The sequence below is a fragment of the Pseudomonas fluorescens genome, from assembly GCF_041354075.1.
GTDB classification, from domain to species: Bacteria; Pseudomonadota; Gammaproteobacteria; order Pseudomonadales; family Pseudomonadaceae; genus Aquipseudomonas; species Aquipseudomonas fluorescens_CE.
Map to the genome: position 1 here is coordinate 57,142 of NZ_JARZGC010000013.1, position 89,909 is coordinate 147,050.

Sequence of the window (89,909 nt, forward strand, 5' to 3'; positions counted from 1 at the left end):
TCGAAGATGATTTCATGATTGTCGGCGAGGCCAACCATGGCGAGGAAGCGCTGACCCTGATCGAGCCGCTGCAACCTGACCTGGTGCTGCTCGACAACAACATGCCGCAGTTGAACGGCATCGAAACCCTGCGTCGCCTGCGGACCATGAACTTCACCGGCAAGGTGCTGCTGTTCACCGTGTCGGATGCCGAAGACGACATTCGTGACGCCCTGCGCCTGGACGCCGATGGTTATCTGCTCAAGGACATGGAGCCCGAACTGCTGATCCAGTACATCCGCGATGCCATGAACGGCACGCTGGTCGTCAGCCCCGGCCTGACCCGGGTCATGGCCCAGGCGCTGCGCTCTCCGCCCCGCCAGGCGGAGGTGGAACTGACCGACCGCGAACGCCAGGTGCTCAAGACCATCGCTGCGGGCCTGAGCAACAAGGTGATCGGGCACAAGCTGGGCATCACCGAAGGCACGGTCAAGGTTCACGTGAAGAACCTGCTGCACAAGCTCGGTTTGCGCTCACGGGTGGAGGCAGCGGTCTGGGCCATGGAGCACCTGCGCAGTGCGGGTTGAGGAGCATGCCTCCTTGGAGGTAGGCCGGCAGAGGCATAGGTCAACGGGCCTGCGCTCTTTACCATGAGCGACAGCGGAGGTACGCCATGCTGACCCATCCATCAATTGTTCTAACCTTGCGTCGTCATCACCTGTTCAGCCAGTTGCCGGAGAAAGTCTTCGAGGAAGTCTGTTCCCTGGCCATGCTCAAACGTCTGAGTTGTCACAGCACGCTGATGCATCAGGGCGACCCGGCCAAGCGCTTTTTCCTGCTGATCAGCGGCCAGATCAAGCTCTACCGGCTGACCGGTGAAGGCCAGGAAAACCTGGTGGAAATCATCCAGCCGGGGCAGACGTTTGCCGAAGCCCTGCTGTTCAGCCAGGCCCGCCTCTACCCGGTGAGCGCCACGGCGCTGAAGGACAGCGTGCTGGTCACCATCGACGGCCAGCACTACCGCAATGCCCTGGAGGACCAGCCGAAAGTCTGCCTCGCGATCCTGGCGAGCATGAGCATTCACCTGCACCTGCGCTTGCGCGACATCGACAACCTGACCCTGGCCAGCGCGAGCCGGCGGGTGATCAACTTCCTGCTCCAGGAACGCCACCCCGACACGGGCCAGATCGTCCTGCAAGTGTCCAAGCGCCTGGTCGCGTCGAAGCTGGGCATCCAGCCGGAAACCTTCTCGCGGATCCTGCATCGGCTGGTCGAGTGCGAGCTGATCGCGATGGAGCGGCGCAATATTCGCATTCTGGCGGATGAGGAGGCGTTGGCGGCGTTTCAGTAGGCGCTCTGACGTAATGGTCGTGGTCGCCACACGCTGGGGATCATGGATGATCGACTGCGCCCTTACTCCCGAGCCTGAAAGGCCCTGATCAAGGTGGCGGTGGACAATACGAGTCGCAGTGGATTATTCAATGAAGGCACAAACCCCAACTTATGCCGGTAGTAGTCGACGGCTGTCAGATCCTTCGCGTCCACCACGATGAACGCCACGCCGGACTGCCTGGACACTGCGTAAACACGGCGGAAGAAGTCGGACATCAATCGCTGACCGAGCCCCTTTCCCTGCATGCACTTGTCAACGGCCAAACGGCTTAAAAGAACGGCTGGCATCGGATAACGCGGCATCCTCCTTTTCTGCCCGTCGCTGAGTTCATCAAGTGACACAGACGCATTCGCCAAGGTGTAGTAGCCGCGCAGCACCTCGCCATCGGTGTAGACGAATGTTCGTGAGACATTGCGCTTTTCGTCCTGCCCGGCACGCTGGGAAATGTACACATTGAGAGCAGCGTGCGCTTCGCAATCAAATGCAGAACGATCAATCGACTTATCGAAGCCAAGATTCGAAGCCCTTAGCGCAGGTGAAGCAATGCGCGAAGCGCCTCTGTCGGTTCTGGAGGGTTATCCAGCAACCGGTAAGCAGTGCTGTAATCGAGCACTGTGGTGCCCTCGATGAAATCAACAGCCAGCTGCTCATGCATGACAGCTCGACCAGCCTGCGCTGCAGCGACTTCCTGGAGCTCTGACGTGACACGGTCGTGCTTGCTCTGGCCGGTTGTCGGCGGCTTCTGGCCAGGTGCATGCCGTTCAGGTTTCGGGGGAGTTTTCTTGTTCACGGTGCAGTCCTCTGCGTGCACGAACTCTACCACCAGATGCTCTTCCATGAGTACTGCACCCGGATGAACCGGACGCATTCCATAATTGTTCATTGCTCACCTCAGCGGTCATTGACGATGTTGATATCAGCGTCTTCAAGACCAGACCTTACGACCGAATCTGCAGGTGGCAAAGCTGATTCTTAGCGTTTTTAACACCCCTTCAGCAATTTCGGAAATGGACTACGTTGCCATTCATTCCGTCGCCAAAAGAGAACGTTTGACCCTTGACTCGTGCCCGCCCCTAATTGCGCACGATCAATTACAAAGCCTGTTCCCCCACACAAAATGGAAGAGCCCATCACCGGAGACTTCCCCAATGCCCCCTTCACCCTTGCCCCTGGTCTATTCCTGCTCGGGCTGTTCCAACGTGGCCCAGTTGGCCAACAACCTGGCGGTGCGCCTGGACCGCAGTGGCGTGGCGGAAATGTCCTGCATCGCCGGCCTTGGCGGGCATGTGGGGTCGCTGGTCAACAAGGCGCGCTCGGGGCGCCGGATCTACGCGCTGGACGGCTGCCCGCTGCAATGCGTGGAGAACTGCCTGAAACAGCATGGGCTGAATGCCGATGTGCACCTGATTCTCAGCCATTACGGTTTGCGCAAGCGTTATGGAGAAGACTGCACGCAGGAGCAAAGTGACCAGTTGTTCGAAGGCATCAAACAGCTGATTACCAGCGATGCCCGCCAGTACGAGCCCCGTAGCCAGGCTCAATGAAATCCCTCTGTGGGAACGGGCTTGCCCGCGATGGCGTGGTGTCAGGTACCGTTGATGTTGGCTGAGCAGGCCTCATCGCGGGCAAGCCCGCTCCCACAGTGGTTTGAATCGTTCACAAAATCTGTGATCGACCCCGGACCCTGTGGGAGCGGGCTTGCCCGCGATGGCGGTGGCATATTCGGCAGGGATGTCATCTGATACACCGCTATCGCGAGCAAGCTCGCTCTCATGGGTTACACGGTGAACCGTCCCACGAGTCCCTCGAGTTCATGGCCCAGGCGGGCCAGTTCGATGCTCGAGGCCGCCGTTTCTTCGCTGGCGCTGGCGGTCTGGTCGGAGATGTCGCGCACGTTGATCACGCTGCGGTTGATCTCTTCGGTGACAGCGCTTTGCTGTTCCGCAGCGGTGGCGATCTGCTGGTTCATGGCCTGGATGGTCGAAACCGTGCGCGTGATGTTTTCCAGCGAGTCGACGGCCAGTCGGGTGAATTCCACGCTGCTCTGGCTCATGCCAAGGCTGGTGTCCATGCTCAGGGAGACGGCCTCAGTACTGCTTTGTATGCCAACGATCAGGCTTTCGATTTCCTCGGTGGATTGCTGGGTGCGTCGGGCCAGGTTGCGCACTTCGTCGGCGACCACGGCAAAACCGCGTCCGGCCTCGCCGGCGCGGGCGGCCTCAATCGCGGCGTTCAGTGCCAGCAGGTTGGTCTGTTGCGCGACGGCCTTGATCACATCCAGCACGCCGCCAATCTTGTCGCTCTGGCCCTTGAGGTGCAGCACCGCCTTCGCCGAACCACCGACCTCCTCTGCCAGGCGCTCGATGCGTTCGATGGCCTCACCCACCACCTGCTCGCCCTGAGTGGCCTGCTGATCGGCGACGGTGGCAGCCCTGTAGGCTTCTTCGGCGTTGCGCGCCACATCCTGTACGGTCGCGTTCATCTGGTTCATGGCGGTGGCAACGTGGTCGGTTTCCATTTTCTGGCTGTTGACCCCGGCACTGGTCTGCTCGGTCACCGCTGAGAGTTGCTCGGCGGCGCTGGCCATCTGCACAACGCTGTGGCGAATCCCGCCGATCAACTCGCGCAGCGCCACGGTCATCTGCTGCAGACGGGTTTGCAATTGGCCCAGCTCGTCGCGTCGGTCAATCGCCACATCGTGGCTCAAGTCGCCCAGCGCCACCCGGGACATCGCGTCGAGGGTCTGTCGAAGGGGGTTGACGATCTGCCGGGTGATCGCCCAGGCCGTCAGCACACCGATGATCAACGCCAGTATTCCGAGCCCGATGAGCAGCGACTTGGCGAACGCCGAGTCGGCATCACGCTTGGCATTTTGTCCATCAATCAATTCCTGGGAAGTGATCAGCAACCGATCGCCCAACTGTATCAATCGATCATACAAAGGCTTGGTATCGATAGAAGGTTGACCCAGTTGCGACAAGATTTGTGTGTACTCTTTAACGGCGTCGACCTGCTCCGCCAGCAGCTTCTTGTCATTGGGCGTAACGAAATGGCCCTGAACACTTTGAAGATGCGCCGCCAATTGTTCCAGCACCTTGCGTATTGGCTGTAAGGCTTCAACTTGCGTGCTGTTGCCCGCGCGCATGCGTTCGATGCGCAACTCCCTGGTGTATTCCCCGACCTTGACGATGTCTTCGATCTTGCCGCCCCGCTCCGTCAACGTGCTCAGCGCATGCCAGCCGGCGATCACCAGCAGAAGTACCAGGCCCAACACAAGACCAAAACCCAGTGCCAATTTGGCACCCACGCGGATATTCCTCATCCATACGAACATATAAGCTCCAAGTGGTCATCGTATTGCCATTTGGAGGAGTTATCGGTCTGGCAGAGCCTTTCTTAAATAGACTTTGGTCGCTGACCATTACCCACTTTTACTTTCACTCAAAAACCTGCAGGCGCGAGCAGGCTCGCGCCCACAGCTTGATCGGTGTTCTTAGCAGATTACTGCGCAGCCAGGCCCTTGCCCGCCCGCTCCAGATTTCGCCACAACCACACGGGCAGGACCTCCGGATCGAGGCTGTCGATCAGGTTTTTCAGGGCCAACCCCAACTCGGTGTCACCTTCGATCACCAGCCTTCGGCGGAAAAACAGGGTGTCAGGGTCTTCCTGGCGGCTGGCCAACAGCAGAAATTCCCGCCAGTTGCCGCTGATGGTCACGTGCGCAGAGGCCTGCTCGGCGATGCGCAGGCCTTCGCGGTTGAGGGTCATGAACCAGGACAGGCCCAGGTCCGGGATGCGCAGGCATAACCAGCGCCCGCGCAGCATTTCGAACTCACCGTCGCGCAGTGGCTCGGCGAGGCAACGATTCAGGGCCTGTTGCAATGCCAGGCGCTGCACAACAAAGGGCACACGACGCACCAGCGGCAACAGCCGGTCGGCGCCTTTCAACAACCACTTTTTCCGGTTCAGCACAGGCCCACCTCCTCGACACGCAACATGCCGGCCTGGCCATGCCAGTAACCGTTACAGCCGTCGACGAACAGCGGCGGCGCCTCACCTGAACGCACGCGCTGATAGGCCGCAATGACCTCTGCCATGCCCTGGGCTCGCGGACTCAGGCGCAGCAGGTCGGCACCACAGGCCACCAGGCCGGGATAATCGGCAAGCAGGTTGGTGACCTCCGCCGACATGGTCTGGATCCCGTTGAGGGTGAACAGTGCCTGCCCTTCCTGGCTGGTCAGCGCCAGGCCGTCCGGGTAGTTGAGGCAACAGAACTGGCAGTCGTCCTTGGGCCGGTTTTCCGCCCGCGCGGTAAAGCAGCGCGCCGAATAGGCCAGCGGTAGATGACCATAGGCGAAGATCTCCACTTCCGGCACCGCATGCCCCAGTTCACGCACCTGCTCGATGACATCGCGGATCAGGATCGCCGAGCACTCCACCGGCGGCACCCAGCGGGTCATGCCGCTGTCGAGCATCTGCGCCAGCGAATGGCCGTTGTACAGATTGAGTGCCGGGCCACCCACGAACGGCAACTTGCGCTCGGCGAGGGACTGCACCGCGCTCATGTCGTTGGCTTCCACCAGCAACTGACCGTTGTCGCACAGGCGTCGCACGCTGGACAGCTCCGACGCTGCCTCGATCAGCGTCAGGCTGGACATCACCAGCTGCGCCTGGCTGCATTCCTGCAACTCGCGGCCCAATCCGAGCCACTGGTCGAGGGAAAACGCCCGGCGTTTCGAGCACACGGTCTCTCCCAGGTAAATCACATCCAGAGGCTGGCTCGACATCTCGGCGTAGAAGTTGCCGAGTTGTGTTTTATCCCAATAAAACAGAACCGGTCCAAGGCTGAGTTTCATGTTCTCCCCCTCATTGCCATGATCGATGATAAGCACCCAGGGTGGTCTGGCTGCCTTCGGACAGACCGGCCAGCACCTTGCGCCATTCCTCCTTGACCCGAAAACTGCTCGGCGCCCCGCGATGGGCATCCAGGGCGGCGCGCCAGACCCGGGTGACCTGCTCGACATACGCCGGGCTGCGTTGGCGGCCCTCGATTTTCACCGCTTCGACACCGATGGCCGTGAGCTCTGGGAGCAGGTCCAGGGTGTCGAGGCTGGTGGGTTCCTCCAGGGCATGGAAGCGTTTGCCCTCGACCAGGAAACGGCCCTTGCACAGCGTGGGATAACCGGCCGGTTCGTCAGGGGTGTAGCGGTCGATCAGCACTTCGCTGAGGCGCGCGCTCAAGCCATCGGCATCCTCGCTCCAGCGCACGGCCTTGGCCGGCGAGCAGACGCCGCACAGGTTCGGCGACTCGCCGGTGATGTAGGAAGACAGATGGCAACGCCCTTCCGCCATGATGCACAGGCTGCCGAAACCGAAGACCTCGATCGGCACCGTACTGCTCGCGGCGACCTGGCGCACCTGGGCCAGCGACAACACGCGCGGCAACACCGCGCGACGGATGTCGTAGCGCTGCGCATAGAACGCCAACGCCGTGGCATTGGTTGCCGAGCCCTGTACCGAGAGGTGCAAGGCCAGTTGCGGATGACGCTTGCTGGCGTAGTCGAGCACTCCGGGGTCGGCGGCAATCAACGCATCCACGCCGAAATCGGCGGCACGGTCCACCGCCCGCTGCCAGCGTTCCCAGCCTTTGGGCTGTGGGTAGGTGTTCACCGCGACGTAGATTTTTCGCTGATGCTGATGGATATGGGCGACGGCGGCGTCGAACTGTTTGTCGTCCATGTTCAGCCCCGCAAAATGCCGGGCGTTGGTGTCATCGCGAAAGCCGACGTACACGGCATCGGCGCCTTGGCGCACCGCCGCTTTCAGCGCAGGCAGGTTCCCTGCCGGGCAGACCAGTTGCATGGGTAATCCTCGTGAAAAAACGCCTTGCGGACCGTCGCCTGGTGCCTGTGGCGAGAGTGTCCGCAACCAACCTGAAAAGGCGCTGCCAGTCTAGCCAGACCGGCAGGAACGACCTTGACGGCAATCAATTGCCTTCACTGCGTCAGGCTGGCGAAAGGCAGGAACATCACGTTGTCGTGCTTGAGCACTTGGGTCTCGCGCTCGATCACCGCCAGGCCGTCGGCCCAGCAGGCAGCCATCAACATCGCCGAGCTTTGCTGAGGGTGCAGCGCCACGCTCAACCGGCCTTCGGCATCGGGTACAAGGCGTGCCCGCAGGTATTGCCGACGCTTGTTGCGCTGCGCCCACTCGAACCCGGCCGACACGGCCAATGGCACCGGCAACACCTCACTCACCCCTTGCGCCCGGAGCAGGAACGGCCGCACCACCACCAAAGCGGTAATCAGCGCCGCCGAAGGATTGCCCGGCATGCCGATCCAGGGTTTGCCGAGCACTTCGCCAAAGGCCAGCGGCTTGCCGGGCTGTATCGCCAACCGCCAGAAATCCACGCGGCCCGTTGCCTTGATCGCCTGCTTGAGATGATCTTCCTCGCCGACCGACACGCCGCCGGAACTCAGCAGCAGATCGCACCTTGAGGCGGCCCGGCTCAGGGTCTGGCGACTGATCGCCAGGTCATCGACCATGACCCCGTAGTCGTGCACCTCGACGCCCCAGCCGCTCAACAAGGCGGCGAGCAGGTAGCGGTTGCTGTTGTAGATCTGCCCCGGTTCCAGCGACTCGCCGGGCTCGCGCAGCTCGTTACCGCTGCTGAGCAGGCCGACCTGCAACGGCCGGTAGACCTCGACCCGCGCCACACCGGCGCCGGCCAGCAGCCCCAGTTCCTGAGCGCGCAGGCGTTTGCCCTTCGCGAGCAACAAGGCGCCGCGCCGGATCTCTTCGCCCTCCTTGCGCACGTGATCGCCCAGGTTCACCGGCGGGAACCACACGCCCTCGCCCTCGACCCGACAACGCTCCTGTGGCACCACCGTATCGGCGCCGACGGGCAGCGGCGCGCCGGTAAAAATCTGCGCCGCGTGCTGCGCGAGCAAGGCCGGGCCTGGCGGATCACCCGCCGCAATGCGCCCGCCCATCAGCAGGTAGCCGCCCTCCGGGGGCAGGTCCGAAGCCCTGAGGGCATAACCGTCCATGGCGCTGTTGTCCCAGGCCGGCAGGTGCACCGGGGACAGGATGTCCGCCGCCAGCACCCGGCCCATGGCTTGATCCAGCGCTATCATCTGCGCCAGTGGGGGCGGCGGCACCTGCTCCAGCAATCGGCCGATGGCCTCGTCCACCGGCATCAGGTGCCCGAGGTCACACACCCGCCCGCTCACGAGCGCGTCTCGCAAGCGTCGATCACCCGCTGCGACTGCGCTTTCAAATGCGGCGCGAAATTGCACGGGCCGGTGCGGCTGTCCAGCTGCTCAACGAGAATTTTGTTCCAGGCGGTGCGGCAGGCCCCCGGCGAACCGGGCACGCAACACACCAGCACGCCGTTGCTCATGCCGGCCAGAGCCCGGGATTGCAGACTGGACATGCCGATCTCTTCCAGCGACACCTGGCGGAACAGTTCGCCAAAACCTTCCACGTGTTTGTCCAACAGCGGCACGACCGCTTGCGGGGTGTTGTCGCGAGCGGTGAAGCCGGTGCCGCCCGTCATCAGGATGACTTGCACCTGGGGGTCGGCGATCCAGCGGGACACGGTGGCGCGGATCTGATAGATGTCGTCCTTGACCAGGTCGCGATCGATCAACCGGTGCCCGGCCGTTTGCAGCAGGTCGGCCAGGGTCTGTCCCGATGTGTCGGTGTCGAAGGTGCGCGTGTCGCTGATGGTCAACACCGCAATGTTCAGTGGTTCGAAAGTGCGTTGCGCCAGATGGGCCATGTTCAAGCCTCCCATGGAAAATGATGGGTCCAAGCCTGAACCGGATCGCTGGCCTGGCCTATTCCTCCAAGGAGGTACCTCGACCGGCGACCGCACGTTCAGGGTGCCAGCCGGCTGCGACGCCAGAGGCCGTCGTGCAGGCGATAATCGACGCGGTCATGCAGGCGATCGGCGCGCCCCTGCCAGAACTCCAGGCGCTCGGGGTGCAGGCAATAACCGCCCCAGTGTTCGGGACGCACGACCGGCTCGTCGACAAAACGCTTGGTGGTTTCGGCCAGCAGTTGGTCCAGCGCGGCACGGCTGGCCAGCGGACGGCTCTGCGGTGACGCCCAGGCCCCCAGGCGACTGGCCACCGAGCGGCTGTCGAAGTAGGCATCCGACAACGCCGGGTCGAGCTGCGCAACCTGGCCCTCGATGCGCACCTGGCGCTCCAGCCCCGGCCAGAAAAAGGTCATGGCAGCATGGGGGTTCGCGGCCAGTTGCCGGCCCTTGTCGCTCTGGTAATTGCCGAAAAAGGTAAAGCCCTGGTCGCTCATCCCCTTGAGCAACAGCACCCGGCAATGCGGTCGGCCTTGAGGGTCGACGGTGGCCAGCATCATGCTGTTGGCCTCCACCGGTGCCTGCTCGGTTTCACGGGCCTGTCGCAGCCACTGGCGGAACATCGCCAGCGGGTCGTCCAGCGCCTGTTCGTCCTGCAAGCCAAACAGGGTGTAGTTACGGCGCATTTGCGCCAGGGAAAGCGTCATGGCGAGGTTCTCCGGTGGTTTTCTGCCCAGTGTGCGAGCTACCGGGCCAGACCACCTTGATCGCCATCAATCGCGCCGCGCTTACTTGAGCCCCAAGCGCCGGGCCAGCTTGTGCAGGTTGCTCGCATCGACCGCCAGCATCCGTGCGGCGCGGGCCCAGTTGTCATCGGCCAGGCGCAGGGAATGCAGGATTTTCTGTCGCTGGCAGTCGTCCACCGCGTCGCTCAAGGCCTGGAACGGCACGTCGTTCGCCACGCCCTGCGGCTGCTCGGCGACCACGCCCTGGGTGCCCGTCGCACTGTCCAGATCGAGCACCTGGGGCTCCAGCGTGATGATCAACGCGCGACTGGTGCCACGACTGAGTTCCTTCAAGGCGGCGCGGCTGATGACGTGCTCCAGCTCGCGCACGTTACCCGGCCAGCTGTACGCCAGCAGCGCCCGTTCGGCCGCCGGTGACAGACGCAAGCCGCGCAGACCCAGGCGTGCCCGGTTGAGTTCGAGGAAATGCCCGGCCAGCATCAATACGTCGTTGCCACGTTCGCGCAAGGCCGGGATCGGCACCGGGTAGACCGAGAGGCGATGGTACAGGTCGGCGCGAAACAGGCCGTCGCGGATGCTGTCGGGCAAGTGGCGGTTGGTTGCGGCGATGATGCGCACGTCGACATGCAGCGGCTTGTCCGCGCCCAGGCGCTGGATCTCGCCGTTCTGCAAGGTGCGCAGCAATTTCGCCTGCACACTCAACGGCAACTCCCCGACTTCATCGAGAAACAGCGTACCGCCGTTGGCGGCGTCGAAGCGGCCGGCGCGGTCAGCAGTGGCGCCGGAAAAGGCGCCTTTGACATGGCCGAACAATTCACTCTCGGCCAGGGACTCGGGCAACGCCGCGCAGTTGACCTGGATCAGCGGCTCGTCGCTGCGCCGCGACATACGATGCAGGCGCCGGGCGAACAACTCCTTGCCAACGCCGGTCTCACCCAGCAACAGCACCGGCAGGTCAGAGTCGGCCAACACATCCAGCTCGTTGAGCAAATGATGCACCACGTCACTCTGGCCGATGATCTCGCCCTCTTCGACGGGCATCTGCAAATCCTGGGGGTCGCTGCGCGAGAGGCGCAGGCTGCGGTTTTCCTGCTCCAGGCGCGTGACGCGTACCGCCGCTTCGATCTGCAGGGTGCAGCGCTTGAGCTCATCCCGTGCACGGCTGTCGAACGTCCCGGGATGCAGCGCGTCAAGGGTGATCGCGCCCCAGATCCGCCCCTCCACGTACAGGCTCACGCCCATGCAGTCATGCACCGACAGCGACTCGCCGACCTGATGATCGACCAGGCCATCATAAGGGTCCGGCAAGCGACTGTCGGGCTCGAACCAGGTCGGCTCGCGTGACGCCATGATCGCGGCCAGGCGTGGATGTTGCGCGATGATGAACCGCCGCCCCAACGCTTCATGGGCCAGTCCCACGGTGGCCACCGGTCGCAGGCTGTCCTCATCCAGACGCAGCAGGCCCACGGCACCACTGTTGAAATATTCGCGCAAGGTCTGCACCAGACGCTGCAACCGCACAGCATTGGGCAACTCGACAATCAGGTCAGCCGCCAGGCTTTCACGCAACATGGTAGTCATCACCCTCTACGGTGGTATTGACCCTGGATCATCAGGGTGCATACCACCACGCCAAAAAAAATAATCCATAGTTATCAATCAATTAACTATGGCACGCCGAATGCAATAAACCTGGGGAACCGTTTGAAATCGCAACAAGGAACCCCTGATGAGCCTGAATCTGCTGGAACAAAGCCTTGGCCAACTGGCCTGCGACATTCCCGGTGCCACCCGGATCTTTCACACCTTCAAGCTGGACTTCTGCTGCGGTGGCCACAAAAGCCTGCGCGATGCGGCGTTGAGCAAAGAGCTCGACCCGGTGGTGATCGCCGAAGCCCTGCACATCCTGCAAGACGCCGGCGAAACCCAGCAGGACTGGCGCCATGAACCGACCGAAGAACTGATCGCCCACCTGCTGACCCGCTACCACGCCCGCCACCGCGAACAACTGCCGGAACTGATCCGCCTGGCGCGCCGCGTGGAGCATGTCCATGGCGCGCGCCCTACCTGCCCCAACGGCCTGGCCGACCTGCTGAACGATCTGCAACAGGAACTCGAAAGCCACATGCTCAAGGAAGAACAGGTGCTCTTCCCGATGCTGCAACAAGGCTTCGGCCCCCAGGCTGCGCCGCCGATCCAGGTCATGCGTTTCGAACACGATCAACACGGCGAATCGCTGGAAAAACTGCTCGCCCTGACCAACAACATCACGCCGCCGGCCGATGCCTGTAATACCTGGCGCGCCCTGTATCGCGGCCTGCTGGAATTCCGTGATGACCTGATGCAGCACATCCATCTGGAAAACAACGTCCTGTTCATCAACGCCCTCAACCCACGCTGATCCATCCAACCCTGCAGCCCGCGTCAGCCACCCGGCCGTCGCGGGCTTTTTCATTCAACCGTGCCAATAGAACATCGCTTTGGCGAGCATCACGATCAACACCATGTGCCCGAGGATGCTGCGGCGAATCCAGGTGGCGCGGGCATCGCTCAGGCGGCCCCTGGCTAGCCAGAAAGCCAGCAAAAAGTAGTGGCCGATGATGCTCAGCGCCAACAGGATCTTCAGGCTCAACAGCGTGCCGAACTGGCTGGCGAACGGCTGACTCAGCGCGCTCCGGTACTGCCAGGCCATGCCGATGCCGGCGCCATACAAAAGCAACACCACGCCATGCAGCACCTTGCGCGAGCGCGCGGCAATCGCCCGGTCCGCACTCGCCGCGCCCACCACCTGCAAACGGGCCTGATGCCAGATCAGCACCTCGAAAAACAACGTCCCGATGAAGGCGATGGCCGCCAGCAGGTGTGTCACCAACAGAAAGGGGTACATCGGCATTTACCTCCCCGGGGCTTAACCCGGATGTCCGTCAACCCGGGCACGCAGCAGCATCGGCGCATACCGCCAGGTGTACAGCGCAAACGCCAGCGCCCAGCAGGTGCCCGCGAGCCACAACGCCGGCAACGGGAACAGCGGGACCAGGGCGACGCGGCTCAGGCAACCGAGGTTGAGCAGAATGAACGCCAGGGTCATGCCGCGAGGCGGCTCCAACGGACGCCCGGTGTGGCCAAGGCTGACCCGGGCGATCATCGCCAGGACCAGGCCACCCATCGCACCGATCGTCAGGCAATGCACGGCCAGGCTCGGGTTGATGGGCGCGCCGAAGTGCCACAGCGCCATGCCGAGGCAAGCGATGGCCAACCAACCATAGGCCAGGTGCAGCGACCACAACAGCGGCACCCGCCACAAGCCCCGGTCATGCCAGCGAACCAGACGGATCAGATGCCCGACGCCCAGCACCGCGAACAGCAAACCCACCCAGACATTGGCGTACAGCGCAGGGCCGACGGCGTACAGCACGGCCACCAGCGGCGAGCCGATCAGCAGCAGCCAATCCAGCCAGGCCCACGGCACCACGGCGTCCTTGCGCCCCAGGCCGCGCTGGGTGAAGAACGGAATGACCCGCCCACCGATCAGGCCCATCATGGCTGCCACCAGCCAGAGGCCGGCCAGCACACCCTGACGCTGCCAGCCTTCATGACCGGCGAGCAGCCCGTACAACGACAAGCCATCGGCCACGGCCAGCAACAACAGGACCACCACAATCGGGTAGTTGCGCTTCTGCCGCACCTTCCACAACGTGAATCCCATGACCGCGGCCACCGCCAGCGGGAACGCCAGCTCCAGGACCGCCAGCACCGCCCAGGGTGCATTCGCCAGCCAGGCCACCCGCGCCAGCAACCACACCACCGCCAGCACGGCCAACGGCTGGCCGCTGATGCCGGGACGACTGGTCCAGGTCTGTACGGCGGTCAGCAGGAAACCGGCGATGATCGCCAGCCCGAACCCGAACAGCAATTCATGTCGATGCCAGCCCAGCCACCCCCCAGCAGGCTGCCAACTGGCGATCGAACCGCTGAAGGCGGCCAGCCACAGCGGGATCGCCAACAGCGCCACCAGGCAGCCGGCGAGAAAAAAGGGTCGAAACGCCAGCCGCAAAAGCGGGGGAATCGCCAGCGCCTTACTTCGCTCAAGAACTTGCATGAAGCCACTCCTCTGCTCTACCCGGCGCCTGTCTCCAGCACCGGGTCAGTCCGGGTGCAATCATCGGGGATTAATAATCAAACGCCTTTGTCGCAAATCAAGAGTGCAAGGGTTGTGCCCACTGCCAAGGCCAGGCGGGCGCGGGCGCTCTCGTCATCCTTGAGTCAATCGGACAAGGTCAAAATGACAACTTGCGGTGATTTTGACCCAATCAATCCCGGGTGTTTTTGACCCTGGTCAATGTAGAGCCCCGCGAATACGGGAAAATCAGGCATGGCCCGCGTCTTGCTCAGCATGGGCAAACCTTTACCGTTGATTGCCCGGAGTCCTCATGAAAAAGATCGTTCAGCCATTGGGTTGGTTTGTGGTGTTGAGCTCGGTCCTTGCGCTGGCCAGCGGCCTCTCGCTGGGCCTCGTCTAAGCGGATCGCCAGCCCTCTTCTCAATTTTCAGGATGAACTTCCATGGTGCTTCATCGCGTCCACCACCAGATTCTGCGCAGTCATCATTTGTTCGAACCGCTGAACGACGAACAAATGAATGAACTCATGGCGACCAGCCAGTTGCTGAGCATCGACAAGGGCGAGCCGCTGTTCCGCCAGGGCGAGCCGGCAGACTCGTTCTACTTCGTGATTGCCGGCGCGGTGAAGATCTACCGGCTGACGCCCGATGGCCAGGAGAAGGTGTTCGAGGTCCTTGGCGACCGGCAGACCTTCGCCGAAGCGATGATGCTGATGGACACACCCAACTACGTGGCGTCGGCGGAAGCCGTCTGCCCTACCCAGCTCTACCGTTTGTCCAACAGCACCTACATGCGCCTGCTGCAAAGCAACAGCCGGCTGACCTTTGCCCTGCTGGGCAAACTGTGCGTTCGCCTGCACCAGCGGGTCAACGAAATCGAAACCCTGTCGCTGAAAAACGCCACCCACCGGGTGGTGCGGTATCTGCTGACGCAACTGGTGCGCCAGCAGACCGATCAATTCGAATTGCCGATGGCCAAGCAACTGATCGCCGGCCACCTGTCGATCCAGCCGGAAACCTTTTCGCGGATCATTCGCCGCTTGATCGATGAACAGATCATCACTCAGGACGGTCGGCAGATCGCCATTCTCGACCGTCTGCGCCTGGAACAATTCGAATGAGCGACCTGCCCGTCTGCCTGTATTGCCAACACGCCAATCCGGCGCATGAAGTCGAGTGTCGCGAGTGCGGCATGCCGTTGCCGGCGTTGGCCGCCGGTGCCGGGGAGCGTCGGCAGCGCCGGTTCATGTGGTTCTGTGTCGGCCTGACGGTGTTTTGCGTGGTGATGTTTTTCTGGCTGCCGCGGAGCATCAGCTGATCCTCCCAACACAACACTAAACCTTGTGGGAGCGGTGTCTGCCGAATCACCGCTGAGTCAATTGCCGATACAACTGCGGCAGGCGCAGCGGCAGTTGTTCGGGCTGGCGGATCAGGGTGTAGCCGTTGGCGCCGAACATGTACGGCAGGTAGTCCTCGGCCTCCTGGTCGATGGTGATGCAAAACGGCGTCAAGCCCTGGCGGCGGGCCTGCATGACGGCCTCACGGGTGTCTTCCACACCATAGCGCCCTTCATACAGATCCAGGTCGTTGGGTTTGCCATCGGTGACCAGCAGCAAAAGTTTACTGCGCCGTTTGCTCTGCCCCAGCAGGTGCGTGGCGTGGCGAATGGCGGCGCCCATGCGTGTGTAGTAACCGGGCTTGAGCCCCTGGATACGCCCACGGGTGGTGTCGTCATAACGCTGGCTGAAGGACTTGAGTTCCTGCATGCGCACCTGCTGGCGACGCAGGGACGAAAACCCGTACAAGGCAAAGTCATCACCCAACCCTGACAACGTCTCGCCAAACAGCATCAGACTGTCGCGCACGACATCGATGACCCGATGCTCATCATTCAGGTGGGCGTCGGTGGACATCGACACATCGGCCAGCAACAGGCACGCCAGGTCGCGGCGGGTCTGGCGTTGTTCCATGAACAGGCCCCGCTCGACACACTGCCCGTGCGCGCGCTCGACATGGAAGTCCAGCCAGGCCTGCATATCCAGTTCCGAGCCCTGGGCTTGCTGACGCAACCATTGCCGATCGTTGCGCAGGTGCTCGAACTGGCGCCGCAGACGATGAGCCGAGGCCTTGAGCCGTTGCGGCAGCGGCTGCGCTTCACAGTCACGGGGCACCATCATTTGCAGGTTGACGAAGCTCTCCTGCAATTGCTGCTTGCGGAAGTCCCACTCCGGCAACTTGATGCCCTCGCCCAGGGGAACGTCGTCGACATCCGCCGGCGGCAGATCCAGGTGCAACTTCAGGCCGCCGCCCTTGCGCAGGCGGGTGCGCGAGAGGGTCAATTCATCCAGATCGTCGGCGACCTTCGAAGCGTCCTCGTCTTCGCTGTCGTCCTCCCAACGATCCAGGTCCACGTGTTCGCTCCAGCTGAACAGGTTCTCCAGGCGCACCACCAGGAATCCACCGTCGCGGGTGCTGTCATCGATTCGCTTGGCGCGCTTGCGCCCGCTTTTCTGTTCGCCGGGTGCGGTGGCGAGCGACTCTTCGGATTCCTCGCCCAGGTCCGCTGCCTGCGGGCTGGCAAGATGCTGCGGCGGGTACAGCCACAGCGGCAGTGGCCAGGCCGCCCGTTCGCTGCGCGGGAAATGCTCGACACTGCCCGGCTCGCGCAGCGCCTGGCACAACGCACGCTCCAATGCCGCTTCGCTGCGGTTCAGCGAGGCGGGATCGGGGCGCAGTTGCAGGTGCGCATCGACCAGGCGTTTGTAGCGCGCGCGCAGCGGCGCAAAGCGCTGCAACAACTGCTGCGTCCAGCGCTGATTGTCGCGCCCCCAATGGCGCATTGGCCCGGCCTGCGCCGCCAGCAAGGCCAGCCAGCGATACAGCTCTTCGTTCAGGGCGGCCTCGGGAAACACCGCCAGGCTCGACGGCAGGCGCAACGTCGCGTCATCGCACCAGGCCAACGGCACCTGTTTGCAGGTGCCGGCGATCTGCTGCAGGACGTTGCGCCGCAGCAGCAGATCGCGGTCACTGGCGGCTTCAACGCCCATGCCACTGGCGCCGCCCATGGCGCGGAACAACAGTGCCAGCGCGCGTTGCTGGCTGGCGAACTCGACGCGCGCCTCGGGAAAATCCGGGCTGGCACGCCGGGTGATGAAGCGGTGCCAGACACTGCCGACCCACTCTTCCAGTTCGACGGTAAAGGCCATTTGTCTGCCCTTTGCAAAACCAAAAAAACGGCCCGCTGTATCAGCCGGGCCGACCTTTTTCTAACCGTGACACCGGCTCATGAAGGCACTACCGGTGCCGGGGCGCGCAACGCGGCGCGACCGCGCTGCCTGAAGCTGAACAGGTAGCAGACCAGCCCGGCCAGAAAGCCGACACCCGAACCCAGACGGGCCCAGAACAGCACTTGCAGATGATCGACCGTGGCCATGAACGGCATGGCCAGACCGTCGGCCTGCCAGCGTTGCAGGTAGACCTGAACGGCACCGGCAGCGGTGAGGAACAGGGTGATCGCCACCATCGACAGGGTCATCAGCCAGAAGCCCCAGATTTCCAGCGTCTGCGAACGCTCGTCACCGGCTTCACCCAGGCCGCGCAAGCGTGGCATGGCGTAGCTGATCAGCGTCATGACGATCATTGCGTAGGCACCGTAGAACGCCAGGTGACCGTGCGCCGCCGTCAGTTGCGTACCGTGGGTGTAATAGTTGACCGGAGCCAGGGTGTGCAGGAAACCCCAGACGCCCGCCCCGAAGAACGCGGTGACCGTGGTGCCCTTGGCCCACAGGGTGGCCGCACGATTGGGGTGTTGCCGACGACGCTTCTTCACCATGCTGAAGGCGAACATCACCATGGCCAGGAACGGCAGCGGTTCCATCGCGGAGAAGATCGAGCCGACCCACAGCCAGACTTCAGGCGCACCGATCCAGAAGAAGTGGTGACCGGTACCGATGATCCCGGTAATCAGCGCCATGGCGATGATCACGTACAGCCACTTCTCCACCACTTCACGGTCAACGCCGGTGATCTTGATCAGTACGAAGGCGAGCATCGAACCCATGATCAGTTCCCAGACGCCTTCCACCCACAGATGCACCACCCACCACCAGTAGAACTTGTCGCGGGCCAGGTTTTCAGGGTTGTAGAAGGAGAACAGGAAGAATACCGCGAGGCCGATCAACCCGGTCATCATGACCATGCTGACGGTGGTCTTGCGACCTTTGAGCAGGGTCATGCCGATGTTGTAGAGGAAGCCCAGGCAGACGACCACGATCCCCATCTTGGTGATGGTCGGCTGCTCCAGGAACTCGCGCCCCATGGTCGGCAGCAACTCGTTATGGGTCAGCCGGGCCAGGCCCGCGTAGGGCACCAGCAGGTAACCGAGGATCGTCAGCACACCCGCTGCGGCGAACACCCAGAACAGCAGGATCGCCAGCTTGGGGCTGTGCAGCTCGCGGTCGGCCTCTTCCGGAATCAGGTAGTAGGCCGCGCCCATGAAGCCGAACAGCAGCCACACGATCAGCAGGTTGGTGTGGACCATCCTGGCCACGTTGAACGGGATGACCGGGAACAGGAAGTCGCCGATCACGTATTGCAGGCCCATGATCAAGCCGAACAGTACCTGGCCGAGAAACAGCATCAGGGCGAACACGAAGTACGGTTTGGCCACGGCTTGCGAGGCGAATTTCAGATGCGGATTGGCAATGCTCATCTCTCAACCCTCCTTGTTTGGCGGCCAGTTGTTGGTGTTGATCTTCGAGCTCCACTTGAGGAACTCGGACAGGTCGTTGACCTCCTGCTCCTTCAGGTTGAACTGAGGCATCGCTCGCCGACCGGGTACGCCCAACGGCTGCATTTTCATCCACGCCTGGAGGAACGGCTTGAAGCCCTCCTCGCCGCCGCGACGCTGGAACACGTTGCCCAGCTCGGGCGCAAAGTAGGCGCCCTCGCCCAGCAGCGTATGGCAGCCGATGCAGTTGTTTTGCTCCCAGACGGTCTTGCCGCGTATCACTGATTCGGTCAATTGCTCGACATTGCTGCGTTCTGGAAAGGTCTGCTCTGTGTGGTAGGTCAAGGCCAGGAATATCAGGAAGAAGAACACGCTTCCCCCGAAGTAGATATTCCTGGCCATGCCCTTGGTGAAGGTCTCTGACATGGTCGCTTCCTCATTGCTTGGCCCGTCCATGATAGGAAGCCGAGGGTCAAAACCTGCTTGATGGCAATCAAGAAAATCAGATGGTTTTAGTAGGAGATGGGCAGCCGCAAGCGTTGAGTTGCAAGCTTCAAGCTAGAAGTGTCAGGGCGACCACGGCGGCCAGGATCAGCGCCCAGGCGAGCATCAACCGGCGCCACAGGCGCGGCGCCCGACGCAATTCCATGAAGCCTTCGGTGATCAGCCAGGCCTTGGCCACCGCGAGCAAGAGGATGGCGATCGACAGCCACGCCGTTGCACCGGAATGTGCGAGCACGACCGTGCACACGCTCAACGTCGCCAGCGCAGCCCAGCAGATCCACAGCCATCGGGAAGCCGACATAAACCCTCGCCTCAGTTCAGTACATAGACCAGCGGAAACAGCACCACCCAGATCAGGTCGACCATGTGCCAGTACAGCACGCCGGATTCGAACCCGCTGCGATTGCCCACCTTGTACAGGCCACGACGGCAGCGCCAGGCCAGCCATCCGAGGATGCACATGCCCAGCAGCACGTGGACAAAATGAAACCCGGTGAGAATCCAGTAGAGGGTGAAGAAGGTGTTGTGCTCCATGCCCAGCCCGGTGGCCAGCAAATGCCGGTACTCGGTGAGTTTCAACACGACATAGACACTGGCGGCCAGCAGCGCCGCCAGCAGGAACACCGCGCCGCGACGGGGCTGCGAGTGCCGGACCTGCTCCTGCGCCAGCGCGGCAAACAGGCCGGCGGTGAGCAGGCTGAGGGTCATCGCCAGCCCGGTGGAAGCGTCCAGCAAGGCGCGACTGTCGGCGAACAGTTGCGGCTTGATCGCCTGGGTCACGGCGAACGCCAGGATCAACAAGGCGAACACCGACAGCTCGGCAAGTATGAAAAACCACATCGCCAGGTCGCCCGGCAGATGGTCGGGCGACCCGGGGGTCGAATCAACCGAAGTGGACATCGACCACACCCATCAGCGCCGCGACGGTCAGCGGATCATCGCTCAAGGGTTCGGCGAGGCAGGCCAGGCAGGCTTCGCGCGGGCTCATGCCGGAACCGATCATGCGCGCGGTGAAGATCAGCAAGCGGGTCGAGGCGACTTCTTCCAGGTCGTGCTGGTCGAGCCGGCGCAACGCCTGCCCGAGCTTGACCACCTGGGCTGCCAGCGCGCTGTCCACCTGCGCCTCGCGGGCGACGATGCGCTCTTCCTCGGCCGCTGGCGGGTAGTCGAAGCGCATCGCCACGAAGCGCTGGCGAGTGCTGGGCTTCATGCCCTTGAGCAGGTTCTGGTAACCCGGGTTGTACGACACCACCAGCATGAACGACGGCGGTGCCTTGAGCACTTCACCGGTGCGTTCGAGGAACAGCTCGCGACGATCATCGGCCAGCGGGTGCAACACCACCGCCGTGTCCTGGCGCGCCTCGACCACTTCGTCGAGGTAGCAGATGCCGCCTTCGCGCACCGCACGGGTCAAGGGCCCGTCCTGCCACCAGGTGCCCTGGGCGCCGATCAGGTGACGACCGATCAGGTCGGCCGCACTCAGGTCGTCATGGCAGGCCACGGTGTACAGCGGCAGGTTCAAGCGATGCGCCATGTGCTGGACGAAGCGGGTCTTGCCACTCCCCGTGGGACCTTTGATCAGCACCGGCATGCAGTGATGCCAGGCCTGTTCGAACAGCGCCTGCTCGTTGTTGAGTGGCTGGTAGAAGGGTTCGGTGTGGCTTGCGCGTGACGGGGTGGGGTCCATGAAACACCTGATTCGACAACGGATTCGAGGCACACGCTACGAGCCCCTGCGACAACTTGGCAAGCGCCACGGCCGGCAAACTTGATCACCGTCAAGCAGCCTTTGAGGTGCTCCGGCATAGCCTTGCAGCGCACTAAGAACCTGCGTCCTGTGCTGTCGTCTGGGCACATACAAGAGGTCCAGCCTGAGGAGAAATGGAATGCTGATCAGTAATAGAAAAACGTTAGCTGTGACTGCCGCCACACTGTTTTCAACACTCGCCATGAGCCACGCCGTCGGGGCCGGCGAAGCCGCTCCCGCTGTGGCGAAAGCGGCCCTGGTGACCAGCGCCGGCGCGCCGGACATGAGCCAGGCCGAGTTCGACTCATCCAAGGAAATCTACTTCCAGCGCTGCGCCGGTTGCCACGGCGTGCTGCGCAAGGGTGCCACCGGCAAGCCACTGACGCCGGACATTACCCAATCCCGCGGCCAGGCGTACCTGGAAGCCCTGATCACCTACGGCTCGCCGGGGGGCATGCCGAACTGGGGCACCTCCAATGCGCTGACCAAGGAGCAGATCACCTCCATGGCCAAGTTTGTCCAGCACACGCCGCCGACGCCGCCGGAATGGGGCATGGCCGAGACACTGAAGACCTGGAAAGTGCTGGTCAAGCCCGAAGACCGGCCGAAGAAGCAGTTGAGCAAACTCAACCTGCCCAACCTGTTCTCGGTGACCTTGCGCGACGACGGCAAGATCGCCCTGATCGACGGTGACAGCAAGAAAATCGTCAAGCTGATCGAGACCGGGTATGCGGTGCACATCTCGCGGATTTCCGCATCCGGTCGCTACCTGCTGGTGATTGGCCGCGACGCCCGCATCGACATGATCGACCTGTGGCCGGAGGAGCCGACCAAGGTCGCGGAAGTCAAGGTGGGCATCGAAGCACGTTCGGTGGAGACCTCCAAGTTCAAGGGCTACGAGGACAAGTACACCATCGCCGGTTCCTACTGGCCGCCGCAGTTCACCATCATGGACGGCGAAACCCTGGAGCCGAAACAGATCGTCTCGACCCGCGGCATGACCGTCGACAAGCAGGAATATCACCCCGAGCCTCGCGTCGCGGCGATCATCGCGTCCCACGAATGGCCCGAGTTCATCGTCAACGTCAAGGAAACCGGCAAGGTCATGCTGGTCAATTACGAAGACATCAAGAACCTCAACATCACCTACATCGACGCCGCGCCGTTCCTGCATGACGGTGGCTGGGACAGCTCCCATCGCTACTTCATGACCGCCGCAAACAACTCCAACAAGGTCGCCGTGATCGACTCCAAGGATCGCAAGCTGACCTCGCTGGTGGACGTGGGCAAGATCCCGCACCCGGGCCGTGGCGCCAACTTCGATCACCCGACCTACGGACCGGTGTGGGCCACCAGCCACCTGGGTGACGAAGGCATCTCGCTGATCGGCACCGACCCGGTCAAACACCCGCAATACGCCTGGAAACAGGTGGCCTCGATCAAGGGTCAGGGCGGTGGTTCGCTGTTCATCAAGACCCACCCCAACTCCCGTCACCTGTACGTCGACACCACCCTCAACCCGGACGCCAAGATCAGTCAGTCGGTGGCGGTGTTCAACATCGACAAGCTCGACGCCGGCTTCACCGTGCTGCCGATTGCCGAATGGTCGGGCATCAAGGAAGGCGCAATGCGCGTCGTCCAACCGGAATACAACAAGGCCGGCGACGAGGTCTGGTTCTCGGTGTGGAGTGGTCAGTCGGACGAATCGGCACTGGTGGTGATCGACGACAAAACGCTGAAGCTCAAGTCGGTGATCAAGGACAAGCGCCTGATCACACCGACCGGCAAGTTCAACGTTTACAACACCCAACACGACATCTATTGAGCTTCATCAATACAAGGAAACACCATGAAAAATACTCTGTTTTCACTGCTCGCCCTGACCGCCGCACTCGCCGTGCAACCGGCCATGGCCGACGACGGACCGACCCTGTTCAAGAGCAAGCCGTGCGCGGCCTGCCATTCGATCGACAGCAAACTGGTCGGTCCGGCGCTCAAGGACGTCGCGGCGAAAAATGCCGGTGTCGCCGGCGCTGCGGACACCCTGGCCAAGCACATCAAGAACGGTACGCAAGGCAACTGGGGGGCGATGCCAATGCCCGCCAACCCGGTGACCGATGAAGAAGCCAAAACCCTGGCGAACTGGGTACTGAGTCTCAAATAACCAATGGGAGGGCGTCATGAACATCTACCGACACATCGTCGTCCTGGCGGCCCTCCTGCTCTTCTGCGCCACTTCGCTGGCCTCGCCTGACGCTTCGCGCCAGGCCCAACTTGAACACCTGCTGGTCCAGGATTGCGGTGCCTGCCATGGCCTGCACATGACCGGCGGGCTCGGACCGGAGCTGACACGCTCGGCACTGGCCGGCAAATCCAGGGACAGCCTGATTGCCACCGTTACCTTCGGCCGGCCCGGCACCGCCATGCCCGGCTGGGCCCCGTTGCTCGGCGCCGATGACATCGGCTGGCTGGTCGACCTCCTACTCCAGGGATACCCCTCTATATGATCCGAACCTTCCTGCTGTCGGCTGCCGCCGGCCTGCTGCTGTCCGGCTGTGCGCAGCCACCGCTGCGTGGCACCGGCGATCTCGGTGTGGTGGTCGAGCGCGCCACCGGCAGCGTGCAGATCATCGAAAGCGACACCCATACCTCGCTGGCCCGACTCGAAGGCCTGGGCGACCTGTCCCATGCCTCGGTGGTGTACTCGCGTGACCAGCGTTATGCCTATGTGTTCGGTCGCGACGGCGGTCTGAGCAAGATCGACCTGCTGACCCGGCGCATCGACAAACGTGTCATCCAGGGCGGCAACGCCATTGGCGGCGCCATCAGCCAGGACGGCAAATTGATCGCCGTGTCCAATTACGTGCCGGGCGGGGTCAAGGTGTTCGATGCCCGCACCCTGGAACAGATGGCAGACATTCCGGCCACGCCGTTGGGCGATGGCAGCAAACGCTCCCGGACCGTCGGCCTGGTGGACGCGCCCGGGCAGCGTTTCGTGTTCAGCCTGTTCGACACGGGCGAGATCTGGGTGGCTGATTTCAGCCAGGGCACCACGCCGCAGATCAGTCGTTACACCGGCATTGGCCAACAGCCCTATGACGCGCTGATCACCCCGGACGGCCGCTATTACATGGCCGGGCTGTTCGGTGAAGACGGCATGGCCCAGCTCGACCTCTGGCACCCCGAACGCGGCGTGCAACGCGTGCTCGGCGACTACGGGCGCGGCCAGGCGAAGCTGCCGGTCTACAAGATGCCGCACCTGGAAGGCTGGGCGGTCGCCGACAACCAGGCATTCGTGCCGGCGGTCGGGCGCCACCAGGTGCTGGTGATGGATGCGCGCACCTGGAAACAGACCGCCGCCATTGCCGTCGCCGGCCAACCGGTATTCGTGACTTCGCGCCCGGACGGTCGGCAGCTGTGGGTCAACTTCGCCTATCCGGACAACGACCGGGTCCAGGTCATCGACACCGAAACCCACGCCGTGGTCGCCGACCTGCGCCCAGGACCTGCGGTGTTGCACATGGAGTTCACCGCGCGGGGCGATCAGTTGTGGCTGTCGCTGCGCGATGGCGATCAGGTGCAGGTGTGGAACCCCTACAGCCTCACACCCATCAGCACCCTCCCCGCCGCCGCGCCGAGCGGCATTTTCTTCAGCAGCCGTGCACAAAAGATGGGTTATTGACATGGACCTCGACCTGCTCAGCCGTCAACTGATCGACCGCTTCCAGCATGGCATGCCGCTGTGCGCCGAACCCTATCGAGAGATGGCCCAGGTGCTGGGCTGCAGCGAAGCGCAGGTGATGGCTTGCCTGCAACGCCTGGAACTGGCCGGGGCCCTGTCGCGCATCGGCCCGGTGTTCGAACACAGCCGCGCCGGCGCCAGTACCCTCGCCGCCCTTGCCGTGCCCGCCGAACGCCTGCACCAGGTCGCCGAACGCGTCAATCAGTACCCCGAGGTCAATCACAACTACGCACGCGAACATCACTACAACCTGTGGTTCGTCTTGACCGGCCCCAACCGTCAGCACATCGAGCGCGTGCTCGAGGAACTGGAGCACGATACCGGCCTCACGCCGCTGGACCTGCCGATGCTCACCGCCTACCGCATCGACCTCGGTTTTGCCCTGGGAGACAGCCCATGCAAGCGGGTTTGACCCCTCGGCAGGCAACCGCCCTGCGTCGTCACCTGGAGGCTGGCTTGCCGCACGTTTCGCGGCCCTACCAGGCCCTCGCCGAACGGATCAACGCCGACGAACCGGGTGTGCTCGAGCAAATGCGCCAGTGGCACGAACAGGGGCTGTTCCGCCGGGTCGGCCTGGTACTCAACCATCGTGCCCTGGGGTTCACCGCCAATGCCATGCTGGTGCTGGATGTACCCGACGCGTTGATCGACGAAGTCGGCCAGCGCCTGGGCAGCGCACCCGAGGTGAGCCTCTGCTATCAACGGCCACGACGCTTGCCGCAATGGCGCTACAACCTGTTCTGCATGGTTCATGGCCGTCAACGCGAGTACGTCCAGGCGCATATCCAGGCGTTGCTGGCCGAACACCTGCTGAGCGATCTGCCCCACCAACTGCTGTTCAGCACTCACGCGTTCAAGCAATGCGGCGGGCGCTTCGCCCCCTCGATTCCAGGAGCCCGATCCCATGGATGATCTCGACCGTCGCCTGATCAATCGCCTGCAACTGGGCCTGCCCCTGGTGCGCCATCCCTGGAAAGCACTGGCTGACGAGCTGCACAGCAGCGACACCGAACTGCTCGACCGCCTGCACCTGATGCTCGAAGACGGCGTACTGACCCGCTTCGGCCCGATGTTCGACATCGAGCAACTGGGCGGCGCCTTCACCCTCGCGGCGCTGGCGGTGCCCGAGGAGCGCTTCGATGAAGTAGCCGAGCAACTGCATGCCCTGCCGGAAGTGGCGCACAACTATCGACGCGAACACCCGTGGAACATGTGGTTCGTCCTCGCCTGCGCCACGCAGCAGCGCCTGGACGACACCCTGCAGCACATCGAAACCCTGACCGGCCTGCCGTTGCTCAATCTGCCCAAAGAGGAGACTTACCATGTCGGTCTGTATTTCCCGGTCTGAAGACCGCCTGGCCCAACGCCTGATCGAGCTGACCCAGACCGGCCTGCCGCTGCTCGAAGACCCCTGGGCCTGGCTCGCCGAACAATTGGACCTGAGCGTCGAATCGACACTGACCCTGCTCAAGCGCCTGCAGGCCGAGGGCGCCATCCGCCGTATCGCCGCCGTGCCCAACCACTATCGCCTGGGCTATCGCTTCAACGGCATGACGGTCTGGGATGTGCGCGACGCAGAGATGCCACGCCTCGGTGCGTTGCTCGGTGCGCAACCCTTCGTCAGTCATTGCTATCGCCGCCCGCGCCGAACCGACTGGCGCTACAACCTGTTCGCCATGGTGCACGGGCGCAGCAGCGAGGAAATCGACAGCTACCGCGAGCACCTGCGCTACCTGCTGGGCGACGCCTGCAGCGCCGATGAAATGCTGGTCAGCAGCCGCATCCTGAAGAAAACCGGCCTGCGCCTGCCGCCCACCTCACTCTAGACACACGCCGACTCAAGGAGAGCTGCATGTTGAGGATCAGCCAATACCTGCGGGCGCTGGCAGGCGGGGCACCTGCCCCCAGAACCCGCCCACCGGGCAGCCACCGCGCCCCCGTGGTGATCTGGAACCTGCTCAGGCGCTGCAACCTGACCTGCAAGCACTGTTACGCCACCTCGGCCGACAGTGTGTTTCGCGACGAACTGGACACCACCACGGCCATGGCCGTGATCGACGACCTGCACGACGCAGGGGTCAAGGTGCTGATTCTGTCCGGCGGTGAACCGCTGTTGCGCCACGACCTGTTCGTGCTCAGCGCCTATGCCCGCTCCAAGGGGTTCTTTGTCGCCCTGTCCACCAATGGCACGCTGATCGACGAACAGAACATCGCGCACATCCGCGCCGCGCAATTCGATTATGTCGGGATCAGCATCGATGGCCTGGAAGCCACCCATGACGAATTCCGTCAACTCAAGGGCAGCTTTGCCAGTTCCATGCGCGGCATCCAGTTGTGTCGCGAACAGGGTATTCGCGTCGGCCTGCGCACCACCCTCACCCAGGAAAACCACGCGCAACTGCCGCAATTGCTTGAGCTGATGCGCGAATACGACGTGCAGAAGTTCTACCTGTCGCACCTCAACTACAGCGGTCGCGGCAAACGCAGCCGCCAGCTCGACGCCCGGCAACAGATGAGCCGCGAAGCGATGACACTGATCTTCGAGCGGGCCTGGGCGGACATCCTGCAGGGCCTGGACAGCGATTTCGTCAGCGGCAACAACGATGCCGACGCCATCCTGTTGCTGCACTGGGTGGACCAGCACCTGCCCCAACACACGGCGCGCCTGGAGCGCATGCTGCGCGACTGGGGCGGCAATGCCTCCGGCAGCGGTATCGCCAACATCGACAACACCGGCGAAGTTCACCCTGACACCTATTGGTGGCAGCACTCGGTGGGCAATGTGCGGCGCACACCCTTTCGTACCCTCTGGCTGGAACAGCCCGACGCGTTGCTGCAGCAACTGCGCGTGCACCCGCGCCCGGTGGGCGGGCGCTGCGCCGAATGCCGCTGGCTGGCCATCTGCAACGGCAACACCCGGACTCGCGCCTGGGCCGATGGCGACCTTTGGGGCCCAGACCCCGGTTGCCACCTCAGCGATGAAGAAATCGGCCTGCCACCGGTCACGACCATTGCTTGCAGCACCCACTGAATTGCCCGCTCGGCCAACCGCCTCAATAGGTCGGGGCCGATCAACCTGATGAAGCACCAAGGACGTTCCATGCCTTTACCGATCGCTCTACCGGCCACACTCGAGTCCCCCTTCAGACCGGGCGAAGTCGCCCTGGTCGGGGCCGGCCCCGGCGACCCGCGCCTGCTGACCCTGCGCGCCTGGAGCCTGTTGATGCAGGCCGATGCCGTGGTCTACGACCGCCTGATCAGCCCCGAACTGCTGACCCTGATCCCCCTCACCTGCGCCCGACACTACGTGGGCAAGGCCAGTGGTTGCCACAGCCTGCCCCAGGATCAGATCAACCAGCTGCTGGTCGACCTCGCCGACCAGGGCCAGCGGGTGGTGCGCCTCAAGGGCGGCGACCCGTTCATTTTTGGCCGTGGCGCCGAAGAGCTGGAGTACCTGCTGGCGCACAACGTCGATTGCCAGGTCGTGCCCGGCATCACCGCCGCCTCCGGTTGCAGCGCTTACGCCGGTATCCCGCTGACCCACCGCGACCTGGTCAACTCCTGTCGTTTCATCACCGGCCACCTGCAAAACGATGGCGACTTGAACTTGCCCTGGCACGACCTGGCCGACGGCAGCCAGACCCTGGTGTTCTACATGGGGCTGTCCAACCTGGGGATCATCGCCCGCCACCTGATCGACGCCGGGATGCCGGCCGACACCCCGGCCGCCCTGATCAGCAACGGCTCGCGCCCTGACCAGCAGGTTCTGCGCGGAGCGTTGCAGCAGTTGCCCAACCTTGCGCGGGAGTGTCCGCCGGGGGTTCCGACACTGACGGTGATTGGCCAGGTGGTCGGCCTGTTCGCGGCGCAACCGATGGAACACCCGGCACGCTTCTATCCGGTGCAGGCCGTGCAACGCCATCGCAAGGTAGCGTCATGAAACGCGTGTTGCTGGTCCCGTTATTGTGGCTCGGCGCGGCCCCCGTGAGCGCTGCGCCAACCTCGGCAGCGCTGGACGAGGCCGCGAGCAATTATCAGCAGCATTGTCAGCGCTGCCACGGCGCCAACCGTTTCGGCGGCGCAGGACCGGCGTTGCTGCCGGAGAGCCTGAGCCGGATCAAACCCGCCGAGATTCGCAACGTGATCAGCGAGGGTCGCCCCGCCAGTCAGATGGCCGGGTATGCCAGTGTCTTCACCCCCGCCCAGGTCGACGCGCTGGCGGACTACCTGCAACAACCGCCGGCCACCCCGCCGGTCTGGACCGATCAAGACATTCGCAACAGCCACGTCGTGGTTGCCGATATCAGCCAGTTGCCCGCCACGCCCCAGCATGGCGCCGACCCGCTGAACCTGTTCGTAGTGGTCGAAGCCGGCGATCACCACATCAACATCCTCGACGGCGATCGCTTCAACGTCCTGGCGCGGTTCACCTCGCGCTTTGCCGTGCATGGCGGGCCGAAGTTTTCGCCGGATGGACGCTTCGTCTATGTGGCGTCGCGCGATGGCTGGGTCAGTCTGTACGACCTGAATAACCTGAAACTGATCGCCGAGGTCCGCGCCGGCCTCAACACCCGTAACCTGGCGGTGAGCAAGGACGGGCGCTGGGTGCTGGTCGGCAACTACCTGCCGGGTAGCCTGGTGGTGCTCGATGCCCGCGACCTGTCGCCGGTGAAAACCATCGCCACGATCGGCCAGGACGGCACGACTTCGCGCGTCAGTGCGGTCTACACCGCCCCGCCACGGGACAGTTTCATCGTCGCGCTCAAGGACGTGAAGGAAGTCTGGGAGATCTCCAGCGCCGGCACGCCGGATTTCGTGCCACGGCGCATTCCCGCCGAGGACATGCTCGACGACTTCTCCTTCTCACCCGACTACAAACAACTGCTGGCCACCTCACGCAAGGCCAAGGGTGGCCAGGTCATCGACCTCGACACCGGCAAGGTGGTCACCGACATCCCGCTGCCGGGCATGCCGCACCTGGGCTCCGGTGCCTACTGGAAGCGCAACGGCGAATGGGTGTTCGCCACGCCGAACATCAGCAAGGGGCTGATCTCGGTGATCGACTTCAAGACCTGGAAACTGATCAAGGAAATCCCGACCCTGGGGCCGGGTTTCTTCATGCGCAGCCACGTCAACTCGCGCTACGCCTGGACCGACGTGTTCTTCGGGCCAGACAACGATGCCATCCACCTGATCGACAAGCAGACCCTGGAAATCACCCACACCCTGCGCCCCATGCCCGGCAAGACCGCCGCCCATGTCGAATTCACCCGCGACGGCCGCCACCTGCTGCTGAGCATCTGGGCCACCGACGGCGCACTGATCGTCTACGACAGCAACACCCTTGAGGAGATCAAACGCATCCCGATGAACAAACCCTCGGGCAAGTACAACGTCGGCAACAAGATCGAATTTGCCGAAGGCACGTCGCACTAGAGATTTCCACCTCGGCCCCTGTGGGAGCGGGCTTGCTCGCGAAGAGGCCAACCCATTCAACATCGATGTTGACTGACCGGACGCTTTCGCGAGCAGGCCCGCTCCCACAGGTCCACAGGCGACTTCGTGCGCTTACGCCAGGGTGTACCCATGATCGACCCGCCAATCCTGTCCATACACCCCGCGTGCGCCCTGGGACAGTTGGAAGATGATCACGTTGGCCACCGCGCCGGCGTCGAGGAAATGACCGGGCAGCAGGCGTTTGCCGAGGCAGTCGGCGACGTTGTCGAGCTCGCCGTCGCTCAGGCCCAGGTTGTCCCACATGGAGGTCGCGGTGGGGCCCGGCGAGACCAGGTTGATGCGCACGTCGACGCGCGCGAATTCCACCGCCAGCGTCCGCGCCTGAGCCGCCAATGCGGCCTTGCTGGCGATGCAGGCGGCGAGGCCGGGAAAGCTCGAGCCGGTGAGGAAACTGCCGACAAACACCACCGACGCCGGACTCGCCAGCTCACCGCGCAACGCCGCCAGGGTGTTCAACGCCCCGGCACCGTTGACCGCCCATTGGCGCTGGAAGGCCGACAAATCGAGGCTATCGGCCATTTCGGCAATCCCCGCATTGGGCACCAGGTAATCCACCGGCCCCAATGCCGCCGCGCGTTGCGCCAGCGCTTGCAGGTCCTGCTCGCAGGTGACGTCGCCGGCCAACCATTGCAACCGCTCGCCATAGATCTGCTGCAAGGTCGGCAACTCACCCGCCGTTCGCGACATCGCCAACACTTTCACCCCACGGGGCAACAGCGCCGCGCACAAGGCCAGGCCAATCCCGGAACTGGCGCCGGTGATCACCGCCAAACGATCCTGAAACTCGGTTTTCATCATGTTCTCCTGGGCATCGTCGATGCCGGGCACTCGCCACATTGCGGGAGGCTATCTTTGAACATGCATGGAAATACCGACTTGACGGCGATCAGATTTTCACAATGGGCCGGCAATCCGACGATGGCGGTGGTTCAGTCAACTACGATCTTGTGAATCAATGCATCGAATGCGACGACATCGCCGGCTGCTGCAACACCGACTGATCGATCTCGCTGAAGCGCAACACCCGACCGCCCTGCTCTTCGGCCAGCTTGTCGGCCATGTGCTTGCTGGAGAACGACGCCAGCACCACGCCCATTGCGCCCTTGAGTTTCGTGCCGACCACGTAGAACGCATCCCGGGCGTCGATCAGTTGCGCGTCATCGGGTTTGTCCCAGGCCACGCGGCCCATGTCGTGCACATACAGTTTCGCTCCGCTGTGCTGGTTTTCCGGCTGCAGCCACCAGCCAATCATCTCTGCCGTGGAGCAGAATTTCTTCACCCCGCTGCGCTCGACCACTTCGCCCTTGGGCCCCGGAAACTCGCCGATGATCATGCCGCAGACATGGCATTCATCACTGGAGTGAAAGGCGACAGGCTGCAGGCTGTTGCTGGCTTCCACCGGTTTGTCACATCCGCTCAGCATCAGGCAGGCCATCAAGCCCGCCACCGCGCCAACCGTTTTCAGATAAAGCGTACTCATCGTCAACTCCAAACATTTCAAGACAGGAATTCAGCTCGCCCGGCGGCGGAACAGCAGCCAGGCCGAGCCCAGCGGCACCGCGACCCACAGCAACAGGCACAGCCAGAGCATCGCGCCCGGCACAGGCAGCTCGCTGCCCAGGCTTAATACGCCGGCGGTACTGGCGCCGCCGTCGAAACCGGAGAGATTGATCAGGCGATAGATGTCCGCCGGGTTGAGCAGCAGCAACCACGGCAGCACCCGGGGGTTGAACTGCCCTTCGCTAAGCACCAGCAAGGCCAGCAGCACCAGGTCGAACACCAGCACAAAGAAGAACCACACGCCCAAGGCCAGGCCGGCGGCGGTGGATTTTTCCGCAGAGACGCTGCTCAACACATACGCCAAACCCAGAAAGCCCCAGCCGAGCAGCGTCGACGACAGCATGAAGCGGGCAAAGGCCCAGACCAGCAGGCTGAGTTCGACGTCGTCCACCAGCACCGCAATCGCCAGCATCGCGCAGCCGAAACCGATCAGCGTCGCCAGCGCGAGGATGCCGCCGTGACCGATGAACTTGCCGAGCAGGATGTGCCCGCGCCCCAACGGATAGGTGAGCAACAGCAACAGGGTGCCGCTCTCGTCCTCGCCGACGATGGCGTCGTAGGCCAGCAACAAGGCAATCAGCGGCATCAGGAAAGTTGCCAGGCTGGCCAGGCTGGCGATGGTCGCGGGCACCGAGGTAAAGCCCAATTGCCCGGACGCCGCGGCGCCCAGCCAGGCGATACCGGTGGCCAGGATCGCGAACAACAGGCTGATCGCCAACAACCAGCGATTGCGCAGGCCGTCACTGAACTCCTTGCGGGCCATGTTCCAGATCGGGTTCATGCGGTCTCTCCAGTGGCGTGTGCAGCGGCCTGGCCCATGTAGTAGCGGTACAGGTCTTCCAGCGACGGTGGGGCGATTTCCACGTCGCTGGGGTCATCTTCGTTGAGCAACTGGCGCAACAAATCCAGCTTGCTGCCATTGAGCGCCGCCACTTCCAGCCCCTCCACGCCCCAGCGCTGGGTGACGTGCCCGGCGCGGTTCCAGGAGGCCTGCAACGGCCCGGCACGCTTGAGTCCATTGGCCCGCAGCAGCGTCGGCAATCCGGCGTCCTCGCGCAGTTTGCGCAGGCTGCCAAGCGCCAGCAGCCGGCCCTGGGTCAGGATCGCCGCACGGTTGATGTGCGCCTCGACCCCCGGCAAGACATGTGAACAGATGATGATGCTGGTGCCCTGGCTGCGCAGGCGGTCGAGCAAGCGGTAGAGATCCTGAGTCGCGATCGGATCGAGGCCCACGGTCGGCTCATCGAGCAACAGCAGGCGCGGCTCGCCCAGCAATGCCTGCGCCAGCCCGAGGCGTTGGCGCATGCCCTTGGAGTAAGTCTTGACCCGTCGACGCGCCGCAGCCGCCAGGCCCACCTCCTCCAGCAACCGGTCCACCTGGGCATTCGCGGCGCCCTTGAGCCGGGCGAAGTGGCGCAGGGTTTCCAGACCGCTCATCTGCGGGTAGAACGTCACGTTCTCCGGCAGGTAGCCGAGCATTTGCCGCACCTGCGGATCGCTGGGCAAGCGCTCGAACACCCGCACCCGCCCTGCGCTGGCCTGAAGCAGGCCCAGCACCAGTTTCATGGTGGTGGTCTTGCCCGCGCCGTTATGGCCGAACAGGCCCAGCACTTCCCCTTCACCCAGGCTCAGGTTCAGGTCGTGCAATACGGTGGTCTGCCCATAGCGCTGGCTGACGCCTTCGATGTCGATGACATTCATCCGATGGGCTCCTTGGTCAGGTTGTCTGTGGTCGGTTTCATCAGCGGGTGGCTGTCCATGACGCCCGGCGACTTCATCACCGGGAACGCCCGTTGCACCCAGCGCAGCAATTCGATGCCCGGGCTGTTCATCAGCAGGCGCACCTGCGGGTACAGCCACAACAGGCGGTCGACGTTGTCATTGGGTTCGTAGGCGACATCGCCCAGGCCATCGTTGTTGCGGTCCCAGCCCAGGTAGTCGCTCCAGTAATTGCCACGGCCGTCGAGCGACCATTCCTGCAAGCGGGTCGCGACGTACTTGACCTGACGCTGATTGCCGACGAATGCGTTGTCGGCAATGCGGTTGTCTTCGGAGCCGGCGGTGAGGTGAATGCCCACGGCGCTGCGTTCGAAGTGGTTGTGTTCGATGCTGTTGAACAGCGAGTTGTAAATGAACAGTGCCTTGCCTTCGGCACCGGCGATCATGGTGTCGCCGGTCGAGCCGTCGCGCACATCGGTGACGAAGTTGTCGCGCAGGGTCGAATAGGTGATGTAGTTCATCAGGATCCCGTAATTCTGATCCTGCTCGGAGCGATTACCGGTCACCGTGAGCTTGCGGCTTTGCATCAGGGCGTAGCCGGTGCGGGTGCGGCGGGTGATGTTGTCGAGCACCTGATTGTCGTTGGCGAACATGTAATGCACGCCGTAACGCAGGTCTTCCAGCGTATTGCCTTGCAGCAGGTTGCCATTGGAGGTGTCGATGTAGATGCCGTCACGGGCGTCGCGCACGTGGTTGCCAATGACCCGGGCACCCCGCACGGCATACAGGTGAATGCCGTTGCCGCGGTCCTGGGAACGCATCTGGGGGTCACCCTGGATGCGGTTGTCGATCAGGCTCACGTCCCGGGTGCTGTCGACCCAGATGCCAAAGCCCTGGCCTTGCATGCGATTGCCCCTGATCACTGCGCCACGGGCCTTGGGTTGCAGGAACACGGCCGAGTTCATGGCCGTGAGATCGTGCCCCCAATCGAGAAAGGTGCAGCCTTCGATACTGACATCGGGGGCGCTGACGATGACCCCGTTGCCCTGCCCCAGCGCCTGGAACACGGCGCCGGGTGCACAGACAATGTGCATCGGCTGGTCGACGCTGAACGAGCCTCGGTACTCGCCCGCCGGCAGGTGCCAGCGTTGTTCAGCGTCCACCTGCAACGGCAGGTCAGTGATGGGTTGCACCGCCAGCGCGCTGCCGGACATCGACAGCAGCGCGAACGCGATCACCTTGATCGGACAGCCCTTGATTGCGGTCATCGCTGCGCTCCTGTCGATGGCCAACCGTCAGGCCCGCTCGACCATCATGCGGCCGACCATTTCCATGTGCAGGGCGTGACAGAACCAGCTGCAGTAGTACCAGTGCAGGCCGGGCTTGTCGGCGATGAAGGTGATGGACGAGGTCTGCTGCGGGCTGATCTCCATGCTCGCGCCGTGATTGGTCATGACGAAGCCGTGGGACACGTCCTCGATCTGGTCGATGTTGGTGATGGTCACCGTCACTTCATCGCCCTGCTTGACGGTGAACTCGGTCAGCCCGTACGCCGGCGCCATGGAGGTCATGTAGACCCGCACTTTCTTGCCGTCGCGGATGACCTTGTTGTCGGTCTCCAGGTTGATCCCGTCCTTCTTGGCCCGCGCCACGGTGCCGGCGAAGAACGGGTCGTTGCGGTCCCAGATCTTCTTGGTCTTGATCTGGTCGCGGCGCGCGAGGATGCAGTCGTGGGGTTCGGCAAAGGTCGGACCGTCGTGCACCAGCTTCATTTCGTCGCCGGAAATATCGATCAACTGGTCGTTTTCCGGGTGCAGCGGTCCGGTCGGCAGGAAGCGGTCCTTGGAGAACTTGCACAACACCACCAGCCACTTGCCGTCGGCATCGCTGGTTTCGGTCAGCGAGGCGTGGTTATGGCCCGGCTGGTAATGCACGTCGAGCTTCTGCTTGATGTAATTGACCTTCTCGCCCTTGTAGGCACGGATCGCCTCTTCCACGTTCCACTTCACCACCTGGCTGTCGATGAACAGCGTGGTGTAGGCATTGCCGCGACCGTCGTAGGTGGTGTGCAGCGGACCCAGGCCCAGCTCGGGCTCGGCGACGATGACCTCGCGCGGGTCCTTGTACTTGTCGGCGAACAGATCGTCCAGGCGGGCGATCTCGATGATCGACACCGTGGGCGAGAGCTTGCCGTTGGCAATGAAGTATTTGCCGTCGGGGGACGTGTTGCAGCCGTGCGGGTTCTTCGGCACCGGGATGTAGCGGGTGAACTCGGAGTCCTTGCCATCGACTTTGCGGCCGTCCACCACCGGTGTTTTCGAACCGTCCAGGGTGATGAACTTGCCGGCCTTGATCGCCGCCTCGATGCGCGGAATGTTGAACACCACGACCCAGTCACGCTCGTTGCGCATCATGCCGCCGAGGTCGTAGGCCTTCTCCGAGTTGTAGCAGGTGGCCGCCGCGTACTTGCCGGTGAAATCGGCATCGGTGTTGTCGAGGTTGCCGTCGACGATCACCTGGAACGCCATTTCCATTTTCTCGGCGTCGATGGCGTTGAACAGGGTGAAACTGTTCTTGTCCTGCAGGTCGAAGGTGTGGCCGTCATTCGGGTGCGGGATGACGAACTCGCCGTTGGCGAACACGTATTTGGTGTAGGGCACTTTCTGCAGGCGCAGGCCGTGGATCGCCTGTACGTTCGGCACGGTGAGGATCTTGTCGCACTTCATGATGTCCAGGCGGATACGCGCGACGCGGGTGTTGGCCTTGTCGTTGATGAACAGGTACTTGCCGTCGTACTTGCCGTCGGTCATGGAGATGTGCGGGTGGTGGCAGTCGCCGTTGAGGAACTTGGCGCTGTCGCCCAGGATCGCCTTGCTCTCGTTGGTCAGGCCCCAACCGGTGGCAGAGTCGACGTTGAACACCGGGATGCGCATCAACTCGCGCATCGACGGCACGCCCAGTACCCGCACCTCCCCCTGATGACCGCCGCTCCAGAAGCCGTAGTATTCATCCAGCTCGCCGGGGGCGACATGGATCTTCGACTGCGCATCCTTGACGGCCGCCGCCCAGGACTCGCGGGTGAATGCCATGCCACCCAGGGCCGTGGCGCCCGCCAGTACCGCACCGGTCATGGCGCTGCCACCCAGGAAACCGCGACGGCTCAAGCCTGCCGGGTCTTCTTCCTGTCCGGTTGTGGTGGGTTCTTTATCGGTCATCTTGTGTTACTCCTTGAAGGGAAAAACGGACACGGCGCACCTGCGCGCGTGGAACTCATTCAGAAGCCGCCACTTCCACGACGGGTATCAGTTGCGCGGCCACGGGCGCCGTTTTGTTGCGCTTCTTGCGCTTGTTGATCAGCGGCGGGCATTTGTTGTCGTTGTGGTAAGTCATCTGGCAATCGAGGCAGTAGTGGCACTCGTTGGCATTGATCCGGCCATCGGGGTGAATGGCCTGGATCTCGCATTCCCTGGCGCACAACTGGCAGGGGCTGCCGCATTCCTTGCGACGCTTGAGCCAGTCGAACAGGCGCAATCGGGTCGGGATCGCCAGCGCCGCGCCCAGCGGGCAGATGTAGCGGCAATAGACTTTGCGCGTGAACACATTGATGACCAGCAGCGCCACCGCGTAAAGCACGAACCACCACTGGCGGTCGAATCGCAGCGTGATCGCCGTCTTGAACGGCTCCACTTCGGCGAACTGCTCGGCCGTGGACATCGACTCCAGGGAGAGGCCGAACAGCAACAGCAAAATGATGTACTTGATCGCCCACAGCCGTTCATGCACGGCGAAGGGCAACTCGTACTGGGGGATTTTCAACTTGCGCGCGGCTTCGTTGATCAGCTCCTGCAAGGCCCCAAACGGGCACAGCCAGCCGCAGAACACGCCACGACCCCACAGCAGGATGCTGGCGGCGGTGAACACCCAGAGCATGAAGATCAGCGGGTCGGTGAGGAACAGCTCCCAGCGGAAGTTCTGGAACAGCGCATGGACAAACGTCAGCACGTTGACCACCGACAGCTGCCCCAGGGCATACCAGCCCATGAACACCACGGTGAAGATCAGGTAGCCACGGCGCAGCCAGTGCAGGAACCGTGGCTGGCGTGTGAAGGTGTCCTGCAGGAACAGGATGGCCGTCAGCAACAACAAGGCACTGGCGAGCACTGCGATCTGGAACTGCTTCTGGTACCAGATGTTCAACCACATCGGCCGGCTGGCTTCCTCGATGGCCGCCCGTTCTTCGGCCGTCGGCGCCGGACGCTCGATGTACGGTTCGGGCAGTTGGTAAGCCACTTCGAAGCTGCTGAAGATGCCGTTGACCGGACCGGTCTGACGACGCACCAGCAACTCCAGGGACCAGGGCGACCCCGGATCGAACCCGGCCCCCTGGCGCACGATGAACACCGACAGCTCATCGAATTCCGGCATGCCCTGGGCGAACACGTCGGAGAGTCGCTGATGGTCCATGTCGCGGAAGCTGATGACATTGCCGAACTGGCGCAACTGCACCCGATCGAAAATCCCGCCGCGCACATAACCCGAGCCCTTGAAGGAGTACTGCCCTCGCCCGAGCACGGCGATGGCCTGCTCGCCGGGTTTGAGTTCCTGCATCAGGAAACGGTACTGGTTGTCGCCCAGCAGCGCGCGGCCAATGGTCGGCGGGTTGAGGTCGGCGGTGTAGAGGTCGATGAAGGTGTCGTTGAGTTGGTCCGGGCTGGCGTTTTCAACGCCCTCGGCCTCGGTACCCTTGAAGGCAGCGTCAACCTGGCCACGGGTCAGGTTCAGCCGGCGGATGGAGCCGTCACCGGTCAATTGCGCCCAACTGGCGGGCTGGTAGACGTCCTGGCGCACGACGGCCGGTTTTTTCCGCACGCCGCCGGTGTCGGCTACCAGCTTGAGCGACACCGCCACATCATGGGCGGCCCGCATGATGACTTCATTGACCACCATGGCGGTGACCGTGGCGCCGGCAATCGCATCGACGGTGACGGCGCTCTGGTCGCTGGAACGGCCGACGACGACCCGCTGCGTGACCTTGATGCCTTTGTAGCGGGCGCTGAAGCCGTGGAGTTTTTCTTCGGGAATGCCGATCAGCAGGATGGGCTCATGGTGCTCCAGGACATAGGCATCCTGGATGACCCCGGCGGTGTCGAGAATCACCTGGGTATTGATCGGTTTACCCGAGTAAGCCGGGATGTCCACCACGTCCAGGCTCTGGAACACATAGCCGATGACCTTGTCAGCGGCAGACAGCGTGCGCACCTTGAACCGGCCTTGCGGCTCGGACACCGCATCGGTCTGCGGGAACACCTTGTCGATTCGCTGCCGTTCGATGTCGCCATAGGATTTGGCCTGCACCGTCGCGAACACCGCGATCATCACCAGCACCAGCACCACCAGCCCGACACTCCAATAGCGTGGGAAGACATGTCGCGGGGGCTGGAAGGCTGTCATGGATGGGCTGATTTCGAAGGGGCTTGCGGCCATCTTAGGTAGCGATTGGCCACTTGCCCTTGATTGAAATCAACTCGACAGGAAACCCCGTATCAGAGCGCGTACGGGGCTTAAACGGTGCGGGAAAAGCGGCCTTTCTGTTCTCCACCCAGGTACGCATCAAACGCCATGGCGGCGCTGCGCATCATCAAATGGCCCTGGGGCAACAGCACCAGTTCGGTCGGGTGAATCTGCAGCAGTCCGTCACGCACATGCTCTTCGAGCTGCGCCAGCGCCTCGGCGAAATACTCGGTAAAACGAATGCCATGGCGTGCCTCGAACGTGCCGAAGTCGATACGCCCATGGCACATCAGGTCGCTGATCACTTCGCGGCGCAACAGGTCGTCGGCCGTCAGGCGGTAGCCGCGGTGCACCGGCAGCAAACCCTGGTCGATGCGTGCGTAATATTGCGAAAGCTCCTTGACGCTCTGGCTGTAGCTGTCGCCGACCTTGCCGATCGACGACACACCCAGGCCGATCAAATCGCAGTCGGCATGGGTCGAGTAACCCTGGAAATTGCGCTGCAGGGTGCCCCGGCTGCGGGCCAGGGTCAGCTCGTCGTCCGGCAAGGCAAAGTGGTCCATGCCGATGTAGACGTACCCGGCTTCGGTGAGACGGCGAATGGTCAGTTCCAGCAGCTCGAGCTTGCGCTCCGGTGGCGGCATGTCCTCGGGGCGGATCAGGCGTTGCGCGCGGACCATTTCCGGCAGGTGCGCGTAACTGTAGGCCGCGATCCGGTCCGGGCGCAGTGCAATGATCTTGCCCAGGGTGACATCGAAACTGTTCACCGTTTGCAGTGGCAAGCCGTAGATCAGGTCGACGCTGATCGACTTGAATTTCGCCTGCCGTGCCGCCGCGACCAAGGCGTATATCTGCTCTTCGCTCTGCTGGCGGTTGACGGCGGCCTGCACGTCGGGATCGAAGTCCTGCACGCCGAAACTCAGGCGATTGAAACCCAGTTGGCGCAAGGTCTCGATGCGTTCGGTGCTGATGGTGCGCGGGTCGACCTCGATGGAAAATTCGTGGTTGTCGCTGTCGTCCATGTCGAAGCACTGGTGCAGGCACGCCATCAGGTCGGCCAACTGCTCGCTGGTCAGGTAGGTCGGGGTGCCGCCGCCCAGGTGCAATTGCGTGAGCTTGCGCGTGCTGTCGAACAGGGCCGACTGCATGGCGATTTCACGCTTGAGGTAGCTCAGGTACTCGACGGCCCGATGGGTCTTCTGGGTGATGATCTTGTTGCAGGCGCAGTAGTAGCAAAGGCTTTTGCAGAACGGAATGTGGATGTACACCGACAGCGGTTTCGGCGCGGCGGCCTGATTGCTGCTGCGTGCCGCCTGCTGGTAGTCGTCGACGGCAAAGGCCTGATGAAACTGCGGCGCCGTCGGGTAAGAGGTGTAGCGCGGCCCCGGGCGGTCGTATTTCTCGACCAGGGGGCGATTGAAATCGAACGAAGATTTCATCAATTCAACTCACAAAAAGGGTTAATGCCTTGCACTGCCCGATTCCTTTTCAAACAGATTGCAGATGACGTCCACTTCCTGCCGGCCGGCAGGAAGAATGCTGATGAAACGGTCCGATAACTCGATCAGGCCGTCACGACTCAATTGCTCCAGCAGTGGCCAGACCGAGGCGAAGTAGCGGGGAAAGACCAGACCGTAGCGTCGCTCGATGGCACGGATATCCAATTCCAGGTCACACGCCAGCCGTTCCGTGACCGTGTGACGGATCTGCTCCCCCGACTCGAAACGCCATCCCCGGGCCGTCGGCAGCTGATCGTTGTCCAACTGGCGCTGATACCGCTCGATCACCTCGGTGTTCTGCGTGTACAGGTCATCGATCTGACTGATGGCGCCCACACCGAAGCCAATGTGGTCACAGAAGCCATGACGGGTAAAACCGTCGCAAGTGCGACGCAAGCGGCCGCGCTCCTGAGCGATGGCCAGGTCATCGTCGGGGCGCACGAACTGCCCCATGCCGATATAGTGATAACCGGCAGCGATCAACTGTTCGAAGCAGATCTGGCGCATCGCGCCCTTGTCTTCCTGGCTGCACAACGCCCTGACCTTGTCACCGATCATCGGCCGGTAGCGGCGTGGCGGGCGCGCATAGTCGAACACCAGCAACCGGTCCGGCTCCAGCTCGATGATGGTCCTGAGCTTGGCGGCAAAACTGTCCGGTGTTTGCCAGGCATGGCCGAAGCCCAGATCGACATTCACCGAGCGAAAACCAAAGGTGCGGGCGGCATCGATCAGGGAATTGATCGGCGCCGGGTCCTGGTAGCAGGTCACTGACCTCTGGCAATTGCCGTCGATATCCGGGACACCGATGCTGACGTGATTGAAACCCTGCTCGCGCAACGCGCCCATGATCGACCAATCGGTGTGCTGCAAGTCGACCTCGGCGCTGTAGTCGCCGCACTCATGCTCGAGGAAATGAAACCGACGACGCAGATGATTCATCAACTGCTGGAGATGGGCGATGCTCGGGGTGCCACCGCCCAGGTGAAACTGCTCGACCCGCTGATCGGGGCTGAGGTGACAACCGACCAGATCGATCTCGCGCTTCAGGCGCTCCAGGTACTGCTCGAGGGCGGCGTGCTCGCCGAGCGCCTCGGGCGGCGTGCAGCAGGATGACGTGAGGTTCGACGGCAGTTGAACGTTCAGCGACAACGGCCGGCGCTTCTGGCGGCTGACGCGCACGGCGCGCAGCAGGTCCAGGGAGCCGATGCCGTCGTGGAATTTTTGCGTATCGGCATGACAGTTGGGGTCGAGTACGCCCTGATCGCAGCGAGCGACCGGCTCGCCGGGTTTGGCAAAGAAATCGAGCATGACGGGTCTCCGAGACGGGTCGCAGGCCCTTAGTTTCCGGGATTGCCGTTCAACGCTCCTTGACTTGTATCAAGCTGCAAGCCACGGGTTTAAAGGAGCGGACCGCCGGTCACCAGGTCAGGAAAAACATGCCCTTGGCCAGCAAGACGATGACCACCATGTGGCCGAACACGCTGGCATGGATGAAATGCACGTAACGGGCGTTCATGCGCCCGGTCTTGAACAGGATCATGGCCGCCAGGAAATGCCCGAGTACGCTCACGGCGGCGAGGATTTTCAGCATCAGCAAGGTGCCGAACGACGAGGCCAGAGGCGTGGCCAACAGCGGCAGGTAACGCAACCAGACCATGCCGATGCCTGCGCCGAACAACACCAGCAACACCCAGGGCATCAACTGGCGGGCACGGCGGGCCACGCCCTCCTCGACCAGCAGCATCACTTTGGCGGGCAACTTCTTGCGAATGTTTTCCAGAAACAGCACTTCGAAGAACACCGTGCCAATGAAGATCAGCGCGGCAAACAGGTGCAAGGTGAGAAACAGCGGATAAAGCATGGGGTTCTGGCGCTCGAGTCGGGCCTGCGTGCAGCCTACCCGAGACGTCGCCGAGTGCGGTTGATGCCGATCAAGAAATCCGGATCCAAAAATAAACGGAACTGGCACGATGCCATCTAGGTCGGAGTCGCATCATCTGGAGAATTGGTTGATGCGCCCCAGGCACTTCGAAATCACCTATCGCTTGAACGACTCACGTCGACTGTTCGTCCAGCCGGACTCGCACATGAGCGATGACGATGCGTGGTTCTATGCCTGCCTGCATGCGGACATCGGTGTCTGGCACGAGGACGCCTGCGCGGAGGGTGACGGGGCGCAACTGCGTGAGTTCGCGCAGAAGGCGGGTTTGACCGAGGTCAGGTGGGAGGAGTTGCCGTGAATGAATCTTCACCCAATACCCCTGTGGGAGCGGGCTTGCTCGCGAAAGCAATGTGTCAGTCGACATCAAGTTGAATGTCACACCGCTTTCGCGAGCAAGCCCGCTCCCACAGAGGTTGCATCAGGCCGGGAATCGAATCAACAACACTTCGGCCCGGCCTTGCTGCCGTAACGGGCTTCCTGGCGTTCACGAAAGAACACCTCGTAGCTCATCACCGGTTTGTCCGGGTGTTTGCTCTGCATGTGCTCGACGTAGGTGTCATAGTCGGGCATGCCGACCATCAGGCGCGCGGCCTGACCGAGGTATTTACCCAGGCGACTAAAGTCATTGAACATGCTGCACTCCTCGATCAGGCATCCGGTACAGGCTGGAACGGTGCTTCCTTATCCGTACGCTCTTTGGTGCCCCAGGCGGCGACACCGACCTTGAGCGCGAAGAACAGGATGCTGAAGACCACCAGCAGGAACAACGCGGTCAGCGTGGCGTTGGTGTAGGCGTTGTAGATCACGTGCTGCATCTGCTCGATGCTCTTGGCGGGCGCCAGCACCTGACCGTTGGCCAGCGCGTCGCTGTATTTCTTGGCCAAGGCCAGGAAGCCGATGGCCGGGTTGGCATCGAACAGCTTGATGAAACCGGCGGTGGTGGTGCAGATCAGCAGCCAGACCGCCGGCAGCATGGTCACCCACACGTAGCGCTGGCGCTTCATCTTGATCAGCACCACGGTCGCCAGCATCAGCGCGATACCGGCCAGCATCTGGTTGGAGATGCCGAACAGCGGCCACAGGGTGTTGATGCCACCCAGCGGATCGATCACGCCCTGGTACAGCAGGTAACCCCACATCGCCACACAACCGGCGGTGGCGATCAGGTTGGCGGTCCAGGATTCGGTGCGTTTCAGCGCCGGGACGAAGGAGCCGAGCAGGTCCTGAAGCATGAAACGCCCGGCGCGGGTGCCGGCATCCACGGCGGTCAGAATGAACAGCGCTTCGAACAGGATCGCGAAGTGGTACCAGAACGCCATGGTGTTTTCACCCGGCAGGACACTGTGCAGGATCTGCGCGATACCGACCGCCAGGGTCGGCGCACCGCCGGCACGGGCCAGGATGGTCGTTTCACCGATGTCCTTGGCCACCGCTTGCAGCGCTTCCGGGGTGATGGTGAAACCCCAACTGCTGACAGTCTGTGCCACGGTCACGGCATCGGCACCGACGATGGCGGCCGGGCTGTTCATGGCGAAGTACACGCCTGGCTCGATCACCGAAGCGGCAACCATGGCCATGATGGCGACGAACGATTCCATCAGCATGCCGCCGTAACCGATATAGCGGGCGTGACCTTCACTCGCCAGCAGCTTGGGCGTGGTGCCCGACGAGATCAGCGCGTGGAAACCCGAAACCGCGCCGCAGGCGATGGTGATGAACAGGAACGGGAACAGACCGCCCTTCCACACCGGGCCCGTGCCGTCGATGAACTGGGTCAGTGCCGGCATTTTCAGCTCGGGCATGGTCACCAGGATGCCGATCGCCAGGGCAACGATGGTGCCGATCTTGAGGAAGGTGGAGAGGTAGTCACGCGGTGCCAGGATCAGCCACACCGGCAAGACTGCAGCCACGAAACCGTAGCCGATCAACATCCAGGTGATTTGCACGCCGGTGAAGCTGAACGCCTTGGCCCAGACCGGATCGGCGGCAATCTGCCCGCCCAGCCAGATCGAACCGAGCAACAGCAGCACGCCGATGATGGAGATCTCACCGATGCGGCCCGGACGGATGTAGCGCATGTAGATGCCCATGAACATCGCGATCGGGAGGGTCGCCATCACCGTGAACATGCCCCATGGGCTCTCGGCCAGGGCCTTGACCACGATCAGCGCCAGCACCGCGAGGATGATGATCATGATCAGGAAGCAGCCAAACAGCGCGATGGTGCCGGGGATGCGACCCATTTCTTCACGCACCATGTCGCCCAGGGAGCGACCGTTGCGGCGGGTGGAGAGGAACAGGACCATGAAGTCCTGCACCGCACCGGCCAGCACCACGCCGGCAATCAGCCACAGCGTGCCGGGCAGGTAGCCCATCTGCGCCGCCAGGACCGGACCGACCAGCGGCCCTGCGCCGGCGATGGCCGCGAAGTGGTGACCGAACAGCACGTGTTTGTTGGTTGGAACGAAGTCCAGACCGTCGTTGTTGAGCACGGCGGGCGTGGCTCGATTGGGGTCCAGTTGCATCACCTTGTTGGCGATGAACAGGCTGTAGTAGCGGTAGGCAACAAGGTAGATGGCGACGGCCGCGACTACGATCCAGAGGGCGTTGATCGCTTCGCCGCGGCGCAGGGCCACGACACTCAGCGCGAACGCACCCAGAACAGCCACGGCAAACCAGGCGAGGTGTTTAGCCAGACGGGGCATACAAGATCTCCTGCCGACAGCTCGTGACTGCGGCGGTAATTTTTATAATTGTGTCCGCTGTGCGGAGCGGACCCAATATCTGCGCATGGCGTCTACAAATAAATCCGCGTTACTACGTACGTGACTTCTACGTAGTTCTACGTAGATACCCTCTAATCCCCCTTGAAATACAAACCCTGTGGGATCCGTGTTTCAACGGCGAGCCATCGGTCATTCCGCCCGGCAGTACTACTCCAGAAGCGTATCTTTGGCCTATGATGCCGGCCTTCGCCCACCGCCGCCCCGCCCCAGTCCCCTGCAGGAGCCAGGCAGGAGTACCCATGCAGCTCAAACACAAAATCGTCGCCCTCGGGATTCTGCCGCTGGTGCTGGCGGTCGCGGTCATCTGCGCGCTGGTGATTTCGCTCAATCGCCACCTGGGCGATCAACAGGCGCAACTGATCGAAGACAGCATCCTGGCGAGCAAGCGCGCCGAGCTGAAAAACTACGTGGAGATGGCCCAGAGCCTGATCGCGCCGCTGTACGACGACGGTCGCGGAGACGCACACGCCCAGCAGCAGGTGCTGGAGGAGCTGCGCAAGCTCAGCTTTGGCATCAACGGCTACTTCTTTGTCTACGATCGCGATGGCCGCAGCCTGATGCATGCGCGGCAATCGGACCTGGTCGGGCAATACCTGTGGGACATGAAAGACCCGCACGGCCTGCCGGTGATCCAGGCCCTGCTCAAAAGCGCGCAATCGGGTGAAGGCTTTCAGCGTTATGCCTGGAACAAACCCTCCTCCGGCCAGGTGACCGACAAACTGGCCTACGTGGTGATGCTCGACCGCTGGGGCTGGATGCTCGGCACCGGCATTTACCTGGAAGACGTGGAACGCGCCACCCAACAGGCGCGCGACGAGGTGGCTCAGGGCATCCGCACCACCATGCTGGCGATTGCGGCGGTCGCACTGGTGGCGGTGCTGTTCGTGTTTGCCAGCGGCATGACCCTCAACGTCAGCGAGCACCGCTTGGCGGACAAGAAGCTGCAACGCCTGACCCAACGCATCGTCAGCTTGCAGGAGGAAGAGCGCTCGCGGGTTTCCCGGGAGCTGCACGACGGCATCAGTCAGGTGCTGGTCTCCATCAAGTTCCAGTTCGAGCTGGCCAGCCTGGTTCTGGAAAAGGGCCAGGACCGGGGCCTGGGCATTTTGCGCGAGGCCACCGAACGCCTGGGAGAAGCGATTGGCGAAGTTCGCAGCCTCTCTCACGACTTGCGTTCCTCCCTGCTCGACACCCTCGGCCTCTCCGCTGCCATTGGCCAGCTTGCCGAAGAGTTCGAGCAACGCAGCGGCTTGACCGTGACCTACAACGACAATGAGTTCGATTGCCACCTGGTGGACGGCGCCGCCGTGGCCCTGTTTCGCATCGTGCAGGAAGGCCTGACCAACATCGAACGGCACGCGCAAGCAAAAAACGTCTCCATTACCCTGCGCGGCACGGCACAATCCATTCAACTGACGGTGATCGATGACGGCGTCGGTTTCAATGTCGCCCAGGCCGAGCGCCATCAGGCCGGAATTGGCCTGCGCAACATCCGTGAGCGCGTCGAACATTTCGGTGGGCGATTCGAGCTGATCTCGATTCCGGGCAGAACCGGGCTGGACGTGCTGCTGCCCATGAAGATGCCCGGCGCCAAACGCTGATCCGACAACAAGAGAGAGATGCCCTTGATGAACCTGCCCTCCCCGATCCGCGTCGCCCTGGTCGACGATCACTCGCTGGTCCGCGACGGCATCCGGGCGCTGTTGTCGGTCATGTCCCCGCTGGAAGTGGTCGGTGAGGCCGAGAACGGTGCCGAGGCCATCGAGATGGTCGGGCGCTGCCAGCCGGACCTGCTGCTGGTCGATATCAGCCTCAAGGACATCAACGGCCTGGAGCTGACCCGCCTGCTGCGCAGCCAGTACCCGGCGCTGAAAGTGCTGGTACTGAGCATGTACGACAATTACGAATACGTCAGCGAATCGGTGCGTTCAGGGGCCAGCGGCTATGTGCTGAAAAACGCCCCGTCACGGGAAATCATCGCCGCCATCGAAGCGATTGCCAGCGGCGGAACCTTCTACAGCGCCGAGATCGCCCAACGGCTGATCGCCGACAAAAGCACCGACAACGAGCTGACACCGCGTGAAAGCCAGGTGCTGTACAAGATGGCCCAGGGCATGAACAACAAGGAAATGGCCCGCGACCTCGACATCAGCGTGCGCACCGTGGAAACCCACCGCCTGAGCATCCGCCGCAAGCTCAACATCGACAAGCCGGCGGCGCTGGTCAAGTACGCCATCGATCACGGGATCATTTCCAGGTAGGCCCGCCCTGGCGACGTGGGGGCTAATGCCCGCGAATGTAATGCTCCAGCTGGCGGACCAGCTCGGTCTGCTCGACGATGGCTTCCTTGACCAGATCACCGATCGACAGCAGACCGATCAGTGCCCCACCCTCCAGCACCGGCAGATGGCGCAGATGGCTGTCGGTCATCACCGCCATGCAGCGCTCGATGCTCTGCTGACTGTCGGCAGTCACCACAGGTGCGCTCATGATGTCGCGCACCGGCGTACCCACCGACGATCGCCCCTGCAGCACCACCTTGCGTGCGTAATCGCGTTCACTGACCACGCCCACCACCTGCCCCGCCTCGATCACCGGCAAGGCGCCGACATTCTTTTCCGCCATCAGCTTCAGCGCCTCCAGCACCATCTGGTCGGGGGCGATGCTGTGGACCTGCTGGTTCTGCACGATCTTGGTCTTGAGCAACTGTGCGGCTGTTTTCATGTACGTCTCTCCTGCGCCGGCGCCATGGCGCTTGCCTTCAACAAACGCTGACTTCCACGGCGTCGCCGTTCAACCGCACCGGCCACACCCGCAGGCGCTGTTGCGGGTATTCCAGGCAGGTGCCGTCCTCCAGGCGGAAATGCTGTTTGTAGATAGGCGAAGCCACCACCAGATCACCCTTGATGCTGCCCACCAGGCCACGGCCAATGACGTTCGCCCCGGATTGCGGGTCGTGGTTGTCGATGGCGTAGAGGGTCTTGCCCTCGGCACCGGGCAGGTAGAACAGCGCCACCTGGGCTCCATCGAGCCAGACGACCACGCCGGAGTTGCTGACCAGGTCCTGTTGCGCACACACGGCCTGCCAGGCGTCGGTGTCGTTCAGGGGCTGCACGCGTTGGGTATTGAATTGGCTCATCAGACTGTCTCCTCGGTGACCGGGATAAGGTTGAGTTCGGCGGCCATGATCGGCCGGCGCTGACCGCGTTCCTGGACAAAGTGGATGTCCGGGTCCGGGCGTTTATCGTTGACGAAGGTACGGAAGCGCTTGAGTTTTTCGGGGTCTTGCAGGGCGTTTGCCCACTCGCATTCGTAGCGGTCCACCACCAGTTGCATCTGCGCTTCGAGCTCGGCGCCCAGCCCGAGGCTGTCGTGGAGGATCACGTCCTTGAGGTAATCGAGGCCGCCGTCCAGGCTTTCGCGCCAGACCGAGGTGCGTTGCAGCTTATCGGCGGTGCGGATGTAGAACATCAGGAAGCGGTCGATGTAGCGGATCAGCGTTTCGTCGTCCAGGTCAGTGGCGAACAGCTCCGCGTGGCGTGGACGCATGCCACCGTTGCCGGCGATGTACAGGTTCCAGCCCTTCTCGGTGGCGATCACGCCGACGTCCTTGCTTTGCGCCTCGGCGCATTCGCGGGTGCAACCCGACACCGCGAACTTGAGTTTGTGCGGCGAGCGCAGGCCTTTGTAGCGGTCTTCCAGGGTCAAGGCCATTTGCACGCTGTCCTGCACGCCGTAACGGCACCAGGTGCTGCCGACGCAGGATTTCACCGTGCGGGTGGATTTGCCGTAGGCGTGCCCGGTCTCGAAACCGGCTTCTATCAGTTCGGACCAGATGTCCGGCAGCTCATGCAATTGCGCGCCGAACAGGTCGATGCGCTGACCGCCGGTGATCTTGGTGTAGAGGTCGTATTTTTTCGCCACCACGCCAATCGCGATCAGCTTGTCGGCGGTGATTTCGCCACCCGGGATGCGGGGCACCACCGAATAGGTGCCGTTCTTCTGCATGTTGGCCATGAAGGTGTCGTTGGTGTCCTGCAACGGCACCAGCGAGGCGTCCATGATCGGCTGGTTCCAGCAGGAAGCCAGGATATTGCCCACCGCCGGTTTGCAGATGTCGCAGCCGTGGTGGCCACGGCCATGCTTGGCCAGCAATTCGTCGAAGCTGATGATCCCTTCAACGCGCACCAGCGCATACAACTCCTGGCGGGTGTAGGCGAAGTGTTCGCACAGGCTCTTGTCGACACTGACACCGCGCGCGGTCAGCTCATGTTCGAAGACTTGCTTGAGCAAGCTGGCGCACCCGCCGCAACCGGTGCCGGCCTTGGTCTGGGTCTTGAGCACGCCGAGGTCGGTGCAGCCGCTGTCGATCGCCGAACAGACCGAGCCTTTGGTGACGTTGTGGCAGGAGCAGATCGTGGCCGACTGCGGCAACGCGCCCGGGCCCAGGGTCGGGGCGCCTTCGGAGGACGGCAGGATCAGGCCGGCCGGTTCCGCTGGCAATGCAATGGCGTTCTGCGCGTATTGCAGCAGCGTGTCGTAGTAGCTGTTGTCGCCGACCAGTACCGCACCAATCACATGCTTGCCGCCCGCGTCCACCACCAGGCGCCGGTAGCTGGCACTGGCTTCGTCGATGAACTGGTAGCTGCGCGAACCCGGGGTGCTGCCCTGGGCATCGCCAATGGAGCCGACGTCCACACCCAGCAACTTGAGCTTGGTCGACATGTCCGCGCCCATGAAGGGTTCTGCCGCCTCATTGCACAATTGCGCGGCGACGTTGCGGGCCATCTGGTAGCCCGGTGCGACCAGGCCGAAGAGGCTGCCGTTCCACGAAGCGCACTCGCCGATGGCATAGATGGCGGGGTCGCTGGTCAGGCAATGGTTGTCGATGACCGCACCGCCACGCGGGCCGATTTCCAGCGCGCATTGACGGGCCAGTGCATCCTGGGCACGGATGCCTGCCGAGAACACGATCAGGTCGGTTTCGAGGAATTCCTCGTTGGCGAAATTCATCCGGTAGCGATAGGCATCGCCCGCGCTGATCGACTGCGTGGCGCGGGACAGGTGCACGCCAACGCCCAGCCGTTCGATCTGCGCCTTGAGGGCCAGCCCGCCCATTTCGTCCAGTTGCACCGGCATCAGGCGCGGCGCAAATTCCACCACGTGTGCTTCCAGGCCGAGGCTTTTCAGGGCGTTGGCCGCTTCCAGGCCCAGCAGGCCACCGCCGACCACCACACCACGGCGCGCATTGGACGCGGCGATGCGGATCGCATCGAGGTCTTCGAGGGTGCGATACACCAGGCGCGAATCGCCCTCGGCGCCTTCGACCGGCGGCACGAACGGATAGGAACCGGTGGCCAGGATCAAGGTGTCGTAGGCGGTGCTGCCCTGTGCAGTGATCACCTGGCGAGCGGCGCGGTCGATCTCCAGCACCGGCACACCCAGGTGCAGGGTCACACCGGGCCGCTGATACAGCGCGGCGTCACCCAGGGCCAGGGATTCGGCGTCGCGGCCGGTGAAGTATTCGGACAGGTGCACGCGATCATAGGCTCGCATCGGCTCCTCGCTGAACACGTGGATGCGGTAATGCTCCAGCGCGCCCTTCTCGATCAACTGCTCGACGCAATGATGGCCGACCATGCCATTGCCGATCACGACCAGCGTTTGCAATTTGTTCAACACGGCAACATTGGAGTTCATAAGGAGCACCTGGCTAATACGGTTAAAAAAGCAAAAAAAAACGCCTGAAACCTTGCGGTTCCAGGCGTCTTTGCCTGTTCTTTTGCGGTGTTGAGCCCAGACAGCTATGCCTGATCCACCGATGTTGCCCACGATTCGATCGTCATTGACCGGGCGGGCTGCCCACTCGACTCGTTGGTGGTGGGCCTGCCAGGTGTACTGCAGTGTTTGTGCCAGATTGCGCCAACCCTGCCCGAATGCACCGCCCCATGGGCATTTGCGCCTCGGGCAGCCGCTGAAGATCAACGGCGCGTTTGCCTTCGCATAGTGCAACGCCGGGCGCCGGGGCTTTATAAAAGTGCACGATCAAAGGTATTTGAGCCAGGCAATGTCACGGCGACGCGCTTTCAAGCCGGCGAAGGCCTTGACCGGCCGATACAGGGCGATGGCCAGTACCACGGCGGCCAGCCACACCGCGCCGATCGAGCTGAAACCGAACCAGTTGCCCTGGTTCAGGCCGAACAGCGCCACCGCCATGAGGTACAGCACCTTCAACGCATACAGATGCAACAGGTAGAAAAACATCGGTGCCGCGCCGAATACCGCCAAAGGACGCAACCAGCGACGCTGCTGCGCCCGCTCGAACCCCAGGAGCAGCAGGCAGCCGATGCTCAAGGTCAGTGTCAGGAACAGCAGCGACGGCGGATACTTGGTGATATTGAGAAAGCTCATCAGCGTTTGCATGGACGACTCGCCCAGGCTCCAGGGCTTCTCGCCGTAGCCGTTGAGCAGGCGCAGGGCGAAGAACCCCACCAGCCCGACCCCACCGCCGATCAACAAGGCGCGTTGACGCACGGCAGCGTCGGCCATTTTCCCAAACCACGGCCCCATGGCATAACCCAGGCCGATGACCCCGATCCACGGCAGCAGCGGATAAGAGGTGCGCAGTCGCAAGCCTTCGGACACCTCGATCCAGCCGCGATCATGCAGGACCGCCCAAGGCGCGTGCAGCGCCGACTCGACGGGAAAGTGCAGCGTGTCCAGCAGGTTGTGTCCGGCGATGATCACTACGCTCAGCAGCAGCAACAGCGGACGCGGCAACCAGACCAGCGCCGACAACGCAATCATGCTCAGGCCAATGGCCCAGATCACTTGCAGATAGATGACCGTTGGCGGCAACTGGAAGGTCCAGGCGAAATTGACCAGGGTGAACTCCAACACCACCAGGAAAAGCCCGCGCTTGAACAGAAAAGCACAGACATCGGCCTTGCCCGCGTACTTCTCGCCGTAGAGACAGGCCGACAGCCCGGTGAGAAGCACGAACACCGGGGCGCACAGATGCGCCAGGGTACGACTGAAGAACAACGCAGGCTCGGTCGTGGCGATGTTCATGGGATCGGCCACCTGATGATGCAGGAAGAAGGTCTCGCGCACGTGGTCGAGCAGCATGAACAGAATCACCAGGCCCCTCAGCGCATCGATGCTGAGAAGACGGTCAACGGCGGGACGGGGGGGTGCAAGGGTCATGGGTATTCGCAACATCGGGACAGAGGGCGAGCACCTTATATTGTTACCCTATAACATCTCAAGCTTTTTCACCTGCCCCCTGCGCCCCCACCTGTAGGAGCGAGCATGCTCGCGATGGACTCGCAGACACCGCTGGGTGTCAGACTGCCAACGTCATCGTTGACGAACTCCGGCGAAACGCCGCCCGGGACCAGTCTGCTCCTGCAGTGGACGCGTATCAGCCCCCTACCCGCCCGCAATGCTCCAGCAACGCTTCCAGCGGATGGCGCAACTGCTTGTCCGCCTGGCGCTTGACCTGGCTGCGGCAGGAGTAACCCGTCGCCAACGCCTCGCCCGGCTTGTCCAGTTTGCCGGCCCAGGATTGCTCGAAGATGGTCCGCGAGGTCTCCTGGTTGCGCGCTTCATGGCCGTAGGTCCCGGACATGCCGCAGCAGCCAGTCGCCTCCGTCACCAGCTTGAGCCCCAGTTTTGCGAACACCGTCTGCCATTGCGCAGTGCTCGCCGGGACGTTGGTTTTCTCGGTGCAGTGGGCCAGCAAGCGGAAGGTCTGGCTCACGGGGCGGGGGTTGTCCGGCAGCGCGTCCAGCAGCCATTCCTGGGGCAGCAGCACCTTGGGGCAATCTTCGAGGCCGGGCACTTTCGGGTATTCCTGGCGATAGACCAGGGTCATCGCCGGATCCAGACCCACCAGCGGCACACCGCAATCGGCCAATGCCTTGAGTTGAGTGCCGTTGCGAATCGCCGCCCTGGCGAAGGCACCGAGGAATCCCTGGACCTGCAACGGCTTGCCGTTGGCACTGTACGGCGCCAGGAACACCCGATAGCCGAGTTGATGCGCCAACTGGATGAAGTTCGCCAACAACGGGGTTTCGAAGTAGCGCGTGAAGGCATCCTGCACCAGCACCACACTGCGCTCGCGCTGCGCCGCGCTCAACTCGCGCAGGGCCGGCACGCTGGCGACCGCGACCTTGCAACGGGTCAGCGTGGTCTGCAAGTCGAAGCGGTGGATCAGCGGGCTGTCGAGCATGCCGACATGGCGCTCAAGGAGGCGGCTGATCCATTTCGAGCCCATCACCGCATTGTACAGCCCCGGCGCGTAGGCCAAGTAAGGGATGGTGAACTCCAGCGAGCCGATCAGGTAATCGCGCAGCGGCCGTTGATACCGACCGTGATACAGCTCAAGGAAGCGCGAGCGGAATTCCGGAACGTTGACCTTGATCGGGCATTGCCCCGCGCAGGATTTACAGGCCAGGCAACCGGCCATGGCGTCGTAGACCTCATGGGAAAAATCCGCCTCGCCCCGCGAACGCGCCAGGTTGTTGCGCAGCCGGGCGGGCAGCCCGCGCAGCCACGACACCTTGCTGCGTGCGGCGGCCAGCACATCGATGTCGGCCGCGCCTTGCAGGCGCAACCACTCGCGAATCAACGACGCCCGCCCCTTGGGCGAATGCTGGCGCTCGCGGGTAGCTTTCCACGACGGGCACATGGCGTCGTTGGGGTCGTAGTTGTAGCAGGCGCCGTTGCCGTTGCAGTGCACGGCGCTGCCGAAGCTTTGCCACACGCGCTCGTCGATCTGCCGGTCCATGTCGCCGCGCAGCGTCACCTCGTTGACCTTGAGCAAACCCTGCTCGGCGTCCGGCGGGGTGCAGATCTTGCCGGGGTTGAGCTGGTTGTGCGGGTCGAATGCGCCCTTGAGTGATTGCAGCGCCGGGTACAGCTCGCCGAAAAACGCCGGGACGTATTCCGAACGCAGCCCCTTGCCGTGCTCGCCCCACAGCAGCCCGCCGTAACGCTGGGTCAGCGCGGCCACCGCATCGGAAATCGGCTTGACCAGTGCCGCCTGGGCCGGGTCTTTCATGTCCAGCGCCGGCCGCACGTGCAGCACCCCGGCATCCACGTGCCCGAACATGCCGTAGGCCAGACCATGACTGTCGAGCAAGGCACGGAACTCGGCAATGTAGTCGGCGAGTTTTTCCGGCGGCACGGCGGTGTCTTCCACGAACGGCTGCGGACGAATCTCGCCCTCGACGTTGCCCAGCAACCCCACCGAACGCTTGCGCATGGTGTAGACGCGATTCACCGCCTCGGCGCCTTCAGCCAGGGTGTGGCCCAGGCGCTCGATGGTGGTGTCGGCTTGCAGGTGCGTCACGAAGGCCGCCACCTCGGCGTTGACCTGCGCCACGTCCTCGCCGCTGAATTCCACCAGGTTGATGCCCAGGGTCGCGCGCTCCGCGTCACTGGGGAAATACTCGGCGACGCTGTGCCAGACGATGTCTTTCATCGCCAGCAGCAAGACCTTGGAGTCCACGGTTTCGATCGACAGCGGCTTGTGCGCCAGCAAGGCGTTGGCATCACGCAGCGCGTCCATGAAGCTGGCGTAACGCACGTTGACCAGCACCGAATACTTCGGAATCGGCAACACGTTGAGCTTGGCTTCGACGATATAGCCCAGTGACCCCTCCGCACCGCACAGCACGCTGTTGAGGTTGAAACGCCCCTGTTCGTCGCGCAGGTGCGCCAGGTCATAACCGGTCAGGCAGCGGTTGAGCTTGGGAAACACCGATTCGATGAGGTCAGCCTGGGTTTCCTGAATGTGCCGCGCCGTGCGATACACCTCGCCGATGCGACCGGGCCTGGCGCACGCCTGTGCCAGCTCGTCGTCGGTCAGCGGCTGGCTGTGCAGGCGCTCGCCGCCGAGCAGCACGCTATGCAGTTCGAGGACGTGATCGCGGGTCTTGCCGTAGGTGCAACTGCCCTGGCCGCTGGCGTCGGTGTTGATCATGCCGCCCACGGTGGCGCGGTTGGACGTCGACAGCTCCGGGGCGAAGAACAGCCCGTGGGGCTTGAGCGCGGCGTTGAGCTGATCCTTGACCACCCCCGCCTCCACCCGCACCCAGCGTTCGGCGACGTTGATTTCCAGCACCTTGTTCATGTGTCGCGACAGGTCGACCACCACCCCGTCGGTCAGCGACTGGCCGTTGGTCCCGGTGCCCCCGCCCCGTGGCGTCAACTTGATCCGGCGAAAACGCGGCTCGGCCATCAGGGTCGCAATGCGTGCGATGTCGTCCGCATCCAGCGGGAACACGGCCGCCTGCGGCAAGCGCTGATAGATCGAATTGTCGGTCGCCAGCACGGTGCGGGTGGCGTAGTCGGCACTGACTTGACCGCGAAAGCCGCTGGCTTGCAGGGCCTGGAGAAATTCCGGGTAGTGCTGCGTGGGCGTCGCGGTCGTCAGTTGGGCGATCATGGCGGTGGTCTCATCACGGAAAATTCATAATACTTGTCGCCTGAGCATTAATAGGCCAGCCTCAGGTCGTTGGTTTCGCCAATGATCTCGCAGGTACATCCGTCGAACAAACGGAAAATTGGGCCGCTATCGATGAGTTTTATGAATGAATTATCGCCACCTTACGCCATCGATGTCGCTGCTGCTGGCCTTTGAAGCGGCCGCCCGCCATGAAAGCTACACCCGCGCCGCGATGGAGCTGTCCCTGACCCAGAGCGCGGTCAGCCGTCAGGTCCAGGCGCTGGAGCAGCAACTGGGGTTGACCCTGTTCCGCCGCGAAGGCCGGCAGGTGCAGTTGACCGACGTCGGGCGTCTTTACCAGCGGGAAATGAGCGAAGCGCTGGGACGCATCCGCAGCGCCACCTTGCAAGCCATGGCGTATCAGTCCGGCAGCGGCACCCTGCGCCTGGCCACCCTGCCGACGTTCGGCTCGAAGTGGTTGCTGCCGCGCCTGCATGATTTCTACACGCGTCACCCGGGCATGCTGGTGCACATCCATTCCCGCATCGACGCCATCGACTTCGAGTCCAGCGGCATCGATGCCGCGATCGTGGTCGGCTCGGCCGACTTGCCGGGCCTGATCAGCCATCGGCTGCACACCGAGGAACTGATGGTGATCATGTCCCCGCAAGCGGCGCAAACCGAAGGCACCTGGCCCCCGGAGCGCATCGGCGGGCAGACCCTGCTCAATGTCGCGACCAACGCCAACGTCTGGGGCGAGTGGTTCAGCCACCACGGCCTGCCCCATCGCATGATGCGCCTGGGGCCGAGCTTCGAACTCACCTCACACCTGATCCAGGCCGTGCGGGCGGGCATCGGCATCGGCCTGGTGCCGCGTATCCTGGTCAGCGACGAGTTGGCCAACGGCGAGCTGATCAGCCTCGACCTGCCCTTTGCCAGCCAGCGCAGCTACTACCTGGCCTACCCGCCGCGCAACGAAATGCTGCCCTCCCTGGCCGCGTTTCGTTCGTGGTTGCTGGAACAGATCTGAGTTGCAGGCTCAGCGGCCCAGGAAGGCGTAGCCGAACCCCACGACCTTGGCATCTTCGCCATAACCTCCAAGGAACGACACTCCGACCGGCAGGTTGCCCCGGATGGTGCCGGCCGGCACCGTGATCTCGGGGAACCCCGTCGCCGAGGCGATGTACGACGAGGCGTAGGTATCGCCGGCATGGCAGACGTAGCTGTCATCGGTCACGCCATGCACCACCGACGCCGGACAATTGATGGTCGCGAAAAACAGGCTGTCCACCTTGTTCCGGCGCATGATGTCTGTCAGTTGCGCACGCAACTGCGGGATCTTGCGCGTCAGGATCGAGATGTACTGAGGCGAATCGGTGCTGTCGGTTTTCGCCAGCGCTTCCAGGCCGGCCAGGCGCGCCGGGTTCATCCCGTGCGGGCCGTTCTCGGCCTGGTTTTTCCTGGCCAGCTCGAGAAACTGCGCCAGGGTGCGCGGCTGGCCTGGATCGAGAGTCGCCAGATAGCGCTCGAACTGTGGCTTGAATTCACTCTCCCCCACCGGGCCGAGCACATCGCTCCAGAGCGTCTCGAACGCCTTGGGCAGTTCGATGGCGACGACACGGGCACCGCGCTCGCCAAGGGTTTTCTGTGCCGCCTGAAACACCCTGTCCACTTCAGCATTGGCGCCCTTGAAGTTGCTGATCACGCCGATGGTCTTGCCCTTGAGCGAGGCGCCCTTGAGCGCTTGCTCGAACTGGATGGTGTCGGTGGCGATGTCCAGCGTCGCCGAATCCCGGGTGTCCGGCCCCTTGATCGCATCGAGCACGATGGCCTGATCCCGCACGCTGTTGGTGATCACGCCGCCGGTATCGAACGCCAGCGACAGCGGAATGATGCCGCTGCGGCTGATCAGCCCCAGCGAAGGTCGAAACCCTACGGTACCCGTCACGCTGGCCGGTGCGCGAATCGAGCCACTGGTGTCGGAGCCCAGCGCAAAGGGTGCGAAGGCCGCCGCCACGGAGGCGGCCGAGCCACTGCTGGAGCCGGACGCATCACGTCGGGTGTTTTTCGGGTTGAGCGTCTGGCCGCCAAACGAGCTGTAGCCAAACCAGCCAAAGGACGCGGCGAGCTCCGACAGATTGGCCTTGCCCAGCACAATGGCCTGGCCGTCGATCAGCTTCTTCACGGTGAACGCGTCCTGACTCGGCACGGAGGAGCGCAAAACGTAGGAACCGCCGGAGGTGACCATGTCAGCGGTGTCGAAATTGTCCTTCACCACAAACGGAATGCCGGCCAGCGGCGCGAATCGCGCACCGGGATTTTTCGCCCGCTCGGCATCCCACAGGCGGGCCTGCTCGATCGCCTGCTCATTGACCGTCACCAGGGCATTGATCTGCTGCCCCTGACGATTGTTCGCCTGAATGTTGTCCAGATAGTGCCTGACCAGTTGCTCGGAACTGATGTCGCCCTTGTCCAGGGCCTGACGCATATCGGCCAGGGTCATGCGATCGATGCCGTTATCGGCCTGGGCACTGGCCGCCAGCAGCAGCACCGAGCAAGCCATCCACTGTTTATTCAACTGCATAGGGTAACTCTCCGAAGAATGACAGACGAATGCAATGAGCCCGCGCCTCCCGTGGTCGGCGCGGGCCTGTAGACAGATCGGATAAAAACGGGCCGGCGCTGTCGGCCGGCCCGGTTGAACGTCAGCGCGAGGTCACTGGATCAACTTGTTCTGCTGCAGGAATTCCCTGGACACGCTTTCGATGGATTCACGGCCAACGTCGACGCGGGAATTGAGACCGGCAATGGTGTCGTCGTCCAGCTTGGAGGACAGGGCATTGAGCAGTTCGCCGACCTTGGGATTTTCCTTGAAGACTTCAGTGCGAATGACCGGCGTCAGCGCATAACTGGGAAAAAATCCCTTGTCGTCCTTGAGCACCACAAAACCAAAGGCCGGGATTCGCCCATCGGTGGACAGCACCAGGGCCACGTTCACCTGGCCGTCCCTGAGCGCCTGATAGGTCAGGCCGCCGTCCATGCGCACGACGTTCTTGCGCTCGAACTCGAACTGGTACATGTCCTGGAGAGGACGCAAGCCATCGGTGCGGGAAAAGAACTCGGCGTTGGACGCGAACTTGTAGCTCTTGCCGGCGCCAATGTTTTGCGCCAGGTCGCTGATCGAAACAATGCCCTCTTTTTCAGCCTCATCCTTGCGCATCGCAAAGGCATAGGTGTTGTTGGCCTTGGAAGGGTTCAGCCAGGTGATGCCCTTCTGCGCGTCAAGGGTGCTGATGCGCTGGTAGGTTTCGTCGGCGTTGAGCTTGTCAGTCACCTTGTTGTAGATCACCAGCGAGGTGCCGGTGTATTCCCAATACACGTCAACCTGCCCGTTTTCCTGGGCGGCGCGCAAGACGGAGGAGCCCAGGTCCGCACGCTTGTCGACGCTGTAGCCATTGGCGCGCAGCAGCTGGGAGGTCATTTCGGCCACCAGTTGTTGCTCGGTGAATTTCTTGCCGCCCACCACAATGTTGCTGTTGGCAGAAGCGCTGCCCATGAAACCCAAAACAAGACTCAGCGTAATCAACAGCCTGGCCAGGATTCGATCAGTCATCATGCACCTCGTAATTATTGATTTATGTACATTGCCCTGGGGTTCAATCGCGCCCGGCCAGCCGCAAGCCGCGCGACACCGTCAGCGTCTGGATCACGCCGCAGCCCAGATCGACGGCAATCGCCAGAATGGCGGTCGACGCCGCACCGGCCAGCATCATGCCGAAGTCGTTCAAGTCGATCCCGGTGAAGATCAATTCGCCCAGTCCTCCCCCACCGACCAGGAACGCCAACGGCGCGGTCCCGACGTTGATCGCGAGCGCCGTGCGGATCCCGGCGAAAATCACGTTCATCGCATTGGGAATTTCGACTTTCCACAGAGTTTCAGCGGGCGTCATGCCCATGGCTTCTGCCGCTTCAATCAAGTGCGGCGGTATCGACCGCAAGCCTTCATAGGTGTTGACAGCCACCGGCAGCAACGTCGCGACAAACAAGCCGATGATGGCCGCGCCGCTGCCCACGCCGATGAGGCTCATGGCCAACGCGAGCAACGCCAGCTTGGGTATCGCCTGCCCCACATTGAGGAACTGCATGCTGGCCATGGCGTAACGCTGGTTCGCCGGGCGGCTCATCCACACGCCCAACGGCAGCGCCACGATCAGCGCCAGGACTCCGCTGATGGCGACGATCTGCAGGTGCTGGACCGTCAGGTAGCTGATATCGCCCCAGTAATACTGGAGCCCCTGCCAAAATCTGCTGATCAGCTCGGACATGATCAATGCACCACCGGCGTCATGTTTTCAACGAGTCGCGCCAGGATGTCGGCCTGGTGAACATAGCCAATAAAGCGCCCGTCAGGGTCGTTGCAGATCGCCCAGTCCTGACCACGGCCCAGCAGTTGAGACAGCACCTGGCGCAGGTCATCGGTGGGTTTCACGATCAGCGGCGACTGCGTGGCGATGCCGCTGTTGCCGCCGACGATCTGCATCTGCTCCCGTGGCGCTATCTTGCTGGCGATGTCAGCGGCGCTCAGCAGGTACAGGCGCTTCATGATCCGGTCGCTGCCCATGAAGTTGGCCACGAACTCGCTCGTCGGCCGGGCCAGGAGATCGTCCGGCGTGCCGAACTGCTCGATCTTGCCGTTATGGAACAGCGCCACGCAGTCCGCCATCTTGACCGCTTCGTCGATGTCGTGGCTGACAAACAGCACCGTCTTGCCGACCTGGCGCTGGATGCGCATGAACTCGTCCTGGATCACGTCGCGGTTGATCGGGTCGATTGCACCGAACGGCTCATCCATCAACATCACGGGTGGGTCTGCGGCCAAGGCACGGGCCACACCGACGCGTTGCTGCTGACCACCGGAGAGCTCGCAGGGGTAGCGTTGCAGGAAGCGGGACGGGTCGAGTGCGACGACTTCCAGCAACTCGGCAGCGCGCTTGCGGCTTTTGGTCTTGTCCCAGCCCAGCAGGTTGGGCACCACGCAGATGTTTTCTTCCACGGTCATGTTCGGGAACAGACCGACCTGCTGGATCACGTAGCCGATGGAACGCTTGAGGGTGACGCTGTCCAGTTCGGACGTATCGCGCCCGCCGATGCGGATGGTGCCGGACGTGGGCGTGATCAGGCGGTTGATCATTTTCAGCGTTGTGGTCTTGCCGCAGCCCGAGGGCCCGAGCAGTACGCAGATCTGTCCCTCTTCAACGTTGAACGAGACATCTTCCACAGCGGTGATTGAGCCAAATTGCTTGTTGAGGTTTTCGATCTGGATCACGTCGTCGCTTCCTTCATTCGGCCATTGGCCACTTTGTTCTTGTTCAGGCCTTTTGGAGTCAGGATGCGCTGCAGGGCGTACAGCGCATAATCGGCCGCGATTGCGATGATGCTGATGATGATTGCGCCGGCCAGCAGCTGCCGGGTATCGGACTGGGCGATGCCGCGAATGATCAGGCTGCCCAGGCCACCTGCACCGATGTAGGCGGCGATGGCAGCGATGCCGATGTTGATCACGGTGGCCATCCGGACACCTGCCATGATCAGCGGCACCGCGATGGGGAGCTCAACCTTCCATAACCGTTGCCAGGTCGACATGCCCATGCCGATGGCCGCCTCGCGCAGCGCAGGATCGATGTTGGAGATCGCGGTCGTGGTGTTGCGGATGATCGGCAACTGGGAATAGAGAAACAGCGCAATGACCGCTGGCACCACGCCGATCCCGTAGCCGATCAGGGACAGGGCCGGGATCATCAGGCCGAACAGCGCCGCAGAAGGAATGGTCATCAGCACGGCGGCGAACGCCAGCACCCAACGACGCGTCCTGGGGTGCTGGGAGATCGCGATCCCTACAGGCACGCCGGTCAGGATCGCCAGGCCCACCGCCACCGCGACGATGAGCAGGTGCTGGCCGAGTAGCAGGCTGATGAGCCCGCCGTTTTCCAGAATGAAACTCAAGGTTTCCATGGTTGTAAGGCCTTCTGTACGTCATTGTTGTTTTTGTCGGCTGCGCATCTGGAAGTGGGCGCCGTTTCTGTAGGAAACATTACCGCGCTCCCACCTTGAGCCTGCGCTTCGAGTGCGACGATTTCTATCAAAAAATCGACGTCACGAAGCCTGTCAGTGCTCGGAACAATCTGAAGGAGGTGTACCGCCAAGGAAAATGTCAGGCCGCCCACCCAGCAGCCGCGCCTGGCCCACAGCCATTGGCCGGCCAAGTCATTAGCTAGCTATGTGGTTTGCCGGCGAGGACTGATTCATCGGGATTTCAAGGAACGGTCGTTCATTGTTCAACGCGTACATGAACGGGATTCAGGAGTGCGCATCATCAAATTTCCGCCGCTCCTCTCCCGGCGTGCACCCCCAGACCCGACGGTAGGCGGCGCCCAGGTGAGAGGCCGAGACAAACCCGCAGCTGTAGGCAATGGACGCAATGGGTTGGGTGCTTTCACGCAGCAGACGCCGCGCTTCGTTGAGCCGCAGTTCCAGGTAGAACCGCTTGGGCGTCATGCCGAAGTGCTGGTGCCAAAGGCGCTCCAGCTGACGATGGGACAGATTGCAGCGGTCGGCGATTTCCTCGATGCCGACAATGTTCTCCAGGTTGTTCTCCATGAAGGCAATTGCGGCCGTTAGGCGTTTGTCATGAATACCGAACCGCCACTGGATCGACATCCGCTGATGTTCTTCCGGCGCCCTGATCCGCGCATGGAGGAACTGTTCGGCAATGCTGGCAGCCAGCGGATTGCCGAAATCGAGGGCGATCTGCGCCAGCATCAGGTCGATGGCCGCCGTGCCGCCGGCACAGGTCCAACGATTTTCATGGTTGACGTACAGCTCGCGGGTCACCTCGATCGTGGGAAATTCTTCCGAGAATTGACCGATGGACTCCCAGTGCAGCGTGCAACGCTTGCCTTCCAGCAACCCGGCACGGGCCAGGATAAACGTGCCGGTGCTCAGCGCCCCGACGGTTTTCCCGCGTGCCGCCGCGCGCTGCAGAAAGCGCAGCATCTTCGGCGGTTTCTGGTGTTCGATGTCCAGGCTTGCCAACACGAACACCCGATCAAAATCGGGGGCGTCATCAATTGGCAGGGTCTGGATCTCGAACCCGCTGCTGGAGCTGACAGGCCCGCCCGATTCGGTGAGAACGGTCCATTCGTACAGCGTTTTGCCGGACAGGCGATTGGCCGCGCGCAAGGGCTCGCTGGCACCGGCCAGGGCCATCATCGAAAACTGGGGAAGAATGAGCAGACCGATGCGCTTGGTGGTCTGGCTGTTCACGGAGGGTGCAGGTTCACTGGGGCCGGTCATCGCCAGATCCTTGTCATGGAACAGCCATGTTAGGGCCTGGGCCGGCTTTGAGCCAGATGAACGAAACAAAGGCGCGAGCCGTGCGAGACCTCATTGCGAGGCCTCACAGGTTTTCTGCGCAGAAATCAGCTGCGGGCGCGGATCGCTTCGTCGATGCTCTGGATGATCGTCGCGAACACCGGGCTGTCGACCTGGTTCTGCTGACCATGTTGCATGTTGGCGATGATCAGCGCGCTCGGGCCTGCGTCGCCCGGGTACTGGCGGTGCAGATGCTCGGACTCGGACGGCATGTGCAGGGTGTTGTCGGCGCCGTGGATAATCAGCGCAGGCGGGAACCCGCTCGCCCCTTCGATGGCCTGGGCCGGGTCATACGCCACGTAGGACTTGTACGACTTGGCCGTCACGTGGGTGCAGCCCGGCCACCGGTCGGCGCCCCCGGCTTCGGTGTAACCTCCCAGTTGCTGGTCGACATAGGCCTGTGTGTCCGGGTCCAGCGGGTAGTAACCCACCCGGGTCGCTGCGGTGCCGGTGTCGAATGGCGGGATCGCCGCGTCGTCGGCCAGTTGCAGGATCGCTGCATCCGCCGCCGCCTGGTCGGCACGCAGGCCCTGCAGCTTGCGAATATTGGTGTAGCTCATCGGCACCCAGAAACGGATCTGCTCGCCACCGGCCGCCGCCAGCTCAGCCACGGCACCGAGGCTTGCCACCGAACCCATGGCCCAGGACGCCACCACCGGCATCTGACCAAAATGATCACGCGCCCATTGCACGGCACCGAGCACTTCGTCTTTCTGGTCTTCAAGCGACACATTGGTAATCAGCTGGTCACCAGACTTGATCGTGTTGCGGATGTGTTTGTTGGTGAAAAAGCCCGCCACGTCGTAGGTCATGACGCGATAACCGCGAGCGGCCAGGGCACGTCCGAACAGTTGACCGTACATCGACACCCCACCGGTGAAACCGGAGTTGAAGACCACCGGCGGCAGCGAAGCGTCGACGTCTTGCGGACTGAATACCGTCCCTTTCAAGTTCAGGGTCTGGTCCGCGTACTTCACGGCGAAGTCGATTTCTTTTGTAGTAATGTTTGTCATCGCTTGATATCTCGAAGTTAAAGCGTGGGCGTAGATCAACTAACCAGTTGGCCAAAGGCTCCGCGAAGAAGTTGGTCAACCGGCATTCGGGTTTCACTGGAAACATGACGTGCAACAGCATCAACAAAACTGAAAGTCTTGTTTGAATCGAATTGACTGGCATACGGCGAACCGTTGTTATCGGTCCCCACATGAGGTGCGTCGGTGGCTTCCAGAAGCACTTTCCCGGCACCGACGGCCAGCACGATCTGCAGGACGAAACGCGCGGTTTCCTCGGGTTGCGCCGAGGTGCGATAGCCCGGCCCCTTGAACCACACGTTGCCGCGTCTTTTCGCTTCGGCGAGCAATGCAACGTACGCCGCTTCGGCCGGTCCGCGTTCGGCGTGGCAACTGCCCAGGTGATCGATGACCACCCGCACGTCGTCCGGGACCTGGCGCAAGACGCGCAGGTTGGTCTCGGCTTCCTTGGCATAGAGGTGCAGATGCTGATGCGGCTGCAAGCGGCCATACAGCGCCAACCACTGCTCGCCGCTGAAGTCATCGGGGGTGACCGTTTCAGGCCGGGCATCGTGCAGAACGATTCGGGCACCGATGACCTGGGGATGCGAAAGCCGTTCCAGGGTGGCGTAAACAGGGTCCGCCTTGATCGTCCCCACCAACTTCACGTTGCCATAGCGCAGAGGATTGGCGGCCTGAAGTTGTTTGAGCTCGTTAAAGGAAGCAAACACATTTTCCGAATCCGGCAGAATACTCAGATGGACATTGTTAATGACCGTCGGAGCAATACCGGCATCGATGAGTTTATCCAGATAAGCCGTCAGTGGATGCGGTGCAGGTAAGTCATAGGGCAGCAAACCCGCCACCCGATGAAGATCATCCGAAGTGTAAAAGTGGACGTGGCTATCAATTCTTTCAGTCGAAGGCAGCATGATGATTGTTTCCCGCTTTTGTGGGAAAACAATAATCGTCGTCAGCGCTTGGTGGCTCTCGCCGACTCGACGTCTAGTATCAAAATCTCGCCATGTGCGTCGCTTGGGTGATGGCGTGCGGAATTTACGCTGTCGCTGAACGGGTCAGGCAGGGAACCCTGCCTGACCGTTGGCCGACGTCAGCGGACTCAAAAATCCACCGTCGCCGACAGTTGCAGCGTACGTGGATACCCTTGGGAAAACGCCCCATACGAGGCAACACCTGACCAATACTCACGGTCAAAGACGTTCTGCACGGTGGCGCGGAAGGTCGTTGGGCGACCGTCGATCTTGGTGGCGTAGCGGGCGCCGGCATCGATGCGGGTCCAGGCGTCCAGTTCCTGGGTGTTGGCCTGGTTGACGTACTGGCTGTCGGTGTAGATCGCGCCACCCGTGAGGGTGAAGCCTTCCAGCCAAGGGGTGTCGTACTCGGCCCAGAGGTTGGCCTGGATGTCGGGGACGCCGACCGGTTTATTGCCACGGTTGGCGGCGGTGGCCGAGTCCGTCAGCTCGCCGTCGAGGAAGGTCACGCCGCCCATCAGGCGCGTGCCCTTGGCGACTTCGCCGAATACGCTGAGTTCGACACCACGGTTGCGCTGCTCGGCCTGCACCGAGAACACATTGCCGGCGCCGATCTCGCCGCTGGGTTTTTCAATCTGGAACAAGGCCAGGGTGGTCATGAACGTGCCGTGTTCATACTTGACGCCGATCTCGTGCTGCTTGGACTCGTACGGCGCGAAGGTTTCGCCGGCGTTGGCCGCCGTGCCCGGCGCGATGTCGCCTTTGCTCAAGCCCTCGACATAGTTGTAGTAGAGCGAAACGTCTTCCCAGGGTTTGACCACCACGCCGACCAAGGGGGTCGTGGCACTGTCGTCATAACGGGAACTGACCGAGCCATTCGCCGCATAGTTGCGCGATTCGATGTCCTGGCGGCGCACGCCCAGGGTCAGCTGGAGGCGATCATCGAGCATGCCCAGGGTGTCGGTGAGCGCCACGCCGCTGAGCTCCGATTCGGAAATGCGCAACACCTTGGGCGCGGCGAGGTATTGCTTGGGCACATCCACCGGGTGGTAGATATTGGACCGGATGTCCGTGCCGTTGGTGATGCCCCGGGACAGTTCATCCTGATAACGGGTCGCCATCAGCGTGGTGGTATGGGTCACCGGCCCGGTGGCGAACAGCGCGCGCAGGCCGACATCGGCGGTCGAGCGGTCGACGTTGAATTTGTAGTAACCCGGGAGGTTGCTGGTGTCGCCCGCGTCGTTGAGGAGGCGCGGCACCTGGTCGGACAACCGCTTCACATCCGACTTGCCACCACCGGCGTGGGCGAATACGGTCAGGGAATCGTTGAGGTCATACTCGCCGCCGAGCAAGGCCGACTGCTCCTTGGTGTCGGACCAGCCCCAGTCCTGGGAAACGTTTGTGCGACCGTTGGCGGCGGAAGGCACCTCGACCCCCGGCGCAATGGTGAACGGGCGCGACGCGCCCTCGAAGTTTTCCTTCTGGCTGATGAAATCGAGGTTCAGGCGCAGGCGCTCACCTTGGTAATCCAGGGCAATGGCGCCGATATCCACCGTGCGATTCTGATCGTCCACGGCGGTATCGCCACCCTGCAGACTGCCATTGAAGCGCACGCCAAACTGGTTCTCGCTGCCAAACCGGCGACTGATGTCCAGATGGCCGCCGACCTGGGAATCGGACTGGTAGCTGGCGGTGAAGCGGGTCAGGTCTTCGGCCAGGGGCCGTTTGGGCACGATGTTGATCACGCCGCCGACACCGCTGTTGGGCGAGAGGCCGTACATCAGGGCACCCGGCCCCTTGAGCACTTCGACACGCTCGGTGTATTCGGTGAAGGCCCGGTAGTTGGGGGCCACGCCATACACGCCGTCGTAGGCCAGTTCGCCGAGGTTGCCTTCACCGATGGCAAAACCACGGATGAAAAACGAGTCGACGATGCCGCCGGTTTGCCCGGTGGAACGCACCGAAGGATCACGCTGCAGGGCATCGGCCACGGTCACCGTCTGCAGGTCGGCCATGGTTTTGGCGGTGTAGCTGGTCACGCTGAAGGGTGTGTCCATCACATCCTTGTTGCCCAGCATGCCCAGTCGCGCACCACGGGCCACCTGACCTCCGGCGAACTCCGCCGGCAACGCGGTCGGCCCGGCGTATCGGGCGTTGATGTTGGTGGTGTCCAGAGTCAGGTTCGGTGTGCCGGTCGAGGCACCCGCCGAATGATCTTCAGCCTTCTGCGTTTGCTCGGGGGTAGCAGCCCAGGCGCTGGTGGCCCCAGCCACCAGTACAACATTCAGCATGGCGGTGCGGATGGCGAGTGTTAATGCGCGCTCACCGCAAGGTCGACTGGCAACAGGCATGACGAGAGGTTCCTTGAACGTGGGAAATGGGAATCACTCCTGATGCCAGCCATCAGCGAAAAAAGTATCACCCTCCTTTTGATTTTTTTCAGTCGCGTGTTTCCGGTTGCGGCATTCGCCGCAGCCGGGTCAAATGCACGCCGTTCGGCCGGCGGATGTCATGCTCCCTGGCGGCTGCGCGCCTCCATTCGACTACCGAGGTTGTCCCATGCCCCACGCAGGCGCCCTTCCGGGATCGAGCGTCAGAGTCCTGATTTATCTGCTGTTCGCGATCCAGTTGATCTCCATGGGCGCGATGGAAATGAGCGGGCCGTTCTGGCCGGTGCACCTGCGTGGGCTGACGGACTCGGCGTCGTTTTTCAGCTTCGCCAGCATCGCCGTGTACGTCGGACCGATGCTGGGCATCCTGCTGACCAGTGCCTTCTGGGGGCGCATCGGTGATCGATACGGCCACAAGCTGATGATGATCCGCGCCCTCGCCGGCCTGTCCCTGACCCAGCTCGGTCTGGCCTTTGCCAGCGACATCTGGGTGATCCTGGTGCTGCGTTTTCTGCAAGGCGCCTTTGCCGGCTACATCGCGCCAGCCCAGGCCTATGGCGTCAGCATCGAGGCACCGAGCCGGCGGGCGCGGCTGTTTGCGATCCTGCAAATATCGACCAACGTCGGCTCCTTGCTGGGCGCAGTCGTCGGCGGCCTGATACTCGATTACGCGACCTTCTTCTGGATCAACCTCAGCGCTTCGGCGTTGTGCGCCCTCTGCACGGTCATCGCTGCGCTGACATTGCCGGACGTTGCGCCGGTGAAGAAAACCGCATCAGTGACTTCCGATGCTGCAGCGCAGGACTTGGCTAGGGCCTGGCGCCATTCACCGCTGCTGCCGCTGCTGCTGGTCATGGGACTTCTGCTGCTGGCGCGGATGCTGCCCCAGACCTCGTTCGCGCTGTACGTGAGCTCGACCTTCGCGGCCAGCCACTCGCTGGTCGGCCTGTGTTACGGCTTGCTGGCACTGGGTTTCATCCTCTGCGCCACCACCTGGTCGCGTTACTTCGAGCACCGCACTGTGCAGGAGGCGCTGCTGCGCATCCGCTACGTCGTGATCGCGTGCATCGCCCTGACCGCCCTGGCCGGCGTGACCCGCCACGCCGGTGTTTTTGTCATGGCCTATTTCGTCTGGGGCATGCTGCTGGGCGCGACGACGCCGGTGCTGACGGCCCTGATCTCGAAAACCGCCGATGGCTCGCAACAGGGCTACGTGCTGGGCATAGCCCAGAGCACTTCGCAGTTCGCCTCGATTGCCGGCATCTGCATCGGCGGCGTGCTCAGTCAGGTCTACGGCTTGCAGTACACCTACCTGTTCGTCTGCCTGGCGTACGCGATGGCGTTGCTGCCGATGATCGCAGTGCGTCACTTCTCCCCGCCTGCGGGCGGCCGATGATGGCACTTGCTTTCCCGGCATCGAGTCATCTAGCATTGGGAATACTTCTCAATTACAAGTCAGCCTGCGGCCATGAGCGAAACCCTTCCCGCGAACCACTCCCACCTGCGCGCGATTGAAGCCCTGTACAGCGGTCATCACGGCTGGCTGTACGGGATGCTCAAACGCAAGCTGGGCAACGCCATGGATGCCGCAGACCTGGCGCAGGACACCTTCACCCGCATCCTTGCCTCGCAGGTGACGGTGATCGAGCAGCCACGGGCCTACCTGAGCTGCGTGGCCAAGGGCATCCTGGTCAACTGGTACCAGCGCAAGGCCCTGGAACGCGCCTACCTTGACGCCCTCGCCCTCCTGCCGCTGCAAGAGGTACCGTCACCCGAAGCGCATTTCGTGGTGCTGGAGACCCTGCACGAAATCGACGCGATGCTCGATGCCCTGCCGCCCCTGGTCAAGCGCGCGTTTCTGCTATCGCAGATCAACGGCCTCAAGTACCAGGACATCGCCGACCAACTGGACGTGTCGCTGATCACGGTCAAGCGCTACATGAAACAGGCATTCGTCCAGTGCCTGATGCTGGTGGAATGAATGCTCTCCCTGCGCAAGGAACCGCCGCTGGCCGCCGAAGTGCTCGAAGAAGCCGCCGAGTGGCTGATGCGCCTGAGCGAAAACGACCTGAGTGACCACGAGCGGGCCGAATGGGAACTGTGGAAGGTCAGCAGCCCCGAGCGTGGTCGCGCCTGGGCTCGCGCGCAACTGTTGCAGAGCAAGCTGGGGGGCTTGCCGCCGTCCCTGGCGATGTCGGCGCTGGACCGCCCGAACAGTCCCGAACGGCGAGCAGCACTGGGCAAACTGGCGTTGCTGCTGGCATTGATGCCGGCGGGCTGGGGCAGCTGGAAACTGGCGCAGTCGCAACAATGGTCGGCGGACTATCGCACCGCCGTCGGCGAGCGGCGGGAACTGACCCTGGCCGACGGCTCGCGCATCACCCTGAACACCGACAGCGCCGTCGATGTGCTGTTCGACAGCCAGCAGCGGCTGATCCGCCTGCGCGAGGGCGAGATACTGGTGCAGACCGCCGCAGACAACTTTCCCCTGTCCCGGCCCTTCCTGGTCAGTACCCGCCAGGGCCACATGCAGGCGTTGGGCACGCGCTTCATCGTCCGCGAACTGAGCCCGCTCACTCACCTGGCCGTGCTGGTAGGCGCGGTGAAAGTGGTGCTGGCCGAGAACAGCCAAACCGCACCGCTGATCGTCAACGCCGGGCAAAGCACCGAGTTCTCCGCCCAGTCCTATGGTTCGCTGACCCAGGCGAATCCCCATGCCGGCGCCTGGACCCAGGGCATGCTCATGGCGGACAAGATGCGCCTGGCGGACTTCGTCGCTGAACTGGCCCGCTATCGTCGGGGCTTTGTGCGCTGCGACCCGGCGATTGCCGACCTGCGGATCTCCGGCGCCTTTCCGATCAGTGATACCCAGCGCACCTTGAACATGCTGGTACAGACCTACCCGGTGCTGGCCACCGGTCACCTCAGCGGCTATTGGGTCACCTTGTCCCCCGCCTGAAGCCCACTGAAAAAATACCTGCCGGCCGCTGATACTTTTCCGGATCTCGGCTGGCAATGAAAGAAACCCCATTCCCTTTCGCCCCTAGAGTCGCCCATTCATGCCTGTCATTCGCCACGTGCTGCTCAGCCTGACCCTGATCAGCGCTGCCTGCCCGCCGGCTCTGGCAGCCGTGCCGGGGCAACTGGATTCAGTCGTGGTCCATGCCTACAACATCGCTCCCGGACCGCTCGGCGCCACGCTGTCGAGCTTCGCCGTGGACGCCGGGATCGCCCTGTCGTTCGAGCCGTCCCTCACCGAAGGGCTGATGAGCCCAGGATTGACCGGGACCTGTTCGACCCGGGAGGCTGTCACGCGCCTGTTGGCCGGCAGTGGCCTGGACATGGTCCTGCGCACCGACGGCAGTTACACGCTGGTGGCACGCCGGATCACCCTGGACCCGACGACGGTCGATGGCCTCGATCAACGCAGCGACAGCCTGCCGCCGGTGTATGCCGGCGGCCAGGTGGCTGTCGGTGGGCGCCTCGGACTGTTGGGCAACACCGATGTGATGGATGCGCCGTTCAGCATCAGCACCTACACCGCCGCGCTGATCAAGGATCAACAGGCGACAACCGTGGGCGACCTGCTGGAGCGCGACTCCTCGGTGCGCTCCACCGGGCAGACCGGCGGCATCGTCGATTCGTTTTTCATCCGGGGTTTTCCGGTCGGTGAAGGCAATCTCGGCGAACTGGCCTTCGACGGCGTGTACGGCGTAGCGTCGAACTACCGGGTGTTCACCGAATACGCCGAGCGCATCGAAGTGGTCAAGGGCCCGGGCGCGCTGTTGTACGGCATGTCGCCGAACAATGCCGTGGGTGGTGTGATCAACGTCGTCCCCAAGCGCTCCCTGGACGAAGACCTGACCCGGTTTACCGCCAGTTACGCCCAGGACGCACAGCTTGGCGGCCACCTGGACCTCAGTCGGCGCTTCGGTGAAGAACGCCGCTTCGGTGTGCGCCTCAACGGCAGCGTGCAGCAAGGCGACACCGTGATCGACGATCAATCCCGGGAAGTCGGCGTTGGTGCGTTGTCCCTGGATTACCAGGGAGAGCGCCTGCGCACGACCCTGGACCTGGTCAGCCAGGAGGAAACGTTCGACGCCGCCTCCCGGCCCTTCCTGATCGCACCGGGCGTGGACATTCCGTCTGCCGCCAATGGCCGCACCAACGTCAGTCAGGATTGGGGCTGGTCCCGGACCCGCGACAAGTCGGCATTGCTCAGCGGCGAATACGACCTCACCGACAACCTGACCCTGTTCGCCCACGCCGGCGGCGGAAAATCGTCGGTTTCACGCCTGTCCGACCAGACACCGACCATCGTCAACGCCGCCGGCGACACCTCGTCGATCCCCGGTTACTACAAATTCGAAGTCCAGCGCTACACGGTGGATGCCGGTGCCCGCTGGCGCTTCGACACGGGGCCGATCAGCCACAGCACCGCCGTGCAAGTGACCCGTTACCGCGATGAGCTGTCGCGCGGCATCCTCTCCGGGCCAGCGGTGCTGTCGAATATCTACCACCCCGTCGACCGCCCCAAACCGTCCATTGCCGAACCTGCAACGCCAAAAGTGTCCGCCACCGAGCTGTCCGGCATCGCCCTGGCCGACACCCTGTCGATGTTCGACCAGCGCCTGCAACTGACCTTGGGCCTGCGCCAGCAGAACATCCAGTCCAGCAACTACAACGCGGCCGGCGCGGTGACCGCTTCCTACGACGATGGCAAGACCACGCCGCTCTACGGCGTGGTCTTCAAGCCTTGGGACCATGTGTCGTTCTACTACAACTACATCGAAGGGCTGAGCAAGGGCGACGTCGCGCCCAGCACCGCCACCAATGCCGGCCAGGTCTTCGCGCCCTATGTGTCCCGGCAACAGGAGGTCGGGGTCAAGTTCGACCACGGCAGCTTCCTGTCGACCCTCGCCCTGTTTCAGATCAGCAAGCCCAGCGGCGAATTGTCATCGGGGGTGTTTGCGGTCCAGGGCGAACAGCGCAACCGGGGCCTGGAGTTGAGCATGTCCGGGGAAGTCGCCCAGCGCACGCGTCTGCTCGGTGGCGTCACGCTGCTGGACGCGCAACTGACCAAAACCGGTGTCGCCGCCAATCGTGGCAACACGCCCGTGGGCGTACCCGAGGTTCAAGCCAATCTCTGGGCCGAGTGGGACACGCCGTCGGTCGAGGGGCTGACGCTGACCAGCGGCGCGATCTTTACCGGCCGCCAGTACGTCAACCAGGCCAACACCCAGCAACTGGATGACTGGACCCGCTTCGACGTCGGCGCCCGGTACACCACGCACATTGCGCAACGACCCACCACGTTTCGCGCCACGGTGCAGAACGTGTTCGACCGCGAGTACTGGTCGGGAGTCGCCTCCTATGGGGCGTTCTCCCAGGGCTCGCCACGCACCCTTCTCCTGTCGGCCACGGTCGATTTCTGACACATGCAAAGGCCTTGATCATGCTCACCATTGCTCGACGCAGCCACGCTCTGGCCGCGCTGTTGTTTGCTGGATTGCTGGGGGTTTCGTTACCGTCATCGGCCTCCGAGGCGCATGCACCGCTCAGTAGCGTCACCGATTTGCTCGGACGCACGGTCAAGGTGCACCTGCCGGTCAAGCGGGTGATTCTGGGGGAAGGTCGCCAGTTGTACCTGGTGGCGGCGCTGGACACGCAGAACCCCATCGAGCGCATCGTGGGCTGGCGCAAGGACCTGATCCAGTCCGACCCCGACACCTATAACGCCTACCTGCGCGCGTTTCCCGACATCGCGAAAATCCCCACGTTCGGCGGTTTCGAGGACGGCACCTTCGACATCGAGCAGGCGATCTCCCAGCGCCCCGACGTGATCGTCCTCAACATCGAGGCACAGCACGCCACCGAAGATGCGCGCTACATCGAGAAGCTCGACGCCCTGGGCATCCCGGTAGTGTACGTCGATTTCCGCAACAACCCCATGCAGAACACCGAACCGACCATGCGCCTGTTCGGCCAGTTGTTCGGCAAAGAGCAACGTGCCGAGGACTTCATCGCGTTTCGCAACGAGCAGATCCGACGGGTCACCGACGTGATTGCCGCGCAGCACCCTGCCCGCCCCAACGTGTTCATCGAGCGCATCGGTGGCTACACCGACGATTGCTGCCTGAGCTTCGGCAATGAAAACTTCGGCCGCTTCGTCGAAATGGCCGGCGGCAACAACATCGCCAAGGACATCATCCCCACTACCTTCGGTCAGTTGAATGCCGAACAGGTGATCGTCGCCAATCCGGACCAGGTGGTGATCACCAGCGCCAACTGGGAGGCCTTTGCTCCGGGCGGCCATTGGGTCGGCGTCGGCCCGGGCGCGGACATGGCGCAGGCCCGACGCAAGCTCGCGTGGTACACCCAGCGCCCGGCCTACGCCGGGATCAAGGCGCAGCAGAGTCAGGCCTTCCACGCCATCTGGCACCAGTTCTACAACAGCCCGTATCAGTTCGCGGCGATCCAGCAACTGGCCAAATGGTTTCATCCGACGCTGTTTGCCGACCTCGATCCGCAAGCCGCCTTCCGCGAGCTGCATGAGCGATTCCTGCCGGTGCCCTACGAGCCGGGTTACTCCGTGAGTCTGCGCGAAGCCGAGGCCAAGCCATGAGCGCAGTGAATTCGGTGACCGATGCCATACGCCTCCAGCGTGACACCTACCGGCGCCTGGTGGTGCGCAAACGCCTGATCCTCGCGGCACTCGCGTTGCTGTTGACGTGCAGCGTCCTGCTCGACCTGGCGCTGGGACCGGCCCGCTACAGCCTTGGCCAGGTGCTGGGTGCGCTGTTTGCACCGGACAGCGCCGAGGCGCAGGTACGGGTGGTGATGTGGGATATCCGCCTGCCCGTGGCCTTGATGGCGGTGGCGGTGGGTGCGGCGTTGTCCCTGGCCGGCGCGCAGATGCAGACCATCCTCAACAACCCGCTGGCCAGCCCTTTCACCCTGGGCATTTCCGCCGCAGCGAGTTTCGGTGCGGCCATGGGGCTGGCGTTCGGCGTCGCCCTGTTTCCGCTGGCGGCACACTACATGGTGCCGGTCAACGCGTTCATCATGGCCATGCTGTCCGCCTTGCTCATCCATTTCTTGAGCATGCGCCGTGGCGTCACCGCCGAAACCATCGTCCTGCTCGGCATCGCCCTGGTGTTCACGTTCAACGCCTTGCTGGCCCTGGTGCAATTTTTTGCCACCGAGCAGGCCGTGGCGGCTGTGGTGTTCTGGACCATGGGCAGCCTGACGAAAGCCACCTGGCCCAAGCTGGGGATCATCTGCCTGGTGATCCTGGTCACCCTGCCGATTTTCGCCAAACGGGCCTGGGCCCTCACCGCCTTGCGCATGGGCGATGACAAGGCCGCCAGCTTCGGCATCAATGTGCGCAGCCTGCGCTTCCAGACGCTGATCATGGTCAGCCTGCTGGCGTCCTTCCCGGTGGCGTTCGTCGGCACCATCGGTTTTATCGGGTTGGTGGGCCCGCACATCGCGCGGATGCTGATCGGCGAGGATCAGCGCTTCTTCCTCCCCGCTTCGTTGCTGACCGGTGCGTTGATCCTGTCCGCCAGTTCGGTGGTCAGCAAGACCCTGATCCCGGGCGCGATTTTCCCCATAGGCGTAGTCACGTCGTTGATCGGCGTGCCGTTCTTCATTTCCTTGATTCTCAGCGGGAAGAAAAACTCATGGTAACGATCCAGCTGGAGGCACTCGGCGCCGGCTACGGTCAGCGCACCATCATCAGCGATGTCAGCACGGCCGCCTTTGTCGGCGGCGAAGTGGTGGCCGTGGTCGGTCCCAATGCCGCTGGCAAATCCACCCTCTTCAAACGCATGGCAGGGCTGATCCACGGCCCCGGCCAGGTGATCCTGCAAGGCGCGCAAAAAGGCCCGCAAGGCATCAGCTACATGCCCCAGGGCCTGAACGCCAGTGCCCGGCTGACGGTGTACGAATCGGTGCTGCTGGCGCGCAAGCAACTGGCCCCGGGCTGGGCCGTTGAAGACGATGAGCTGAAGCGGGTCGACGACATCCTGGAGGCCCTCGGCATCACCGCGTTGTCGTTCCGCAACCTGGGTGAACTCAGCGGCGGCCAGCAACAGCTGGTCTCGATCGCCCAGACCTTGGTGCGCGAACCCGACGTGCTGCTGATGGACGAACCCACCAGCGCCCTGGACATGCACCGCCAGGTCCAGGTGCTGAACTTCATGCGCAACCTGGCGCGCGAACGCCAGGTGATTGTGTTCATTGCCATCCATGACCTGAACCAGGCCTTGCGCTTCGCCGACCAGGTATTGGTCATCGCAGACGGCACCGCCCAGGCGAGTGGCCCGAGCCATGAAGTGATCAATGAACGAATGCTGCGCGAGGTGTACAAGGTCGAGGCGCGCATCGAACGTTGCAGCCGTGGGCAGCACCACATCCTGATCGACGAAATTGTGTGAACGGTGCAGGCCTGAGGCCGATTGCCGCCTGACAAGGGCGGCAATAACGAGGCTCAGGGTTCGACGCTGTCCAGCGCATGCCCCACCACCTCCAGCAACAAGTCCGCGTGTTCCTGTTGGAACGCCAGCAGCGGGCGAATTTTCAGCACGTTCTCCAGCGGCCCGGCGGCGCTGATCAGCACACCCTGCTCGCGCATGGCATTGACCACTTTGCGGGTCTGGGCGGCGGCAGGGCTTTTTATGGTGCGATCGGTCACCAGTTCGACCCCCAGGAACAGCCCGGCACCCCGTACATCACCAATGATCGGGTAACACTCGGCCAACCGGCGAAACCCTGTCAGCAGGTACTCACCCAAGGTGTGCGAGCGCTGTTGCAGCTGCTCGTCACGGATGACGTTCAACACCGCATGGCCTGCCGCGCAGGACACCGGGTTGCCGCCGAAGGTGTTGAAATAGCGCATGTTCTTGCCGAAATGATCGACCACCTCGGCCCGCCCGACGAGGCCGGCAATGGGCTGGCCGTTGCCCATCGGCTTGCCCAGGGTAACGATGTCGGGGCGCACGTTGTGGCGCTCGAAGCCCCACAGGTTCAGGCCGGTGCGGGCGAAACCGGACTGGACTTCATCGGCGATGTACAACAGCCCCTCGGCCTGGGCCAGCGCAATCCCCTCGGCAATGCACCCGGCAGGGTCCGCCAGGACACCGTCGCTGGCGAAGATGCCATCGAGCAGGATCGCGGCCGGACGAATGCCGTGCGCGCGCAAGTCTTCGATCGCCGCTCGCACATCGGCGGCGAAAGTCGAGGCGACAGCCCCCTGCCCCAGCCGATAGACATCGGGCGCACGGACCGTGCGCACGTGCGGCGGCAGGATCATGCTCGGGCCCAGGGACGGTGACAACTCGGCGATATCGCCCGTGACGCCGTGGTAGGCGAACCGGGTGATGATCACGCCGGTGCCGCCGGTGAACTGTTTGGCGATGCGCAATGCCAGGTCGTTGGCTTCGCTGCCTGTGCAGGTGAACATGACCCGCTCGAGGTCCTCGGGAAAGGTGCCCAGCAGCTGTTCGGCGTAATCCAGCACGCCTTCCTGCAGGTAACGGGTATGGGTGTTCAATTGCGCGGCTTGCCGGGTCATCGCCTCGACCACCCGTGGATGGCAATGCCCCACGGACGCCACGTTGTTGTAGGCATCGAGATAACGGCGACCCTGTTCGTCGTACAGCCACACACCTTCGCCGCGCACCGTGTGCAACGGTCGCTCGTAAAACAGTCGGTAAGCCGGCCCGAGCAGGCGCGCCCGGCGTTCGATGAGGCGTTTTTCCGTGTCTGAAAGACGATCGGCATCCCCCGCCGTGAAACCGTTGATCATGCTCATGCGCCAACCTCCTGAGTGCAAGCGGCCAGTATTCGGTCGTGGATATGCGCCGGGGATACCAAGGACAGGCCTGCCAGGCTTTCCTGGGCGCGGTGGGCATTGCGCAAAATGTACGCGCGGTTATCCGGGTGCAGGTCCGCCCGCCAGAAATTGATGCACAGCGACAACGCCAGGCGCGTCGAGATCAACACCGGCAGCAGTTCAAGTTCTTCGCCCAGCAGCGGGTTGACCCGGTGATAGGCGCGGATCATGTCCAGTGCCGGGGCCAGGACATCACCCGACACACCCAATTGGTAAGAGGCCGCCACCGCGACTTCGTTGACCAGCGGCGCCCGGACCATGTCACCAAAATCCAGGATGTTGCGCAGGACATCCGGGTGCTCGGGGTCGACAATGATGTTGTGCGGATTCATGTCGTTATGAATCACCTGCTGGCGCAGCGTGGGGGCGCTCGCCAGCACCTGCTCTTCAAACCGGTCCAGGCTGAGTTCAACCCTGTCGCGACGCAACCCCGGCTCGATGTAGTCGAGCAACGGCCTGAGGCGTTGTGCATGCTGCATGTCCCACAGCAGCACATGCCCGGCAGCCGGATGGCTGAAGCCGCTCAAGGCCAGATCGAAACGGGCCAGTGCTTGCCCCAGGTTCTGCCGGAACGCCTCGCAGGTGCAGGCGACGCGGTGCAGCGGCAGGCCGTCGACGAACGACAGCAAGCGTACCAGCATGCGTTGGCCCTCGATCTCGACCGATTCGACGAACCCGCCACTCAGCGACGGATAGACACGTTGCACGGGCAGTGCGGGATCGTGACGCTCGATCTGACGCATGGCCTGGTTATGAAAATCGACGACATCCGGGTTTTCCAGCGGATGGGAAAGCTTGAATAGACGGGACGAACCGTCCACGAGGATGACCCGGAAATTCAGGTCGCGCTCGCCGCCCAGCCTCTCAAGTTTCCCGCTGATCGCGTAGTGCTGCAGGAGGACTTCAAGGACCTGCGCCTCGCTGACCCGGGCAGGTGCCGCCTCCAGCAGACAGGCTTCGGCAAATACATTCTCAAGCGGCATTCATGGTTCCTCGCCTCGGTGACTGGGGCCTGCGCACGCCGGCACAGGCCCCTTGCATTACTTGTTGGCCCAAGCGATGAAGCGCTCTTCCAGGTCTTCACCGTGATCGATCCAGAATTCGGCGTCCGTGGCCCGTGCGTTTTTCAGGTTGTCCGGTGAGGTCGGCAGCTTCCTGCCCACTGTGTCATCGACCAGCGCCATGGTTTTCGTGTTGCTCGGCCCATAGGGAATGGCCTCGACGAAATTCTTTTGCTGAACCGGCGCACTGGCGAACGCGATGAAGTTTTCCGCCAGCGCCTTTTTCGGTGAGCCCTTGACGATCGCCCAGTGATCCAGGTCGTACAGGCTGCCATTCCACTGCATTTCGAACGACTGGCCCTCTGACTGCGCCGAGGTGACACGCCCGTTATAGGCCGAGGTCATCACCACGTCACCCGCCGCCAGCCACTGCAACGGCTGCGCGCCGGACTCCCACCACTGGATATCGGGCTTGATCTGGTCCAGCTTGCGGAAGGCCCGCTGAACGCCCTCCTCGGTGCCGAGCAAGGTGTAGACGTCTTCCTTGGCGACGCCATCGGCCAGCAGGGCAAACTCCAGGGTGAACTTGGCGCCGCGACGCAGGCCGCGTTTGCCGGGGTATTTCTTCACGTCCCAGAAATCCGCCCAGCCTTGCGGCGCGCTGGCGAGTTTTTTCGGGTCGTAGGTCAATACGCTAGACCAGATGAAGATGCCGACGCCGCAATCGCTGACGGACGCTGGAATGAAATCTTCTTTCTTGCCGATCCGGGACCAGTCCAGTGGCTCGAACAGGCCTTCGCTGCAACCGCGCAGCAGTTCGGGGGTCTCCACTTCAACCACGTCCCAACTGGTTTTGCCGGTGTCGGCCATGACCCTGATCTTGGCCATTTCGCCGTTGTAGTCGTCGGCGGTGATCGCGACATTCTTCTGCGCGGTAAAGGGTTTGTAGAACGCTTTTTCCTGGGCCTGGCGGTTGTTGCCGCCGAAAGACACCACGGTGAGTTTTTCGGCGGCGCTCAGCGGGCCGGCAAGGGCTCCGAGCATCAGTACAGCTGCAATTTTCCGGTTCATGCGTCTCTCCGATTCGCTACGTGCGTTGGCGGCAGCTTTAAGGGATGGCAGGTGGTTTTTTGTTTTTGGCAGCAGTGTTTCTGTCGGCGCCGGGTGTCATGCACCTGGTGGCCGGCGTCGGGCGTCGATCCCGAGGCGCGGCTCATTAGTATCATATTTGCAATATGATGCATCATAATTTTTATTGTTATAGTCTGATCCTCTGCCATCCCACCTCAGGAGCGCCTCTCATGTCCGAACAACGAACCCTCCTCCTCACAGGTGCGAGCCGCGGCATCGGCCATGCCACGGTGAAGCACTTCAACGCCGCCGGCTGGCGCGTCTTCACCGCGTCCCGACACGACTGGACCGAAGGCTGCCCCTGGGCGGAGGGGCTGCTGAACCACATCCACCTGGACCTGGAAGACATCGACGAGGTCCGCCGCAGCCTCCCGGCCATCCGCAAAAAACTCGGCGGGCGTCTGGATGCGCTGGTCAACAACGCAGGCATTTCACCCAAGGGCGAGGCCGGCGCGCGACTGGGCGTGCTGGAGTCCGACTACGCCACCTGGCTCAGCGTCTTCAACGTCAACCTGTTTTCCACGGCGCTGCTGGCCCAGGGGCTGTTCGATGAACTCAAGGCGGCGCAAGGTTCAGTGATCAACGTCACCTCGATTGCCGGTTCCCGGGTCCACCCCTTCGCCGGTGTCGCCTATGCCTGTTCGAAAGCGGCGCTGGCCGCGTTGACCCGAGAGATGGCGCACGACTTCGGTCCCCACGGAGTGCGGGTCAATGCAATTGCGCCGGGGGAAATCGAGACCTCGATCCTGTCGGCCGGGACGGAGCTGATCGTCGACCAGCAAATCCCCATGCATCGCCTTGGAAAGCCCGAAGAAGTCGCGTCCCTGGTGCATTTTCTGTGCACCCGCGGCGCGTCCTATATCAATGGCTCGGAAATCCATGTCAACGGAGGCCAGCACGTTTGAAATAGTCTGGAAATCCCGGCCGGAAACTCCCATCATTCGGGCCGGGCATCCGCCGTAGACGAGCGACCAATGAGCAACCCCTACCCCATTCAGACCCTCAAGCATTCCTACCTGGGCAGCGGCATCTATGAGCTGCTGCGCGAGGCCCTGATCACGGGACGTTTCCAGCCCGACGACCGGTTGCGCATCCGCGACCTGGCGGAACAACTGGGCACCAGCGTCACGCCGGTACGCGATGCGATCCTGCAGCTGGCGAAGGAACAGGCGTTGATCCTCAAGACCCCGCGCGACATCCGCGTGCCGATCCTCTCGGCCGCGCAGTACGGCGAGATCCGCAGCATCCGGTTGGCCCTCGAGGGTCTGGCGGCAGAAACCGCCGCAGCGAGGGTCACCGACAGCCAGATCGAGGACCTGCAAGACTGCATCGAACGCAACATCGCCGCCATCAACGCCCAGGACTTGCAGGCCGCGCTCAAGTGCAATCAGGAATTTCACTACGCGCTGACCACCATCGCCGGCATGCCCGTGTTGGCAGGTCTGCTGGACAGCCTGTGGATGCGCACCGGCCCGCTGATCGCGCGGGCCTATGGCAACTTCAACGAGCGGATGGCCATCGACCATCACTGGGAAGTGCTCGATGCCCTGAAACGGCGCGACGGCGCGGCGGCGCGCAAGGCGATCTGCTGCGACATCCTCGATGGTAACCAGAAGATGCTCGAGTACATCGAACAGAGCGTCTGACTCAACGAATGGTCGGGCGTCTGGCCCGTGACTGCCGTGCGAACTCGTTTGGCGTCCTTCCCGTGTGCTGGCGGAAAGCCCGGCTGAAGGTCGCCTGGGAAGAAAAACTCAGGATCATCGCCACCTCGGCGACAGAATGAGCGCTATAGGTGAGCAGGTACCTCGCGCGCTCCATACGCCGCTCGTTGACGTAGCGCTGCGGCGTCTTGCCGGTGACAGCCTTGAAAGAACGGGCGAAATGAAAGCGGCTGAGATACGCCACGGCAGCCAGGTCGTCGAGGCTGATGTTCGCCTCGATGTTGTCCTCGATGTAATCCATCACTTGGCGAATGCGTTTGACCCCTGGATTGGGCACACGCTCCAGTGATGCCAGGCGAGCCGGCGTGGCACTGGTAAATCGCTGAATGAGCCGGGCGGCGGCGCTGCACGCCAGCGACTCGACCAGCAACTTCCCCGACGGCGTCGAATGCTGCATCTCCATGAGGATGGCATTGCCGATACTGGCGATCAGATCGTCTTCAAAACCGCGCTCAAAGCGCATCGTCAAATACTCGCTGCCATCGAAACATTCACCCAGCGCCTCGGCAGAAAAATGCTCGGCCCCCAGGTGCACGTGCAACAGATCGGGCATGCGCGCCGAGAGCAGGACCAGGTCTTCCTGAATGCCTTTGGGGCAGATCCACGCCATCCCGCGCCGGGTCGGCGTCTGCTCGACGACATCATAGGCCTTGCGAGTCACCACCGAGCCGCTGTCGCCCCGGGCATCGAGTACCAATTCGGTGGTCGGTTGGCGGGTGTTTTTGGCGATAACACCGTCGCTATGGCTGCGCACTTCGGCCAGCAGGCCCTTCCAGTTGCGGTCTGCCGACGAGAGCAGCAATCCGGATGAACTGTATTTTTCGAGTTTATAGCGAAGGAGCGGCATCGAGACTTCTCTGGGCCCAGTCGTTCAAGGGTCCGGCGAAGTCTCACACTCCGGGCGCCTTCCTGGCAACCGGCAGGCGAATGGCCGACACAAAAACGCCAGGCGGTTCGATGCGCCTGGCGTTGCCCGTCTTGAGCCTTGGCTAAGGCCGAGTGATGATCCCCACCGCCGAGGCCCCTGCTCTCTCGGAGGTTCCCAGCAACCCTTTGGTGATTTGCCAGATCACCGCAAACGCGCCGACCAGGAACACAATGTCGCCGAAGGTGCGCACCCAACGCAGGGTTTGCAGCAGGTCCTGTTGCATGAACGCCTCGCTGCGGGCGTACCACAAGCCCTGGCTGGCGCTGGCGTAGAATTGCAGGATGCCGACCGGCAGCAGGCTGGTGAAGATCATCAGCGCCAGTCCGCCGTTGAGCCACCAGAAACCGGTGTTCATCAAGCGATCATTGAACTGCAGGTTCGGCCGCAGGTAACGCAGGATCAACAGGCTGAAACCCAGTGCCAGCGAGCCGTAGACGCCGAACAGCGCGGCGTGGGCGTGCAGTGGCGTAGTGTTCAGACCCTGGATGTAATACAGCGAAATCGGCGGGTTGATCAGGAACCCGAAGACACCGGCCCCGAGCATGTTCCAGAACGCGGTGGCGATGAAAAACTGCAGCGGCCAGCGAATTTTCGTCATCCACGCCGCGCGTTCCTTGAGGTGCCAGTTTTCCCAGGCCTCATAACCCAGCAAAATGAGCGGGACCACTTCCAGTGCACTGAACGTCGCGCCGACCGCCATCACCGGTGTGGTGGTGCCGGAAAAATAGATATGGTGGAAGGTGCCGGGCACGCCACCGAGCATGAACAGCGAGGCCGACCCCAGCGTCGCGGTCGTCGCCAGGCGCTTGGACACCAGGCCCATGCTGGTGAAGATGAACGCCAGCGCGGTGGTGGCGAACACTTCGAAGAAGCCTTCGACCCACAGATGCACGACCCACCAGCGCCAATATTCCATGACCGACAGGTTGGTGCGTTCGCCGTAGAACAGGCCCGCGCCATAGAACAGGCCGATGGCAATCACCGAACAGGCCAATAGCGCCAGCAGGTTTTTGTCACCGGGCTGGCGCAGGGCAGGCACCATCGCGCGCAGCATCAGCACCAGCCAGAACACGATCCCGGCAAACTTGGCGATCTGCCACAGGCGGCCCAGGTCGACGTACTCGTAACCCTGGTGACCGAGCCAGAAACTCCATTCGGCGGGCATCAGTTGCGCGATGGCGAGGAAGTTGCCGGTGTAGGAACCCACGACCACCAGCACCAGGGCCCAGAACAACAGGTCCACGCCCAGCTTCTGGTATTTGGGGTCTTTGCCGCCGTTGATGAACGGCGCCAGGAACAGCCCGGCGGCGAGGAAACCGGTGGCAATCCAGAACATCGCGCTCTGCAGATGCCAGGTCCGGGTCAGCGAATAGGGGAACCACTTCGACAGCGGCAGGCCGTAGAAATCCTGGCCCTCAACGGTGTAGTGCGCGGTCACGCCGCCCATCATGACCTGGAAGCCGAACAGTGCACCGACCAGCAGCAAATATTTGCCAAGGGCTTTTTGCGACGGTGTCAGGGTGATCAGGCTCAGCGGATCCTGCGCCGGCACCGTGGGTGAGCCCTCCTCGTGGTTACGCAGGAACGCCCAGCCCCAGACCAGGAAGCCGATGCCCGCCAGCAGTACGACGATGCTGATGACCGACCAGACCATGTTCTCGGCCGTGGCGTTGTTATCGATCAGGGGTTCGTGGGGCCAGTTGTTGGTGTAGGTCGCGTTCAGTCCGTCACGCTCAGTGGCGGCGGCCCAGGCGGTCCAGAAGAAAAAGTGAGTGAGCTGCTGACGCCGGGCCGGGTCAGGCATCGTCACCTCCTTCATCGCGAAACTCTGGCGGCTGCTACTCAGCGATGGATCGCCACCGAAGAGCGCATCGTAATAGGCGCCCGTCTGCCGGATCGCCTGGATGCGGCGTTCACTGAGCACCAGGGTGCCATCGACCAGGCGGTTGCTGCGGTATTCGCGTTTGAGTTGATGACGCAGCAAGGCTTGCTGATCGCCATCGATCTCGGCGTAGGCCTTGCCATAACCCTGCTGTGCGGCCAAGTCCAGCCAGGCGAGCAGTTCGCGGTGCAGCCAGTCGGCCGTCCAGTCCGGCGCCTGGTACGCACCGTGACCCCAGATCGAGCCCAGCTGCATGCCGCCGACACTTTGCCAGGCGGTTTGGCCATCAAGAATGTCCACGGACTGAAACAGCAATTGGCCGCTGGCACTTTGCACTCGCTCGGGAATCGGCGGGGCCTGGCGATAGATCTCACGCCCGAACCAGCCCAGCAGGCAAAAAGTCACGCCTAATATCCCGATCAGGTACCACCATAACTTTCGATATTCACCCATATGTCACCTCAATTTGCCAATACGGTCGAATGCCAAGGCATGCATTTATTTCTCGCGCACCCATACACGACTGTTTATTCATTTATATTTTTCTTTGGATACCGTTATGTAACGGCGAACACGAACCCATTACTCGAAGTCAACCCGAGCAATCATTCCATTTCGTGAAACCCTCGGCACAGAGCCTTTTTAGCTATAAATACCGTGCACCACCCATATTAAAAAATCGCCAATACAGCAATTAACACCCTATCAGCAAAACATCGAATTACCCCTGAAACCAACAAGCCATCACAACTATTTGCACCCTTTAACACCGCATTACAACGGACTAACCCATAGTAAGCAGGCAAATTGTTCAGCTTGAGCCGGATTAATCAGGAGCATTTTCCCATGGCAGACGATTCCTCACTTTCACCTGACGAAACAGTGCGTCGAAACTTGTTGCTGGGTGGCTTGGCGACGGCGGTCGTGGCTGCCTTGCCGGCTTCCGCTTCAGCGGCCTCCGTTAAAACCGCTCCCTCCAATGCAAAAGGAACCCAGGGCATGGCAACCATCGCGACCAAAGAAGGTGTTGAGCTTTACTACAAGGATTGGGGCCCGAAGGATGGCCCGGTCGTAACCTTGAGCCATGGTTGGCCATTGAACGCTGACAGCTGGGATTACCAGGCTTTTTTCCTGGCATCCAAGGGCTTTCGTGTGATTGCCCACGACCGCCGCGGTCATGGCCGCTCGAGCCAGCCCTGGGAAGGCAACGACATGGATCACTACGCCGATGACCTGGCCACCGTGATCAATACGCTGGACCTGCGTAACGTGACCGTGATCGGTTTCTCGACCGGTGGCGGTGAAGTCGCGCGCTACATCGGACGCCACGGCACCTCCCGCGTGGCGAAGATCGGCCTGATTTCAGCCGTACCGCCACTGATGCTGAAAACCGCGACAAACCCGGGCGGCCTGCCGATCGAAGTCTTCGACGGCATCCGCAACGGCATGCTGGCCGACCGTTCGCAAATCTTCAAGGACATACCGGCCGGGCCGTTCTACGGGTTCAACCGCCCGGGCGCCAAGACCTCCCAGGGCATGATTGACGCCTGGTGGATGCAGGGCATGACAGGCGGGTTCAAGAATACCTTCGACTCGGTCAAGGCGTTCTCGGAAACCGACTTCACCGAAGACCTGAAAAAATTCGACAAGCCAACGCTGATCATCCATGGCGATGACGACCAGATCGTGCCGATCGACGCGGCGGGCCGCGCCTCGAAGAAACTGGTGCCCCACGCCCTGTTGAAAGTGTATCCGGGTGCCCCGCATGGCTTGACCGAGACCCATAAGGATCAGTGCAACCAGGACCTGCTGGCCTTCCTGCGCAGCTGACCTTAACCAACGCATCCTCAGTACGCTCCCCCCTCTTTAGCTACGGGTAACGCCAGGTTCTTACCGCCTATGCCGGATGAACCCGAGAGATTCTGATGGCGACTGGTGATCACCTCAGCCCGGACTCTGTCGTCGTTATCCGTAGCTCTTTTTATTGCACCATCGAGAGGCTACGCCATGTCGAATCACAAACTGACAACGGCCAACGGCGCTCCCGTCGTTGACAACTTCAACACCCAAACCGCCGGCCCCCGTGGTCCCGCCTTGCTGCAAGACGTCTGGTTGCTGGAAAAACTGGCGCACTTCGATCGCGAGGTGATCCCTGAACGGCGCATGCACGCCAAGGGCGCGGGTGCTTTCGGCACATTTACCGTGACCCACGACATCACCCGTTACACCAGGGCCGACCTGTTCAGTGCGGTCGGCAAACAAACGCCAATGTTCACCCGATTCTCCACGGTAGCGGGCGAGCGCGGTGCGGCCGATGCCGAACGGGACATTCGCGGTTTCGCCATGAAGTTCTATACCGAACAAGGCAACTGGGATCTGGTGGGCAACAACACCCCAGTGTTTTTCTTTCGTGATCCGCTGCGTTTCCCAGACCTCAACCACGCCGTCAAACGCGATCCGCGAACCGGCATGCGCAGCGCCCAGAACAATTGGGACTTCTGGTCGTCACTGCCCGAAGCGCTGCACCAGGTGACCATCGTCATGAGCGAGCGCGGGATTCCTCGAAGTTATCGACACATGCACGGCTTTGGCAGCCACACCTTCAGCCTGATCAATGCCAACAATGAACGACACTGGGTCAAGTTCACCTTCAAGACCCAGCAAGGCATTGCAAACCTGAGCGATGAACAAGCCAGACAACTGGTGGGTGAAGATCGTGAAAGTCATCACCGCGACCTGTTCGATAGCATCGAAGCGGGAGACTTTCCACGCTGGACCCTGTACATACAGGTGATGACGCCGGACCAGGCACAGGCCCATCCGGTGAACCCGTTCGACCTCACCAAGGTCTGGCCCCATGGCGACTATCCGCTGATCGAAGTTGGGTTCTTCGAGCTCAATCGCAACCCGCAAAACGTCTTTGCCGACGTTGAACAAGCCGCGTTCAGCCCGGCCAATATCGTACCCGGCATCGGTTTTTCGCCGGACCGCATGCTCCAGGCACGCCTGTTCTCCTACGGCGACGCTGCACGCTATCGCCTGGGGGTCAATCACAACCAGATCCCGGTCAATCAACCCCAGTGCCCGGTGCACAGCTTCCATCGTGACGGCGCCATGCGTGTCGACGGCAACCATGGCGGCACGCTGTCCTACGTACCCAACGGACGGGGCGAATGGCTGGATCAGCCTGAATGGCGCGAGCCGCCACTGGAGCTCTCCGGTGCTGCCGGTCACTGGGACCACCGCGTTGACGACGATCACTATGAACAACCCGGCAACCTGTTCCGACAGATGAACGACCAGGAGAAACAGGCGCTGTTCGAAAACACCGCACGTTCACTGCATTCGGTGACGCGGGAGGTTCAATTGCGCCACATTGCCAACTGCAACAAGGCTGATGTCGGTTACGGTGCAGGCGTCGCGAGCGCGTTGGCGGCGCTCGGCTAAGGCACTGACAACGCCCGTCGCCAAACCGGGATTGCCTTGTGGTGCGAGCCGACTCGCGCCACAAGGCATGACGCCCAGACCGAACATTTACAAGGCTGCATTGCCAAACAGGTTGAACGGTTCCAGCTCCAAATCTGGTTTGGCAGCGCTGCACCAAGGACTCTGGCCATGACCGGAATGTTCGTAGTGCAAGGTGGCCTCGCGCTTTCCGCCCTCGCGTTTGATGGTTTTCTCAAGCGCATAGATCCGCACGGTTTCCAGCAAGCGAAAGTCCATGGTGCCGCTGGCGGTGGATTGAGGCACCAGCAGTGATTTGCCGACCAGCGCATCGAGTACGCCCATCAGCGTGGCGAAATCCGGCAAGTCGGAATGGTCCATGGCCTGAACATCACTCAAGCTGAACACCCCGACAAAATCCGCCAGGCGCAGGAATAACGCCTGCTCCTGGTCATTGAGGGCGTGAAAGCTGTAATCGAGCAGCGCTTCCAGCGTCCGGTGCCGGGAGACCGCATTGCGTCGCCCGGTCCAGTGCAGCCGGCAGCTGCTATCGAGCAGCGCGAGGGTGCCGGTGAGTCCGAAGGTCGCCACACGCGAAGCCGCCAGGGTAATTGCCAGCGGATTGGCGTCGAGTCGCAGGCAGATCTCGATCATCTGCGCCACCTCTTCGTCTGGCAGCTCGCACAGGTGCCCGTTCGCCAGGCATTTATCGATAAAAAGCTCGACCGCCGAATAAGCCCGCGCCTCCACGGCCGACAGCTTCAGCTCCCTGGGAGGCACATCCAGCGGACCGAGGCGATAGGCGAACTCACCATCGATCCGCAAGGCTTCACGGATCGTCACCAGCACATGTAACTCAGTGCGGCTTTCGCTGAGCGCCTCGACCAGGGTCGCGACGCCCTCTAGAAAACCATCGCAATTGTCCAGGATCAGGACAGCACGGCTTGCGACGAATTTTGCCGCGATGGCCGTGACCGGGTCGGCCCCGTCCTGCTCAAGTCCGAACATCGTCAACAGCGCGGGCACCACGGGCTGCGCCTGGCCGAGCGAATCAAGATTCAGGTAATGCACAGCGGCGGAGAACTCGGCTTGCAGATGACTGGCACACGCCGCGGCCAGCATCGATTTACCCAGGCCGCCCGAGCCGATAATCGATACACAGCGATGCAGCAGGATCGCGTTCGCCAATAAACAAAGGTCACTGCCTCGCCCGACCATCTGACCTGAGCGGCGAGGTACGGCGTCACCCGAGGCACGCTGATCGGTCTTCAGTTCCAGGCGAGCCATCACATTCAAGCGGGTGACTTTCGCCACAAAACTGTAGCCACGCCCCGGGACATTGGCGACGTAGCGAGCGCCATTTTCCCCCTCCCCAAGAATTTTACGCAGCAGCCCGATGTTGACCCGCAAGTTGCTTTCATCAACAACGATGTTCTTCCAGGCCTTGGTCATCAGCGTTCGCTTGTTGATGACACTCCCCGCTTCCTTCACCAGGACAACCAGGATATCCAGTGCGCGACTGCCAATAGCGATGGATTCCCCGGAGCGCTCCAGGCGCCTTTCTACTGGATACAAACGGAAGGGCCCAAAACTCCACACCACGTCGAAACCGTCTTCTGCTGCTGCACTCAAGGCGTATACCTCCGTAGTCATGGCAGAGTTCTCCACGACCCTTTTGCCACTGACGACTTTTATTATTCGCGGCTACCCGACCCTACAATCACCGGCAAGCAGGCATAAATACGCTTTCAATCAACAACTTAATCGTAAAACCCGTTTCACTATCAACAAATTTGGCGTCCCGGGCTTTGCACATATTGCTGAGTTTTTTGCAATTATTGCTCCGACTCTCCCGTAACCGGTTCGCCCCTGCCATCGGCGCAAACAACAACGATTCACAACTCTTAACGAGCGCACGTCGAGCAATGCCGTGACCATCCTGTGACCTGATGGATGGATATGCACGATGAGCACAGTGATAAATAACCCGGCCTACAACTACAAGGTCGTCCGCCAATTCGTCATCGCGACCGTCGTCTGGGGCGTCGTCGGGATGGCCATGGGCGTGTGGATCGCCTCGCAACTGGTGTGGCCCGAGATGAACCTCGACCTGCCCTGGACCACCTTCGGCCGCCTGCGACCGCTGCACACCAGCCTGGTGATCTTCGGCTTTGCCGGCAGCGCCCAGTTCGCCGCCAGTTACTACGCCGTGCAGCGCACCTGCCAGGTGCGGCTGTACTCCGACACCCTCGCCGCCTTCACCTTCTGGGGCTGGCAATCGGTGATCGTGATCATGCTGGTCACCCTGCC

The 89,909-nt window shown here is 62.5% G+C and carries 83 protein-coding genes (1 of these 83 running past the window's edge); 33 read left to right on the plus strand and 50 right to left on the minus strand.

Going from position 1 to position 89,909, the window contains the following annotated elements:
* Nucleotides 1–566, plus strand: partial view of a two-component system response regulator NarL gene (gene narL, locus QIW53_RS17565; RefSeq protein ID WP_371050866.1) — the 3' portion only. 76 nt of this gene lie to the left of the window's left edge; only the last 566 of its 642 coding nucleotides appear in the window; its start codon lies off the left edge, out of view; it ends in the stop codon at nt 564–566.
* 86 nt (nt 567–652) lie between these two features.
* Nucleotides 653–1,330 carry a Crp/Fnr family transcriptional regulator gene (locus QIW53_RS17570; RefSeq protein WP_371050867.1) on the plus strand — a complete coding sequence of 226 codons (678 nt, stop codon included), beginning with the start codon at nt 653–655 and terminating at the stop codon, nt 1,328–1,330.
* Nucleotides 1,331–1,392: 62 nt separating this feature from the next.
* On the opposite strand, the gene QIW53_RS17575 is transcribed toward QIW53_RS17570, so the two are convergent.
* Complete coding sequence (locus tag QIW53_RS17575) at nt 1,393–1,824, minus strand: GNAT family N-acetyltransferase (protein ID WP_371050868.1); 432 nt, start codon at nt 1,822–1,824, stop codon at nt 1,393–1,395.
* 74 nt (nt 1,825–1,898) lie between these two features.
* The gene (locus QIW53_RS17580) at nt 1,899–2,210 is read right to left on the minus strand and encodes a hypothetical protein (RefSeq protein ID WP_371050869.1); all 312 of its coding nucleotides are present in this window, start codon (nt 2,208–2,210) and stop codon (nt 1,899–1,901) included.
* Between the two features lie 310 nt (nt 2,211–2,520).
* Between QIW53_RS17580 and QIW53_RS17585 the strand changes: the two genes are divergently transcribed.
* Nucleotides 2,521–2,916, plus strand: coding sequence for a putative zinc-binding protein (locus QIW53_RS17585; protein ID WP_371050870.1), 396 nt, complete (start codon nt 2,521–2,523; stop codon nt 2,914–2,916).
* Between the two features lie 233 nt (nt 2,917–3,149).
* Here the strand turns inward: QIW53_RS17585 and QIW53_RS17590 are convergent, their stop codons facing one another.
* The 8 genes from QIW53_RS17590 to norR all read right to left on the minus strand — a co-directional run bounded on the left by QIW53_RS17590 (nt 3,150) and on the right by norR (nt 11,512).
* Nucleotides 3,150–4,706: a methyl-accepting chemotaxis protein gene (locus QIW53_RS17590; RefSeq protein ID WP_371050871.1), complete on the minus strand. Its 1,557-nt coding sequence runs from the start codon at nt 4,704–4,706 to the stop codon at nt 3,150–3,152.
* A gap of 167 nt (nt 4,707–4,873) precedes the next feature.
* Nucleotides 4,874–5,344, minus strand: coding sequence for a ubiquinone anaerobic biosynthesis accessory factor UbiT (gene ubiT / locus QIW53_RS17595; protein ID WP_371050872.1), 471 nt, complete (start codon nt 5,342–5,344; stop codon nt 4,874–4,876).
* Nucleotides 5,338–6,228, minus strand: a complete 891-nt coding sequence (locus tag QIW53_RS17600) for a U32 family peptidase (RefSeq protein ID WP_371050873.1) — start codon at nt 6,226–6,228, stop codon at nt 5,338–5,340. Before QIW53_RS17600 ends, ubiT begins: the two co-directional genes overlap by 7 nt.
* A gap of 10 nt (nt 6,229–6,238) precedes the next feature.
* Nucleotides 6,239–7,234 carry a ubiquinone anaerobic biosynthesis protein UbiU gene (gene ubiU, locus QIW53_RS17605; RefSeq protein WP_201192034.1) on the minus strand — a complete coding sequence of 332 codons (996 nt, stop codon included), beginning with the start codon at nt 7,232–7,234 and terminating at the stop codon, nt 6,239–6,241.
* A gap of 134 nt (nt 7,235–7,368) precedes the next feature.
* Nucleotides 7,369–8,604, minus strand: a complete 1,236-nt coding sequence (locus QIW53_RS17610) for a molybdopterin molybdotransferase MoeA (protein WP_371050958.1) — start codon at nt 8,602–8,604, stop codon at nt 7,369–7,371.
* Nucleotides 8,601–9,155, minus strand: a complete 555-nt coding sequence (moaB, locus tag QIW53_RS17615) for a molybdenum cofactor biosynthesis protein B (RefSeq protein ID WP_192308236.1) — start codon at nt 9,153–9,155, stop codon at nt 8,601–8,603. The genes QIW53_RS17610 and moaB overlap by 4 nt, the downstream gene beginning before the upstream one ends.
* A gap of 98 nt (nt 9,156–9,253) precedes the next feature.
* Nucleotides 9,254–9,901, minus strand: a complete 648-nt coding sequence (gene pdxH / locus QIW53_RS17620) for a pyridoxamine 5'-phosphate oxidase (protein ID WP_371050874.1) — start codon at nt 9,899–9,901, stop codon at nt 9,254–9,256.
* 81 nt (nt 9,902–9,982) lie between these two features.
* Entirely contained in the window at nt 9,983–11,512 is a 1,530-nt protein-coding gene (gene norR, locus QIW53_RS17625) for a nitric oxide reductase transcriptional regulator NorR (protein WP_371050959.1), read from the minus strand.
* A gap of 157 nt (nt 11,513–11,669) precedes the next feature.
* On the opposite strand from norR, the gene ytfE reads away from it, so the two are divergent.
* Nucleotides 11,670–12,341: an iron-sulfur cluster repair protein YtfE gene (gene ytfE, locus QIW53_RS17630; protein WP_371050875.1), complete on the plus strand. Its 672-nt coding sequence runs from the start codon at nt 11,670–11,672 to the stop codon at nt 12,339–12,341.
* A 54-nt stretch (nt 12,342–12,395) separates the two neighbouring features.
* On the opposite strand, the gene QIW53_RS17635 is transcribed toward ytfE, so the two are convergent.
* Entirely contained in the window at nt 12,396–12,827 is a 432-nt protein-coding gene (locus tag QIW53_RS17635; RefSeq protein WP_371050876.1) for a hypothetical protein, read from the minus strand.
* 21 nt (nt 12,828–12,848) lie between these two features.
* Complete coding sequence (locus QIW53_RS17640) at nt 12,849–14,039, minus strand: NnrS family protein (protein WP_371050877.1); 1,191 nt, start codon at nt 14,037–14,039, stop codon at nt 12,849–12,851.
* 463 nt (nt 14,040–14,502) lie between these two features.
* Here QIW53_RS17640 and QIW53_RS17645 point away from each other — a divergent pair, with 463 nt between their 5' ends.
* Both QIW53_RS17645 and QIW53_RS17650 read left to right on the plus strand, forming a co-directional pair.
* Nucleotides 14,503–15,180 (plus strand): Crp/Fnr family transcriptional regulator, encoded by a 678-nt coding sequence (locus tag QIW53_RS17645; protein ID WP_371050878.1) that lies wholly within the window; start codon nt 14,503–14,505, stop codon nt 15,178–15,180.
* Complete coding sequence (locus QIW53_RS17650; protein ID WP_371050879.1) at nt 15,177–15,377, plus strand: protein DnrP; 201 nt, start codon at nt 15,177–15,179, stop codon at nt 15,375–15,377. The genes QIW53_RS17645 and QIW53_RS17650 overlap by 4 nt, the downstream gene beginning before the upstream one ends.
* A gap of 46 nt (nt 15,378–15,423) precedes the next feature.
* Here the strand turns inward: QIW53_RS17650 and QIW53_RS17655 are convergent, their stop codons facing one another.
* The 6 genes from QIW53_RS17655 to QIW53_RS17680 form a co-directional block, all read right to left on the minus strand.
* Entirely contained in the window at nt 15,424–17,265 is a 1,842-nt protein-coding gene (locus QIW53_RS17655) for a nitric oxide reductase activation protein NorD (RefSeq protein WP_371050880.1), read from the minus strand.
* A 77-nt stretch (nt 17,266–17,342) separates the two neighbouring features.
* On the minus strand, nt 17,343–18,770 hold the full coding sequence (locus QIW53_RS17660) for a cbb3-type cytochrome c oxidase subunit I (protein WP_371050881.1): 1,428 nt from the start codon (nt 18,768–18,770) through the stop codon (nt 17,343–17,345).
* 3 nt (nt 18,771–18,773) lie between these two features.
* On the minus strand, nt 18,774–19,214 hold the full coding sequence (locus QIW53_RS17665) for a c-type cytochrome (protein ID WP_371050882.1): 441 nt from the start codon (nt 19,212–19,214) through the stop codon (nt 18,774–18,776).
* 127 nt (nt 19,215–19,341) lie between these two features.
* Nucleotides 19,342–19,593, minus strand: coding sequence for a cytochrome C oxidase subunit IV family protein (locus QIW53_RS17670; RefSeq protein ID WP_371050883.1), 252 nt, complete (start codon nt 19,591–19,593; stop codon nt 19,342–19,344).
* An 11-nt stretch (nt 19,594–19,604) separates the two neighbouring features.
* A complete protein-coding gene (locus tag QIW53_RS17675; protein ID WP_371050884.1) occupies nt 19,605–20,192 on the minus strand; it encodes a cytochrome c oxidase subunit 3 family protein in 588 nt (195 codons plus the stop codon).
* Nucleotides 20,176–20,979: a CbbQ/NirQ/NorQ/GpvN family protein gene (locus tag QIW53_RS17680; RefSeq protein WP_371050885.1), complete on the minus strand. Its 804-nt coding sequence runs from the start codon at nt 20,977–20,979 to the stop codon at nt 20,176–20,178. Before QIW53_RS17680 ends, QIW53_RS17675 begins: the two co-directional genes overlap by 17 nt.
* A gap of 262 nt (nt 20,980–21,241) precedes the next feature.
* Between QIW53_RS17680 and nirS the strand changes: the two genes are divergently transcribed.
* The 11 genes from nirS (at nt 21,242) to QIW53_RS17735 (ending at nt 30,217) form a co-directional block, all read left to right on the plus strand.
* The gene (gene nirS / locus QIW53_RS17685; protein WP_371050886.1) at nt 21,242–22,864 is read left to right on the plus strand and encodes a nitrite reductase; all 1,623 of its coding nucleotides are present in this window, start codon (nt 21,242–21,244) and stop codon (nt 22,862–22,864) included.
* A gap of 24 nt (nt 22,865–22,888) precedes the next feature.
* Nucleotides 22,889–23,203: a c-type cytochrome gene (locus QIW53_RS17690; protein ID WP_371050888.1), complete on the plus strand. Its 315-nt coding sequence runs from the start codon at nt 22,889–22,891 to the stop codon at nt 23,201–23,203.
* 16 nt (nt 23,204–23,219) lie between these two features.
* Nucleotides 23,220–23,546: a c-type cytochrome gene (locus QIW53_RS17695; protein ID WP_371050889.1), complete on the plus strand. Its 327-nt coding sequence runs from the start codon at nt 23,220–23,222 to the stop codon at nt 23,544–23,546.
* Complete coding sequence (locus QIW53_RS17700) at nt 23,543–24,721, plus strand: cytochrome D1 domain-containing protein (protein ID WP_371050890.1); 1,179 nt, start codon at nt 23,543–23,545, stop codon at nt 24,719–24,721. Before QIW53_RS17695 ends, QIW53_RS17700 begins: the two co-directional genes overlap by 4 nt.
* A 1-nt stretch (nt 24,722) precedes the next feature.
* Nucleotides 24,723–25,193, plus strand: a complete 471-nt coding sequence (locus QIW53_RS17705; protein WP_371050892.1) for an Lrp/AsnC family transcriptional regulator — start codon at nt 24,723–24,725, stop codon at nt 25,191–25,193.
* Nucleotides 25,178–25,693, plus strand: a complete 516-nt coding sequence (ahbB, locus tag QIW53_RS17710; RefSeq protein ID WP_371050893.1) for a siroheme decarboxylase subunit beta — start codon at nt 25,178–25,180, stop codon at nt 25,691–25,693. Before QIW53_RS17705 ends, ahbB (QIW53_RS17710) begins: the two co-directional genes overlap by 16 nt.
* Nucleotides 25,686–26,129, plus strand: coding sequence for an Lrp/AsnC family transcriptional regulator (locus QIW53_RS17715; protein WP_371050894.1), 444 nt, complete (start codon nt 25,686–25,688; stop codon nt 26,127–26,129). The genes ahbB (QIW53_RS17710) and QIW53_RS17715 overlap by 8 nt, the downstream gene beginning before the upstream one ends.
* Nucleotides 26,104–26,607, plus strand: coding sequence for a siroheme decarboxylase subunit beta (ahbB, locus tag QIW53_RS17720; protein ID WP_371050895.1), 504 nt, complete (start codon nt 26,104–26,106; stop codon nt 26,605–26,607). Before QIW53_RS17715 ends, ahbB (QIW53_RS17720) begins: the two co-directional genes overlap by 26 nt.
* 26 nt (nt 26,608–26,633) lie before the next feature.
* On the plus strand, nt 26,634–27,812 hold the full coding sequence (gene nirJ, locus QIW53_RS17725) for a heme d1 biosynthesis radical SAM protein NirJ (protein ID WP_371050896.1): 1,179 nt from the start codon (nt 26,634–26,636) through the stop codon (nt 27,810–27,812).
* Nucleotides 27,813–27,881: 69 nt separating this feature from the next.
* Nucleotides 27,882–28,721, plus strand: coding sequence for a uroporphyrinogen-III C-methyltransferase (gene cobA / locus QIW53_RS17730; RefSeq protein ID WP_371050897.1), 840 nt, complete (start codon nt 27,882–27,884; stop codon nt 28,719–28,721).
* On the plus strand, nt 28,718–30,217 hold the full coding sequence (locus tag QIW53_RS17735; RefSeq protein WP_371050899.1) for a cytochrome D1 domain-containing protein: 1,500 nt from the start codon (nt 28,718–28,720) through the stop codon (nt 30,215–30,217). The genes cobA and QIW53_RS17735 overlap by 4 nt, the downstream gene beginning before the upstream one ends.
* 132 nt (nt 30,218–30,349) lie before the next feature.
* Here QIW53_RS17735 and QIW53_RS17740 read toward each other — a convergent pair whose 3' ends face one another.
* The 10 genes from QIW53_RS17740 to QIW53_RS17785 form a co-directional block, all read right to left on the minus strand.
* Complete coding sequence (locus QIW53_RS17740; protein WP_371050900.1) at nt 30,350–31,093, minus strand: SDR family oxidoreductase; 744 nt, start codon at nt 31,091–31,093, stop codon at nt 30,350–30,352.
* Nucleotides 31,094–31,250: 157 nt separating this feature from the next.
* Entirely contained in the window at nt 31,251–31,778 is a 528-nt protein-coding gene (locus QIW53_RS17745) for a nitrous oxide reductase accessory protein NosL (protein ID WP_371050901.1), read from the minus strand.
* A 30-nt stretch (nt 31,779–31,808) separates the two neighbouring features.
* Nucleotides 31,809–32,639: an ABC transporter permease gene (locus tag QIW53_RS17750; protein WP_371050902.1), complete on the minus strand. Its 831-nt coding sequence runs from the start codon at nt 32,637–32,639 to the stop codon at nt 31,809–31,811.
* On the minus strand, nt 32,636–33,559 hold the full coding sequence (locus QIW53_RS17755; protein ID WP_371050903.1) for an ABC transporter ATP-binding protein: 924 nt from the start codon (nt 33,557–33,559) through the stop codon (nt 32,636–32,638). The genes QIW53_RS17750 and QIW53_RS17755 overlap by 4 nt, the downstream gene beginning before the upstream one ends.
* Nucleotides 33,556–34,845 carry a nitrous oxide reductase family maturation protein NosD gene (locus tag QIW53_RS17760; RefSeq protein WP_371050904.1) on the minus strand — a complete coding sequence of 430 codons (1,290 nt, stop codon included), beginning with the start codon at nt 34,843–34,845 and terminating at the stop codon, nt 33,556–33,558. Before QIW53_RS17760 ends, QIW53_RS17755 begins: the two co-directional genes overlap by 4 nt.
* Nucleotides 34,846–34,872: 27 nt before the next feature.
* Nucleotides 34,873–36,792: a TAT-dependent nitrous-oxide reductase gene (gene nosZ / locus QIW53_RS17765; RefSeq protein ID WP_371050905.1), complete on the minus strand. Its 1,920-nt coding sequence runs from the start codon at nt 36,790–36,792 to the stop codon at nt 34,873–34,875.
* A 55-nt stretch (nt 36,793–36,847) separates the two neighbouring features.
* The gene (nosR, locus tag QIW53_RS17770) at nt 36,848–39,028 is read right to left on the minus strand and encodes a transcriptional regulator NosR (protein WP_371050907.1); all 2,181 of its coding nucleotides are present in this window, start codon (nt 39,026–39,028) and stop codon (nt 36,848–36,850) included.
* Nucleotides 39,029–39,138: 110 nt separating this feature from the next.
* A complete protein-coding gene (gene hemN / locus QIW53_RS17775; protein ID WP_371050908.1) occupies nt 39,139–40,527 on the minus strand; it encodes an oxygen-independent coproporphyrinogen III oxidase in 1,389 nt (462 codons plus the stop codon).
* A gap of 21 nt (nt 40,528–40,548) precedes the next feature.
* Entirely contained in the window at nt 40,549–41,895 is a 1,347-nt protein-coding gene (locus tag QIW53_RS17780) for a coproporphyrinogen III oxidase (protein WP_371050910.1), read from the minus strand.
* Between the two features lie 109 nt (nt 41,896–42,004).
* Entirely contained in the window at nt 42,005–42,448 is a 444-nt protein-coding gene (locus QIW53_RS17785) for a CopD family copper resistance protein (protein ID WP_371050911.1), read from the minus strand.
* A gap of 151 nt (nt 42,449–42,599) precedes the next feature.
* Here QIW53_RS17785 and QIW53_RS17790 point away from each other — a divergent pair, with 151 nt between their 5' ends.
* A complete protein-coding gene (locus QIW53_RS17790) occupies nt 42,600–42,827 on the plus strand; it encodes a DUF6555 family protein (RefSeq protein WP_371050912.1) in 228 nt (75 codons plus the stop codon).
* Between the two features lie 137 nt (nt 42,828–42,964).
* On the opposite strand, the gene QIW53_RS17795 is transcribed toward QIW53_RS17790, so the two are convergent.
* Nucleotides 42,965–43,162 (minus strand): YbdD/YjiX family protein, encoded by a 198-nt coding sequence (locus tag QIW53_RS17795; protein ID WP_371050913.1) that lies wholly within the window; start codon nt 43,160–43,162, stop codon nt 42,965–42,967.
* Between the two features lie 14 nt (nt 43,163–43,176).
* The gene (locus QIW53_RS17800; RefSeq protein ID WP_371050914.1) at nt 43,177–45,234 is read right to left on the minus strand and encodes a carbon starvation CstA family protein; all 2,058 of its coding nucleotides are present in this window, start codon (nt 45,232–45,234) and stop codon (nt 43,177–43,179) included.
* Between the two features lie 320 nt (nt 45,235–45,554).
* On the opposite strand from QIW53_RS17800, the gene QIW53_RS17805 reads away from it, so the two are divergent.
* Both QIW53_RS17805 and QIW53_RS17810 read left to right on the plus strand, forming a co-directional pair.
* A complete protein-coding gene (locus QIW53_RS17805; protein ID WP_201191975.1) occupies nt 45,555–46,916 on the plus strand; it encodes a cache domain-containing protein in 1,362 nt (453 codons plus the stop codon).
* Nucleotides 46,917–46,943: 27 nt separating this feature from the next.
* Entirely contained in the window at nt 46,944–47,576 is a 633-nt protein-coding gene (locus QIW53_RS17810; protein ID WP_371050915.1) for a response regulator, read from the plus strand.
* 22 nt (nt 47,577–47,598) lie between these two features.
* Here QIW53_RS17810 and QIW53_RS17815 read toward each other — a convergent pair whose 3' ends face one another.
* The 5 genes from QIW53_RS17815 to ydiJ form a co-directional block, all read right to left on the minus strand.
* Nucleotides 47,599–48,039, minus strand: coding sequence for a CBS domain-containing protein (locus QIW53_RS17815; protein WP_192308273.1), 441 nt, complete (start codon nt 48,037–48,039; stop codon nt 47,599–47,601).
* Nucleotides 48,040–48,076: 37 nt separating this feature from the next.
* On the minus strand, nt 48,077–48,454 hold the full coding sequence (gene nirD, locus QIW53_RS17820) for a nitrite reductase small subunit NirD (protein WP_371050916.1): 378 nt from the start codon (nt 48,452–48,454) through the stop codon (nt 48,077–48,079).
* The gene (gene nirB, locus QIW53_RS17825) at nt 48,454–51,015 is read right to left on the minus strand and encodes a nitrite reductase large subunit NirB (protein ID WP_371050917.1); all 2,562 of its coding nucleotides are present in this window, start codon (nt 51,013–51,015) and stop codon (nt 48,454–48,456) included. The genes nirD and nirB overlap by 1 nt, the downstream gene beginning before the upstream one ends.
* 345 nt (nt 51,016–51,360) lie before the next feature.
* Nucleotides 51,361–52,521, minus strand: a complete 1,161-nt coding sequence (locus tag QIW53_RS17830; RefSeq protein ID WP_371050918.1) for a DUF1624 domain-containing protein — start codon at nt 52,519–52,521, stop codon at nt 51,361–51,363.
* Nucleotides 52,522–52,738: 217 nt separating this feature from the next.
* Nucleotides 52,739–55,768 (minus strand): D-2-hydroxyglutarate dehydrogenase YdiJ, encoded by a 3,030-nt coding sequence (gene ydiJ, locus QIW53_RS17835; protein WP_371050920.1) that lies wholly within the window; start codon nt 55,766–55,768, stop codon nt 52,739–52,741.
* Between the two features lie 145 nt (nt 55,769–55,913).
* Between ydiJ and QIW53_RS17840 the strand changes: the two genes are divergently transcribed.
* Entirely contained in the window at nt 55,914–56,798 is an 885-nt protein-coding gene (locus QIW53_RS17840; protein ID WP_371050921.1) for a LysR substrate-binding domain-containing protein, read from the plus strand.
* A 9-nt stretch (nt 56,799–56,807) separates the two neighbouring features.
* On the opposite strand, the gene QIW53_RS17845 is transcribed toward QIW53_RS17840, so the two are convergent.
* The 9 genes from QIW53_RS17845 to QIW53_RS17885 all read right to left on the minus strand — a co-directional run bounded on the left by QIW53_RS17845 (nt 56,808) and on the right by QIW53_RS17885 (nt 67,552).
* Complete coding sequence (locus tag QIW53_RS17845) at nt 56,808–58,352, minus strand: amidase family protein (protein WP_371050922.1); 1,545 nt, start codon at nt 58,350–58,352, stop codon at nt 56,808–56,810.
* A gap of 132 nt (nt 58,353–58,484) precedes the next feature.
* On the minus strand, nt 58,485–59,381 hold the full coding sequence (locus QIW53_RS17850) for a glycine betaine ABC transporter substrate-binding protein (protein WP_371050923.1): 897 nt from the start codon (nt 59,379–59,381) through the stop codon (nt 58,485–58,487).
* A gap of 43 nt (nt 59,382–59,424) precedes the next feature.
* Nucleotides 59,425–60,093 (minus strand): ABC transporter permease, encoded by a 669-nt coding sequence (locus QIW53_RS17855; protein WP_371050925.1) that lies wholly within the window; start codon nt 60,091–60,093, stop codon nt 59,425–59,427.
* A 2-nt stretch (nt 60,094–60,095) separates the two neighbouring features.
* The gene (locus QIW53_RS17860; protein WP_371050926.1) at nt 60,096–61,094 is read right to left on the minus strand and encodes an ABC transporter ATP-binding protein; all 999 of its coding nucleotides are present in this window, start codon (nt 61,092–61,094) and stop codon (nt 60,096–60,098) included.
* Entirely contained in the window at nt 61,091–61,780 is a 690-nt protein-coding gene (locus QIW53_RS17865; protein WP_371050927.1) for an ABC transporter permease, read from the minus strand. The genes QIW53_RS17860 and QIW53_RS17865 overlap by 4 nt, the downstream gene beginning before the upstream one ends.
* A 345-nt stretch (nt 61,781–62,125) precedes the next feature.
* The gene (locus QIW53_RS17870) at nt 62,126–63,121 is read right to left on the minus strand and encodes a GlxA family transcriptional regulator (RefSeq protein WP_371050928.1); all 996 of its coding nucleotides are present in this window, start codon (nt 63,119–63,121) and stop codon (nt 62,126–62,128) included.
* A gap of 125 nt (nt 63,122–63,246) precedes the next feature.
* On the minus strand, nt 63,247–64,212 hold the full coding sequence (locus QIW53_RS17875) for an alpha/beta hydrolase (RefSeq protein WP_371050930.1): 966 nt from the start codon (nt 64,210–64,212) through the stop codon (nt 63,247–63,249).
* Nucleotides 64,213–64,247: 35 nt separating this feature from the next.
* Nucleotides 64,248–65,141: an amidohydrolase family protein gene (locus QIW53_RS17880; protein ID WP_371050932.1), complete on the minus strand. Its 894-nt coding sequence runs from the start codon at nt 65,139–65,141 to the stop codon at nt 64,248–64,250.
* Between the two features lie 188 nt (nt 65,142–65,329).
* Nucleotides 65,330–67,552: a TonB-dependent receptor gene (locus QIW53_RS17885; RefSeq protein ID WP_371050933.1), complete on the minus strand. Its 2,223-nt coding sequence runs from the start codon at nt 67,550–67,552 to the stop codon at nt 65,330–65,332.
* Nucleotides 67,553–67,760: 208 nt separating this feature from the next.
* Here QIW53_RS17885 and QIW53_RS17890 point away from each other — a divergent pair, with 208 nt between their 5' ends.
* From QIW53_RS17890 to QIW53_RS17920, 7 genes are all read left to right on the plus strand, one after another.
* Entirely contained in the window at nt 67,761–68,987 is a 1,227-nt protein-coding gene (locus tag QIW53_RS17890) for an MFS transporter (RefSeq protein WP_371050934.1), read from the plus strand.
* Between the two features lie 72 nt (nt 68,988–69,059).
* Entirely contained in the window at nt 69,060–69,572 is a 513-nt protein-coding gene (locus QIW53_RS17895) for a sigma-70 family RNA polymerase sigma factor (RefSeq protein ID WP_371050935.1), read from the plus strand.
* Nucleotides 69,573–70,550, plus strand: coding sequence for a FecR domain-containing protein (locus QIW53_RS17900; RefSeq protein ID WP_371050936.1), 978 nt, complete (start codon nt 69,573–69,575; stop codon nt 70,548–70,550). It abuts the gene before it with no gap.
* A gap of 100 nt (nt 70,551–70,650) precedes the next feature.
* A complete protein-coding gene (locus tag QIW53_RS17905; protein WP_371050937.1) occupies nt 70,651–73,026 on the plus strand; it encodes a TonB-dependent siderophore receptor in 2,376 nt (791 codons plus the stop codon).
* 20 nt (nt 73,027–73,046) lie between these two features.
* Nucleotides 73,047–74,216, plus strand: a complete 1,170-nt coding sequence (locus tag QIW53_RS17910) for an ABC transporter substrate-binding protein (protein WP_371050938.1) — start codon at nt 73,047–73,049, stop codon at nt 74,214–74,216.
* Nucleotides 74,213–75,283: a FecCD family ABC transporter permease gene (locus QIW53_RS17915; protein ID WP_371050939.1), complete on the plus strand. Its 1,071-nt coding sequence runs from the start codon at nt 74,213–74,215 to the stop codon at nt 75,281–75,283. The genes QIW53_RS17910 and QIW53_RS17915 overlap by 4 nt, the downstream gene beginning before the upstream one ends.
* Entirely contained in the window at nt 75,277–76,032 is a 756-nt protein-coding gene (locus QIW53_RS17920; protein ID WP_371050940.1) for an ABC transporter ATP-binding protein, read from the plus strand. The genes QIW53_RS17915 and QIW53_RS17920 overlap by 7 nt, the downstream gene beginning before the upstream one ends.
* Before the next feature lie 53 nt (nt 76,033–76,085).
* Here the strand turns inward: QIW53_RS17920 and QIW53_RS17925 are convergent, their stop codons facing one another.
* Genes QIW53_RS17925 through QIW53_RS17935 form a run of 3 tightly spaced genes read right to left on the minus strand, consistent with a single transcriptional unit; the run spans nt 76,086 to nt 79,561 of the window.
* On the minus strand, nt 76,086–77,408 hold the full coding sequence (locus tag QIW53_RS17925; RefSeq protein ID WP_371050942.1) for an aspartate aminotransferase family protein: 1,323 nt from the start codon (nt 77,406–77,408) through the stop codon (nt 76,086–76,088).
* Complete coding sequence (locus QIW53_RS17930; protein ID WP_371050943.1) at nt 77,405–78,472, minus strand: phosphotransferase; 1,068 nt, start codon at nt 78,470–78,472, stop codon at nt 77,405–77,407. Before QIW53_RS17930 ends, QIW53_RS17925 begins: the two co-directional genes overlap by 4 nt.
* A 57-nt stretch (nt 78,473–78,529) precedes the next feature.
* The gene (locus QIW53_RS17935; RefSeq protein ID WP_371050944.1) at nt 78,530–79,561 is read right to left on the minus strand and encodes an ABC transporter substrate-binding protein; all 1,032 of its coding nucleotides are present in this window, start codon (nt 79,559–79,561) and stop codon (nt 78,530–78,532) included.
* A gap of 230 nt (nt 79,562–79,791) precedes the next feature.
* On the opposite strand from QIW53_RS17935, the gene QIW53_RS17940 reads away from it, so the two are divergent.
* Nucleotides 79,792–80,526 (plus strand): SDR family NAD(P)-dependent oxidoreductase, encoded by a 735-nt coding sequence (locus QIW53_RS17940; RefSeq protein ID WP_371050945.1) that lies wholly within the window; start codon nt 79,792–79,794, stop codon nt 80,524–80,526.
* A gap of 69 nt (nt 80,527–80,595) precedes the next feature.
* Nucleotides 80,596–81,267, plus strand: a complete 672-nt coding sequence (locus tag QIW53_RS17945; protein ID WP_371050946.1) for a GntR family transcriptional regulator — start codon at nt 80,596–80,598, stop codon at nt 81,265–81,267.
* A 1-nt stretch (nt 81,268) separates the two neighbouring features.
* Here QIW53_RS17945 and QIW53_RS17950 read toward each other — a convergent pair whose 3' ends face one another.
* On the minus strand, nt 81,269–82,192 hold the full coding sequence (locus QIW53_RS17950; protein WP_371050948.1) for a helix-turn-helix domain-containing protein: 924 nt from the start codon (nt 82,190–82,192) through the stop codon (nt 81,269–81,271).
* A 142-nt stretch (nt 82,193–82,334) separates the two neighbouring features.
* Nucleotides 82,335–84,560 carry a nitric-oxide reductase large subunit gene (locus tag QIW53_RS17955; protein ID WP_371050949.1) on the minus strand — a complete coding sequence of 742 codons (2,226 nt, stop codon included), beginning with the start codon at nt 84,558–84,560 and terminating at the stop codon, nt 82,335–82,337.
* Nucleotides 84,561–85,154: 594 nt separating this feature from the next.
* Between QIW53_RS17955 and QIW53_RS17960 the strand changes: the two genes are divergently transcribed.
* Both QIW53_RS17960 and QIW53_RS17965 read left to right on the plus strand, forming a co-directional pair.
* Nucleotides 85,155–85,985, plus strand: coding sequence for an alpha/beta fold hydrolase (locus tag QIW53_RS17960; protein ID WP_371050950.1), 831 nt, complete (start codon nt 85,155–85,157; stop codon nt 85,983–85,985).
* 177 nt (nt 85,986–86,162) lie between these two features.
* Complete coding sequence (locus QIW53_RS17965; protein ID WP_371050951.1) at nt 86,163–87,602, plus strand: catalase; 1,440 nt, start codon at nt 86,163–86,165, stop codon at nt 87,600–87,602.
* Nucleotides 87,603–87,689: 87 nt separating this feature from the next.
* Here the strand turns inward: QIW53_RS17965 and QIW53_RS17970 are convergent, their stop codons facing one another.
* Nucleotides 87,690–89,267 (minus strand): ATP-binding protein, encoded by a 1,578-nt coding sequence (locus QIW53_RS17970; protein ID WP_371050952.1) that lies wholly within the window; start codon nt 89,265–89,267, stop codon nt 87,690–87,692.
* Between the two features lie 298 nt (nt 89,268–89,565).
* Here QIW53_RS17970 and QIW53_RS17975 point away from each other — a divergent pair.
* Nucleotides 89,566–89,909: cbb3-type cytochrome c oxidase subunit I (locus tag QIW53_RS17975; protein WP_371050954.1), on the plus strand; the 344-nt coding region annotated here is incomplete at its 3' end.

Excerpts from the sequence above, each read along its gene's own strand:
- QIW53_RS17570 (WP_371050867.1), top strand. The coding sequence starts at position 653 with ATGCTGACCCATCCATCAATTGTTCTAACCTTGCGTCGTCATCACCTG.
- QIW53_RS17580 (WP_371050869.1), bottom strand. The coding sequence starts at position 2,210 with ATGGAAGAGCATCTGGTGGTAGAGTTCGTGCACGCAGAGGACTGCACC.
- QIW53_RS17585 (WP_371050870.1), top strand. The coding sequence starts at position 2,521 with ATGCCCCCTTCACCCTTGCCCCTGGTCTATTCCTGCTCGGGCTGTTCC.
- QIW53_RS17590 (WP_371050871.1), bottom strand. The coding sequence starts at position 4,706 with ATGTTCGTATGGATGAGGAATATCCGCGTGGGTGCCAAATTGGCACTG.
- QIW53_RS17600 (WP_371050873.1), bottom strand. The coding sequence starts at position 6,228 with ATGAAACTCAGCCTTGGACCGGTTCTGTTTTATTGGGATAAAACACAA.
- ubiU (WP_201192034.1), bottom strand. The coding sequence starts at position 7,234 with ATGCAACTGGTCTGCCCGGCAGGGAACCTGCCTGCGCTGAAAGCGGCG.
- moaB (WP_192308236.1), bottom strand. The coding sequence starts at position 9,155 with ATGGCCCATCTGGCGCAACGCACTTTCGAACCACTGAACATTGCGGTG.
- pdxH (WP_371050874.1), bottom strand. The coding sequence starts at position 9,901 with ATGACGCTTTCCCTGGCGCAAATGCGCCGTAACTACACCCTGTTTGGC.
- norR (WP_371050959.1), bottom strand. The coding sequence starts at position 11,512 with ATGTTGCGTGAAAGCCTGGCGGCTGACCTGATTGTCGAGTTGCCCAAT.
- ytfE (WP_371050875.1), top strand. The coding sequence starts at position 11,670 with ATGAGCCTGAATCTGCTGGAACAAAGCCTTGGCCAACTGGCCTGCGAC.
- QIW53_RS17635 (WP_371050876.1), bottom strand. The coding sequence starts at position 12,827 with ATGTACCCCTTTCTGTTGGTGACACACCTGCTGGCGGCCATCGCCTTC.
- QIW53_RS17640 (WP_371050877.1), bottom strand. The coding sequence starts at position 14,039 with ATGCAAGTTCTTGAGCGAAGTAAGGCGCTGGCGATTCCCCCGCTTTTG.
- QIW53_RS17645 (WP_371050878.1), top strand. The coding sequence starts at position 14,503 with ATGGTGCTTCATCGCGTCCACCACCAGATTCTGCGCAGTCATCATTTG.
- QIW53_RS17650 (WP_371050879.1), top strand. The coding sequence starts at position 15,177 with ATGAGCGACCTGCCCGTCTGCCTGTATTGCCAACACGCCAATCCGGCG.
- QIW53_RS17655 (WP_371050880.1), bottom strand. The coding sequence starts at position 17,265 with ATGGCCTTTACCGTCGAACTGGAAGAGTGGGTCGGCAGTGTCTGGCAC.
- QIW53_RS17660 (WP_371050881.1), bottom strand. The coding sequence starts at position 18,770 with ATGAGCATTGCCAATCCGCATCTGAAATTCGCCTCGCAAGCCGTGGCC.
- QIW53_RS17665 (WP_371050882.1), bottom strand. The coding sequence starts at position 19,214 with ATGTCAGAGACCTTCACCAAGGGCATGGCCAGGAATATCTACTTCGGG.
- QIW53_RS17670 (WP_371050883.1), bottom strand. The coding sequence starts at position 19,593 with ATGTCGGCTTCCCGATGGCTGTGGATCTGCTGGGCTGCGCTGGCGACG.
- QIW53_RS17675 (WP_371050884.1), bottom strand. The coding sequence starts at position 20,192 with ATGTCCACTTCGGTTGATTCGACCCCCGGGTCGCCCGACCATCTGCCG.
- QIW53_RS17680 (WP_371050885.1), bottom strand. The coding sequence starts at position 20,979 with ATGGACCCCACCCCGTCACGCGCAAGCCACACCGAACCCTTCTACCAG.
- nirS (WP_371050886.1), top strand. The coding sequence starts at position 21,242 with ATGAGCCACGCCGTCGGGGCCGGCGAAGCCGCTCCCGCTGTGGCGAAA.
- QIW53_RS17690 (WP_371050888.1), top strand. The coding sequence starts at position 22,889 with ATGAAAAATACTCTGTTTTCACTGCTCGCCCTGACCGCCGCACTCGCC.
- QIW53_RS17695 (WP_371050889.1), top strand. The coding sequence starts at position 23,220 with ATGAACATCTACCGACACATCGTCGTCCTGGCGGCCCTCCTGCTCTTC.
- QIW53_RS17700 (WP_371050890.1), top strand. The coding sequence starts at position 23,543 with ATGATCCGAACCTTCCTGCTGTCGGCTGCCGCCGGCCTGCTGCTGTCC.
- QIW53_RS17705 (WP_371050892.1), top strand. The coding sequence starts at position 24,723 with ATGGACCTCGACCTGCTCAGCCGTCAACTGATCGACCGCTTCCAGCAT.
- ahbB (WP_371050893.1), top strand. The coding sequence starts at position 25,178 with ATGCAAGCGGGTTTGACCCCTCGGCAGGCAACCGCCCTGCGTCGTCAC.
- QIW53_RS17715 (WP_371050894.1), top strand. The coding sequence starts at position 25,686 with ATGGATGATCTCGACCGTCGCCTGATCAATCGCCTGCAACTGGGCCTG.
- ahbB (WP_371050895.1), top strand. The coding sequence starts at position 26,104 with ATGTCGGTCTGTATTTCCCGGTCTGAAGACCGCCTGGCCCAACGCCTG.
- nirJ (WP_371050896.1), top strand. The coding sequence starts at position 26,634 with ATGTTGAGGATCAGCCAATACCTGCGGGCGCTGGCAGGCGGGGCACCT.
- cobA (WP_371050897.1), top strand. The coding sequence starts at position 27,882 with ATGCCTTTACCGATCGCTCTACCGGCCACACTCGAGTCCCCCTTCAGA.
- QIW53_RS17735 (WP_371050899.1), top strand. The coding sequence starts at position 28,718 with ATGAAACGCGTGTTGCTGGTCCCGTTATTGTGGCTCGGCGCGGCCCCC.
- QIW53_RS17740 (WP_371050900.1), bottom strand. The coding sequence starts at position 31,093 with ATGAAAACCGAGTTTCAGGATCGTTTGGCGGTGATCACCGGCGCCAGT.
- QIW53_RS17745 (WP_371050901.1), bottom strand. The coding sequence starts at position 31,778 with ATGAGTACGCTTTATCTGAAAACGGTTGGCGCGGTGGCGGGCTTGATG.
- QIW53_RS17750 (WP_371050902.1), bottom strand. The coding sequence starts at position 32,639 with ATGAACCCGATCTGGAACATGGCCCGCAAGGAGTTCAGTGACGGCCTG.
- QIW53_RS17755 (WP_371050903.1), bottom strand. The coding sequence starts at position 33,559 with ATGAATGTCATCGACATCGAAGGCGTCAGCCAGCGCTATGGGCAGACC.
- QIW53_RS17760 (WP_371050904.1), bottom strand. The coding sequence starts at position 34,845 with ATGACCGCAATCAAGGGCTGTCCGATCAAGGTGATCGCGTTCGCGCTG.
- nosZ (WP_371050905.1), bottom strand. The coding sequence starts at position 36,792 with ATGACCGATAAAGAACCCACCACAACCGGACAGGAAGAAGACCCGGCA.
- nosR (WP_371050907.1), bottom strand. The coding sequence starts at position 39,028 with ATGACAGCCTTCCAGCCCCCGCGACATGTCTTCCCACGCTATTGGAGT.
- hemN (WP_371050908.1), bottom strand. The coding sequence starts at position 40,527 with ATGAAATCTTCGTTCGATTTCAATCGCCCCCTGGTCGAGAAATACGAC.
- QIW53_RS17780 (WP_371050910.1), bottom strand. The coding sequence starts at position 41,895 with ATGCTCGATTTCTTTGCCAAACCCGGCGAGCCGGTCGCTCGCTGCGAT.
- QIW53_RS17785 (WP_371050911.1), bottom strand. The coding sequence starts at position 42,448 with ATGCTTTATCCGCTGTTTCTCACCTTGCACCTGTTTGCCGCGCTGATC.
- QIW53_RS17790 (WP_371050912.1), top strand. The coding sequence starts at position 42,600 with ATGCGCCCCAGGCACTTCGAAATCACCTATCGCTTGAACGACTCACGT.
- QIW53_RS17795 (WP_371050913.1), bottom strand. The coding sequence starts at position 43,162 with ATGTTCAATGACTTTAGTCGCCTGGGTAAATACCTCGGTCAGGCCGCG.
- QIW53_RS17800 (WP_371050914.1), bottom strand. The coding sequence starts at position 45,234 with ATGCCCCGTCTGGCTAAACACCTCGCCTGGTTTGCCGTGGCTGTTCTG.
- QIW53_RS17805 (WP_201191975.1), top strand. The coding sequence starts at position 45,555 with ATGCAGCTCAAACACAAAATCGTCGCCCTCGGGATTCTGCCGCTGGTG.
- QIW53_RS17810 (WP_371050915.1), top strand. The coding sequence starts at position 46,944 with ATGAACCTGCCCTCCCCGATCCGCGTCGCCCTGGTCGACGATCACTCG.
- QIW53_RS17815 (WP_192308273.1), bottom strand. The coding sequence starts at position 48,039 with ATGAAAACAGCCGCACAGTTGCTCAAGACCAAGATCGTGCAGAACCAG.
- nirD (WP_371050916.1), bottom strand. The coding sequence starts at position 48,454 with ATGAGCCAATTCAATACCCAACGCGTGCAGCCCCTGAACGACACCGAC.
- nirB (WP_371050917.1), bottom strand. The coding sequence starts at position 51,015 with ATGAACTCCAATGTTGCCGTGTTGAACAAATTGCAAACGCTGGTCGTG.
- QIW53_RS17830 (WP_371050918.1), bottom strand. The coding sequence starts at position 52,521 with ATGACCCTTGCACCCCCCCGTCCCGCCGTTGACCGTCTTCTCAGCATC.
- ydiJ (WP_371050920.1), bottom strand. The coding sequence starts at position 55,768 with ATGATCGCCCAACTGACGACCGCGACGCCCACGCAGCACTACCCGGAA.
- QIW53_RS17840 (WP_371050921.1), top strand. The coding sequence starts at position 55,914 with ATGAATTATCGCCACCTTACGCCATCGATGTCGCTGCTGCTGGCCTTT.
- QIW53_RS17845 (WP_371050922.1), bottom strand. The coding sequence starts at position 58,352 with ATGCAGTTGAATAAACAGTGGATGGCTTGCTCGGTGCTGCTGCTGGCG.
- QIW53_RS17850 (WP_371050923.1), bottom strand. The coding sequence starts at position 59,381 with ATGACTGATCGAATCCTGGCCAGGCTGTTGATTACGCTGAGTCTTGTT.
- QIW53_RS17855 (WP_371050925.1), bottom strand. The coding sequence starts at position 60,093 with ATGTCCGAGCTGATCAGCAGATTTTGGCAGGGGCTCCAGTATTACTGG.
- QIW53_RS17865 (WP_371050927.1), bottom strand. The coding sequence starts at position 61,780 with ATGGAAACCTTGAGTTTCATTCTGGAAAACGGCGGGCTCATCAGCCTG.
- QIW53_RS17870 (WP_371050928.1), bottom strand. The coding sequence starts at position 63,121 with ATGACCGGCCCCAGTGAACCTGCACCCTCCGTGAACAGCCAGACCACC.
- QIW53_RS17875 (WP_371050930.1), bottom strand. The coding sequence starts at position 64,212 with ATGACAAACATTACTACAAAAGAAATCGACTTCGCCGTGAAGTACGCG.
- QIW53_RS17880 (WP_371050932.1), bottom strand. The coding sequence starts at position 65,141 with ATGCTGCCTTCGACTGAAAGAATTGATAGCCACGTCCACTTTTACACT.
- QIW53_RS17885 (WP_371050933.1), bottom strand. The coding sequence starts at position 67,552 with ATGCCTGTTGCCAGTCGACCTTGCGGTGAGCGCGCATTAACACTCGCC.
- QIW53_RS17890 (WP_371050934.1), top strand. The coding sequence starts at position 67,761 with ATGCCCCACGCAGGCGCCCTTCCGGGATCGAGCGTCAGAGTCCTGATT.
- QIW53_RS17895 (WP_371050935.1), top strand. The coding sequence starts at position 69,060 with ATGAGCGAAACCCTTCCCGCGAACCACTCCCACCTGCGCGCGATTGAA.
- QIW53_RS17900 (WP_371050936.1), top strand. The coding sequence starts at position 69,573 with ATGCTCTCCCTGCGCAAGGAACCGCCGCTGGCCGCCGAAGTGCTCGAA.
- QIW53_RS17905 (WP_371050937.1), top strand. The coding sequence starts at position 70,651 with ATGCCTGTCATTCGCCACGTGCTGCTCAGCCTGACCCTGATCAGCGCT.
- QIW53_RS17910 (WP_371050938.1), top strand. The coding sequence starts at position 73,047 with ATGCTCACCATTGCTCGACGCAGCCACGCTCTGGCCGCGCTGTTGTTT.
- QIW53_RS17915 (WP_371050939.1), top strand. The coding sequence starts at position 74,213 with ATGAGCGCAGTGAATTCGGTGACCGATGCCATACGCCTCCAGCGTGAC.
- QIW53_RS17920 (WP_371050940.1), top strand. The coding sequence starts at position 75,277 with ATGGTAACGATCCAGCTGGAGGCACTCGGCGCCGGCTACGGTCAGCGC.
- QIW53_RS17925 (WP_371050942.1), bottom strand. The coding sequence starts at position 77,408 with ATGAGCATGATCAACGGTTTCACGGCGGGGGATGCCGATCGTCTTTCA.
- QIW53_RS17930 (WP_371050943.1), bottom strand. The coding sequence starts at position 78,472 with ATGCCGCTTGAGAATGTATTTGCCGAAGCCTGTCTGCTGGAGGCGGCA.
- QIW53_RS17935 (WP_371050944.1), bottom strand. The coding sequence starts at position 79,561 with ATGAACCGGAAAATTGCAGCTGTACTGATGCTCGGAGCCCTTGCCGGC.
- QIW53_RS17940 (WP_371050945.1), top strand. The coding sequence starts at position 79,792 with ATGTCCGAACAACGAACCCTCCTCCTCACAGGTGCGAGCCGCGGCATC.
- QIW53_RS17945 (WP_371050946.1), top strand. The coding sequence starts at position 80,596 with ATGAGCAACCCCTACCCCATTCAGACCCTCAAGCATTCCTACCTGGGC.
- QIW53_RS17950 (WP_371050948.1), bottom strand. The coding sequence starts at position 82,192 with ATGCCGCTCCTTCGCTATAAACTCGAAAAATACAGTTCATCCGGATTG.
- QIW53_RS17960 (WP_371050950.1), top strand. The coding sequence starts at position 85,155 with ATGGCAACCATCGCGACCAAAGAAGGTGTTGAGCTTTACTACAAGGAT.
- QIW53_RS17965 (WP_371050951.1), top strand. The coding sequence starts at position 86,163 with ATGTCGAATCACAAACTGACAACGGCCAACGGCGCTCCCGTCGTTGAC.